The sequence below is a fragment of the Streptomyces sp. NBC_00829 genome (assembly GCF_045161795.1).
Lineage (GTDB): Bacteria > Actinomycetota > Actinomycetes > Streptomycetales > Streptomycetaceae > Streptomyces.
In genome coordinates, this window is sequence record NZ_CP108867.1 from 230,687 (window position 1) to 344,690 (window position 114,004).

99 protein-coding genes and 6 pseudogenes (2 of these 105 cut by a window edge) are annotated in these 114,004 nt (G+C 68.4%); 50 read left to right on the top strand and 55 right to left on the bottom strand.

The genetic code is table 11. The features are described 5' to 3' along the window. The 6 genes from OG293_RS00940 to OG293_RS00965 form a co-directional block, all read right to left on the bottom strand. Positions 1-251, bottom strand: the 5' end (the start) of a protein-coding gene (locus OG293_RS00940; protein ID WP_405996802.1) for an ABC transporter substrate-binding protein. It extends 1,384 nt beyond the left edge of the window; the window shows 251 of its 1,635 coding nt (coding positions 1-251); it begins with the start codon at positions 249-251; the stop codon falls past the left edge of the window. Positions 252-253: 2 nt separating this feature from the next. Continuing rightward, positions 254-1,309: an ABC transporter ATP-binding protein gene (locus OG293_RS00945; RefSeq protein ID WP_405996803.1), complete on the bottom strand. Its 1,056-nt coding sequence runs from the start codon at positions 1,307-1,309 to the stop codon at positions 254-256. After that, the gene (locus OG293_RS00950) at positions 1,309-2,367 is read right to left on the bottom strand and encodes an ABC transporter ATP-binding protein (protein WP_405996804.1); all 1,059 of its coding nucleotides are present in this window, start codon (positions 2,365-2,367) and stop codon (positions 1,309-1,311) included. Before OG293_RS00950 ends, OG293_RS00945 begins: the two co-directional genes overlap by 1 nt. Then, a complete protein-coding gene (locus tag OG293_RS00955; RefSeq protein WP_405996805.1) occupies positions 2,364-3,287 on the bottom strand; it encodes an ABC transporter permease in 924 nt (307 codons plus the stop codon). The genes OG293_RS00950 and OG293_RS00955 overlap by 4 nt, the downstream gene beginning before the upstream one ends. Continuing rightward, complete coding sequence (locus OG293_RS00960; protein WP_405996806.1) at positions 3,287-4,357, bottom strand: ABC transporter permease; 1,071 nt, start codon at positions 4,355-4,357, stop codon at positions 3,287-3,289. The genes OG293_RS00955 and OG293_RS00960 overlap by 1 nt, the downstream gene beginning before the upstream one ends. A 107-nt stretch (positions 4,358-4,464) precedes the next feature. Further along, positions 4,465-5,541: a LacI family DNA-binding transcriptional regulator gene (locus OG293_RS00965; RefSeq protein WP_405996807.1), complete on the bottom strand. Its 1,077-nt coding sequence runs from the start codon at positions 5,539-5,541 to the stop codon at positions 4,465-4,467. A 62-nt stretch (positions 5,542-5,603) separates the two neighbouring features. On the opposite strand from OG293_RS00965, the gene OG293_RS00970 reads away from it, so the two are divergent. Beyond that, positions 5,604-7,370: a glycoside hydrolase family 35 protein gene (locus tag OG293_RS00970; RefSeq protein WP_405996808.1), complete on the top strand. Its 1,767-nt coding sequence runs from the start codon at positions 5,604-5,606 to the stop codon at positions 7,368-7,370. A 662-nt stretch (positions 7,371-8,032) separates the two neighbouring features. On the opposite strand, the gene OG293_RS00975 is transcribed toward OG293_RS00970, so the two are convergent. Together OG293_RS00975 and OG293_RS00980 are read right to left on the bottom strand one after the other, a co-directional pair. Then, positions 8,033-9,241 carry an aromatic amino acid transaminase gene (locus OG293_RS00975; RefSeq protein WP_405996809.1) on the bottom strand — a complete coding sequence of 403 codons (1,209 nt, stop codon included), beginning with the start codon at positions 9,239-9,241 and terminating at the stop codon, positions 8,033-8,035. 1 nt (position 9,242) lies between these two features. Continuing rightward, on the bottom strand, positions 9,243-10,205 hold the full coding sequence (locus tag OG293_RS00980) for a DMT family transporter (RefSeq protein ID WP_405996810.1): 963 nt from the start codon (positions 10,203-10,205) through the stop codon (positions 9,243-9,245). Between the two features lie 132 nt (positions 10,206-10,337). On the opposite strand from OG293_RS00980, the gene OG293_RS00985 reads away from it, so the two are divergent. Beyond that, positions 10,338-10,823 carry an Lrp/AsnC family transcriptional regulator gene (locus tag OG293_RS00985; protein ID WP_405996811.1) on the top strand — a complete coding sequence of 162 codons (486 nt, stop codon included), beginning with the start codon at positions 10,338-10,340 and terminating at the stop codon, positions 10,821-10,823. A 312-nt stretch (positions 10,824-11,135) separates the two neighbouring features. Then, entirely contained in the window at positions 11,136-11,744 is a 609-nt protein-coding gene (locus OG293_RS00990) for a hypothetical protein (RefSeq protein WP_405996812.1), read from the top strand. On the opposite strand, the gene OG293_RS00995 is transcribed toward OG293_RS00990, so the two are convergent. From OG293_RS00995 to OG293_RS01015, 5 genes are all read right to left on the bottom strand, one after another. Further along, the gene (locus OG293_RS00995) at positions 11,728-11,886 is read right to left on the bottom strand and encodes a hypothetical protein (protein ID WP_405996813.1); all 159 of its coding nucleotides are present in this window, start codon (positions 11,884-11,886) and stop codon (positions 11,728-11,730) included. The two genes, OG293_RS00990 and OG293_RS00995, sit on opposite strands and share 17 nt — an antisense overlap. A 152-nt stretch (positions 11,887-12,038) precedes the next feature. Continuing rightward, entirely contained in the window at positions 12,039-12,857 is an 819-nt protein-coding gene (locus tag OG293_RS01000) for a carbohydrate ABC transporter permease (protein WP_406003471.1), read from the bottom strand. Positions 12,858-12,871: 14 nt separating this feature from the next. Then, a complete protein-coding gene (locus tag OG293_RS01005) occupies positions 12,872-13,858 on the bottom strand; it encodes a carbohydrate ABC transporter permease (RefSeq protein WP_405996814.1) in 987 nt (328 codons plus the stop codon). A gap of 1 nt (position 13,859) precedes the next feature. Beyond that, positions 13,860-15,170, bottom strand: coding sequence for an ABC transporter substrate-binding protein (locus tag OG293_RS01010; RefSeq protein WP_405996815.1), 1,311 nt, complete (start codon positions 15,168-15,170; stop codon positions 13,860-13,862). Further along, a complete protein-coding gene (locus OG293_RS01015; protein WP_405996816.1) occupies positions 15,170-16,399 on the bottom strand; it encodes an aminotransferase class V-fold PLP-dependent enzyme in 1,230 nt (409 codons plus the stop codon). The genes OG293_RS01010 and OG293_RS01015 overlap by 1 nt, the downstream gene beginning before the upstream one ends. Positions 16,400-16,578: 179 nt before the next feature. Here OG293_RS01015 and OG293_RS01020 point away from each other — a divergent pair, with 179 nt between their 5' ends. The 4 genes from OG293_RS01020 to OG293_RS01035 all read left to right on the top strand — a co-directional run bounded on the left by OG293_RS01020 (position 16,579) and on the right by OG293_RS01035 (position 20,888). Continuing rightward, positions 16,579-17,289 carry a FadR/GntR family transcriptional regulator gene (locus OG293_RS01020; protein WP_405996817.1) on the top strand — a complete coding sequence of 237 codons (711 nt, stop codon included), beginning with the start codon at positions 16,579-16,581 and terminating at the stop codon, positions 17,287-17,289. 266 nt (positions 17,290-17,555) lie between these two features. Next, a complete protein-coding gene (locus tag OG293_RS01025) occupies positions 17,556-18,878 on the top strand; it encodes a cytochrome P450 (protein ID WP_405996818.1) in 1,323 nt (440 codons plus the stop codon). A 449-nt stretch (positions 18,879-19,327) separates the two neighbouring features. Continuing rightward, on the top strand, positions 19,328-19,741 hold the full coding sequence (locus OG293_RS01030; RefSeq protein ID WP_405996819.1) for a YciI family protein: 414 nt from the start codon (positions 19,328-19,330) through the stop codon (positions 19,739-19,741). Position 19,742: 1 nt separating this feature from the next. Further along, positions 19,743-20,888 carry an RNA polymerase sigma factor gene (locus tag OG293_RS01035; RefSeq protein ID WP_405996820.1) on the top strand — a complete coding sequence of 382 codons (1,146 nt, stop codon included), beginning with the start codon at positions 19,743-19,745 and terminating at the stop codon, positions 20,886-20,888. A gap of 78 nt (positions 20,889-20,966) precedes the next feature. Here the strand turns inward: OG293_RS01035 and OG293_RS01040 are convergent. From OG293_RS01040 to OG293_RS01055, 4 genes and pseudogenes are all read right to left on the bottom strand, one after another. Next, positions 20,967-21,134 (bottom strand): annotated as a pseudogene (locus OG293_RS01040) (ISL3 family transposase); the annotation flags it as partial. 72 nt (positions 21,135-21,206) lie between these two features. Continuing rightward, positions 21,207-21,424: pseudogene (locus OG293_RS01045) on the bottom strand (DUF2267 domain-containing protein); the annotation flags it as partial. 88 nt (positions 21,425-21,512) lie between these two features. Then, positions 21,513-21,848, bottom strand: coding sequence for a hypothetical protein (locus OG293_RS01050; protein ID WP_405996821.1), 336 nt, complete (start codon positions 21,846-21,848; stop codon positions 21,513-21,515). A gap of 18 nt (positions 21,849-21,866) precedes the next feature. Continuing rightward, positions 21,867-22,172 carry a hypothetical protein gene (locus tag OG293_RS01055; protein WP_405996822.1) on the bottom strand — a complete coding sequence of 102 codons (306 nt, stop codon included), beginning with the start codon at positions 22,170-22,172 and terminating at the stop codon, positions 21,867-21,869. A 278-nt stretch (positions 22,173-22,450) separates the two neighbouring features. Here OG293_RS01055 and OG293_RS01060 point away from each other — a divergent pair, with 278 nt between their 5' ends. The 3 genes from OG293_RS01060 (at position 22,451) to OG293_RS01070 (ending at position 26,158) form a co-directional block, all read left to right on the top strand. Further along, a complete protein-coding gene (locus OG293_RS01060) occupies positions 22,451-22,609 on the top strand; it encodes a hypothetical protein (protein WP_405996823.1) in 159 nt (52 codons plus the stop codon). A gap of 1,126 nt (positions 22,610-23,735) precedes the next feature. Further along, a complete protein-coding gene (locus OG293_RS01065) occupies positions 23,736-25,604 on the top strand; it encodes a S8 family peptidase (RefSeq protein WP_405996824.1) in 1,869 nt (622 codons plus the stop codon). A gap of 128 nt (positions 25,605-25,732) precedes the next feature. Then, complete coding sequence (locus OG293_RS01070; protein ID WP_405996825.1) at positions 25,733-26,158, top strand: WxL protein peptidoglycan domain-containing protein; 426 nt, start codon at positions 25,733-25,735, stop codon at positions 26,156-26,158. Between the two features lie 1,365 nt (positions 26,159-27,523). Here OG293_RS01070 and OG293_RS01075 read toward each other — a convergent pair. Continuing rightward, on the bottom strand, positions 27,524-29,197 hold the full coding sequence (locus OG293_RS01075; RefSeq protein WP_405996826.1) for an IclR family transcriptional regulator C-terminal domain-containing protein: 1,674 nt from the start codon (positions 29,195-29,197) through the stop codon (positions 27,524-27,526). Positions 29,198-29,307: 110 nt separating this feature from the next. Between OG293_RS01075 and OG293_RS01080 the strand changes: the two genes are divergently transcribed. The 4 genes and pseudogenes from OG293_RS01080 to OG293_RS01095 all read left to right on the top strand — a co-directional run bounded on the left by OG293_RS01080 (position 29,308) and on the right by OG293_RS01095 (position 32,344). Further along, a complete protein-coding gene (locus tag OG293_RS01080; protein ID WP_405996827.1) occupies positions 29,308-30,075 on the top strand; it encodes a CoA transferase subunit A in 768 nt (255 codons plus the stop codon). Further along, positions 30,075-30,725, top strand: coding sequence for a CoA transferase subunit B (locus OG293_RS01085; RefSeq protein WP_405996828.1), 651 nt, complete (start codon positions 30,075-30,077; stop codon positions 30,723-30,725). Before OG293_RS01080 ends, OG293_RS01085 begins: the two co-directional genes overlap by 1 nt. Further along, positions 30,722-31,028: pseudogene (locus OG293_RS01090) on the top strand (3-oxoadipyl-CoA thiolase); the annotation flags it as partial. The gene OG293_RS01085 and the pseudogene OG293_RS01090, both read left to right, overlap by 4 nt. Positions 31,029-31,159: 131 nt before the next feature. Then, the gene (locus OG293_RS01095) at positions 31,160-32,344 is read left to right on the top strand and encodes a 4-hydroxybenzoate 3-monooxygenase (RefSeq protein ID WP_405996829.1); all 1,185 of its coding nucleotides are present in this window, start codon (positions 31,160-31,162) and stop codon (positions 32,342-32,344) included. A gap of 593 nt (positions 32,345-32,937) precedes the next feature. On the opposite strand, the gene OG293_RS01100 is transcribed toward OG293_RS01095, so the two are convergent. Both OG293_RS01100 and OG293_RS01105 read right to left on the bottom strand, forming a co-directional pair. After that, the gene (locus OG293_RS01100; protein WP_405996830.1) at positions 32,938-33,618 is read right to left on the bottom strand and encodes an alpha/beta hydrolase; all 681 of its coding nucleotides are present in this window, start codon (positions 33,616-33,618) and stop codon (positions 32,938-32,940) included. 307 nt (positions 33,619-33,925) lie between these two features. Continuing rightward, positions 33,926-34,966, bottom strand: a complete 1,041-nt coding sequence (locus OG293_RS01105) for a phenylacetaldoxime dehydratase family protein (protein ID WP_405996831.1) — start codon at positions 34,964-34,966, stop codon at positions 33,926-33,928. Between the two features lie 354 nt (positions 34,967-35,320). On the opposite strand from OG293_RS01105, the gene OG293_RS01110 reads away from it, so the two are divergent. Further along, positions 35,321-35,851 (top strand): hypothetical protein, encoded by a 531-nt coding sequence (locus OG293_RS01110; protein WP_405996832.1) that lies wholly within the window; start codon positions 35,321-35,323, stop codon positions 35,849-35,851. 348 nt (positions 35,852-36,199) lie between these two features. Here OG293_RS01110 and OG293_RS01115 read toward each other — a convergent pair whose 3' ends face one another. Then, positions 36,200-37,183, bottom strand: coding sequence for a helix-turn-helix domain-containing protein (locus OG293_RS01115; protein ID WP_405996833.1), 984 nt, complete (start codon positions 37,181-37,183; stop codon positions 36,200-36,202). Positions 37,184-37,419: 236 nt separating this feature from the next. Here OG293_RS01115 and OG293_RS01120 point away from each other — a divergent pair, with 236 nt between their 5' ends. Next, entirely contained in the window at positions 37,420-37,974 is a 555-nt protein-coding gene (locus tag OG293_RS01120) for an ATP-binding protein (protein WP_405996834.1), read from the top strand. Positions 37,975-38,036: 62 nt separating this feature from the next. Here OG293_RS01120 and OG293_RS01125 read toward each other — a convergent pair whose 3' ends face one another. From OG293_RS01125 to OG293_RS01140, 4 genes are read right to left on the bottom strand one after another with little or no spacing between them, the layout of a single operon-like run. Next, positions 38,037-39,269: an ABC transporter permease gene (locus OG293_RS01125; protein WP_406003472.1), complete on the bottom strand. Its 1,233-nt coding sequence runs from the start codon at positions 39,267-39,269 to the stop codon at positions 38,037-38,039. Between the two features lie 2 nt (positions 39,270-39,271). Continuing rightward, positions 39,272-40,009 carry an ABC transporter ATP-binding protein gene (locus tag OG293_RS01130; RefSeq protein WP_405996835.1) on the bottom strand — a complete coding sequence of 246 codons (738 nt, stop codon included), beginning with the start codon at positions 40,007-40,009 and terminating at the stop codon, positions 39,272-39,274. Beyond that, entirely contained in the window at positions 40,006-41,337 is a 1,332-nt protein-coding gene (locus OG293_RS01135) for a peptidoglycan-binding protein (RefSeq protein ID WP_405996836.1), read from the bottom strand. The genes OG293_RS01130 and OG293_RS01135 overlap by 4 nt, the downstream gene beginning before the upstream one ends. Then, the gene (locus OG293_RS01140; RefSeq protein ID WP_405996837.1) at positions 41,334-41,951 is read right to left on the bottom strand and encodes a hypothetical protein; all 618 of its coding nucleotides are present in this window, start codon (positions 41,949-41,951) and stop codon (positions 41,334-41,336) included. The genes OG293_RS01135 and OG293_RS01140 overlap by 4 nt, the downstream gene beginning before the upstream one ends. Before the next feature lie 110 nt (positions 41,952-42,061). Between OG293_RS01140 and OG293_RS01145 the strand changes: the two genes are divergently transcribed. The 3 genes from OG293_RS01145 to OG293_RS01155 all read left to right on the top strand — a co-directional run bounded on the left by OG293_RS01145 (position 42,062) and on the right by OG293_RS01155 (position 45,164). Then, positions 42,062-42,715, top strand: a complete 654-nt coding sequence (locus OG293_RS01145; RefSeq protein WP_405996838.1) for a response regulator transcription factor — start codon at positions 42,062-42,064, stop codon at positions 42,713-42,715. A gap of 16 nt (positions 42,716-42,731) precedes the next feature. Then, positions 42,732-43,970, top strand: coding sequence for a sensor histidine kinase (locus OG293_RS01150; RefSeq protein WP_405996839.1), 1,239 nt, complete (start codon positions 42,732-42,734; stop codon positions 43,968-43,970). Between the two features lie 237 nt (positions 43,971-44,207). Continuing rightward, positions 44,208-45,164, top strand: a complete 957-nt coding sequence (locus OG293_RS01155) for a TAXI family TRAP transporter solute-binding subunit (protein WP_405996840.1) — start codon at positions 44,208-44,210, stop codon at positions 45,162-45,164. Positions 45,165-45,194: 30 nt separating this feature from the next. Here the strand turns inward: OG293_RS01155 and OG293_RS01160 are convergent, their stop codons facing one another. Further along, positions 45,195-46,679 (bottom strand): ATP-binding protein, encoded by a 1,485-nt coding sequence (locus OG293_RS01160; RefSeq protein ID WP_405996841.1) that lies wholly within the window; start codon positions 46,677-46,679, stop codon positions 45,195-45,197. Positions 46,680-46,826: 147 nt separating this feature from the next. After that, a pseudogene (locus OG293_RS01165) lies at positions 46,827-47,495 on the bottom strand (response regulator transcription factor); the annotation flags it as partial. Between the two features lie 212 nt (positions 47,496-47,707). Between OG293_RS01165 and OG293_RS01170 the strand changes: the two are divergent. The 4 genes and pseudogenes from OG293_RS01170 to OG293_RS01185 all read left to right on the top strand — a co-directional run. Then, a complete protein-coding gene (locus OG293_RS01170) occupies positions 47,708-49,822 on the top strand; it encodes a TRAP transporter permease (protein WP_405996842.1) in 2,115 nt (704 codons plus the stop codon). Then, the gene (locus tag OG293_RS01175) at positions 49,819-50,814 is read left to right on the top strand and encodes a TAXI family TRAP transporter solute-binding subunit (protein ID WP_405996843.1); all 996 of its coding nucleotides are present in this window, start codon (positions 49,819-49,821) and stop codon (positions 50,812-50,814) included. The genes OG293_RS01170 and OG293_RS01175 overlap by 4 nt, the downstream gene beginning before the upstream one ends. 254 nt (positions 50,815-51,068) lie before the next feature. Next, positions 51,069-51,506, top strand: a complete 438-nt coding sequence (locus OG293_RS01180) for an ATP-binding protein (RefSeq protein ID WP_405996844.1) — start codon at positions 51,069-51,071, stop codon at positions 51,504-51,506. After that, a pseudogene (locus OG293_RS01185) lies at positions 51,505-51,696 on the top strand (DUF475 domain-containing protein); the annotation flags it as partial. The gene OG293_RS01180 and the pseudogene OG293_RS01185, both read left to right, overlap by 2 nt. Here the strand turns inward: OG293_RS01185 and OG293_RS01190 are convergent. Together OG293_RS01190 and OG293_RS01195 are read right to left on the bottom strand one after the other, a co-directional pair. Further along, entirely contained in the window at positions 51,675-52,514 is an 840-nt protein-coding gene (locus OG293_RS01190) for a glycoside hydrolase domain-containing protein (RefSeq protein WP_405996845.1), read from the bottom strand. The pseudogene OG293_RS01185 and the gene OG293_RS01190 sit on opposite strands and share 22 nt — an antisense overlap. A 923-nt stretch (positions 52,515-53,437) precedes the next feature. Beyond that, entirely contained in the window at positions 53,438-53,893 is a 456-nt protein-coding gene (locus tag OG293_RS01195; protein WP_405996846.1) for a hypothetical protein, read from the bottom strand. A gap of 319 nt (positions 53,894-54,212) precedes the next feature. Between OG293_RS01195 and OG293_RS01200 the strand changes: the two genes are divergently transcribed. Then, a complete protein-coding gene (locus OG293_RS01200; protein ID WP_405996847.1) occupies positions 54,213-54,656 on the top strand; it encodes a hypothetical protein in 444 nt (147 codons plus the stop codon). Positions 54,657-54,952: 296 nt separating this feature from the next. Here the strand turns inward: OG293_RS01200 and OG293_RS01205 are convergent, their stop codons facing one another. The 3 genes from OG293_RS01205 to OG293_RS01215 are packed head-to-tail and all read right to left on the bottom strand — an operon-like array spanning position 54,953 to position 57,428. Beyond that, positions 54,953-55,258: a hypothetical protein gene (locus OG293_RS01205; RefSeq protein WP_405996848.1), complete on the bottom strand. Its 306-nt coding sequence runs from the start codon at positions 55,256-55,258 to the stop codon at positions 54,953-54,955. After that, a complete protein-coding gene (locus OG293_RS01210; RefSeq protein WP_405996849.1) occupies positions 55,255-55,860 on the bottom strand; it encodes an RNA polymerase sigma factor in 606 nt (201 codons plus the stop codon). The genes OG293_RS01205 and OG293_RS01210 overlap by 4 nt, the downstream gene beginning before the upstream one ends. Then, on the bottom strand, positions 55,857-57,428 hold the full coding sequence (locus OG293_RS01215; RefSeq protein ID WP_405996850.1) for a sodium:solute symporter: 1,572 nt from the start codon (positions 57,426-57,428) through the stop codon (positions 55,857-55,859). The genes OG293_RS01210 and OG293_RS01215 overlap by 4 nt, the downstream gene beginning before the upstream one ends. A 171-nt stretch (positions 57,429-57,599) precedes the next feature. Here OG293_RS01215 and OG293_RS01220 point away from each other — a divergent pair, with 171 nt between their 5' ends. The 3 genes from OG293_RS01220 (at position 57,600) to OG293_RS01230 (ending at position 60,235) form a co-directional block, all read left to right on the top strand. Next, the gene (locus OG293_RS01220; protein WP_405996851.1) at positions 57,600-57,824 is read left to right on the top strand and encodes a DUF3311 domain-containing protein; all 225 of its coding nucleotides are present in this window, start codon (positions 57,600-57,602) and stop codon (positions 57,822-57,824) included. An 87-nt stretch (positions 57,825-57,911) separates the two neighbouring features. Continuing rightward, positions 57,912-60,050: a carbon starvation CstA family protein gene (locus OG293_RS01225; RefSeq protein ID WP_405996852.1), complete on the top strand. Its 2,139-nt coding sequence runs from the start codon at positions 57,912-57,914 to the stop codon at positions 60,048-60,050. Between the two features lie 11 nt (positions 60,051-60,061). Next, the gene (locus tag OG293_RS01230) at positions 60,062-60,235 is read left to right on the top strand and encodes a YbdD/YjiX family protein (protein ID WP_405996853.1); all 174 of its coding nucleotides are present in this window, start codon (positions 60,062-60,064) and stop codon (positions 60,233-60,235) included. 48 nt (positions 60,236-60,283) lie between these two features. On the opposite strand, the gene OG293_RS01235 is transcribed toward OG293_RS01230, so the two are convergent. Beyond that, positions 60,284-60,637: a hypothetical protein gene (locus tag OG293_RS01235; RefSeq protein ID WP_405996854.1), complete on the bottom strand. Its 354-nt coding sequence runs from the start codon at positions 60,635-60,637 to the stop codon at positions 60,284-60,286. A 239-nt stretch (positions 60,638-60,876) separates the two neighbouring features. Here OG293_RS01235 and OG293_RS01240 point away from each other — a divergent pair, with 239 nt between their 5' ends. Then, entirely contained in the window at positions 60,877-61,302 is a 426-nt protein-coding gene (locus OG293_RS01240) for an OsmC family protein (protein WP_405996855.1), read from the top strand. A gap of 531 nt (positions 61,303-61,833) precedes the next feature. Next, positions 61,834-63,405, top strand: a complete 1,572-nt coding sequence (locus OG293_RS01245) for a long-chain-fatty-acid--CoA ligase (RefSeq protein ID WP_405996856.1) — start codon at positions 61,834-61,836, stop codon at positions 63,403-63,405. A gap of 352 nt (positions 63,406-63,757) precedes the next feature. Here OG293_RS01245 and OG293_RS01250 read toward each other — a convergent pair whose 3' ends face one another. The 5 genes from OG293_RS01250 to OG293_RS01270 all read right to left on the bottom strand — a co-directional run bounded on the left by OG293_RS01250 (position 63,758) and on the right by OG293_RS01270 (position 70,921). After that, positions 63,758-66,148, bottom strand: a complete 2,391-nt coding sequence (locus OG293_RS01250) for an Ig domain-containing protein (protein WP_405996857.1) — start codon at positions 66,146-66,148, stop codon at positions 63,758-63,760. A gap of 353 nt (positions 66,149-66,501) precedes the next feature. Beyond that, positions 66,502-67,722: a Gfo/Idh/MocA family protein gene (locus OG293_RS01255; RefSeq protein ID WP_405996858.1), complete on the bottom strand. Its 1,221-nt coding sequence runs from the start codon at positions 67,720-67,722 to the stop codon at positions 66,502-66,504. Between the two features lie 68 nt (positions 67,723-67,790). Further along, positions 67,791-68,591 carry a carbohydrate ABC transporter permease gene (locus tag OG293_RS01260; RefSeq protein WP_405996859.1) on the bottom strand — a complete coding sequence of 267 codons (801 nt, stop codon included), beginning with the start codon at positions 68,589-68,591 and terminating at the stop codon, positions 67,791-67,793. 43 nt (positions 68,592-68,634) lie between these two features. After that, positions 68,635-69,615 carry a carbohydrate ABC transporter permease gene (locus tag OG293_RS01265; RefSeq protein WP_405996860.1) on the bottom strand — a complete coding sequence of 327 codons (981 nt, stop codon included), beginning with the start codon at positions 69,613-69,615 and terminating at the stop codon, positions 68,635-68,637. A gap of 7 nt (positions 69,616-69,622) precedes the next feature. Beyond that, entirely contained in the window at positions 69,623-70,921 is a 1,299-nt protein-coding gene (locus OG293_RS01270; RefSeq protein ID WP_405996861.1) for an ABC transporter substrate-binding protein, read from the bottom strand. 336 nt (positions 70,922-71,257) lie between these two features. On the opposite strand from OG293_RS01270, the gene OG293_RS01275 reads away from it, so the two are divergent. The 3 genes from OG293_RS01275 (at position 71,258) to OG293_RS01285 (ending at position 74,304) form a co-directional block, all read left to right on the top strand. Continuing rightward, positions 71,258-72,034 carry a FadR/GntR family transcriptional regulator gene (locus OG293_RS01275; RefSeq protein WP_405996862.1) on the top strand — a complete coding sequence of 259 codons (777 nt, stop codon included), beginning with the start codon at positions 71,258-71,260 and terminating at the stop codon, positions 72,032-72,034. A gap of 30 nt (positions 72,035-72,064) precedes the next feature. Continuing rightward, positions 72,065-73,108 (top strand): enolase C-terminal domain-like protein, encoded by a 1,044-nt coding sequence (locus OG293_RS01280; protein WP_406003473.1) that lies wholly within the window; start codon positions 72,065-72,067, stop codon positions 73,106-73,108. Positions 73,109-73,302: 194 nt separating this feature from the next. Continuing rightward, positions 73,303-74,304: an aldo/keto reductase gene (locus tag OG293_RS01285; protein ID WP_405996863.1), complete on the top strand. Its 1,002-nt coding sequence runs from the start codon at positions 73,303-73,305 to the stop codon at positions 74,302-74,304. 143 nt (positions 74,305-74,447) lie between these two features. Here OG293_RS01285 and OG293_RS01290 read toward each other — a convergent pair. Then, a pseudogene (locus OG293_RS01290) lies at positions 74,448-74,537 on the bottom strand (hypothetical protein); the annotation flags it as partial. A gap of 151 nt (positions 74,538-74,688) precedes the next feature. Between OG293_RS01290 and OG293_RS01295 the strand changes: the two are divergent. Next, positions 74,689-75,024, top strand: coding sequence for an Lsr2 family protein (locus OG293_RS01295; RefSeq protein WP_405996864.1), 336 nt, complete (start codon positions 74,689-74,691; stop codon positions 75,022-75,024). A 161-nt stretch (positions 75,025-75,185) separates the two neighbouring features. On the opposite strand, the gene OG293_RS01300 is transcribed toward OG293_RS01295, so the two are convergent. Both OG293_RS01300 and OG293_RS01305 read right to left on the bottom strand, forming a co-directional pair. After that, a complete protein-coding gene (locus OG293_RS01300) occupies positions 75,186-76,037 on the bottom strand; it encodes a GNAT family N-acetyltransferase (protein WP_405996865.1) in 852 nt (283 codons plus the stop codon). A 211-nt stretch (positions 76,038-76,248) separates the two neighbouring features. Then, positions 76,249-76,554: a hypothetical protein gene (locus OG293_RS01305; protein ID WP_405996866.1), complete on the bottom strand. Its 306-nt coding sequence runs from the start codon at positions 76,552-76,554 to the stop codon at positions 76,249-76,251. A gap of 561 nt (positions 76,555-77,115) precedes the next feature. On the opposite strand from OG293_RS01305, the gene OG293_RS01310 reads away from it, so the two are divergent. Beyond that, the gene (locus OG293_RS01310) at positions 77,116-77,628 is read left to right on the top strand and encodes a hypothetical protein (RefSeq protein WP_405996867.1); all 513 of its coding nucleotides are present in this window, start codon (positions 77,116-77,118) and stop codon (positions 77,626-77,628) included. 456 nt (positions 77,629-78,084) lie between these two features. Here the strand turns inward: OG293_RS01310 and OG293_RS01315 are convergent, their stop codons facing one another. The 3 genes from OG293_RS01315 to OG293_RS01325 all read right to left on the bottom strand — a co-directional run bounded on the left by OG293_RS01315 (position 78,085) and on the right by OG293_RS01325 (position 79,897). After that, the gene (locus tag OG293_RS01315) at positions 78,085-78,474 is read right to left on the bottom strand and encodes a roadblock/LC7 domain-containing protein (protein ID WP_405996868.1); all 390 of its coding nucleotides are present in this window, start codon (positions 78,472-78,474) and stop codon (positions 78,085-78,087) included. Positions 78,475-78,572: 98 nt separating this feature from the next. Beyond that, positions 78,573-79,535 (bottom strand): hypothetical protein, encoded by a 963-nt coding sequence (locus OG293_RS01320; RefSeq protein WP_405996869.1) that lies wholly within the window; start codon positions 79,533-79,535, stop codon positions 78,573-78,575. Continuing rightward, positions 79,532-79,897 (bottom strand): hypothetical protein, encoded by a 366-nt coding sequence (locus OG293_RS01325; protein ID WP_405996870.1) that lies wholly within the window; start codon positions 79,895-79,897, stop codon positions 79,532-79,534. Before OG293_RS01325 ends, OG293_RS01320 begins: the two co-directional genes overlap by 4 nt. 133 nt (positions 79,898-80,030) lie before the next feature. Here OG293_RS01325 and OG293_RS01330 point away from each other — a divergent pair, with 133 nt between their 5' ends. Further along, the gene (locus OG293_RS01330; RefSeq protein WP_406003474.1) at positions 80,031-80,396 is read left to right on the top strand and encodes a hypothetical protein; all 366 of its coding nucleotides are present in this window, start codon (positions 80,031-80,033) and stop codon (positions 80,394-80,396) included. A gap of 270 nt (positions 80,397-80,666) precedes the next feature. Here the strand turns inward: OG293_RS01330 and OG293_RS01335 are convergent, their stop codons facing one another. Continuing rightward, entirely contained in the window at positions 80,667-81,287 is a 621-nt protein-coding gene (locus OG293_RS01335; protein ID WP_405996871.1) for a hypothetical protein, read from the bottom strand. An 825-nt stretch (positions 81,288-82,112) separates the two neighbouring features. Between OG293_RS01335 and OG293_RS01340 the strand changes: the two genes are divergently transcribed. The 4 genes from OG293_RS01340 (at position 82,113) to OG293_RS01355 (ending at position 89,099) form a co-directional block, all read left to right on the top strand. Then, positions 82,113-84,932, top strand: coding sequence for an AAA family ATPase (locus OG293_RS01340; RefSeq protein ID WP_406003475.1), 2,820 nt, complete (start codon positions 82,113-82,115; stop codon positions 84,930-84,932). Positions 84,933-85,140: 208 nt separating this feature from the next. Then, the gene (locus OG293_RS01345; RefSeq protein WP_405996872.1) at positions 85,141-86,349 is read left to right on the top strand and encodes an RICIN domain-containing protein; all 1,209 of its coding nucleotides are present in this window, start codon (positions 85,141-85,143) and stop codon (positions 86,347-86,349) included. A gap of 681 nt (positions 86,350-87,030) precedes the next feature. Continuing rightward, positions 87,031-88,185, top strand: coding sequence for a pyridoxal phosphate-dependent aminotransferase (locus tag OG293_RS01350; RefSeq protein ID WP_405996873.1), 1,155 nt, complete (start codon positions 87,031-87,033; stop codon positions 88,183-88,185). Then, complete coding sequence (locus OG293_RS01355) at positions 88,182-89,099, top strand: AEC family transporter (protein WP_405996874.1); 918 nt, start codon at positions 88,182-88,184, stop codon at positions 89,097-89,099. The genes OG293_RS01350 and OG293_RS01355 overlap by 4 nt, the downstream gene beginning before the upstream one ends. 21 nt (positions 89,100-89,120) lie before the next feature. Here the strand turns inward: OG293_RS01355 and OG293_RS01360 are convergent, their stop codons facing one another. After that, positions 89,121-89,645 (bottom strand): CGNR zinc finger domain-containing protein, encoded by a 525-nt coding sequence (locus tag OG293_RS01360; RefSeq protein WP_405996875.1) that lies wholly within the window; start codon positions 89,643-89,645, stop codon positions 89,121-89,123. 413 nt (positions 89,646-90,058) lie between these two features. Between OG293_RS01360 and OG293_RS01365 the strand changes: the two genes are divergently transcribed. The 6 genes from OG293_RS01365 to OG293_RS01390 all read left to right on the top strand — a co-directional run bounded on the left by OG293_RS01365 (position 90,059) and on the right by OG293_RS01390 (position 94,641). After that, entirely contained in the window at positions 90,059-90,565 is a 507-nt protein-coding gene (locus tag OG293_RS01365) for an SRPBCC domain-containing protein (RefSeq protein ID WP_405996876.1), read from the top strand. A 638-nt stretch (positions 90,566-91,203) separates the two neighbouring features. Further along, on the top strand, positions 91,204-91,293 hold the full coding sequence (gene kdpF / locus OG293_RS01370; protein ID WP_175264873.1) for a K(+)-transporting ATPase subunit F: 90 nt from the start codon (positions 91,204-91,206) through the stop codon (positions 91,291-91,293). 6 nt (positions 91,294-91,299) lie between these two features. Beyond that, positions 91,300-91,533 (top strand): potassium-transporting ATPase subunit C, encoded by a 234-nt coding sequence (locus OG293_RS01375; protein WP_405996877.1) that lies wholly within the window; start codon positions 91,300-91,302, stop codon positions 91,531-91,533. A 385-nt stretch (positions 91,534-91,918) separates the two neighbouring features. Next, entirely contained in the window at positions 91,919-92,077 is a 159-nt protein-coding gene (locus OG293_RS01380) for a hypothetical protein (RefSeq protein ID WP_405996878.1), read from the top strand. A gap of 614 nt (positions 92,078-92,691) precedes the next feature. Next, a complete protein-coding gene (locus OG293_RS01385; RefSeq protein ID WP_405996879.1) occupies positions 92,692-93,642 on the top strand; it encodes a DUF3455 domain-containing protein in 951 nt (316 codons plus the stop codon). Between the two features lie 405 nt (positions 93,643-94,047). Further along, a complete protein-coding gene (locus OG293_RS01390) occupies positions 94,048-94,641 on the top strand; it encodes a DinB family protein (protein WP_405996880.1) in 594 nt (197 codons plus the stop codon). A gap of 85 nt (positions 94,642-94,726) precedes the next feature. Here the strand turns inward: OG293_RS01390 and OG293_RS01395 are convergent, their stop codons facing one another. Further along, positions 94,727-95,221: a hypothetical protein gene (locus tag OG293_RS01395; protein ID WP_405996881.1), complete on the bottom strand. Its 495-nt coding sequence runs from the start codon at positions 95,219-95,221 to the stop codon at positions 94,727-94,729. A gap of 515 nt (positions 95,222-95,736) precedes the next feature. Here OG293_RS01395 and OG293_RS01400 point away from each other — a divergent pair. Continuing rightward, entirely contained in the window at positions 95,737-97,626 is a 1,890-nt protein-coding gene (locus OG293_RS01400; RefSeq protein WP_405996882.1) for a PAS domain S-box protein, read from the top strand. A 118-nt stretch (positions 97,627-97,744) separates the two neighbouring features. On the opposite strand, the gene OG293_RS01405 is transcribed toward OG293_RS01400, so the two are convergent. Continuing rightward, on the bottom strand, positions 97,745-99,076 hold the full coding sequence (locus tag OG293_RS01405; RefSeq protein ID WP_405996883.1) for an aspartate aminotransferase family protein: 1,332 nt from the start codon (positions 99,074-99,076) through the stop codon (positions 97,745-97,747). Between the two features lie 89 nt (positions 99,077-99,165). Between OG293_RS01405 and OG293_RS01410 the strand changes: the two genes are divergently transcribed. Next, complete coding sequence (locus OG293_RS01410; RefSeq protein ID WP_405996884.1) at positions 99,166-99,915, top strand: SDR family oxidoreductase; 750 nt, start codon at positions 99,166-99,168, stop codon at positions 99,913-99,915. On the opposite strand, the gene OG293_RS01415 is transcribed toward OG293_RS01410, so the two are convergent. Together OG293_RS01415 and OG293_RS01420 are read right to left on the bottom strand one after the other, a co-directional pair. Next, positions 99,844-100,428 carry a DUF6309 family protein gene (locus tag OG293_RS01415; protein ID WP_405996885.1) on the bottom strand — a complete coding sequence of 195 codons (585 nt, stop codon included), beginning with the start codon at positions 100,426-100,428 and terminating at the stop codon, positions 99,844-99,846. The two genes, OG293_RS01410 and OG293_RS01415, sit on opposite strands and share 72 nt — an antisense overlap. Continuing rightward, the gene (locus OG293_RS01420) at positions 100,425-101,234 is read right to left on the bottom strand and encodes a phytanoyl-CoA dioxygenase family protein (protein ID WP_405996886.1); all 810 of its coding nucleotides are present in this window, start codon (positions 101,232-101,234) and stop codon (positions 100,425-100,427) included. The genes OG293_RS01415 and OG293_RS01420 overlap by 4 nt, the downstream gene beginning before the upstream one ends. Positions 101,235-101,732: 498 nt before the next feature. On the opposite strand from OG293_RS01420, the gene ppk2 reads away from it, so the two are divergent. Continuing rightward, the gene (gene ppk2 / locus OG293_RS01425) at positions 101,733-102,551 is read left to right on the top strand and encodes a polyphosphate kinase 2 (protein WP_405996887.1); all 819 of its coding nucleotides are present in this window, start codon (positions 101,733-101,735) and stop codon (positions 102,549-102,551) included. A 93-nt stretch (positions 102,552-102,644) separates the two neighbouring features. Continuing rightward, positions 102,645-104,381 (top strand): SulP family inorganic anion transporter, encoded by a 1,737-nt coding sequence (locus tag OG293_RS01430; RefSeq protein WP_405996888.1) that lies wholly within the window; start codon positions 102,645-102,647, stop codon positions 104,379-104,381. 17 nt (positions 104,382-104,398) lie between these two features. Here OG293_RS01430 and OG293_RS01435 read toward each other — a convergent pair whose 3' ends face one another. From OG293_RS01435 to OG293_RS01455, 5 genes are all read right to left on the bottom strand, one after another. Further along, a complete protein-coding gene (locus tag OG293_RS01435) occupies positions 104,399-105,253 on the bottom strand; it encodes a universal stress protein (protein WP_405996889.1) in 855 nt (284 codons plus the stop codon). A gap of 29 nt (positions 105,254-105,282) precedes the next feature. Beyond that, positions 105,283-107,982, bottom strand: a complete 2,700-nt coding sequence (gene ppdK, locus OG293_RS01440; protein WP_405996890.1) for a pyruvate, phosphate dikinase — start codon at positions 107,980-107,982, stop codon at positions 105,283-105,285. A gap of 361 nt (positions 107,983-108,343) precedes the next feature. Continuing rightward, positions 108,344-108,961: a hypothetical protein gene (locus OG293_RS01445; protein ID WP_405996891.1), complete on the bottom strand. Its 618-nt coding sequence runs from the start codon at positions 108,959-108,961 to the stop codon at positions 108,344-108,346. Between the two features lie 148 nt (positions 108,962-109,109). Then, positions 109,110-111,494 carry a phosphoketolase gene (locus tag OG293_RS01450; protein ID WP_405996892.1) on the bottom strand — a complete coding sequence of 795 codons (2,385 nt, stop codon included), beginning with the start codon at positions 111,492-111,494 and terminating at the stop codon, positions 109,110-109,112. A 75-nt stretch (positions 111,495-111,569) separates the two neighbouring features. After that, the gene (locus OG293_RS01455; RefSeq protein ID WP_405996893.1) at positions 111,570-112,442 is read right to left on the bottom strand and encodes a universal stress protein; all 873 of its coding nucleotides are present in this window, start codon (positions 112,440-112,442) and stop codon (positions 111,570-111,572) included. Positions 112,443-112,632: 190 nt separating this feature from the next. Here OG293_RS01455 and OG293_RS01460 point away from each other — a divergent pair, with 190 nt between their 5' ends. Beyond that, positions 112,633-114,004, top strand: the 5' portion of a protein-coding gene (locus tag OG293_RS01460; protein ID WP_405996894.1) for a GNAT family N-acetyltransferase. The gene runs 1,319 nt beyond the window's last position; only the first 1,372 of its 2,691 coding nucleotides appear in the window; its start codon is at positions 112,633-112,635; its stop codon lies off the right edge, out of view.

A 114,004-nucleotide genomic window follows, 5' to 3' on the forward strand; every position in this document is an offset into this window, starting at 1 on the left:
GGCTTGAGCACGCCGGACTTGGACCGGTCAACGGCGAGCAGCGGCTCGTAGACGAGCGCGGCGCCGGGGGTGCGCGAGACGGTGCCCGGGGCGAACAAGTTGAAGTTCTGGGTGAAGGTGGTGCCACCCCCGGCCGTCATCACCAGCGGCCGCACACCGGCGGTTGAGTCGGTCTTGGCAGTGCTGCAGCCGGTTGCGGCGAGGGCGACCAGCGCCGCGACCGCCAGCAGGCTCTTTCCTCTGTGCGACATGTTCATCCTTGGGTTCTTCGAGGGGATGGGGAGGTGGTGCGCTGCTCGGGGACGTGACCGTCGTACAGCCAGCAGCGGGCCCAGTGGTCCCGGGTCAGCTGGACGACTGGGGGAGCCTCGGTCCGGCACTGGTCCATGGCCTTGGGGCAGCGTGGGTTGAAACGGCATCCGGAGGGGAGGTGCCCCGGGTCCGGGGGCTCGGAAGTGTCCGCATCGCCGGACATGGTCCGCTGCCCGGCCTGCTTGAAACGGCTTGGATCAGCGGTCGATTTGATCAGGAGCTGGGTGTAGGGGTGCTTGGGGGTGCCGATCACCGACTCGGTTGGGCCGCCTTCGACCAGTTCACCCGCGTACATCACCTGGACGTCGTCGGCCACGTAGCGGGCGCTGGCGATGTCATGGGTGATGTAGAGGATCGCCACGTCGTGCTCGGTCCGCAGCTCGCTGAGCAGGTTGAGGACGTCGAGCCGGATCGAGGCGTCCAGCATTGAGGTAGGCTCGTCTGCCAGCAGCACCTTCGGCTCCACCGCCAACGCCCGTGCGATGGCGACGCGTTGGCGCTGTCCGCCGGACAGCTCGCCCGGGTAGCGGTCGACGAAGCGGCCGCCGGGAATCAGGTTGACCCGCTCCAGCAGGTCGACGGTCTTGGTTGCGGCCTCCTTCTTGGTGCCTTTGCGGTGAATGGTCAGGACTCGCCCCAGGATGTGGCGGATCGGTTTCAGCGAGTTGAGTGAGGAGAACGGGTCCTGGAAGATCAGCTGGACGTCGCTGTAGTAATCCCGTTTGTCCTTGCGACTTGGCTTCATCACACGGCCGTTGAGCAGGATGTCGCCCTCGGATGTCGGGTAGAACATCGCCAGCAGCCTGGCCAGGGTGGTTTTGCCAGAGCCGCTCTCGCCGACCAGCGCCATGATCCGGCGCGGGTACAGGCGCAGTGTCGCGTCCTGTACGGCGCGGATCTTGACACGGCGTCCTGCCTGGTCCCGGCCGTCGAAGTACCGGGAGACATTGCGTGCCTCCAGCACCGGGGTGCCCTGCTCCTCGGTCGAATCGGACATCAGCTTCCCTCTCCGGTTGATGACATGGCCGCGGGAGCGGGGTGGAGGTGACAGGCGGCCACGCCGTCCCCGGCGGGAAGGAGCTTCGGGCGCTCCAGGTCGCACACATCCATCCGGTGCGCGCAGCGCGGGGCGAAGGCGCAGCCCGCCGGCAGCGCCCGCAGGTCCGGCGGGGTGCCGGGGATGCCGGTCAGCCGGCGCAGTGGGGCGGTCAGTGGCGGGTATGCGTTCCGCAGGCCGCGGGTGTAGGGGTGCAGCGGGGACTCGAAGATCTGCTGTGCGCTGCCGAGTTCGACGATCCGGCCGCCGTACATGATGGCGATCCGGTCCGAGATCTCGATCAGCAGCGACAGGTCGTGCGTCACGAACACCACGGCGAACCCGAGCTGCTCCTGCAGACGGATGATCTGGTCGAGGATATGGCGCTGCGTCACCACGTCGACAGCGGTGGTGGGTTCGTCCATGACCACCAGCTCCGGCTCGCAGGCCAGCGCCAGGGCGATCAGGGTGCGCTGGCGCATGCCGCCGGACATCTGGTGCGGGTAGCTGCGGATGCGGTCGGCGGGTATGCCCACCAGGCGAAGCAGTTGGGCAGCGCGCTCCGTCGTCGCGGCCTTGGACATCCCCGGATTGTGTCGGCGCAGTACGTCGCGGAACTGGGCACCGATGGTGGTGACTGGATTGAGACAGGCCATGGCACTCTGCATGACGATGGAAATATCCTGCCAACGCAGCGGCGACAGCTGACGTTCCGTCAAGGCGGCCAGGTCCACCGGAGCACCCTCGGGTGGCTGGTAGATGATGCTGCCCGCTGCGGTGACCGCGGGCGGCCGCTGCAGCCGGGTCAGAGCGGTGAGCAGCGTCGACTTACCGGAGGCGGACTCGCCGGCGATCCCGATGATCTCGCCGCGGCGCACGGTCAGGTCTACGTCGGCGCAGGCACGCACCGGCCCCTCGGTCGTCAGGTAGTCCACCGCCAGACCATTCACCTGGAGCAGTGGCACCGCATCGGGGCTGCCCGCATAGGCTGCGGGGCTGAGGTCGAGGGTGTTACTCATACGGCTGAGGCCTCCTTGCGGGCGCGGGCTCGGGTCTGCTGCTGCCTGCGGTTGAACAGCCGGACCGCCTTCGGGTTGGCGGTGCGCAGGGCGGGGTTGCTGAGCTCGTCGAGGCCGAAGTTGACCAGGGCTGTGGCGGTGCCGAGCAGCGCGATACAAAGACCGGGGGGAAGCACCCACCACCACAGGCCGCGGAGCATGGCGTTCTGCGCCTGCGCTTGGCCGATGATCGTTCCCCAGGAGACGCTGTCGGCGCTGCCGATGCCGAGGAAGGCCAGGGAAGCCTCCGCGAAGACACCGGCGACCACGGCGCGCAGGAACATCGCCGAGATGATGCCGTAGAGGTGCGGCAGCACCTCCACCAGCACTATCCGCCAGCGGCTCTCGCCTGTGGTTTCCAGCGCGAGGGTGAAGTCGCGGTTGCGCATCGACATGGTCTGGGCGCGCAGGAACCGTGCACCGGAAGGCCATTCGAGGACACCGATGATGACGGAGATCAGCACGAGGCCGACATTGTCCACATAGCCGGAGACGACGATCAGCAGTGCGAAGCCAGGCAGGGTCATCACCAGGTTGGTGAACGCGTTTAGCACTCGGTCGGTCAGACCGCCGACGAAGCCGGACCAGACGCCGATCAGCGCTGAGAGGCCGGTGGCGATGGCGCCGGAGAACAGGCCGACGAAGACCGATCCCCTCGCGCCGACGATGATCTGGGCCAGACAGTCCTGGCCGGAGGTGGTGGTGCCGAGCGGATGCTGCCAGCTGGGCCCCGCGGCAATGGCCTGGACGTCGACACGGGTGGGCGTGGTCCCCAGGACCGTGCTGACGAACCAGGGGCCGATCAGGGCGACCAGTACAAAGAGCGCAAATACGGTGAGACCCAGACGGACCTTCCCGCTGCGCGGCAGGCGCAACGTCATCACGCCTCCTCCCGGGTACGCGGGTCGAGCAGGACATAGAGGGAGTCGGCGATGAAGTTGGAGACCAGCACCGCGAGGGTGATCATGAGGAAGATGGCCTGCATCACCGGGAAGTCATGGGTGCTGACCGACTGGAACAGTAGGAAGCCCATACCGGGATAGGTGAAGACGATCTCCGTCAGGACCACGCCGCCGATCACGCCGCCGATGGCGTGGGCGAGTCCGGTGACATTGGGCAGCAGCGCATTGCGGGCCGCGTAGCGCAGCATCACCGTCCGGCCGCTCAGGCCCTTGGCGCGAGCCAGTTGGACGTAGTCCTCGGACACCGTGGTCACCATGACATTGCGCATGGTGAACAGCCAGCCGCTGAAGCCGATCACGACGATGGTCGCCGCGGGCAGCGCCCCGTACTTCAGGGTGCTCAGCAGGAACCATATATTATTCAGGCTAAACGGCACATTCGCGTCGTAACCGCCGGAGGAAGGGACCCAGTGCAGCTTGAACGAGAACAGTCCCAGCGCCAGGATCGCCAGCCAGAAGGCGGGCAGAGCGTTGAGGAAGGTGCTGCCCGCGGTGAGCCAGGTGTCCGGGCGGCTGCCGGGCCTGCTGCCGGTCCAAGCGCCGAGGAGGGTGCCGATGATCCAGGCCACTATCGTGGTGATGCTGACCAGGATCAGTGTCCACGGCAGGGCCTGCATGACCAGCTGGCCGACTGGGGTCGGGTACTGGGTGGTCGATAGGCCGAAGTCGAAGTGGGCGACCTCGGTGATGTAGTCGATGAACTGTCCGACCAGGTTCTTGTGAGGATCCCCGTACAGGGCGTGCAGGGCCTTGACGGTCTCCAGCGACGGCGGGGCGCCGGTCTGCTGCTGGATCTGCCTGGCCATGAGTGCCCCGGGGTCGCCGGGCATGAACCGGGGAATGGCGAAGTTCAGGATGACGGCAAAGACGGCGGTCACCAGATAAAAGCCGAGCCGCTTCGCCAGGTACTGCGTGGCGGCCGGCAGACCGCGCGCTAGCCGCGCTTGCGGGTCTGCCGGGGCCGTATGATCGGTCGCGATGGTGCTCACCCGGAGGTGCTCCTCAACCAGAGGGGAATCGGTTGAGGGGACTATAGGTGGATCGATTCACCTGAGCAAGAGTCTGCTTTCCGAGACATTTTCGTTATGCCGGTTCGTTATGCCGGCGCTCCGGTGGAGCCACGCACCACCAGACTGGGCGCCAGCACGCAGTCCCGTTCGGCCACCGGCTTGCCGTCGAGTTGGTCGCACAACAGGGCAACCGCCCGCCTGCCCAGCTCATGGCGCGGATGGGAGACCGTTGTGAGCGAGGGCACACTGAACTCGGTCAGGTCGATCCCGTCGAAGCCGACCACCGAGAGGTCGGTCGGCACCCGGACGTCCATCATCGCCAGGCCGTGCAGCAGGCCCATGGCCACCAGGTCATTGAACGCGAACACGGCGGTACACGCCGGGCCAGGGCGGGCGGTCACCGCTGCGGCCGCGGCGGCGCCACCACGGGCAGAGACATCGGTGCCGTAGACCAGCGCCGGGTCATAGGCGATACCCGCCTCGGCGAGGGCGTCCTGGTAGCCGCGGAAGCGGCCGTCGACGATCTCCTCCGGCCGGGCGGCCTGGCGCACAAGCTCCCTGCGGTTGCTCACGTGCGCGATGCGGCGGTGCCCCAGCTGGACCAGATGGCGCACGGCAAGGCGCGCGCCCTGCTCAACGTCGACCCGTACCGCCGGTACCTCCGGGTCGGGGCTGAAGTCCTGGGCGACCGACACCGCTACCCCGCGTCTGCGCAGGGCCCGCACCTCAGCTGCCAATTCGGCTATGTCGCCCTCGTCGGTGATCACCACGCCGTCGGCGATACCGGAGCCGAGCAGCCCAAGAGTCCTGCGCATGGCCTCGGGGTTCTCGACGGCCACCAGGTCGAGGGAGTACCCGCGCTCGGCCGCTATGGCCTGACCGCCGGCGAAGATCTCCATGTAGTAGGGGTTGTCCGCCTGGGGAATGATCATGCTGAGCAGGCCAGTGCGGCCGGTGCGCAGACTGCGGGCGGCGTGGGCCGGGGCGTAGCCGAGTTCCGCGGCGGCGGCCATGACTCGGCGGGATGTCTCGGCCGAGATTCGGCCGTTGCCGCTGAACACCTGGGACACCGCGGTTTTCGACACCCCGGCGAGCCGGGCCACGTCCGCCCCGGTGATGCGTGGGGGTCCTGCCATGGGGCGGTCATTGCTTGACGTCGTCATGGTTGGAGTATAGAAACTGGTGGATCGATTCACCATTGTAATCCTCACATCATGGAGCTGTTGTGTCCTACGCCTACGCACCCGAGGGACAAATCCTCTCCGGTGCCCTGCACTACTTCCGGCTGTTGCCCCAGCAATGGCGACACCGGCTAACTCTCCTGCGCGCCATGGGACTCGACACCGTCGAGACCTATGTCCCGTGGAACCTTCACGAGCCCCGGCCCGGCCGCTACGACTTCTCCGGCATCGCCGACCTCGAAGCCTTCCTGCGCACGGCAGCCGACGTCGGCCTGCGTGCCATCGTCCGGCCCGGCCCGTACATCTGCGCCGAGTGGGAGAACGGCGGACTGCCGGCCTGGCTGCGCGCCAACGAGAAGATCCCCTTGCGCTGTGCCGACCCGCGCTTCCTGGAACCTGTCGACCGCTGGTTCGACGAGCTGATCCCCCGCATCGCCGCCCACCAGACCACCCGCGGCGGCAACGTCCTGATGGTGCAGGTGGAGAACGAGTACGGCTCCTACGGCAACGACGCCGATTATCTGCGCCACCTCGCGGACGGCCTGGTCCGGCGCGGCATCGACGTCCCCCTGTTCACCTCCGACGGCCCGTCCGAGCTCATGCTCGACGGCGGCGCCATCCCCGGCATCTGGGCCACGCTCAACTTCGGCAGCCGGCCGGACGAGGCGTTCGACCTTGTGCACCGACTCCGGCCGAAGGAGCCGGAGATGTGCATGGAGTACTGGAACGGCTGGTTTGACCACTGGGGCGAGCAGCACCACACCCGCGATGTCGAGGACGCGGCCGGGGTGCTCGCCGAGATGGTCGACCGCGGCGCCTCGGTCAACCTCTACATGGCTCACGGCGGAAGCAACTTCGGACCCTACGCCGGTGCCAACCATGACCCGCAGGAGGGCTACCTTCCGACCACCACCTCCTACGACTACGACGCCCCGATCACCGAGGACGGCCGGCCAGGCCCGAAGTTCGCCGCCTATCGCAAGATCCTCACCGCCGGCCGGACCGGCGAACTGCCGCCCGTACCCGCGCCCGACACCGACCGGCTGCCACCCGCCTCGGTTGAAATGACCGACCGGCTGCCGCTGTTGGCCTGTGTGGACGCCCTCACGCGGGGTACGGTCGCCTCAGCCGCCCCGTTGAGCTTCGAGGAAATGGGCCACGACTACGGCCTGGCCCTCTATCGCACCCGGCTGACCGGCGCCCCGGCCGACGAGGTGGCCCAGCTCACCGTGGACGGCCTGCGTGACCGCGCTCACGTTTTCGTTGACGGCCTCCCGGCAGGCTTGCTCGAACGCGACGGAGCCACGGCGGTGGAGGTGTGTGTTCCCGCGGCTGGTGCGGAGCTCGCTGTGCTGGTCGAGGCGATGGGACGGGTCAACTACGGCCCCGAAGTCGGCGAACGCAAGGGCGTCACCGGCTCCGTCCGGTACGCCTACCAGCACCTTTTCGGCTGGCGCACCGACCCGATCGCCCTCGACGACATCAGCGTCCTGCCCTGGGACCGTAGCGCCGACGCCAATCCTGCCCAGGCCGGCCCCGCCTTCTACCGCGGCACGCTGACCGTCGACCAGCCGGGCGACGCATTCCTCGAACTCCCGCTCGATGAGGGCGAGGGAAAGGGCTTCGTCTGGGTCAACGGCTTCTGGCTGGGCCGGTATTGGGACCGCGGGCCGCAGCGACGCCTCTATCTGCCCTGGCCGCTGCTGCGCACCGGGGACAACGAGATAGTGGTCCTGGAACTGGACCACGCCGAGTCGCAGCAATTCGACCTGCGCGTCTGCGACGAGCCGGGGCTGGGCCAGGAGCACTGACTCCTTGTCACGACCTCGCGCACGCTCACCTCACGGCCTCCCGCTCCGTCCTGCGCACAAGCGCACACCAACAGTCACAGCAGAAATGGCTCGTCCAGGTCGCCGTGGACGACAAGACCTGCGGCGCGGTCCGTCCCGACGGCGGTCAGGCCCTGTGCCGTCCGGAAACCCGTCGCCGCTGGTCAGGTTGCATATCCATACTCTTTGATGAGGCCGCCCAGCACCCGGGTGCACAGGAGTCGGTGCGCGGTCAGATCGGTCGAAGGAGCGCCCTGCGGGGAATATCACCTGTCTGCCGAGGCCGAGCGATCCAGCCGGGGACCTTCCCTGCAGCCGAAGGCTCCCATCTGCCTCAGACGTGAGAGCCCGCGCCAGACGGCGCGGGCTCTCACGTTCTCATGGCGGCTGTTCGCGACGCGGCGAGGGCGGTCCCCGGCGGCCGTCAGCGTCCAGTGGCCGACCCCTGGTGGCGGATTTCGGGGTCTTCCATCGGCAGTGCCCACGCTGAGCACGGGCATGCCCTTCCGACCGACGTTCGCAGCGTCGGCCTACTCGGTGGCCTTCACCGATCACTCGGGAGAGTACGCCTGCGCGTCCGACCGAGCCCGATCGACAGGTACTGAGCATTGCTCGCACGTGTGCCTGTTTCCCGCGCCGTTCGGTCAGCCGAGCGACGCCGTCCGCACGGCCTGGGCATATACAGCGGCAATCGCCGCGCCTGTCTCCGCGACACATGCTTCTGGGATTCCTGCCAGATTGATGCGTCCAGAGGGGATGCCGTACACACCCCACCGCTCATGCAGTTCCCGCATCTGCGCCGCGTCGAGCGGGAGGCGCAGGAACATGCCTCGCTGATCGCCGACGGAGCGGAGGGCGGGCGTGTCGATGTGTTCGAGGACGCTCGCCACGAGTCCCGAGCGTAGCCTTCCCAGACGCCGGCGCATGGATTCGAGCTCCTCACGCCAGACCGGGCGCAGGTCCGGCGATCCGAGTACCTCGGCCACGAGGTCGGCGCCATGGCTCGGCGGCTGCGAATAGCTCGCGCGGGCGATGCCCTCGAGCAGGGCGCGGGCCGCGCCTCCGTCGGCGGCGGTCTTCGCCAGGACGAACGCACAGCCCACCCGCTCGCTGTACAGGCCGAACGCCTTCGATCCCGAGACGGCGACGACCGCTTCCGGAACGCGCTGCAGGAGTCGGCGCATGCCGGCGAGGTCGGCGTCGAGCCCGTCGCCGAGCCCGTAGTACGCCTGGTCCACGAACGGCACCACGCCGGTGGCGCACAGAGCGTCGGCGAGCTCGTCCCAGGCCGGCTCGGGCAGGGAAAGTCCGGTGGGGTTGTGGCAGCAGCCCTGGACGAGCAGGACGTCTCCGGTGTCGGCCTGCCGGACTGCGTCCAGCATGGCGGTGACGTCGAGGGTGCCGTCCGCCGATACCAGCGGATACGTCCGGACGTCCAGACCCGCCGCCCGCAGGATCGGCTCGTGGTTGACGTATGCGGGGGTGCCGAGCAGAACCGTGCGCCCGCGCCCGGTGGTGGCCAGCAGTTCGGCAAGGATGCGAAGGGCACCCGTACCGGCAACGGTCTGAACCGCTGTTGCACGCTCCGCGAGCGCCTGGCCGAGAGTCAGGTCGCCGAGGAGACGCGCGAAGTCGGCGCTGCCGCTCAGATCGCGGTACTCCTTCGACGCGGAGCGCTCCGCGAGGCGGAGTTCGGCGGCGAGGACCGACCGCATCACCGGGCATATGCCCTGATCATCCCGGTACACGCCCAGGATGAGGTCCAGCTTGCCGGGCCGCGGATCGTCGGTGTACTTCGCGCGCAGGGACCAGAGGGGGTCTGCCTGGACGGCAGACCTGTCGATGAGGAGCATGTCAGGAGGCGCTCTCAAGAGTGGGCGTGGAATCGGAGAGGGCGACGGGGCGCGGGCGGCCCGGACGGGCGGCGGCTTGCCGGGGTGGGGCCAGCGTGAATGCGAGGACGCCGGTCACGATGATCGTCATGGCGGTCAGGCCTGCTACGTGGGGAACTTCGCCGAACACCGGCACGGCCAGCAGCATCGTCACGACCGGGCTGAGGGCGCCCAGAGCCGCAGCGGGCTGGGGGCCGAGCCGTCGGACCGCGTAGGCGTAGCACAGTCCCGCGATCACGCCGACGCCAAGCCCCTGGACGAGACCGAAGGAGAGGATATCGCCGGGCGCGGCCGTGCCTGCCGCCAGCCGGCTGGGCAGCCACCCGAGGAGGATGCCGACGGCAACAGCCAGAGCCGACGGGATGCACAGGACAAGTGCGGCGCCGTCGGGCCCCAGGCTCGTACGCCTCAGCCCCAGGGTGTAGACGCTCCAGAGGAGACCCGCGACCAGCAGGACACCGATGCCCGCCGAGACCTCCGATGTCGAACCGACCACGGCGACGGCGACACCGGCCACGATGGCCGTCACGGCGACGGCCTGCCTGCGCGTGATGCGCTCGCGCCACACGAGGGCGCAGATGATGGTCACGAACAGCGGCACGGTTCCGGGGATGACCAGTCCCACCAGGCTCGCGCTCGTCATGGCGCCCCCCAGCGAGGCCGTGAGCAGGAACGGCGCCCCGGCACCTCCCGCGACAGCCGCAAGTGTCCACGGGTTCTGGCCACGCAGTGCTCGGAGCGTGCGCGGGATCCGCGGCGCCAGTACGAGGGCGGGCACCGCGAAGCGCAGCAGGGAGACGTCGGCCGATGTCAGGGTCGATGCACCGATCCCGCGGACACTCACCGCAAAAGCTGCCCACACCGCCACGGTGACGAGCATGGCCGCCACCCCGCCCGCCTTCGTACTGCCTGACGTCCTGGCCATCACGGTCCGTTCTCTCGCCACATCGGACACGTGCTGGCCGACATGACGATGCTAAGAACAAGTGGCTGGCAAATGATTGCGAGTCTGGCTCAAATCGGCGCCTGCGTAGCAGATTCTGCTAATTTCTGCCCCATGGACAGCATTGACCGTGCCATCTTGGCCGAGCTTCAGCGGGACGGACGAATCACCAACCAAGACCTCGCGGACCGGGTGGGGCTCTCTCCGTCTCCCTGTTTGCGGCGCGTTCGGCAGCTGGAAGCTGACGGCGCCATCATCGGCTATCGCGCCGAAGTCAGTGGCAAGGCGCTCGGACTCCCGATCACGGTCTTCGTCGAGCTGACCCTTGAACACCACACGACCGAGAGCACCGAGGTCGTCGAAGAGCACATCAACGCGATCGAGCATGTGACCGAGTGCTATCTCATGGCCGGTGACGGCGACTACCTGCTCAAGATCGCGGTCGGAAGCCTGGAGGAGTACGAGGTACTGGTCCGCTCGAAAATCCGCTCCATCCCCGCTGTGTCCTCGATCCATACGAGCTTCGCCTACGCAACGATCAAGGAACGTTCACCGCTGCCTGTGCAGGCCGGGAAGTCGTGGCGCCGTACGGGATCCTGACACTCCGGCGAGTGTTCCCGACCCCCGTCCGAGGCACGGAAGCCGCCGAGATCGCCCGCCGGCGAGGACTGCGTCCGGCTCGCCGGAACCGGACCGGACACCCCGGAAGTTCTTCGCTGCATCCCACGCATGAACGGCCGCCGCATACGCGCACACAACCGCGCCCTGGGACGTCTGACCAACGACCCCGGCCCCCCGCCAACGGAGCACCCGCCGCCCTCGCTCACGGCTCGCCGAACCGGGCGCGTCACCTTAGCGTCGTGTACAGGAGCCAGTGACCGATGGGCGTCGCGATCGACACGAGGAGCACTCATGTTCACCCAGGTCATCCAGGGGCAGGTCAGCGACACCGCGGCGCTGCGGGCGCGGCTCGACCGCTGGCAGGCGGAAGTCGCTGCGGGCGCTACCGGCTGGCTTGGCTCCACAGGAGGTGTGACCAGTGACGGCACATTTGTGGGAGTAGTCCGCTTCGAGTCCGCGGAAGCGGCACAGCACAACAGCGACCGGCCGGAACAAAGCGCGTGGTGGGCAGAGACCTCGAAGCTCTTCACCGGCGAGGTCACCTTCCACAACTGCCGTGAAGTCCTGTCGTACCTGCAGGGCGGCTCGGACCACGCGGGCTTCGTCCAGATCATGCAGGGACGGGTCTCCGACCCCGCTCGCTTCCGTGAGATGTACGACGCGACCGACGAAGGACGTCTTGCCGCGTTCCGGCCGGACCTGATCGGCGGCACGGTCGGGCTGCACGGCGATGGCGGGTTCACCGAAGCGGTCTACTTCGCCTCGGAGAAGGCCGCCCGCGAGGGGGAGCAGAAGGAACCGCCGGCCGATATGAAGGAAGAATTCGAGCAGATGATGTCGCTCATGCAGGACGTCACCTACTTCGATCTTCCAGAACCCTGGCTCAGGTCTCCGCGTTAGCGTTCCGTGCGGCCAGCCGGCACAACTGCCGTACCAGGAGCGGAGCCTGCCAATCAACGTAGATCGGCTTCGGCTCACCGGTGACCTTGACGAAGGCGTGCCGGGGCAGGCCGAGCTCGGAGCTCAGCCGCCGGATCGTCATCGGAGGCGGGCTGTCACTCGCAGGAGACATCCTGCTCGAAGCCGACACCTACAACCGCTCACCCGGCAACGAGTACGACGCTCGACCGCGAACGGTCCTGCTGCCACAGGGGTGGGCGTGTGGGTATGGGGGCGCCATGCCGACCGGTGCACTCATCCCTTGACGGCGCCGGCCGTGAGTCCTTGGACGATATGCCGACTGGCAAAGGCGAAGAGGACCATGGTGGGAAGGATGGTCAGGACGGCCGCGGCGGACATGGAGCCCCAGTCGATGTTGAAGCTGGAGATGAAGCCGTTCAGCGCTGTGGGGATGGTCTTGTTGTCGTCGCTGTTCATGAGTGTGACGGAGAGGAAGAGTTCGTTCCAGCAGTTGACGAAGTTGAAGATGAAGGCTGCGATGATGCCCGGCTTCATCACCGGCAGCAGCACCCGGAACAGTGCCCCGAACCGTGAGCAGCCGTCGATCATGGCTGCCTCTTCGAGGGTGTCGGGGATGTTGTCGAAGAAGCCCCGGAGCATCACCGTGCAGAACGGGATGCAGACCGCGATGTAGACGAGGATCAGCCCGAAGCGGTTGTCGACGAGCTGCAGGTCGGTCATCAGCAGATACAGCGGTCCCAGCGCGATGAACGCGGGGATCATCTGGGTGACCAGGGCGGCCATGAGCAGCGCGGTCTTGCTGCGGAACTCGAACCGGGCGAGCACATAGGCCGAGAGCATCGAGATGACGGTGGCCACTGTGCCCGCGACAGTGGCCACGATCAGGCTGTTGGTGAGGTAGACACCGAAGTCCGCCTTCCCGAACAGCCCCGCGTAGTTCTCCAGCGAGAAGTCCTTGGGCCAGTAGGCGATGGGGAAGCTGAAGATGGTGCCGGCGGGCTTGAAAGACGTGATGGTGATCCAGTACAGCGGGAAGACGGTGAAGACCAGCCAGAGCGTGAGGAAACCGACCCTGAAGGCCTTTCCGGCCATGGACTCGCGGGTGTTCACAGCTTCGCTCCCTTCTGCCGGGTGGCCGTGAGGTAGAAGACCGAGAACAGAAGGAGGCCCGCGACCACCAGGAGGCCGAGGGCGGACGCCTTGCCGTAGTCGCCCTGCTGGGTGATGTTGATCATCCAGGTGGTCACGATGTGCGTCTCGTTGTTCGGCCCACCGCCCGTCGTTCCGAAGATGATGTCCGGGAAGTTGAAGATCCAGATGACGCGCAGCAGCACGGTCAGGGCCAGTGTGGCCCTGATGTACGGGATGGTGATCTGGAACAGAGTGCGTGTCTTGCCCGAGCCGTCCAGCGCTGCGGCTTCGTAGATCTCGTCGGGGATCGACTGGAGGGCGGCGAGGATCATGATGGCGAAGAAGGTCACGCCGTACCAGATGTTGGCGATGATGATGGCGGCCATGGCCGTCTTCGGGTCGGCCAGCCAGGCGACGGGTTCGTCGATCAGATGGGCCTTCATGAGCAGGTCGTTGACGACGCCGAACTCGCTGTTGAACATCCATCGGAACAGGATGCCGATCAGGAAACCCGAGATGGCCCAGGGGAAGAAGATCAGCGCTTGGTAGAGCCCACGGAAGCGGAAGCGGCGGCGTAGCCAGAGGGCGAGCGTGAACCCGATCACGAGTTGGGGCACGATCGAGGCGACCACCCACAGGGCACTGTTGATCAGTACGGTGTCCCACAGCGGGTCGCTGAAGACCTGCTTGAAGTTCTCGAATCCGATGAACGACGTGTCCGTGAGGTCCGTCAGATTCCAGTGGCGGAAAGCCATTTGGCTGCCCGCCACCATCGGGTAGTACGTGAACACGGCCACGAAGAGAACCGCAGGGGCCATGAAGGCCAGGATGACCAGGCCCCGGCTTGTCGTGAACTCGCGTTTACGGCGCCCGCTGCTTGCCGTCCCGGCGACGCGGCCTCCCCTCCCGCGGAAGGGCTGCCGCGTCCGCTCGTCGGCCCAAAGGGCCGCCTTCGCCTTCATGTCAGCTCTTCTCGTTCTTCCACTTGTCAGTCCAGTACGCGTCCCAGTCGTTGAGCAGCTGCTTCTGCGTCATCTTTCCGAGGAGCACCTTCTGCACGTCCGCGTCAGCCTTCTGTGCCCACTCGGTGAACCAGGGGACGTCACGGGGCTGGGTGACGGTGATGTACTTGTCCGGGGCTTGATTCATCGTCACGTAGCTGGTCCAGGGACCGGTCTTGTAGAAGGGGTCTTCAGCGGCCCGCTTTTGGATGGGGATGAGGCTGTTCTTCTTGGCGAAGGTGGTGGATGCCTGCCCCTCGGAGAGGAATTCGACCAGTTTGACGGCCTGCGCCTTGTGCTTGCTCCCCTTGGCCACTCCCCAGCCCGCGGTCGCCATTGGCTGGATCGCCTTGCCGCTGGGGCCGGCGAGCAGCGGAGTGGTGGTCCACTGATCCTTCTTGATTGCCTTGGACTCGCTCAGTGTCGCGATCACCTCGGGGTCCTGGAGCAGGAAGGCCGTGGATCCGTTGGAGAAGCCTTCGACCATCTCCGGGTAGCCCCAGGCGATGGAGGACGGCGGGGAGGCCTTCTTGAACAGCTCGAAGTAGGTCTTCAGCGCCTCTGCGGCTTCTGGTGCCGCGAAGATGGAGCTGCCGTCGGTCAGCTTGTAGCCATTGGCCCGGTCGATCCGGTCCGCGACGTACGCCTCGATGACGGCGGTGACATTGCTGCTGCCGTTGGTGCCGCCTCGGAAGGCGTAGCCGTAGCGGCGCTTTTCCTTGTTCTGGATCGCGCTGGCCTGCGCCAGCAGTTCGTCCCAGGTGGCCGGAGGCTTGTCGTAGCCCGCATCGGCGACGAGGTCCGTCCGGTAGAAGAGGCTCAGCCCGTAGAAGCCGTACGGCATGAAGTACGTCCGACCCTTGGCAGTGCCCTTCGCCGCCTTGGCAGCGTTGTCGGTCAGCCCGTGCCAGCCGGACCAGCCCTGGAGCTCCTTGCTCATGTCGTGGAGCCATCCGTTGTTCGACCACGGGCCGACGGTGATGTCCCGGACCTCGAGTGTGTCGACGCCGCTGCCGGACTGCAGCATCTGCTGGATCTTCTGGTCGGCCTGGGCGGTCGGCGGCGAGACGAGGTTGACCTTGATCTTCGGGTTCTGCTTCTCGAAGTCGCTGATGAGCTGCTTCAGAAGCTCCGTGCGGGCGGGGTTGGTCAGGCTCTCGACCATCTGGAGGGTGACGGTCCCGTCGCCGGAGCCGCCGCCCATGGCGGAGCAGCCGGCCAGGCTCATCGTGACGGCGAGGCCGAGAGCGGCGACCGCGTTGCTGTTTCTCATCAGTGTTCTCCGAGTTCTGTGTCACAGGACCATCCGGCGAGCACGGGGACGACTCGCTCGGCGAAGTACTCGAAATCTGCGGCGGTGTTGTACACGTGCGTTGAGAGGCGGACGTAGCCCACTCCGCCGAAGCTGGTGAACGCGCAGGCCACGTCCAGTTCCCGGGCGACCCTGTCGCGCAGCGCGTCGGCCTCGGGGCGCGTGGTGGCCAGGCCGGCGGGGAGGCGCACGAGGCGCATGGCGTCGACCGGCATACCGACGTCGACGGTGCAGTCCTCACCAGTCACCTCGGCGAACGCAGCGCCGACGACCTGTTCTGCGTAGTCGGCCAGTCGGCGCATATAGGCGCGGGCTGTCCCCCACCCCCAGGTGTCCTCGATGAAGCCGAGGGCGGTGGGCGTCGCGAGGTAGCTTGTGGCGTCCACGGTCCCCTGGGTGTCGAAGCGGTCGGGGAAGCGATCGGCGGCACCCCAGGAGTCGATCAGAGGGTAGAGGCGCTCGCTCAGTTCGGTGCGTGCCACCAGGGCTGCGGTGCCTCGCGGGGCGCAGCCGAACTTGTGGAGATTGCCGACCCAGAAATCGCAGTCGAGGCCGGCCAGCGGGGCAGGTGCCAGTCCGGGTACGTGTGCCCCGTCCACCAGGACGGGGATGCCACGCCGTCCGGCCTCCGCAGCGATCCGCTCCACGGGCATCCACCGTGCGGTGGGTGAGGTGATCTGGTCGATCACAACGAGCCCGGTCGCTTCTGACAGCTCCGTCACCACGGCGTCGAAGGCTGTGTCAGGGGCGGCGTCGAGCGGGACACGGGCGGTGCGGACCCTGCCGCCCCATCGTCGGGCGAGCCGTTCGGCGCCCATGGTCACGGCGCCGTAGCCGTGGTCGGTGACCAGGATCTCGCCACCTTGACGGTGAGGCAGGTTGGCGTAGACGACGCTGGCTCCCGCGCTGGCGTTGGGGACGAGGGCCAGGTCCTCGGTTGCCACCTGGAGAAATTCGGCTACGGCGGTCCGTGCGGTCGCGATCTTCCTCGGCAGCCGGGAGAACCAGTGCACAGGTGCGGCCTCCATCTGCCGTCGCAGGCGGTTCTGTTCGTCCTGCGCTACGAGCGGGACCGCGCCGAACGAGCCGTGGTTCACGTGTTTCACCAACGGATCGAGCGACCAGCCTGCCGACGCGGCCTGCCCGTTCCTCAGCCGGAGTGGAGCAGCGGCGAGATTGATAGTGCTCACAAGACTCCAAAGACATCAGACAGAGCTGGGAAGACATGTGATGACTGGGCTCGATTGTGAGCGCCGTCTGCCTGCAAGGCAACACTTTCAGTCATAGTTATCTGATGACTTTGTGGCGTTGCTGCTGTGCGTAGGATGACTCAGGGTGGGCAGGAGCACCCCTTTATAAGGAGGAAGCGATGACGTCCGCGGTCGACAAGGCGTTCCATGGCCTGCGCCACATGATCTCCAGCGGCCGTCTCAGCGCCGGCCAGCGTTTCCCGCCGGAGAACGAGCTGTGCGACGAACTCGGTATCTCGCGGAGCTCCCTGCGCGAGGCCGTACGCATGCTCGCGGCGTTGGGTGTGGTGGAGGCGCGGCACGGATCCGGCACATTCGTCTCGCTGCTCAGACCCGAGGATCTGATCGGGACACTCTCTCTGACCATCGGGCTGCTGCCCCTCGATGGCCTGTTGGAGCTGTACGAGATCCGGCGCGTTCTGGAGTCCCATGTGGTGGCACAGGCAGCCGCCCGGATCACCCCAGAAGAACTGGAGAGTCTCTACGGTCACATCGAAGGGATCGACACCACGGACGACCCGGCAAAGGTCACCGTCTTCGACCACAGTTTCCACTCCGAGATCGCGCGCATCGCCGGCAATCCGGCCCTTGAGTCCCTGCTCGCCGTCTTCCGCTCCCGCTCCCGCCACTACCAGGTGTTCACACTGCCCGGCGGTCCGGAAATGAAGCGGGTGACCAACGAGGACCACAGGGCCATCGTCACCGCACTGGCCAACCGCGACCCAGCCGCTGCCGCCAGCGCTGCGGCTGCCCATGTCGGCCGCACCGAGAGCTGGCTGAACGCCCTCCGGCCCCCCGTGACCGAGGACAGCGACGTCGGCCTGGCATGAGGGCGTGCGTACCCGGCACAACCGCGGCAGCCAGGATGACCGTGTCGTGAGGCCCTACGAGGCGACTGATGCGGTGCGTTGGAACGGCGGTCTCGGAATCCGGAGCCCCGCCTGGCCGCAGTCGAGTTCTGCGGCATCCGCCTTCGCGGCAGCTCGCCCGAATGTGGCTACACCGAGCGCTGTCACCGGGTGCGCCCGCTCCCGTACAGTCCGTGATGCCAGTGCTCCGTGACGGCCAAGCACAGCGGTTGACCAGGAGAAGAATCATGAACCCCGAAGCCAGTCCCGGCTCCCGTTCGCACATCCCCGCAACGGGGCGGCCGGTCCCCGAAGCCGAGCCCGGACTCGTGCAGAGGTGGCATTCGGGGGGAGGTGAACTGGTCGAGCTGCTGTCCCAGGTGCGCGAGCGGTTCGGCAGCATCGCCGCGTTCCGCCTCGGGCCGGCCCCCACCGTTCTTGTCACCGACCCGCAGGCGGTCCAGCACGTACTCGCCCGGCACCCGGAGCGCTACGTCAAGCGCTCCCACCGCGCCCGTCTGCTGATCGGCGGCGGAGTTCTCGCCGCCACCGGTGCGGCATGGAAGCGCCAACGCCGTTTGTTGCAGTCCCAGTTCACTGCTACCGGAATGCGCCGCTACGAACAGCGGATCACTGAGGCCGCCCGGACCACCGCCGGACGCTGGGACGGGTACGCCCGTACCGGGCAGACCCTCGATGTCGAGCGGGAGATGCGCCGCTTCGCCCTGGACGCCATCTGGCGCTCCCTTACCGGGCACCCCCTCGATGACGGGACCGAGCGCGAACTGGCCGCCGTGGCAGCCGTGGCGGCCGCCCTTCCGACGCTGCCCGCTGATGTCACCGACGCCCAGGACGCCGTTGCCGCCGATCTCGCCCGGATCGATGCGGTCGCCCGGCACGCCATCGAGGCCGCCCGCGGCGGCGCGGTCGGCCCCGACGGCCCAGGTCTGCTGCAGGTCCTGATCGACGCCACCGACGAGCGCCCCGAGTACACCGACAGGCTGATCCGCGACGAGTTGGTCACGTTGCTCGTGGCTGGGCACGAGACCACCGCCACCACTCTGACCTGGCTCTACCTCCTCCTCGACCAGTACCCCGCCGCCCGCGAACAAGCTCTCGCCGCCGGCGATGAAGGTTCGCCGCAACGCCGCCAGGCCATCCAGGCTCTGGTACACGAGACGCTCCGGCTCTACCCGTCAGCCTGGATCCTGCCCCGCCACGCCACCGAGGACGACACCCTCGCCGGCTACACCGTCGAGGCGGGCACCGACATCCTGATCTGCCCGTACCTCACGCACCGCGATCCTGAGCTGTGGCCGGACCCAGAACACTTCGACGCTCGGCGCTTCCTCACCCCGGACGGCCGGCCTGGCCACCCGGGCGCCTACTTCCCCTTCGGCATCGGTCCCCGCGCCTGCCTCGGTCTGCAATTCGCGCTCCGTGAATCGACGATCCTGCTCGAACACCTGCTGCCGGTCCACACCCTGGCCTTCGCGTCCACCCCCACGAAGGCGGCGTACGGCATCACCGTCCGCCCCGACGGCCCCACCCCCGCGACGCTCACGCCGTGAGATCCTCACCGGGCAAGCGGACCGAGCTGCATGCCGGATCGACGAAGCGCAGCAGCGCATGACCGCGCTCTGTACAGCACTCCCAAGGGCCGTCACCGACATCGGCGCCAGGTGCGCCCCCAGCCCGCGGATGCCCTTCGCCGTTCCAGCGCGACCGCATCGCGGAGCCCGACACCCGCCCCCCGCGACGTCGCCGTCCAGCGGACTGCTGGCGGCGGGCCCGGTCAGCCAGTCCGCTCACCGGGCGGTAACGGCTGCTCGGTGCGGGCAAGACTGGTACGTACAGCGGCCTGCCCGGTTACAAAATCGAGTGGCACGTCGACCTGTCCGTGTTCGATGGATCCCTCCCCAAAAAGAATTCGGACGGCGATGTCGAGAATCCGTGGCCGGCTCCGTCCCCGCAGTGAACGCGACCACAATGGGTCGCACCAGTACCCAGGAGAAGCACAATGGCCAAGTACTTGCTGCTCAAGCACTACCGTGGCGCCCCGGCCCCGGTCAACAACGTGCCCATGGACCAGTGGACCCCCGAGGAGATCTCGGCCCACGTGCAGTACATGAACGACTTCGCGACCCGGCTCGAGGGGACCGGCGAGTTCGTTGACGGTCAGGCGCTCGCCCCCGAGGGGACGTTCGTCCGGTACGACGGTGAGGGTCGCCCGCCGGTCACCGACGGCCCGTTCGCCGAGACCAAGGACCTCATCGCCGGTTGGATGGTGATCGACGTCGACAGCTACGAGCGCGCCATCGAGCTTGCCGGGGAACTGTCGGCCGCCCCCGGGGCGGGCGGGAAGCCGATCCACGAGTGGCTCGAGCTGCGCCCGTTCCTGACCGCGGCGCCCACCATCACGGAGTGCCACTGAGATGAACGAGGCTCTGCTCCGGAGCCTCACGCCGAGCGTGCTCGGGATCCTCGTCCGCCGCGGAGCCGACTTCGCGGCGGCCGAGGATGCCGTACAGGACGCCCTGGCCGAGGCGGTCCGCGTCTGGCCGGCCGACCCGCCGCGGGACCCGAAGGGCTGGCTGGTCACCGTGGCCTGGCGCCGGTTCCTCGACGCGACCCGGGCGGACGCCGCCCGCCGCCGCCGTGAGGACCTCGTCGACGAGGAGCCGGCGCCCGGGCCCGCGCCCGCGGTGGACGACACGCTCCAGCTCTACTTCCTGTGCGCCCACCCATCGCTGACGCCGTCGTCCGCGGTCGCGCTCACGCTGCGTGCCGTCGGCGGGCTGACCACCCGCCAGATCGCCCAGGCCTACCTGGTGCCCGAGGCGACCATGGCGCAGCGCATCAGCCGGGCCAAGCGCACCGTCTCCGGCGTGCGGTTCGACCGACCCGGCGACATCGCCACCGTGCTGCGCGTCCTCTACCTGGTCTTCAACGAGGGTTACTCCGGCAACGTCGACCTCGCCGCCGAGGCCATCCGCCTCACCCGGCAGCTCGCGGCCGCGATCGCACACCCCGAGGTGGCGGGGCTGCTCGCCCTCATGCTGCTCCACCACGCCCGGCGCGCCGCCCGGACCGCGCCCGACGGCAGCCTGGTGCCGCTCGCCGAGCAGGACCGCGGCCGGTGGGACACTGAGTCGATCGCCGAGGGCGTCGAAATCCTCCAGGCGGCCCTCGCCCGCGACCGGCTGGGCGAGTTCCAGGCCCAAGCCGCGATCGCGGCGCTCCACGCCGACGCGCCCACCGCCGAGGAGACTGACTGGGTGCAGATCGTCGAGTGGTACGACGAGCTGGCGCGCCTGACCGACAGCCCGGTCGTCCGGCTCAACCGCGCGGTGGCCGTCGGCGAGGCCGACGGGCCGCGCGCCGGCCTGGCGGCGCTCGCGGCGCTGGACGACTCACTGCCCCGCCACGCCGCGGTGGCCGCGTATCTCCACGAGCGCGACGGCGATCTGGCGACGGCGGCACAGCTGTACGCCGAGGCGGCCCAAAAGGCACCCAACCTCGCCGAGCGCGACCACCTGACGCGCCAGGCTGCCCGGCTCAACGCCCGCCGGAGTCGCTGACGGGTCAGGCTCGTATCTTCCCGTCTTCCCGTCTTCCCGTCTTCCCGTCTTCCCGCGGCACTGACACAATCCCGAGGCGTGCACGCGCCCCGACGACGCCTCGCACACCGGGCAGACCGCTGTGTCCTGCGGAGTTCGTGCCCGAACCACGATCCGCTCGCACTCGTCGACCACATCCTCGATCACCAGCGGGGAGAGCCCTGAAAACACCGTCTGGACAAGCTCGTTGACCTCCTTCACACGAATGTCAACGAGCCCTCACGACTCTGTGTCACCACCGAATCCGAGACAGGGCCCGGGGCACCGGCGTATGGATGGTCAGGCGGGCTCCGGGCGGCCAAAGAGGAGGTCGTAGCCGGAGGAGAGCTGGAGCAGGATCTGTTGGAGCAGGTCGTCGTCGGCCGCGTCGGCGGCCGTGCTCAGGACGGCGCTGACATCCCAGGTTGCGGTCTGCTCGGTCGCCCTTCGATCCATGCCGCCGTCGCCCGTACGAACCGCTCCGGTGGCAGTGGGTCGGCACTCTGCAGCGGGTTGAGCGCTCGGTAGCGGGCGGGGAACGACTGATGCGAGCGCTGGCCGCCGTCGCAGGGGCGGTCGAAAAGGCGCGCCTGCCGATGGTGTCGTCTACAGGTTGGCGATGCCTGTGGCGAGTCCTCCTGCTGCGCATATGATCCAGCCGGTGAGCGGCCGCCACAGGGTGGCTGCCGCGCGAGCTGCTGAAGCGGGGATGAACACTCCGAGGAGCAGCAGGGTGGTGAGAGTGCCCCAGTTTGTGTCTGCTCTGGTGACTGCCCATCCGATGGTGGCTGCGGTCAGGGCCGCGGCGAGGTGGCTGTAGCGGACGTCGGTCAGCTGAGGCCAGTCTCCAGGGTGTTCTCGACGGCTGCGGACCAGCCGGTAGCGGATGATGACGCCGAGCTCTGCCAGTAGGACCGCTGTGGCGATGGTGTTGTTAAGCATGGTGGTGGTCCCTCGGGCTCAGAATCGGCAGTGCTTCTTGATGCCGTCGATGCCCAAGAGTGCACCGACCATCTTGCGGAACGACAGCTTCATCTTGCGGCGCTTGGAGTAGTTGTAGACGAGCTGTGCCTCCTTCAGCATCCGTTCCTCGCCCATGGCATCAGTGAACGTCACCGACCCGTCGACGTTCTGCCTGGCCGTCACTCCGTCAGGCACCGTCATGGGCAGCACCATCGGCGCCCCGCCCTCGGACGCCCGGTTCAGCCGCAGGAACTGCTCGAACCCCGTCCGGGTGGCCTCGACGACCAGGTCACCACCAGGCACGGCATCCTTGTAGGTGGCGACATTACCCTCAAGGACCGGCGCAGGCAGACCTCCTTCCACTGCACCGCCAGCCGACTCTTGCCGTGCCGAGGCTGACGAGACCGCGCGCCTCGGACGCCGGGGCCTCGGCGGCACCCTCGATCGACCGTGGCAGTGCACCCCCTCCCGGCCAGCTGCAGCTGCCTGGGGTGCGCGGCCACCTCTGGAGTCACCACGTGAAGTGCCGCTGGCGTATCCGTACCGCAGGCATAGCAATGCTGACCGCAGGCGCTGTCCTGATGTCTGCGCCGCACGCCATAGCCAAGCCCTCGGCCGAGAACGACGAGTCCGGGCTCGAGGAGGCGTTGTCGGGCCTGGAGAAGGAACTGGCGACGTTCAGGGCCACACTGCCACGGGCAGGGTTCACCCTCCTTCGCCACCGCGTCCCGCTCGGATAACGGCACCCCGTCACCACCGAATCCGAGACAGGGCCGTTGACCGTACAGACCCGCTGCCCGTGGCACCGCCACGGGCAGCGTTGGGACGCGTACGTTCGCCGGCCTGCGTATCGGTACGGGTACAGGTAGCGAAACAGGTATTCCTACGCTGGTGTGCGGCACCGGCACAGATGAATGCTTCTCTCGCTTCACCGGTGGGGATATCGGCAGCCGTCGGGAGCCAGGCGCTGCGGCGGCTGCGCAGCAGCGGATGCCGTCGTGCCACCTCCACGCAGATCGACGCGCACCCGCACCCGCACTGCGGAAGGGGTGAGCATCAAAGAAAGGAGAAGACATAAGGTCGTTCGTTCCTATGCTTCCAGCCGGGGGGCCGAGCAGAACGCCCGTGGCGGGCTGGACTTCATGGTGTCCCAGACACACGGACCCTGGCCGGCTGGAACGAGCGCCGCCCTTAACTCCACCGCAGGATCCGACTACTTCCCCGCAGGGCTCAGCTTCCGCTCCTCCGGCGAACAGGAACCATCGCGTCCAGGAACTCCCCGAGTGCTGCATCAACACCTTCCGCTATGGCACCTATGGCTCCCTCATCGTCGAACGCTGTGATGGGGAAGCGGATATCGAAGATTTCACATTCCAGGGAAGCCAGATTATGGCGCCATGGGAAGAAATCATTGATGTTCGAGGCTCGCGACGGCGTGTCCGACGCGGCGGGCGAGCACGCGAGAGGCAACTACAGCCCAGTGATTGCGTCCTTGACGCATCGTCAAGAATGCCTTTCTGCACATGACTTGTCCGCAGCTGGTGGCAGCTGCTACGGGTTTCCCGTAGCAGGCCCCCGTATTGGCGATTTGTCAGACTGCGGCCGTCCGGTAGAGATTGCGTTTCTGCTCGACCCGAGGGGTCGGCGCCTTGAGTGGAAGTCGGTTACCAACGGCAACATGACGCCTCGTCAAGAGGTGATGAAATGGCGATCTAAAGGTCATACGCTGCCTCATCCGTCACAACCGAGGCGGATCCCCTTTCCCTGGCAGTGTCCTTGCCTGCGTGCAGGGTCTGTCCAGGACCCAGAATTCGGAGCGTTATTGTGAATCGACCTTCCCGACCACCCATACGAGGTGCCGCGGTTGTGTCCGGCCTGACGGCCCTGATCCTGACCGCAGCGGTTGCCGCGGCCGGCGCCCACCCCGCAGTGGACCCCGCGCCGACGAACGCCTCTCCTGGCCAGTGGAGTGCGGGCCTGCGCGCCGTCCTGGTCATCGCCAAGGATGGCGCCTCGCCGGCGGACCTGGCCCGCATCCGCGCCGCCGTCGTCGAGCACCACGGCACGGTGTACACCGCCTACGACGAGATAGGCGTTCTCGTGGCGCACTCGACCGACTCCGGCTTCGCCGCCGCGATGCGCCAGGTCCCCGGCGTCGTCAAGGCCGGCGCCACCCGGACCTCGGACATACCCAAGGACGCCTACGGCCCCGCCCTCCCCGCGACACCCGCGGAGAAGACCGACACCAGCCCCGAACAGCCCGTCCGGTGGGACATGACCCAGATCCACGCCGACAAGGCCTGGGACACCAACGCCGGATCATCCTCGGTCACCGTCGGTGTCCTCGACACCGGGGTCGACGACCAGCACCCCGACCTGAAAGCCAACTTCGCCCCCGACAAATCCGCCAGCTGTGCCTACGGCAAGCCGGACCAGCGCCCTGGCGCCTGGCGGCCGGGGAATGACCACGGCACCCACGTCGCCGGGACGATCGCCGCGGCCAAGAACGGCCACGGAGTGGTGGGCGTCGCCCCGGGCGTCAAGGTTGCGGCCGTACGGGTATCCGAGCCCGCCCGACCGGACTATTTCTTCCCGGAGGCCACCATCTGCTCGTTCCTCTGGTCGGCGCAGCAAGGCTTCCCGGTCGTCAACATGAGTGCCTACGTGGACCCCTGGCGCTTCGCGTGTGGAGACGACCTCGACCAGGCCGCGATCATCGAGGGCGTCTCCCGGGCCGTTGCCTACGCCCAGCGCAAGAACGTCCTGGTGGTGGCCGCTGCCGGCAACGACAGCCAGGACCTGGCACACAAGTCCACCGACGGCAAGAGCCCCAACGACTCCAAGACCATCAACCGGAACGTCAACGACGCCTGCCTGAAACTGCCGACCGAGCTGCCCGGCGTGGTCACGGTCTCGGCGTCCGGCAAGGACGGCAAACTGGCAGACTTCTCCAACTACGGCAGCGGCAAGATCACAGTGACCGCTCCCGGTGTGGAGATCAACTCCACACTCCCGGGTGGAGGCTACGGGAACAAGCAAGGCACCTCGATGGCCACGCCCCATGTGGCCGGCGTGGCGGCGCTGCTGGCCAGTGCCCATCCCGGGGCCACGGCCGCCACCCTGCGCACCCTCCTGACGTCCCAGGCGACCCGCAAGCCCTGTCCCGCGGACGACTCCCGGTGCACGGGTGCCCCCGAGAACAACAGCTTTTTCGGCGCCGGAGAAGTCAACGCCCTGGCGGCGGTCTCCGTCGCCCCCGGCACCGGGGCGCCTGGCGGAGTTCGGGTGGGTGCGTCGGTGACCGCGGGTGAACTGACCATGACCGTGCCGGACGGGGCCAAAGTCGAGCTGCCACCAGTGAAGTTCGGCCAGGCCGCCAGCACCGGCGCCCCACTGCCCGCCACCACCGTTCACGACTACCGCGGCGGAAAGGCCGGCTGGTCACTCACCGGCAAACTCGACAGCGACCTCACCTCCCCGGACAAACACACCATCCCCGCCACCAACCTCCACTGGACACCCGCCTGCACCACCACGACCGCGGGAAGCCCCAGCACCTGCACCCCCGGCACCCCAGGCGCACTCGGCACCACCGCCGCCACCCTGGCCGGCGCCCCCACCGCCACCACCGGCACCGGCGGCGACTTCACCGCCCAAGCCGACCTCAACCTCAACATCCCCGCCTTCACCCCCACCGGCACCTACACCACCACCCTCACCCTCACCCTCGCCTGACCCCTGCCCAACACGCCCGCGCGCTGCCGGCCTTCCCCCAGGCAGCACGCGGGCCCCACACCATCCCCCGCCACAACCCACGCCGGTCGCAACACTGCCCCAGGCCACGCCCCCGAAAGGCGCACACCATGTCCCCCACACCCGCCGCCGACACCCTGAGACGCATCGCACGTGTCGTCCTGCTCGCTCTCGCCCTGGCCCTGGCGCCAGTGCCGGGCAGCCCGACCAGCCCAGTCGCCCACGCCGCGGACAACGGAACCTGGTCGGTCTACCCCACCCCGAGCAAAGCCACAGACCCCGCCAGCCGCACCTACTTCACACTCACCAGCCCCCCGGGAGCCACCCTCAAGGACCACGTCACCATCTCCAACCAAAGCGACCACCCCATCACCTTCAAGGTCTACGGCGCCGACGCCTACAACACCCCCCGCGACGGCGGCTTCGCCCTCCGCGGCACCGACGAGCCCCAGACCGACATCGGCGCCTGGATCAAACTCGACACCACCACAGTCACCGTCCCCGCGCCGCGACAGGCCCAGACGCAGACCGGGTGACCGCACCGCGAAGCCCTCGGGGGTGAACAAGCCAGGCCGGCTGTGGTGGTCGGGCACTGCTGCCAGCGGCGAGGCCGTGGACCACTGCTGGCAGTCGGTTCCTCCGCCGCTTCGACCTGAAGCGAGGGCACCAACCCCGGCGCACGAGTTGGACGAGTGTGAAAACCCCTGGTCCCGGGCGCCGCCACCAGGCAACTTGGATTGCATGAAGAACCTACCCCCCGGCCTGCCGTCAGCGAACTCACCCGCGTGGCACAACCGCCGGTGGTGGGACCAATTGGGCTATCTGCGTGTGCGTTCCCTGGCAAACCCCAACTGGTCCCGAGACATGCCGTGGCTGATCAAGTGGCTGCGAAGTGAGCGCTCGGCATCCCTTCCGGAAGATCGCCCCCTCTATGACAGGGCCATCACCGCAGCTCAGGGTTGCGCGCGAACCCACGATGGCGCGTTGGAAGCTGAGCGCGCGTGGGACCGCGTGCTTGAGCCCATCGACGAGTTGCTCGAGAGACGCCAGACGAGACACCTGGACAGAGTTCGTCGGGCTCGAGGTTGAACGACCGGGTAAACCTGTTTCTGATCCCAGTGATCGACAAGTTCGTGACGTTGTTGCTCCCACCTGCCCATCGGATGCCGCGACGAACGGCTGCCGCATCCTCCTGCCGTGACGAAGCGGGCCTCACGGCCATCTCCGTGTGGCTCCGCCGGCGCTGGTTCGAGCCTCTGGGTGCGTGGGATCCTGAGTGAGGAGCGTCTTGGAACTGTCGCCATCGACGTTGAACCGCCTCGCGAACAGCAGCCTTGGAGCCGTCCCGGCAGCGGGAAGCATCGCTTACGGGGTTCAAGCCAGTGACGGGTTCCCGCGGCTCGTGGCGTGGTTCGCCGTGATGGGATTGGTGCTCCTCGCTATCCGCGGATATCGACTGGGTGTCACGTGCGACAACACCAAGGCGACGAGCCGTGGCTACTTGCGGACGCGAGTGATCGAGAAAGAGCGCATCACAGGGATCACGGCCTTCCCTGCTGTCAGATGGACTGCTCGCACGGGGCACAAGCGATGGACACCGATCATGGCATTCGTGATGAGCCCCGGCGAGACCACAGGGAACCAGCTCTCGAAGGAACACAACACCGCGAAGCTGCGGCGGTGGGCGAGGCTCTAGCGGTTAGGTTAGCGGTGCGGCATCTCGGATGCTGTTGGCGGACCGGATCGGGGCTGCCGGGAGGACCAGCCGACGGCAAGCACCACGAAGCTCCTGGCGGACAAGGGTGATCTTGGTCGGCTCTTATGTGCCGGCACCGGCTCTGCCACGCTGTTGCTGCCCCGGCTTGGGGCGCTGAGGACATCGGGCCGGCTGCTCGTGGCCATCAGACCTCGGAGATGCGGGTGAAGCGGCCCGCGACATGGAGGTCGGCTTCGATACGGGCCACGGCGGCACGGAGTTCGGGGAGGACGTCCGTGATGCAGTCCGCTGTGGTGCGGCGGCTGCTGTGCATGGCGACGTTGAGGGCGGCGACGGTGCGGCCCATGCGGTCGCGGACGGGCACGGCTATCGAACGCAGCCCCTCCTCCAGTTCCTCGTCCACGAGGGCGTAGCCGTCGTGGTGGACGCGGTCGATCAGTGCGCTGATGCGGGCGGGTTCGGTGACGGTGTGGGGGGTGAGGGGGCGGAGGTCGGCGCGGGCCAGACGGGCTGTGCGTTCGTCCGCGGGGAGTCCGGCCAGGAGGACGCGTCCCATGGAGGCGGCGTACGCCGGGATGCGGGTGCCGATGGTGATGTTGACGCTCATGATGCGTTCGGTGGCGACGCGAGCGGTGTAGCGGATGTCGTCGCCGTCGAGGACGGCGAGCGACGCAGAGTCGTGGACGCGGCCGACCAGGTGGGTCATGTGGGGTACGGCGATTTCAGGGAGCGGCGTACAGGAGAGCGGGGAATGCCCGAGGGCGAGCACGCGCGGGGTGAGCCGGAAGCGGCGGTCCCGGGACGTCACGTATCCGAGGTGTTCCAGAGTGATGAGGGCGCGCCGCGCAGTGGCCCTGGCGAGCCCGGTGGCCCCGGCTATCTCGCTCAACGAGAGTTCCGCCCTCCCCTGCCCGAATGCGGTGATCACGGTCAGCCCGCGAGCCAGGGACTCCACGAACTCCGCGCCGAGCTCTTGCTTGGAGATGGTGGTCCACCGGGCGAGATCCTTGGTGGGTTCCGCCGCTGCGGGTTCGGGCCGGAGCAGCTCGTGCTCCATCGCGGCCACGGTCTCCCGCACCCGGGGCAGGATCGTCTGCCGCAGCGAGTCGGCGCTGTGGCGACTGGTGTGGCTGACCACGCTGACCGCGCAGGCCACCTCGTCCTGCGGGTCGCGAACCGGGACGGCGAAGGCGACCAGGCCGGGCTCGATGCGCTGGTCGTCCAGGGCGTAGCCGTCCTGCGTCGCCCTGGCGGCCCGCTCCTCGAAGTCTTCGAAGTCCGTGGCGGCGGTGTCCCCGGGTCGCGGTGGCATGGCGGGAAATTGACGGTTCTCCGGGGCCCTCGCCCGGCGTCCGCGCCACACCGCCCAGTCCCCCTCCTCCCAGCATGCCGCGGCGAACAGCGGCCCTGGCGCCGTGCGTTCCGCCGGCAGCAGATCACCGATCCGGAAGGTCAACGACATCGCGCGGCGCCGGGTGGTCTGGTGTACGAAGCGGATGCCGTCCCTGTCGGGCACGGCGAGGGAGACCGACTCGTCGAGTTCCCCGGCGAGCCGTTCGGCGAGCGGGCCCAGCCGCTCCGGCAGCCCGAGCGCAGCGAGGTAGGCGTTGCCCAACTCCATCAGCCGCGGCGCGAGTCTCGCCTCGTGGCCGTCGAGCCGCAGATAGCCCGTGCGGCCGAGGGTCGCCGCGACCCGGTCGACCGTGGAGCGGGCGAGCCCCGTGGTGCGTACGACATCGCTGAGGCTCATCCGTCCGCCCGCGTCGCTGATCTCGCGCAGCACCGTGATCCCGCGCATCAGCGGCCCTACGGCCTCGGCCGGTGCGGTGGTCGGGTCGTCTGCCGGGGTGGCTGGCATCGCTGCTCCAGGGGCGTTGACATGCGCGCCGGGTCCACGCACACTCAGGACGGTCAAGAATGAATATTAGTTCACTTGACGAACAAGCGGAAGAGGTGGCGAAGCCCTCCATGGACAAAGTCAAACGGTCGGCTGCCGAGGCGGTCGCCGACATCCTTGATCACGCATCGCTCGCCGTTGGCGGATTCGGCCTGAGCGGGGTGCCGAACGTGCTGATCGAGGCGGTGTACGCCCGCGGCACCGCCGGACTCAGCGTGGTCTCCAACAACTGCGGTGCGGACGGCCGCGGACTCGGCATCCTGCTCGCAGCGCGCCGCGTCGCCCGTGTCACCAGCTCGTACATCGGCGAGAACAAGGAGTTCGCCCGCCAGTACCTCCACGGTGAGCTGGAGGTCGAGCTGGTGCCCCAAGGCACGCTCGCCGAACGGCTGCGTGCCGGAGGCTGCGGTATCCCCGCCTTCTTCACCCCCGCGGGCGTCGGCACTCAGGTCGCGGACGGCGGACTGCCCTGGCGGTACGCCCCCGACGGCTCGGTGGCACTGCCGTCCCCCGCCAAGGAGGTCCGCGCCTTCGGCGGCCGTGACCACATCCTCGAATACGGCATCACCACCGACTTCGCCCTCGTGCGGGCTGCGAAGGGCGACCGGCACGGGAACCTGGTCCTCAACAAGGCCGCCCGGAACTTCAACCCGCTCGTGGCGATGGCCGGCCGGGTCACCATCGCCGAGGTGGAAGAGCTGGTCGAGCCGGGGGAACTGGACCCGGACGCGATCCACGTACCGGGCGTGTTCGTCCAACGGGTGCTCCCGCTCACGCCGCAGCAGGCCGCCAGCAAGGACATGGAAAAAAGGACCGTGCGAGGGGCGGAACGACGCTGATGAGCTGGACACGCGACGAGATGGCCGCACGCGCGGCTGCCGAACTGACCGACGGCTCGTATGTGAACCTCGGCATCGGGCTGCCCACGCTCATACCGAGCTTCCTTCCGGTCGACGTGGATGTCGTCCTGCACTCCGAGAACGGGATCCTCGGCGTCGGACCGTACCCGTACGAGGACGAAGTCGACCCGGATCTGATCAATGCCGGGAAGGAGACGGTCACCACCCGCCCCGGCGCCGCGTTCTTCGACTCCGCGCTGTCCTTCGGCATGATCCGCGGCGGACATGTCGACACGGCTGTTTTGGGGGCCATGCAGGTCTCCGCGGGCGGCGATCTGGCCAACTGGTCCGTTCCCGGAAAGTTGATCAAGGGCATGGGAGGCGCGATGGACCTCGTCCACGGCGCCCGCAGGGTGATCGTCCTGACGGACCACACCACCAAGGACGGCGCCCCGAAGATCGTCCAGGAGTGCACACTGCCGCTGACGGGCAAGGCATGCGTACACCGCATCATCACCGACCTCGGCGTCCTGGACGTGACCGCGGAGGGACTCGTTCTCGTCGAGACCGCTCCGGGAGTCACTCCGGGTGACATACGACAGAGGACCGCTGCGCCCGTCGGGGTCGCGCGGGTGAAGGAGCTGACATGACCGGCCGTCTGCGTGAGGTGCATGTGGTCGATGCCGTTCGCACGCCGACCGGCAAGTACGGCGGTGCGCCGGCCGGTGTGCCTCCGGACGATCTGGCGGCGGGCGTGTCGGATGCGCTCGTCTCTCCCGGGTGCCGGACCTCGACCCGGCCGGATCGACGATGTCTTCTTCGGCAATGCCAACGGTGCCGGGTAGGACAACCACGAGGTGGCCCGGATGGCCGTGCTGCTCGCCGGACTGCCGCTGACCGTGCCCGGCACCACGGTGAACCGGCTGTGCGGGTCGGGGATGGAGGCCGTCGTCCACCGGATCACCCGGTACCGCCGTGAGGTCCTGCTGCAGTCAGCCGCCTACTGCGGGCCACCCGCCGCCAACTCCGCCTTCGCTACGGCGGACCTCGTCCTCAGGGAACTCGAAGAAGAAGGGAAGTGCTGATGCACACCACCGTCGGCATCATAGGTGGCGGCCCGGCCGGCCTCCTGCTGGCCAGACTGCTACACGTAGCGGGAATCGACAGCGTCGTGCTGGAGCGCCGGGACCGTTCCTACGTGGAGCACCGACAGCGCGCCGGAATCCTCGAGCAGGCCACCGTCGACGCGCTCCGCGCCGTCGGGGCAGGGGCACGGCTTGACCGCGAGGGTATGCCGCACGACGGTATCGAGCTCCGCTTCGGCGGCCGCGCGCACCGCATCGACTTCCCCTCGCTCACCGGCGGGCGAAACGTGACGGTGTACGCGCAGACCGAGGTCGTGAAGGATCTCATCGCCCTCCAACTCGCCGAGGGCGGGCCGCTGCTTTTCGAGGCAGAGGTGATCTCCATCGACGGTGCGGACACCGGAAGCCCGGTCGTCCGCTACCGGCACGAGGGCCGGGAGCAGATACTCACCTGCGACTACGTCATCGGCTGCGACGGCTTCCACGGTGTGACCCGCAACGCCGTGCCCGACTCCGTACGGACCACCTACGAGCGGACGTACCCCTACTCCTGGCTCGGCATCCTTGCCGAAGCACCGCCCGTGTACGAGGAGTTGATCTACGCACACTCGGAGCGCGGCTTCGCCCTCGCCAGCATGCGCTCGCCATCCGTGAGCCGCCTGTACCTCCAGGTGCCGAACGGCACCGATCCCGGCGACTGGCCGGACGAGCGGATCTGGGACGAGCTGGACGCCCGGTTCGCGACCCACATCGATCCCGGCTGGAAGCTGGAGCGCGGACCTGTCACCTCGAAGGCGGTGCTGCCGATGCGCAGTTACGTCACCGAGCCCATGCGCTACGGCCGGGTCTTCCTGGCGGGCGACGCGGCGCACATCGTTCCGCCGACCGGAGCGAAGGGGCTGAACCTGGCCGCAGCCGATGTGATCGTGCTGGCCCACGCGCTGACCCGGTGGCGGGAGACTGGTTCGACCGAGCTGCTGGACGCGTACTCGGACACGTGTCTGCGCCGGGTGTGGCGGGCGGAGCACTTCTCGTACTTCATGACGACCACCCTGCACACGGACCCTGAGCAGTCGGCCTTCGAGACGCGGCTGCAGCTGTCACAGCTGGAACGGGTGGCGACGTCGAAGCACGCGGCGGCGGAACTCGCCGAGAACTACACGGGGTTGCCACTTTCAGGCTGACCTCCACGAACAGGCCGTCCGCAGCGGACCCGATCCGCTGCGGACGGCTCTGGCAGTGGTTCGTACAGCCGGCCCGAGACGATGCCCGCTGGGGCTGCTGGCACCCCCGTTCAGTAACGTGGCTGGCTCGGACCCTGGCGTCGAACGACGCCCGAGCCGGGCCACGGTCACATCCCTGTGGGCCGATGAATGGCTGGCTCTCCTGAGCGGGTCGAGGGCGCACGCCGAGCAGTTCGATAGGCTGGTCACCCTTATCGCGGACGGCTTCGTGCGCTCCGTTCCGCTGTTCGAGTTGGCTCTCGCCCGGCACCGGCGCGCGAGGACCTCGGTGGCGCCTGGGCGACGCTCTTCCTTCTCGGGAAGGAGAACACGCCCGGGCGCCTGAATCCGGCAGCCCGAACGTCGAGTCGGCAGGCGGCCGCTCACCGCCCCTCTCCGCGCAGCACCCCGTTCGGGAGCAGGCACGACCAACTCATGCCTGCGGGGGCGAGGCGTGGCCTCACCCCCGCAGGCATGGGACACCCCGCCCGTAGGCATGGCTCCGGACCAGCCAGGAACCCGTCAGGACCCCTGGCCGGGCCAGAACCACGCGGTCACAGGTTCTTGGCGAGGGTGTGCAGGTAGGTGGCGAGGTCCTTGGGGTGGGCGTACATGGGGCCGTGCGCGGTGTCCCATTCGGTGGTCTGTGCGCCGATCCGGGCGGCGAGTTCGTGCTGTGTGGTGGTGGGCAGGGCCCGGTCCTGGGTGGCGATGAGGTAGTGCGAGGGAATGTGGCGCCAGGCGGGGGGACCGGAAGGGGCGCTGTCGATGCCGAGGCGGGGGAGTTTCTGTACTGCTGCGGCGAGGGCGGCGCGTTCGGCGGGCGCGTCGGCGGCGATGACCTTTCCGTACGCGGGCCGGTCTATGTAGGAGTGGCCGTCGTCGGTGACCCTGATGTGTTCGCGGATGAGGCTGCCGGGATTGCGGTGTGCGATGTCGCTGACCGATTCGCCCTGGTCGGGGGCGAAGGCGGCGATGTAGGAGAGGGCCTTGATGTGGTCCTGGCCGACAGCTGCGTTGGTGATGACGGCTCCGCCGTACGACCAGCCGACCAGGAGTACGGCTCCGTCGACGGTGGACAGGACCCGGCGGACGGCGGTGATGTCGTCTTCCATCGATTCCAGCGGGAGCTGGGCGGCGATCGGCTCGTGTCCCAGTGTGCGCAGTTCGGCGATGGTCTCGCTCCAGGCGGAGCCGTCGGCCCACAGACCGTGGACGAGAACGATGGTGGTCATGAGGTGTGCCTCCGGAAAGTCGAAAGAGGGCACGGGAGTTGACCGTCAGAAGCCGGCAACGGCCGAAACTGCAGCGATCCCGTATGTCTAACTACTGTTCGCGACTTTACTGGTTAGAAGAGGGAAAGGGCAAACCGGTCACGTGCTCTTGAGTGGTTAGCTCGAAGAGGACAGGGAGCTGAGTGCCCAGCGAGAGAGACGGACGCCAGGCTCACCCGTGCCCGGACGGCAACGAAGTACCGTGCGACCAACTCCCCCGCTCCAGATGGTGGGATGCGCCGCGCTACGGACGGGCGTCGCCCTCTCGTCAGGCGCTTCCCGCCACGTCGTGACGGCGGTCGGGGAGCGGCAGGAATCCCGTCCCCGGATGGCAGTTGACGTATTCGGCGGTGACCGATCCGCCGGGTAGCACCGAGACCTCGTGCCAGAACGCGACGTCCAACGGTGCTTCCCCGCCACTGGCCATCTGGTAGAAGCTGGCGTAGATCTCCAGATGGGTGCGGTGTGACCGGCACCAGGTCATGAGGTGCTCAAGCGAGGCGAACCAGGCGATGGTGCACGCGCGGTCGAGCGGCGCACCGTCGGCCGACTCCTCGATGAGGTTGCGGGCCGCGATGCAGCCGGAGTCCGCGTTCGCCGCGAGGAAGTCGACGCCTCGGTCCTTGACCGGTTTGACGTCGGCCAGGTACCTCTCGCGGTACTTCGTGCTGGCGGACCAGTCCTGTGCGGTACGGATCAGCGTGACGTTGTCCGGTACCTCCACGGCGACCCGTCGGCCGTAGGTACCGCCGTCCCGGCGGATGTCCGGTACGAAGACCGGCAGTGCCGGTTCCAGCGTCTCGGTGGCCGACGCGGCGATGCGGTCACGGGCGGCGCCCCAGTAGTCGTGCACCGGGGTCTCGGGCATCTCGACCGCCGCGTGCTGGGAGAGGCCGCTGGTCGCGATGTCCTCATGACGGTGGCTGTGCAGGGTTTCGTTGCGCTCGAGCGGTATGACGCAGGCCTCGCGCCAGTGGCCGACCGGCCCCTCGCTGGGCAGCCCGTCCCACACGGAGCGGACGGGACCGGACTCCTGCCACAGTTCGTACTGATGTGGGTCGTGCCAGTACGCCAGCCACACCACGTTGTGTGATCCGGCGGTGTCGACGAACGATCCGCGGTCCAGCACATCCGGCTTGTGCGATCCGGCGAAGAGGCCCGCGAGCGCATTGGCGCCCCGCGCGGCTTCTTCCGCCGAGTCCGCCTGGCAGGCGTACTGGGCGAACACGAATGCCTCGATGCCCTCCGGAAAGCGGATGGTGTAGGCGGGGACGCGGGGAGTGTGGCCAGGTGGGCCGGTTCTGGGCATGTTGACTCCTCTTCGGGTCGTGCTCGGCGTGGCTGGAGGCTAAGGGCGAACGCGGCTCACTTCTTGTCTGTCGGAGCACCGGGGCTTGACCGAGAGCGACCATGGGCGCCGGCCGGGGCGATCCACCGGAGCCGACCGGTCTCGGTGTGCAATGGATCGACACGCGCGATACGAGGCCATCGCCTGCCGGCCGAAAGGCGAGGTCGTGCTGGTCGCACGCCCCGCCACCGAGGGAGGACTGGGACGATCACCAGGCCCAGCCTTCGGCGATCGGAACCGGTCTCACGCGTGCGCTGTCGGAACGAGACGCAGAAAGGGCGTTTTCGTAAGGTCCATCCCCTATAGTCGCGTCACATGGCAGTGCTCCGCGCAGACAGCGCCGAAGAGTGGGCACACGTGATCAGCGAGAGTCTCGTACCGCTCTCGATGGCGAACACGTGCGCCACGTTCCGTGGCTCGGTCGAGCAGACCGTTCTGCTGCCCGGGCTGGCCGTGACGGACGTTCGTACCCAGGGGCGCTCGACGGTGCTGCGCACGCCCCGACTGACGCGGTCGGAGCCCTGCGACGATTACCTGTTCTCGCTGCACCTCGGGGGCGCCGGGGTGGGCCTCCAGGACGAACGGGAGGCGGTGCTGCGACCGGGCACGGGGGCTCTGCTCGACGCCTCCCGCCCGTATCAGCTGAGTTTCCCCGCCGATAGCTGGGAGATCGTGCTGCAGATACCCAGGCAGCCGTTGCGCGACCGGGTCGCGGACATCGACGAGTTGTCCGGCCGGGCACTGCCTGCCGACCATCCCGCAGAGCGGGTGCTAGCCGCGTTCCTGCGTGAACCGGCCGGTGTCTCGCAGGAACTCACCCCAGAGCAGCGGGCCGAGCTCGGCTGAACCACCGTCGACCTGCTGGCCACCACACTGCGCGCCACCGCCGGCAGAGAGCCGACCGCGCCGACCGGCCGACAGGCCCTGCTGCAGGCGATGCGCAGCTGTGCACTGGAGAATCTGACCGACTCGGCCTTCACGCCCACGGTCCTCGCCCGGCGCCAAGGCATATCCCTGCGCTATGCCGCCGACCTGTTCGCCGAGGCCGGGACCTCACCCGCCGCGTACCTCCGCGACCAGCGGCTGACTGCCGTCGGGGTTCAGCCCGTCCGGGCAGGCTTCATGCCGGGTCTGATGCAACAACAGCTCTCGGCCGCCCGGACTCCAAGGTTCCGCTGCAGGCGAGTGCTCGGATCACGTGGCGGTCCGGGTGTGACTGTCACTCGCCGCGCTGCTGCCGAATTCCCGCCACTCGCGCGGTGTCATACCGTACGCCGCGCGGAAAGAGCGGCTGAAGTGGGCGTGGTCGGCAAACCCCCAGCGGTGGGCCACGGACGCGATCGTGACGGCTGCGCGGCCCTGCTTGCTCAGTTCGCGCTTGGCCTCCTCCAGCCGGCGCCGCTGGATCCACCTGTGCACAGTGGTCCCCTCTTGCTGGAAGAGCTTGTGCAGATAGCGAACCGAGATGTGGTGGGCGCGGGCGATCGACTCCGGGGAGAGGCCGGGGTCGGGCAGGTGATCGTTGACGAAGGAGCGGATCCGCGGCGAGAGTGAGAGCTGGTTGGCCTGTGAGATGGGCTCCTCCCTCCCGCTCCGCTCAGCGACCAGAGTTTCCAGCAGGCAGACGGCGCCGGCGGCCAGCCGGGCATCGCTGTCCTCTCCATACGGCCCGGACTGGTCGGCGAGGCGGCCGAGGAACGGGTTGACGAGTCGTCCCACCCCTTCGTCTCCGTGAATGGCCTCGGCGCTCATCCTGCGCAGATCTGCGTCCGAGACGCTGAGCAGCCGGCGGGGCAGCATGAAGACCTTCCACTCCATCGGTTCGCGGAAGCCGAGCATGAAGGGGCGGGCCGTGTCGTAGAAGGCGAGGTCCCCCGGGTGAAGCAGGGCCTGCTGACCGTCTTGTTCGACGACGGCTTGACCTTTGCACAGCAACCCTACGTGTACGCACTCCTCACCTGAGGTGATGAGGCGGGGCTTCCGGGTCACGCGGTGGGGGTCCGCTCCGACTGTGGCCATCCGCAGGCTTCCCACCCGGTGGCTGGTGAGGGACCCGGAGAACGGGCCGGAACCGGGAGTGGCGATATCGAGGGGGACGAACGTGGCGCACACAACATCATGCCAGAAGGCGACTTGATCTCCCACCGGCAACGCGTTTGTCGACCACCCGTCGCTCATGACCCGCTCATTGTATTCCAATCCACCGAAGGGACGCGGCCGCCGAGGATGTGCACCTGCGTCACTGAGCGGGTTCACGTGTTGCTTTCGGTAGCCGCCCGACCGGAGAACGTGCATTCTCGGCCAAGGCGCGGTGCACGGCCGTCCAAGTTCGGCTGCAGGACGTCCCTAGCGTCGTGTGCAGGACGACCCAACCACCCCAAGCTCCATCCGATAACCGCGAGAGGGCGAGACCCATGACCGTGAAGATGGCACCGCCGCGTCGACGCGTCTCCGCCGCAGCGACCGCCGATTCCCCCACCGTTCCGGGCCTCCCCGCCGCCGTCGGCAACGCCGGTGGCCTTCACGCGACTGCGGTGTTCACGGTTCCGGCCGATCTTGGATCCACGCACCACGTCCGGAAGCTTGTCGTGCAGACCGCCCGTCACTGGAGGGTGCTGGACGAGGCGTCGCTGGGCGACCTGGAGTTGTGCGCCGGAGAGGTTGTGGCCAACGCGGCTGAACACACCGGGACCCCGAGCGTGGTCTTGGTGTCGGTGACCACGTCTGGAGTACGGGTCGAGCTCACCGACACCCGACCGCAGCTGCCCGAGCCCGCTGCGCCCGATTCTGATGGTGAGTCAGGGCGCGGCCTGCTTCTCGTCGATGCGCTCGCCTCCGCGTGGGGCGCTCATCCGACTGGCACCGGGAAGACCGTGTGGTTCGAGATCCCCGCCACTCCCCGACCAGCAGGGTGCGAGGGGCTGCGGCAGCCGGGTCACCGCACGGCGGGCTGGCCGACAGCGGCATGAGAACACCCGCCGGCCCTCCATCGGGTGGTTGACGGCCGCAGCGTCACCACGAGTCATCACAGTCAGTTGGATGCCAGTGCTTCGGCAGGTGATGTCCGGGCTGCGCGGGTAGCCGGGTACAGCCCCGCAAGTGCGCCGATGGTGGCGGCCGCGGTCATGCCTGCCACGACGGCCTCGGCCGGGAGGGTGACCGGCCAGCCTCTGTCCAGCGCCCAGCTGATGCTGACTGACATGCCGAGTGCCACTCCGACCAGCCCGCCGAGGCCGGAAAGGGCTACCGATTCGGTGAGGAACTGCAGCCGGATCTGGCCGCGGCTGGAGCCCAGGGCGCGGCGCAGCCCGATTTCCGGTCGTCGTTCCAGTACGGAGATCACCATGGTGTTGGCGACGCCGACGCCGCCGACCAGCAGGGCCACCCCTCCCAGGCCGAGGAGCAGGTTCTTCAGGGTGGAACCGATCTCCTGTTTGAGGCCAAGTGCGTCGGAGGGCCGGCTGACTTGCACTTCCTCCGGGTGCGCCGGGTTGGCTGCACGGGGGAGGAGGGTGCGGACGTCGGTGACTGCCTCGTCGGCCGAGCGTGTGTAGATCGTGGTCGGGTGGCGGTCGAAGTGGAGCCGGGTGGCGGCCGCCTCCCAGCCCACCAGGGCGGAGCGGTCGATTTCTGGTGCCAGGGGGACGGGGTTGAGGATGCCGGAGACGGTGAACCACTGTCCGCCGAGGTAAACCGGTGCACCCGGGGTGTCGATGCCGAGCCGGTGAGCTGCGACGCTTCCGAGGACGACCGCTGGATACTTCGCGGTGGCTTTGTTCAGCCAGGTGCCCTTGCCGACAGTGGCGCCGATCGTGGCGGGCAGGTCGAGCCGGGTGGCCTGGACCGCGATGCCGCCGGTGTCGCGCTGGTCGGTCTTGTCGGTGCGGTGCACGGTGGCCTCGGTGACCGCGCCAACGGCGGAGGCCGTCTGCACCTGTGCGATCCGGCGCACCATGCCCACGGATTCGGCGGGCAGCTTGGACGGCGTCCCGAACAGGCTCTCTCCGGGCTTGATGGTGAGCAGGTTGGTGCCGACCTTGGCGAGCTGCGCATCGACTTCGGCCTTGCTGCCGGCGGCGATGCCGAAGATGGCGACCATGGCGGCGATCCCGATGGCGATGCCCAGGGCGGACAGGCAGGCCCGAAGGGGTCGGCCGCGTACACCGACCAGGCCGACGCGTATCACGTCGCCGGGGTTCAGCCGCGTCGGCCGTGGCAGGCGGGCCGGTGTGCCGGTGGGGGCGTCGTTGCGTGTGCTGGTGATACTCACGGTGCCTCCTCGGTCCCGGCTCCGACCGGCACGTGCTGTGCGTCGGCCGGTTCCACGTGGGCCGGTCCGGTGTCGTGCTGGATTCGGCCGTCGAGGAGTTCGACCCGGCGCGGCAGCGAGCGGGCGATGGCGAGGTCGTGGGTGATGACGGCGATCGTGGTGCCCTCGGCGTTCAGTTCATGCAGGAGTTGCATCACTGCGGCACCGGAGTGGGAGTCCAGCGCGCCGGTGGGCTCGTCAGCCAGCACGATCGCGGGCCTTGCCACCAGGGCGCGGGCGATGGCCACCCGCTGGCGTTCGCCGCCGGAGAGTTCGCGCGGCCGGTGGGTGAGCCGGTGGCCCAGGCCGACACGGTTCAGTGCCTCGTAGGCGAGGTGCCGGCGTCGCTGCCGCGGCACGCCGTGATACAGCAGCCCTGTGGCGACGTTCTCCAGGGCCGACAGGTGGCTGGTGAGGAAGAAATGCTGGAAGACGAAGCCGATCCACCGGCTGCGCACTGCCGACAGCTCGCGGTCGGCCAGCCGGCCGACGTCGTGGCCGCAGAGACGGACGGCTCCGGTGGAGGGCCGGTCCAGGGTGCCCATCAACTGCAGCATCGTGGACTTACCGGATCCGGAGGGTCCGACGACGGCCAGCAGTTCCCCGGGCGACACCCGTAGCGAGACCTCCCGCAGCGCATGAACGTCTCCCGGGTAGAACTTGCCAACACCGTCCATCTCGATGACGGGGATCATGACGAGGGCACCCGCACTTTCATGCCGTCGCGCAGGTGGGGGCTGGAGACGGCCACTTTGCCTCCTCCGAAGGCGCCGAGCTCGACGGTGACCGTACGGGTGGTGCTGTCGTCGCGCACAACCTGGACGGCGTATCCGCCCTGGGGCGTGGCGACCAGCGCCGTGATCGGGACGGCCAGTACCCCCTTGTGCTCGGCGCTGGTGAACAGGACGGTGACCGGTGCCCCGTCGAGCTCGCCCGCCTCCTCGAGTTTGTCCAGGGTCACCTTCACGGTGATGGTGGCCTTGTCGATCGTGGCGCCGGGCTGCTGGTCGGCTGGGCCGCCGGATTCCCTGTTCGCCCTGGCGACCGTGCCGATGTGGCTCACGTGGCCGGAGGCGGTCTTCCCGCCGGGCAGCTCGACCACGACCGACGCGCCCCTCTTGGCCAGCGCCGCCCGGTTCGCCGCCAGTTCGACGGTGACCAGCCGGCTGGTGCCGGTGGCTTGCAGGATGGTGCCCTCCGTGGTCGCGCCGAGGGCCGCCTCGACCTTGGTGATCCGGACGGCGGAGGGTTCGACCACCACGTCACCGGGGGCGACCGCTCCGGTCCGGGCCAGGCCCTGCGCCTTCTGCCAGCGTTTGACGGCCTGGGCGGTGCCGTCGCTGAAGTGCTTGTCAACCGTCAGGCCAGTGCCGTACCCGAGGGCTTCGAGGTTCTTCTCCAGTTGCCACACGTCGGTTCCGTCGGTCATGCCGCTCTTCAGCTCGCGCCAGAACGGGGTGGAGCCGTAGAAGAGCGGGACGGGCCGGCCGTCGCGGCCGTAGACCTGCTTGCCGCGCGAGATGGTCTGCCCCTCCGACGGCAGCCAGGTGAGGATGTTCGCGCCCCCTTGGGAAGCGTTGTCCTTTGTGGTGTTCGCCGTGCCGCTCGGTGTGGTGTCCGATCCCTGCCGACTGGCGGAGGCACCGGACGAGGAGGATCGGGCGGTGATGGGGTAGGAGCCGGCGAAGCCGAGCTTCCCGTCGGCCTTCTCCTGCTCCACCAGGTCGGTCCTGGTGACCGGAGCGGTCGCCCCGCTGGTGGTGCCGGCAGCCGGCTTGGGTTCCTGCCTGGGGAGGGTGAGCAGTGCCACCGCGCAGCCCCCGGTGGCGACCAGCGCGGTACCGCCGATCAGCCAGCCCCGTACCCGTCGCCGCGGTCGCGCCGGCGCCTCGGGTCCGGCACCGGGGCCGGAGGTCTCGTCGCCTGGTTCCTCGTTGCCGACGGGGAGCCCGGAGGGCCCCTGGGCGCCGTCGGACCCGTCGTGGACCGCCTGCGCGCTGGCGGGTGCAGATTCCCGGTTCATCCGGCGCCCCCGTCGCTCTGGCCGCTCCCGCCGGCCTTCGCCGGCTTGTTGCATGCCTTGAGCGCCTTGTCGAACTTCTCCTTGTCGGCGCCGTTGCCGGTGTCCTTCATTTTGATCCCGCCATCCGGACCCGGGTCGGGCATGTCCACACCATGCTCACGCATGCAGCGCACGAGCCGGAGCAGTTCGTCCTTCACCTTCGGATCGTTCTGGTTGACGCCGGACGGAACCTGCTTCTGGCACGCCTTGAACGCCTCATCGATCTTGGCCCCGTCTCCTTTCAGCGTGGTCCCCTTGCCGGGATTGGCCGGGTTCTCATCAGGTACGTCCACGCCATGCTCACGCATGCAGCGGGTGAACCGGAGGCGCTGCTCATCAGGATCCGCGGACTTCGTACCCTTCGCGCTCGCGGATTCCGCCCCGCCGCAGGCTGCCAGCAAGGTGACCATCACGGCCGCCCCCGCACCGGCCAGCACCAGCCGGCAGATGCTCAGTGACGGGCCACCGAGACGACTCAACGCGCCGATCTTCACAACCTCGTACCCTCCTGTCAGGCGGTCGGTGTCGGCCGCCGGAACCAAGAAGTACGCGCTCCCGTATTTCACTGGCGTCACGGAGTGCTGTTACGCCCGTGAAAGGCACCACCAATCAGACTCCTCTCGCACACGTCCCCCCACGGCTGTCCCGGCGGTCCGGGGGACGCCGGCCACCGAAAGGAGCCAGGATGCGTGTACTGGTGGCCGAGGACGAACAAGTCCTCGCCGAACTGGTCGCTTCCGGCCTGCGCGACCACGCGATGGCGGTCGACGTCGCCTACGACGGCCCCGCCGCACAACAGCGCCTGGCGGTCAACGACTACGACGTCCTGGTACTGGACCGGGATCTCCCCGGCATCCACGGCGACCAGATCTGCCGGGAACTGGCCGAGGCCGGAGCACGCACCCGCATCCTCATGCTCACCGCCGCCGCCTCACTGACCGACCGGGTCGAAGGCCTGCACCTCGGCGCCGACGACTACCTGCCCAAGCCGTTCGAGTACGACGAACTCGTGGCACGCATCCAGGCCCTTGCCCTCCGTGCCCACCATGCCCTGCCACCAGTCCTGGAACGCAACGGCATCGTGCTCGATCTCGCCAAGCGGCAGGCATTCCGGGACGGACGCTACCTGCCGCTGTCCCGCAAGGAATTCGCCGTCCTGCATGTCCTCATGAGCGCCCGCGGCACCGTGGTCAGCGCCGAGGAACTGCTGGAGCGCGCCTGGGACGAGAACGCGGATCCGTTCTCGAACGTGGTCCGCATCACCATCTCGCGGCTGCGTACCAAACTCGGCCAACCGCCGGTGATCGAAACCCTTCCCGGCGTCGGCTACCGGATCTGACCAGGAGCGTCACTCAATGCACCCCGCCAGACCACGGCTTCGCGGCCGGACCGGACATCGGCCCCCCACCGTACGGGTCCGGCTGACCGTCTTGTACAGCGGGCTGTTCCTCCTGTCGAGCACGATCCTGCTCGCCGTCATCTACCTGTGCACTCAGCGGCGCATCACCGGGACTCTCACGGTCGAACTCGGGGAGACACCGCCTCTGCCGCCCGGCGCCTGGCTCCCAGATGGAACTGGACCGCATCCCCCTCCGCCCAGCGCAGGATTGACCGACAAGGTGCCGCCCGAGGTGGAGCAGGCCATCTCCCACGCCGAGGACGCCATGCTGGCACAGCTGCTCACCGTCTCGCTCATCGCATGGGTCGTGCTGTCCCTGACCTCGATCGTGGTGGGCTGGTGGCTGGCCGGCCACGTCCTGCGTCCCGTGCACCGCATCACCACCACAGCCCAGAGACTGTCCTGGGAGAACCTGCACGAACGAATCGCCTTGCCCGGTCCCCGCGGGGAGTTCAAGGACCTCGCCGACACCTTCGACGACCTGCTCGCCCGGCTGCAACGCGCCTTCGACAGCCAGCGCCGCTTCATCGCCAACGCCTCCCACGAGCTGCGGACACCCCTGACCATCCAACGCGCCACCCTTCAGATCGGACTGGGCGGTGCCTCCGTCTCCCCCGAGAAGCTCGCCACGGTCCGCCAGCAACTCCTCAACGCCAACCGCCGCGCCGAACGGCTCATCGACGGGCTCCTGCTGCTCGCCCAGAGCGACCGGGGCCTTCACCACCGCGAATCGGTGGCGCTTCACGAGAAGGCCGCCGCGGTAGCCGACCAACAGGCAGCCGACGCCAAAGCCGTCGGCATCACTCTCCATCTGCACCTGCGGCCAGTCACCGTCCTCGGCGACCCCGTACTGCTCTCCCAACTCCTGACCAACCTTGTCCAGAACGCCATCCGCCACAACCACCCCGGCGGTGACATCCACATCCACACCTCCGCACAACAGGGGTTGATCGTCCGCAACACCGGACCACTGGTACCGGCAGAGGCGGTGCCAGACCTGTTCGAGCCGTTCCGGCGCTTCGGCACAGAACGCATCGGGTCCGCCCAGGGCGCCGGACTCGGCCTGTCCATCGTCCGCTCCATCATCCAGGCACACACCGGAACTGTGGCCGCACACCCCAACCCCAGCGGCGGCCTGGAGATCCACATCACCCTGCCCCAGCACCTGGCCGGCCGACCGCTCTTCGTCTCGTAGACCCGCGGCGCGTTGGCCGCCGACGACGAGCCTGCCGAGCGCCGAGGCGGCGGCGACCGGGCCGCCAGTGGCCACCGAGGCGCAGGAAAGAGCCCGCTCGGCGAGAGCTGCCGACCGCCTGCTCGCGAGCGACGCCCCACAGGCGGTTAGGCTGATCGAGGCGGACCACAGGTGCGCGTCCCACATCGCCCGGACCGGACCGCCCGCGCACGACTCCGCAGGTCGAGGGAGGATCCCATGCGGCTGGCACGCGTGCTCGCCAGCGCTGTCGCCGCGGCGCTGCTGCTCGCAGGGTGCGGCGGGAGTGACGCGCCGCCCCGCCCGTCGGGAGAGGTGAATGTGGCCACCGGCAACCCGGGTGGTGTCTACGCGGACTACGGGGCCGGCTACGCAAAGCTGATCGAGAGTCGGCTGCCGGACACCTCGGCGCGGGTCCTGTACACCGGGGGCAGTGTCGACAATCTGCGCCGGGTGGACTCCGGCCTGGCGCAGACCGGCTTCACCCTCGCCGATTCCGCCGCCGACGCCGTCGCCGGACGCCCGCCCTTCCCCCGGAAGCTGCCCGTGGTGGCGCTCGCCGCGCTCTACGACAACTACGTGCAGCTGGTGGTCCGCGCGAACAGCCCGGTCCGCAGCACGAAGGCGCTGCGTGGGCTGCGGGTCTCCATGGGTTCCGAGGGCTCCGGCACAGCACTGATCGCCGAACGCATACTGAAGGTCGCAGGGCTCTCCCCCGACGGCGACGTGACCTCCCTGCGGCTGGATGTGCGCGAATCGGCAAACGCTCTGGCCGCTGGGCGTATCGACGCCTTCTTCTGGAGCGGCGGTCTGCCGACCGGAGCGATCACCGAACTGCGCCGCAGCACCCCTATTCGCCTCGTCGACCTCGGTGACGTGGTCGGGTCACTCACCCGGTCGTACGGCGAGCTCTACACCGAGACCACTGTGCCGGCCGTCGTGTACGGGGCGCAGAGCGCGGTGACCACGGTGAGTGTGCCGAACTTCCTGGTGGTGCGGCGGGACATGCCGGACTCGGAGGCGTACTGGTTGACCCGGCTGCTGTTCGAGGGCCAGTCCCGGCTCATCCGGGCCCACCCGGAGGCCCGCCGCCTCGACCGGCGTACGGCGATCGCCACGCACCCGGTGGAGCTGCACCCCGGCGCCGCCCGGTGGTACCGCGAGTCACACCCCTGACCTGCTCACATGCCCCGTCACCGGCTCCCGTCACACCGGGTCGCCGGTGGCGGGAGCGGCGGGCAGCCGTACGGTGGCGGAGAGTCCGTGTGGCTGCGCTGCTGCCAGGAGCAGTTCGCCGCCGCCCGCCTCCACCAGCATGCGGGTGAGCGCGAGGCCGAGCCCCGTGCCGTGGACGTTCTGGTGGCGTGCGCTGCGCCAGAACCTCCCTCCCGCCTGGGACAGTTCCTCCTCGGTCAGGCCGGGACCGGCATCCCGTACCGTTACCTCGACCATCTCGACCGCTCCCCCAGGCGGGTCGGCCGCGCGCCCCGCGATGCCCGCTTCCCCGCCGTCGTCAACCGCACCCTGGCCCGCGTCGGCGCCGTCGCCTACGGGGACGCGGTGGATCGAGACGTCGACCGGTGCACCGCCGCCGAACTTGAGCGCGTTGTCGAGCAGGGTGTCGAGTGCGTGGTCGAGGCAGTCCGGCAGAGACAGCGCGCTCACCCCGTCGGGGATCCGCGTGGTGAGTGGGGCACCCGCGCTGGTGAAGGCCGTCCGCCAGGCATCGACCCGGTGCGTCACCACGGCGGTGACGTCGACCGGTCCTCGTTCCGCCTCGGATGCCTCCGCCCTGGCCAGCCGCAGCAGCCCGTCGAGCATTTCGCCGAACCGGTCGGACTCCTCCACAGCGAAGCGCAGTTCGTTCAGACCGCGCGGGTCGTTCACGAACTCCTCGAGGTTCTCCACCCGCAGCCGGAGCGCGGTCAGCGGATTGCGCAGTTGGTGGGATGCCTGTGCCACGAACGCCCGCTGCTGCTCCTGGGAGGCGTGCATGCTGTCGGCCATCACGTTGAAGCTGTTGGCGAGACGGCGCAGTTCGGGGGCGCCCACTCGCTCCGACACACGGGTCTTCAGACGCCCGAGAGCGACCTCATGGGTGGCGCGGTCCAGGTCGTGGACAGGGCGGAGCACCCAGCGGACCACCGGCGCCGCGACCGCGATCACCACCAGGACCAGCGCCGCGAGGCTGCCCAGCACCACCAGCGTCAGATGGTCGACCACCTCGGAACGCGCCCGGTCGGTGGGGGAAACGATCAGCACGGCGCCCAGCACACGGCCGTCGCGCCGGACCGGCTCGGCCAGCACGAAGGGCCGATCGTCCCAGGGCCACCGCACGCCGGGCTGCTCGGGAGGCCGGTCGGCCAGGGCAAGCAGCAGCGCCGACCGCACCTGCGGCTCCTCCAGGTCGAAGGGGCCCGAGGCGACCACGGTCTCGCTGTCGGCGTCGACCACCGCGACGCGTGAGTCGTAGAGGCTCGCATACCGGTCGGCGGCGGCCTCCAGCCGGCCGGTCCGCCCCGATTCCAGGGCGGTGGCTGCCATGTCCGCGAACCAGGCGCCGTCCTCGCCCCGCGCGATGAACGAGCTCTGGACCGTACGCTCCGCGGTGGCCCGCACCAAGGGCAGGCTGAGCGCGACGATCAGACCTGCGACCAGGGTGAAGACGATGACGAGAAGTCTGCGGCGCATCCGGTGTCCTCACCCGTCGGCCGCCGCCGGACCGCCGGCCGCCGCCCCACCACCGGCCATCCCCGGACCACCGGCCGCCGCCCCACCACCGGCCATCCCCGGACCACCGGCCGCCGCCCCACCACCGGCCATCCCCGGACCACCGGCCGCCGCCGGACCGGCGGAGAGCCGGTACCCGAAGCCTCGCACGGTCTGTACCAGGCTCCCCGCCCGCCCCAGCTTGCCGCGCAGGGTGGCCACATGGACGTCGAGGGTGCGCGACATACCGTCGCACGTCGTCTGCCACACCTCCACCACGATCCGGTCGCGGGGCACCGCTGCGCCGCCCGCGCGGGCCAGCAGGGCGAGGATGTCGAACTCCTTTCGGGTCGGGGAGACGCCCCGCCCGTCCACGGTGACCGTGCGCCGCCCGAGGTCGATCTCCAGGCCGTCGACGGCGACGAGCCGGTCCTCATGGACGCGCTGGCTCACGCTGCGCCGGAGCACCGCCTCGATACGGGCGAGCAACTCCGCGATACCGAACGGTTTCACCACGTAGTCGTCGGCGCCGCTGCGCAGCCCGCGCACACGGTCGGGCTCGTCTCCCCTCGCGGTCACCGCGATCACCGGGACCCCGCCGCGGGCGCGCAGTTCGCGGCACACCTCGATGCCGTCCCGGTCGGGCAGGCCCAGATCGAGCAGCACGAGATCGGCGGCGGGTGCGGCCAGGGCGTCGGCGGCGTTGCCGGCACGTCGCACCTCGTACCCGTGGCGCCGGAGGGCACCGGCGAGAGCGTCGGCGACCCGGTTGTCGTCCTCGACGAGAAGTATCCGCACGCGGCCTCCCGGTTGGTGGATCCGGCGGACCCCATGGCCCGACGGCGGGGTGCCGGGGAGCGCGCAGGCCACAGCCGTAGCAACGAGCGAAGGGACCGCCGTAAACCGAACCCTAAACCTACGTTAAGTCCTCAGGCGTTCTCTGTTGCCTGCTTGTAACAGCTGCCACGGTCTGGGGCACCACGAACCGACGAGTCCCAGGAGATGCTGCGATGAGCATGGCAACGGTGCCGTCCGAGCCAGGGCAGTTGTCAGCCCAGGAGGTGGCGGCCGATTTCGAGCAGGAACGGCCGGCCCGCAAACTCTCCCCGGGGGTCTCGGCGGCCGTGTCCGTGGTGTGCGCCGCCCTGTCCGTGTTCGCGCTGTACGCGATCTTCTTCCCGGTGGCCAAGGGCACGCAGTACTACCTGACGCTCTTCCTCGCGGGGACACTGCCGCTGATCTTCCTGACCCACCGTGGGACGGTTCGGGTACCGGCGCTGCTGCTGCCCTGGCGGCGCGGTGACCGCACCGCGGCCGCCGACGGGGTGCCGGACAATGCGGCCGTCCGCCACGACAACCCGATGTGGTTCGACTGGCTGCTCGCCGCGGCAGCGCTCGCCGTGTGCCTGTATCCGCTGCTGGAGTTCGACGCCTTCATCGAACGGCGACAGCTGCCGACCTCGCTGGACACGGCGGTGGGCCTCGCCATGATCGTGCTGGTCCTGGAGGCGTGCCGGCGCACCACCGGCTGGGTCCTGCCGGCCTTCTGCGCGAGCTTCCTGGTGTACGCGTACTACGGCGGGCTGCTGCCGTACGAATGGTCGCTGGCGCACGGCGGCTTCGACATCGACGCGATCGCGGCCCACTACTTCATGGGTACCGACGGCGTCTACGGCGTGCCGTTGAACGTGGCCGGCACCTACATCGTCCTGTTCACCATCTTCGGCGCCGTCCTGGACATCTCCGGCGCGGGCAAGTTCTTCATCGACCTGTCGTTCGCGGCCTTCCGCGGCTCCCGCAGCGCGCCCGGACGCACCGTGACCGCTGCGGGCTTCCTGCTCGGCACGGTCTCCGGTTCCGGCACCGCAACAGCCGTCAGCCTGGGCTCGGTCGCCTGGCCCGTCCTGCGCCGGGCCGGTTACAGCAAGGAACAGGGTGGCGGAGTGCTCGCGGCCGCCGGGATCGGCGCGATCCTCTCCCCGCCGACGCTGGGCGCCGCAGCGTTCATCATCGCCGAATACCTGAAGGAGAGTTACCTCACCGTCCTGCTGTACGCGCTGGTTCCCACGCTGCTGTACTACCTGGGCATCCTCCTCGCGGTGGAGATCGACGCCCGTAAGCACCACTCGCAGCCCGTGGTGGACGACGAGCCCACATCGGCGCTGCGGCTTCTCGGCCGGTTCGGCTACCACTTCCTCTCCCTCTTCATGATCGTCGGCTTCATGGCGATGGGACTGCCCCCGTTCAAGGCAGTGGTCTACGCGACGGCCCTGCAGTTCCTGCTGTCGTTCCTCGACCCACGGCACAGAATGACGCCGCGACGGCTCTACACGGCCCTCGCCGAGGGCAGCAAGTCGGTCCTCCCCGTCGTCGCCACCTGCGCCGCGGCGGGCATGATCGTCGCAGTCGTCACCCAGACCGGCCTCGGCCTGAACCTGGCCTCGGTCATCGTCGACGCGGCCGGGGTCTTCGGTGACAACCCCACCGTGACACTGATCCTGACCGTGCTCTTCGCCGCAGTGGCGGTGTCCGTCCTCGGGCTCGCGGTCCCGGTCACCGCCTCGTTCATCATCGCCGCGGTGATCATCGCGCCCGCCCTGATCTCGCTGGGAGTCGCCACCCACGAGGCGTACATGTTCATCTTCTACTACGCCGTGCTCTCCGAGGTGAGCCCGCCGACAGCCATGGCGGCGGCCGCCTCGGCCGCCATCACCGGGGGCAACCCGATGCGCACGATGGTGGCGACCTGGAAGTACTCGCTGCCCGCGTTCCTGGTGCCGTTCGCCTTCGTGCTCACCGACAACGGCGCTCACTTGCTCGGCACGGGCGGCCTGTGGGGCGTCCTGTGGACCACCGCGGTCTCCGCTCTCGCCGTGGCCGCGCTGGCCGCGGCCACCGGAGGCCGGCTGCTCGGCCCGGCAGGCCTGGTGGAGCGGGCGCTGTGCGCAGCCGCCGCCCTGTGCCTCCTGTACCTCGAACCCGTAGCGATCATCGCGGGTTTCGCGGCCCTCGCACTCGCCCTCGGCGTGCACCTGGTGCGCCGCAGTCAGCCCACCCTCTCGGTTCCCACTACAGGTGAGAACCGCGAGGCGGAAACCGTCACGGAAGGACAGCTCCCCTCATGAAGCACATTCGTGCCTTGCGCCTCACCACCGCCGCTCTCGCCATAGGTCTCCTCGCCACCGCCTGCGGCGGCGGTAAGCAGACCGAGAACACGGCCGCAGGCAGTAAGAAGGGAGGCCGGCTCACCATCGCGACCGGGCCCACCACCGGCGTCTACTACCAGATCGGCGGTGGCATCGCGAAGCTGATCTCCGACAACCTGGACGGCTACCGGGCCACCGCCACCACCACCGGCGCGTCCGTGCAGAACATCCAGGGCCTCGGGGCCGGCACGTACGACCTCGCTTTCTCCCTCCTGGACACCGCCGGCGACGCCGTCAAGGGCAAGGAGTCGTTCTCCTCCCCCCAGAACCTCGAAGCACTGACCCGGCTCTACCCGAACTACACCCAGGTGCTGGTCCGGTCCGACGCGGGAATCGACTCCCTCAAGGACCTGAAGGGCAAGCGGGTCTCCACCGGGGCCCCCGGTTCCGGCACGGAAGTGATCGCCAACCGGTTGCTCAAAGCCGCGGGGCTGGATCCCGCCAAGGACATCTCGGCCGACCGTCTGGGCCTCCCGGAGACCGTGGACGCCATGAAGGACGGCACGATCGACGCGCTGTTCTGGTCCGGTGGGCTGCCCAGCGGCGGCATCACGGACCTCACCACCAGCCTCAAGAAGGACGTCCGCTTCCTGGACGTGACACCGCAGCTGCCCGCTCTGAACAAGGAGTACGGCGACGTCTACCAGAAGGGCTCAATCCCGGGGTCCGTATACAACCAGTCCAAGGACGTGCCCACGATCGCGGTACCCAATGTGCTGCTGGTGAAGAAGGGCTTCGACCCGGATCTCGCCGCCGAGATCGTCAACCTCGTCTACGAGAAGAAGAGCGACCTGGAGAAGGTGAACGCGGCCGCGGCGGGGATCGAACTCGACCAGGCCGAGGGCGTCACCCCCGTCCCGCTGAACCCGGGTGCGGAGAAGGCGCTGAAGGCCCTGGCCCAGAAGTCCTGAGCCGGGCGCAGCAGAAGGTGGTCGGTCCGGCGCTTCCGAGCAGGACCGGCCACGCATCTGGGGGCAGGAACCGCCACGCATCGTGGGCGGAACCGGCCCCACCCAGCGCGGGCGCGCCACCTCGCGCGAACGACAAGCCGTCCCCGTCCACATCTGGAACCACCGTGAGCCTCTCGTCTGCTGCCAATCGCCCGCTGCCGCGCCCGGCATCGCATCCCGGTCCGCACCGAGGGCGCACCCGCCAAGGAATGATCATGGTGCACACCCACCGAGAACCGCTGTGCCTCGGCTTCACGCTCACCGTGGGGGAACAGACCGTTCCCACGGCGCGTCGGCTGGTGCTGTCGGTGGTCCGTGACTGGGGACTGGCACTGCCAGACGAGACGCTGGACGACCTCGCACTGCTCTCCGACGAGGTGGTCGCCAACGCACTGCGGCACGCCACAGGCCCGTACACCGTCGTCGTGAGCTGGACGAGGTCTCGGCTGCGGGTGGAGGTGGCCGACACAACTCGCCTGCTCCCGAACCCGCATGGCGGCGGGCTGTACACCGAGAGCGGTCGCGGTCTGTTGCTGGTCTCGGCCCTGGCGGCCGACTGGGGCAGTACGCCCACCGCCGCGGGAAAGACCGTCTGGTTCGAGTTGGCACCCCAGGTGGTCCGGGTCGCGATGGACGATCCCGGCCGGTACTAGGCACCTGGCCACCGACGCCCACTCCCCCATCGCGGCGTTCGGCGGCATGTTCCTGCCGATGGTCTTCCTCGACTTCGTCTTCGAGGACCGGGATATCACGTGGCTTGCCTGGCTGGAGCGGCCGCCGGCCAAGCTCGGCAAGGCCGGCATGGTGTCCGCCTGCGGGGGCTACCTTGCGATGACGGCGACGGGGGCATCCCAGTCGTTCCGGTCGACGGTGAGGGTGACTCCGCCCCTGGTTTCTTTGCTGTTGGCCCAGTACTGGTGTGCGCGGCGGTGCTTGGCCCACAGGGACGGACTCCAGGGCCAGTCACGCGTGGTGGTCTTCTGCCGGTCCCACAGTGCGTACCACATGATGTCCGGCAGGTCCGTGCGGTCTTTGGCAGTGGCGACGGCGGCTGCGCTGGTGGACTTGAAGCCGTAGTAGCCGGCCCAGTAGCCCTTGGCATGCACGGCCCGGTTCCAGGCGCGAACATACGTCAGAACGGCGTTGTTGCAGGCTGAGTTGTTGATGTCGTACGGCTCCATGTCGAGATACAGGGCGCTGCCTGCCTTCATTCCGAGCGCGGTCGCCTTGGCCGTGGCGTCCGCGCCGTCCTTCGCCCCGTGTGAGGCTGCGGTCTTTGCGGCGATCCGGTCGGGGCTGCGGCTGGTCTGGCATGGCGGCTGGGCACCGACGTAGAGGGGGATGAGTTTCCAGCCTGAGGCGCTGACCGACGTGACCCATGATCGTGTCAGCTGGGGCTGCGCGCAGCCTCGGTTCTTTCCGCCCATGTAGACGGCGGCTGCTCCGTAGAAGTTCGAGCTTCGCCACGCCTTCATCGCGCGGAGGGACGGGGCAGTGCAGGTGTCGAATGCTTGGCCTGCGAACAGTGCGGGGGCTGGCAGCTTCGGCGTGGCGGCGGTGGTCACGGCGTTGGCGGTGAGCGTGCCGCCGACGGCGAGAGACAGGCCGGCGGCCGCCCAGGCAAGGGCTCGCTTACGCCTGGGCATACGGTGTTTGGGCATGCGTGATCTTTCCTGAGAACAATGGGACTTCAGTCCGAGCAGGTGCGGGGCGGCGAGAGCCGGCCGACTTCGGCCGGTGAGGTGACGGCCTGCCGGGAGAATTCGATCACGTGCCGGTGCCTGGATGACCGGCGGGGCGTCGCAAGCAGCTCCGCACGTCTGGCTACACGATGACCGGTGCCGCGCGGCGAGTCGCCCGCGCCTGCTGATCTCGCTGGCGCGCGGCTGCTCCACCCGGAAGCGCGAGAAGTGGTGCGGGCGGTTGGCCGTTCGGCATCCTTGGCCGGTGCCGAACGTGACGCGGACGTCGATGAGGCGCAAAGGCGTCGCCTCCCAGCCGTGAGCCGCGACAGTATCACGAAGTTGATCTTTAGATCAGAAAACGCTTTGGGTGCACGCTAATTGACGGTGCATCAGTGATCTGACGGGAGATGCGCGCGGACCTATGCCGCCCCTCGGCACGAGCGAGGAGGCCGAACAACTCCTCGCCGCCCGGTGGTCTCCTCCTCGGTCTGCACCGCCCACCCCGATGCTCCGCGCCCTTGACCTTCCCGCCGTCGCCCCGGGCGCGGGCCACCTGCTGTCGGGGGCGTACGCACAGAGCCCCGCCCTGGAGCCGGAGCCCGCCGTGGACGGCTGACGCCGCCGGCCGCCGCCTCATCAGGGCGAGGCGGCGGTCGGTCACGCCCGGCGGACCTCCGGCCGGCCGTCCGGGGATCCCGGATTCCTCTCGGCCGCCCACCGCCGCTGCCCACCCGGCGGTTTCACATCGGTTTCGGCCACCCACGCGGCGACGTCAGCCGGGCGCCAGTCCAACTCAGCCGCCCGACTCACGTTCACGGGTACCCTCCCGCGTCCTTCACGAGTGCGACGCCCCCGACCCGGTGGGTTCGAGCGCAACGCGCCTGCGTCTCAGTCCCGACTCAGTGCCAGCCGGTCTGCACCGAGTCGCTGAACGGGTCCCCATGCTTCTTGACCCCGGCCCGGATCTTGGCACCATCCGGCCAATAGAACATGTTGCCGAAGTTCGATCCTTCGATGTCGCTCACCTCGAAGTAGCCGAGCAGGTCCCATGTGCGGCCGTTGTCGAAGGAACGGTCGATCCAGGCGTCGTATCTGCCGCAGACGCTTCCGACCGTGAGCCGGCCCCATGCGTACCAGTTGCCGTTGTTCTTGCCGGACCGGAGCTCGACCGTCGAGCAGCCCAGACTCTTGCGATCATCCGTGTCCTTCTTGTCCCAACTGGCTCTCCCAGGGTCGAAGTTGTCACACTGGTAGCCCGATCCGCACGGGAGCGGGGTGGCGGCGGAGGCGACCCCCTCCAGTGGTACGAGGACCATCCCGACGGCGGCCGCGACAACGGCGCTCTTCTTGAACACGGATGCACTCCTCTTCCTCGCGAGTCCGACCCGTGACGGTAGAGATGCAGCATGTCGCGTACAAGGCGAAAGGGGGTTCCGGATCGTCACATGGCTGGCTAAGGCGCTGATGAGTCCACAAAGCGTGTCTTGACACATCTGGGCCTTCCGCCGCCCAGAGCGCGGTACGGCGGGCCGGCCGGGACGAATCCGCTGTACTCCCGAAGGGTGACGCAGCGCCTTTCCGACCTTTGCCGCGCCTTGGCGGGGAAGGGATTCGTCGGCCCAAAGAATCGGCGGCGCCCGGCGCGGGCGCCGCACGTCAGAAGTGGAGTCGGCCTTGGCGCCTGTACCGAACGGCCTCTACATGATCGCCCGTCCTCGTGAGCAGTTCCTCACGATGGAAGGGGGCTCGTCGGAGCCCAAGACACCCGTTGTCCTGCTGCCGCCCACCGGCAACCCCGGCGAGCAGGAATGGCAGCTGGAGGAACTCAGCAACGGCAACTGCACGATCCGCAATCTCAGGAGCCAAACGTATCTGTCCTTCGACGGTGACCCGGAGATGAACAAGCCCGTCGTCGGGTACCCCGAACCGCGCGAATGGGCGCTCTACCAGAGCGCGGAGCCGCACACCTTCCACGTCGTCGTCCCGGGAGGCCCCGTCGACGGCCAGGAGCTGGCCCTGGACCTCAGCCTGCTGCGGATCTTCCCGCCCCGCATCGCCTTGAGGCCCCTCGAGGTCAGCAACGTACGCCAGGCGTGGGGCTTCCAGTTCATGGAGTAGAAGTCCGAAACCCTGCTCTGCCCCGGCCGTCTGCCCCTCACCGGGCAACTGCCGGCCGCGGCCTCAGGACGTGGAGAACACCCCACGTCCTGAGGCCGCTCTGCATGCCCTCGGTACCGCCGTCCGCGCCGCGACTGGGCCCGCCTGTCGTGGTGCGTGCGGCGACGGCATGGGGCGGGTCCCGCGCACTGTGGTATCCGAGGCGTGACCGCCGACGGCTCCGGTGACCTCGCGGCAACCGGGTCTTGACCCGACGGTCCCCGTCGCACCGCCGCCTGTGCTGCGGCACGGGACGTTCATGGGCTGATGACCGGCCGGACCTGCGCGTGGGGCGCCGAGGCGACCGGGCTGTGGGCTCCGCTGAAGATCGCGCCGGAGCCGGAAGGCGTCTGGTTGAGGACCCAGAGGCCGATCAGTACGGCGAGAGCGAAGACGACCGTGACGAGGACCGCCAGGACCAGGCGGCGTTTGCGTTCCCTGCGGAGCCAGTCGCCGCGGGCGGCGCGATAGGCGTCGGGGGCGGGCTGCACCTGATGTGCGAGGGCTTCCAGTGCCTCGCGGAGCTGCTGCTCGGTACCGGGGGCACCCTGGGTGGTGCTCATCGCCGTGCCTCCATCGCCTGGGTGAGAGCGGCGAGGCCGCGTGAGGTATGGGTCTTGACCGATCCTGCCGAAATGCCCATCGCCGCGGCGATCTCGCTTTCCCTGAGGCCGAGCCAGTGGCGCAGCACGAGGGCTTCCCGTTGCCGGGCGGGCAGTTGCTGGAGGGCGTCGACCAGCACTCGCTGGTCGTCACGGAGCAGAGCCGAGTTCTCGGCGGAGGTGATGGGGTCGGCAGAGGGGGTTTCGGCGTGCCGGCGGGCGACCTGGAGATGACGTATCCGCATCCGGGTCAGATTGCAGACGATGGAGCGCAGATACGCTTCCGCGGAGTCGGCATCGCGCAGTTTCCGCCACTTCCGGTAGATCTGGTAGTACGCCTCTGCCACGATGTTCTCGGGGTCGTCGGCGCCCAGCAGCGCGGCGAGGCGGAGCATCGAGGCGTAGTGCTGGTCGAAGAGACGGGCGACGGCAGCCTCCCGCTCCTGTTCGACCGGGTCGGCCGATACCTGGCGCGGCAGGGTCTTGTCCGCGGCTGCGCCGCCGTTACCCGCCGGCTGTCCCACCGGCAGCGGGACAGCCGTGCTTCTGATGGTGCGTCTCATGGGTTGTTCGCTTCCGTCCCGGGCCGGTACCTGGCTGTCAGACAAGGGGGCAGTGCCGTGGAGTCCGTACCCCGGGGTGTGCCGATCCGGTCCAGTACCGCGGTGCCGGCCAGCGCGAGGGCCAGGTTGAGTATCAGGGCGGCCAGCCCCGCGTAGATCTCCGGCGGATGACCGGACATGCCGGGCAGGCCGAGCGGTACCACGGGCGAGAAGCCCTCCCGTACGACCATGACCGTGCCGAACACCATCCCCGCGGCCCAGCCCGCGAGCAGCGCCCGGTGGTGCAGTCGGCGTGTGAACAGCCCGATGGCCACCGCGGGGAAGACCTGAAGGATCCATACGCCGCCGAGGAGCTGGAGGTTGATGGCGTCCTGATCCCGCAGCCCGAAGACGAACGCGACCGCTCCCGCCTTCGCGGTGAGGGAGACCGCCTTGGCGATCCGCACCTGGCGCTTGGGGGTGGCGGTGGGGTGGAAGTACTCGACGTACACATTGCGTACGAACGACGTCGCGGCCGCGATCGACATGACGGCGGCCGGGACCAGCGCTCCCACCGTGATCGCGCCGAAGACCAGACCGGCCAGCGGCGCCGGCATCAGCCGGTCCACGAGGATGGGGACCGCGGCCTCGGCGCCGCCCTCGGGAGCCTCGACGCCCGAGGCGAGCGCCGCGATGCCGAGCAGTCCGAAGAGGGCGAGCACCGCGGTCCAGGCCGGCAGGGCGACGGCGACCCGGCGCAGGACCCTGGGGCTGGAGGCGGCGAAGGCGGCGGTGAGGACGTGCGGGTACATCAGCAGGGCCAGCGCCGAGCCCAGGGCCAGCGTGGCGAAGGCCGGCTGCTGCTCCGGGGAGAGGACGAGGGAGGCGTTGCCGGCGTCCGGACCACTGAGCCGGCGGGCGGCCTCGTCGAAAACCGCACCGGGACCGCCGAGCCGGGCCAGGACGAGCCAGCAGACGGCGAGTACCGAGCCGAAGACCGCCACACCCTTGAGCGCCGAGATGACGGTGGGCGCGCGCAGACCATGCCGGTAGGTCGCCACCGCGAGACCGGCGAAGACTGCCGCCATCACCAGGTCACCCGTGGCGGCACTCGGGTAGAGCCCGCCCGCGGTGAGCACCGCGCGGATGCCCAGCAGCTGCAGCGCGAGGTACGGCATGGTGGCGAGGATGCCGGTGAGCGCGACCACCAGGGCCAGCGGCGCCGAACCGTAGCGTCCGCGCACGAAGTCGGCGGCGGTGACATAGCCACGGTCCCGCGCCACGCTCCACATCCGGGGCAGCAGCACGAAGGCCAGTGGGCAGACGATCACGGTGTAGGGGAGGGCGAAGAAGGCGGGCGCCCCATTGCCGTACACCAGGCCGGGTACGGCGGCGAAGGTGTACGCGGTGAAGATCGTGCCGCCCAGCAGCAGCCACGTCCAGATGGTGCCGAGGCTCCGGTCGGCCAGCGTCCAGCCTTCCAGGGAGGGCAGGTCGTCCCTGGCGTGCAGCCGCCGGGCTGCGACGGCGAGCAGGGACGCACCACCGATGACGGCGAGGAACGCCGCGGCCATGGGGCCTTCGGTCATCGGTCACCGCCCTTGGTGTCCTGAAAGTGCGCGAGCCATGTCGCCTACGAGTTGCGCGGGGGGCCGGTTGCGATGACAGGAAATCCTCGGAGATCTCCTGGAAATTTGCTGTCAACCGAATCGCGGACGCCGACAACTCTTGCACAGACCGACAGGAATGAGGAGGTCACAGTGGTTCGGATCGTGCTCCCCCACCACGTCTGGCGCCGGGTCGCGGCCGGCGCCTGCCTCGTCGCTCCCGTCGTCGCCCTGCTCTGGGTGCCCTGGTACGCGCAGGACCGGCCAGAGCTGGCTGGGGTGCCGTTCTTCTACTGGTACCAGCTCGCCTGGGTGCCGGGGTGCAGCCTCGCCATGCTCGCGGCGTATCTGCTGACCCGCCGCCCGCACGAGCCCTGATCGGCCCCTGCCCCGCTCTCCAGCCGTTCCTCGTACGCCTCTCCCCCGTTGATCACGTCTATTCGCCTGCCAAGGTGAGGAGCCGCCATGCCCGGATCCGTCCGTACGAACCGGATGAACAGCGCAAACCCGAGATCGATCTTGCTGTGGACCTGCGTCGCCCTGCTCGGCGCCTTGGCCTGGGGCATGGTGGCCCTGGCCCGAGGCGAGGAGATCTCCGCCGTCTGGCTGGTGGTCGCGGCGCTGGGCTCGTACGCCATCGCGTACCGCTTCTACTCACGCTTCATCGCCCGGCGTGTGCTGAAGCTCGACGACGACCGGGCCACCCCCGCCGAGCGACTTGAGGACGGGGTCGACTTCCAGCCGACCGACCGCAGGGTGCTGCTGGGCCATCACTTCGCCGCGATCGCCGGGGCCGGGCCACTGGTCGGGCCGGTGCTGGCGGCTCAGATGGGGTATCTGCCGGGGACCATCTGGATCGTCGTCGGCGTGATCTTCGCCGGGGCGGTGCAGGACATGGTGGTGCTGTTCCTGTCCATGCGCCGGGACGGCAAGAGTCTGGGCCAGATGGCCCGCGAGGAGATCGGCAAGGTGGGCGGGGCCGCAGCGCTGATCGCGGTCTTCGTCATCATGATCATCCTGTTGGGCGTGCTGGCGCTGGTCGTCGTCAATGCACTCGCCCACTCCCCGTGGGGCACCTTCTCGGTTGCCATGACCATCCCCATCGCCCTCTTCATGGGCTTCTACCTGCACATCCTGCGCCCGGGACGGGTTGCCGAGACCAGTCTGATCGGGGTCGCGCTGCTGCTCCTCGCCATCGTCGGCGGTGGCTGGGTCGAGAACTCCTCGCTCGCGGGCGCCTTCACCTGGAGCCCCACAACCCTCGTCTTCTGCCTGGCCGGCTACGGATTCGTCGCCTCCGTCCTGCCCGTATGGATGCTGCTCGCGCCGCGCGACTACCTCTCCACCTTCATGAAGATCGGCACAATCGCGTTGCTCGCGGTCGGTGTCCTGGTGGCAGCTCCCAAGCTGCAGGCCGAGGCGGTGAGCGACTTCGCCACCTCCGGCACCGGGCCGGTCTTCGCCGGCTCCCTCTTCCCATTCCTGTTCATCACCATCGCCTGCGGCGCACTGTCGGGCTTCCACTCCCTGGTCGCCTCCGGGACCACCCCGAAGCTGATCCAGAAGGAGTCCCAGGTCCGGATGATCGGCTACGGCGCGATGCTGATGGAGTCCTTCGTCGCCGTCATGGCCCTGATCGCCGCCGCCGTCCTCGACCCCGGCCTGTACTACGCGATGAACGCCCCCGCCGGGCTGCTCGGCACCACCGCAGAATCCGCCGCCCAGGCCGTGGCCGGCCTCGGCTTCAGCATCACCCCCGACCAACTGACCGCCGCGGCCAAGGCGGTCGAGGAGCAGACGCTGATCGCCCGCACCGGCGGCGCACCCACGCTGGCGGTCGGTATGTCGGAGATCTTCTCCGGGGTCTTCGGCGGAGCCGCGATGAAGGCATTCTGGTACCACTTCGCGATCATGTTCGAGGCGCTGTTCATCCTCACCACGGTCGACGCGGGCACCCGGGTGGGCCGCTTCATGCTCCAGGACATGCTCGGCAACGTCTGGAAGCCGATCGGCCGCGTCAACTGGAAGCCGGGCATCTGGATCACCAGCGCGCTGGTCGTCACTGCCTGGGGCTACTTCCTCTACACCGGCGCCACGGACCCGCTCGGCGGGATCAACCAGCTCTTCCCGCTCTTCGGCATCGCCAACCAACTGCTCGCCGCCGTCGCCCTCACCGTCTGCACCACCGTCCTCGTCAAGTCCGGCCGCCAGCGCTGGGCCTGGGTCACCGCCATCCCGCTGACCTGGGTGGTCGCCATCACCTTCACCGCCGGCTGGCAGAAGATCTTCTCCGACGACCCGCGCGTCGGCTTCTTCGCCCAACGGGCGCGCTACGCCGACGGAATCGACGCCGGCACCGTCCTTCCTCCCGCCAAGACCATGGACGACATGCACACGGTGGTCACCAACTCCACCGTCGACGGCGTCCTCATCGCCCTCTTCCTCGTGCTGGTCGTGACGGTGATGGTCAACGCGGCGGTGGTCTGCGTCCGAGCCCTGCGCTCCCCCGCCCCGCTGCCGACCACCGAAGTACCGTACGTCGCCTCGCAGATCGACGTGACGGTGCCGGAACCCCGTAAGGCGCTCGCCGGAGCCCGCGAGTGACGCTCCGCCGCATGCTGACCGAACTGCGTTGGTACGTAAGGGAGTTCACCGGAGAGGCCGCGTACGAGCGCTACTGCGAACGGCACCGCCGCCACCACCCGTCCGCCCCCGAACCGACTCGCCGGGAGTATGAGCACATGCGCACCCGGCATCAAGACTCCCACCCGAGCAGCCGCTGCTGCTGACCGAACCGGGGTGCCGTGCCGGCCGTAGCCACCGGCACGGCACCCCACTCACCTCCAGGGCACGACGCCGACGCCGACCCCGACGCCGACCTCGACGCCGAGACCTGGGCGAGGGGCGCAACACCAGCCCGGAGGAGGGGAGACCGGGTCCGCGGATGCCCGAGTGCGGCGTCGTGGCAAGCTGCCGGTCTCGGAACAGCCGGTCGGCTGGACTCCGGCGGGCAGGGCGGCTGCGATGTTGCCGGCGGCCCGTTCGGTTTCCGGGCGTTCGCTGGAGCCGATGTCGGGCTCAGGGGCGATCGCGTCCTGGAGCCGCGGGGATGCCCCGCCCGGACCGGCCGCGCCCTCGCCGACATCCAGCACCAAGGCCGCCGGATAGACCGAGTGTCCTGCCGTGTCCATCCCCTTGGCCTGAATGTGTACGTGTGAATCATGCGGTGCCGGCAGTGCGTGGTGATATCGACACCGGCTGCGGGGTGCACCACAACTTGAGTTGCAGCACAACGTGAGTTGCGGCCGCCGGGTAAACACCGAATCCCCTCCCGCCCCACCGAGAGGTTATGGGTGTTCGGGTGCTCTCTCGGCTGGCGGGGGCCTTGATCGTCATACGCTCAGGATGTACCCCATCAGAAAGGACCGTCATGGTCACGACCCGTCGCGCCCACACCCTTTGGGAAGGCAACCTGCTCGAGGGATCGGGCAGGGTCTCGTTGGACTCCTCCGGCACCGGAACCTACAACGTCTCCTGGCCGGCCAGGGCTGAGCAGCCGAACGGGACGACCAGCCCGGAGGAACTGATCGCCGCGGCCCACTCCAGCTGCTTCTCCATGGCCCTGTCCCACGGGCTCTCCGAGGCCGGCACGCCGCCGGCCCGCCTGACCACCCTGGCCGAGGTCAACTTCCAGGCCGGTGAGGGCATCACAGGAATCCACCTGTCCGTGCAGGGCGAGGTCCCCGGATTGGACGAGGAATCATTCGTCAAGGCGGCCGAGGACGCGAAGGTGAACTGCCCTGTCAGCACGGCCCTGACGGGCACAGTGATCACCTTGGACGCCTCCCTCGTCTGACCGCGAGCCAGCTCAGGCCGGCATGAAACCAGCGCAGCAGATGAGGGCCGTCGCCGTCAGGAGCCGGACGACGTGAGCCGCTCCCCTCCCTGCTCCGCCTGCCTCATGCCGGCCTGAGCCTCCCCCCCGTACGCGCACGCCGGTGCGATGGCCACGCTTCGCCTCATCAGCGTTCCGGTCCCGCCAGGCGCGACCCCCGGCATCGCGGTCACCCCCGTCGCCGCACCGGCGCCGCCGCACACCGCGGCAGCGCCCTCGGCAACCTCAACGCTGTGGTACCGCGACGGATCGGACCACCCCGATATTCCTCGCGGCGCACCGAACCATATGACGATGCGCCCCTCGCCGCCGATCCCACGGCCCACGCGCAGACGGAGGCCCACGGTGACGGCTGCACGCGTCGCGCGCCCCCACATCACCCGACGTCACCGATCACGAATGCCGTGCTCATCATCCGGCTTCGCGCACGCCTTACCCCGGCACCGGGACGCCGTCGCGCCCGCCCCGGAGCCGACCCACCTACGGAGATCCATGCTCAACCTCGCTAGCCTGCTGGAGAACAGCGCCCGTACCGTCCCCGACCGCACCGCGGTCGTCCTGGGCGAGCAGCAACTGACCTACGCGGAGCTGGACGCCGCCGCGTGCCGCGTGGCTAACCTGCTTCGCTCGCGCGGTGTCGAGCCGGGCGACAAGGTCGCGCTGTCCTGCCCGAACCTGCCCTGGTTCCCGGTCGTGTACTACGGCATCCTCAAGGCGGGCGCGGTGGTCGTCCCCCTCAACGTGCTGCTCAAGAGCCGGGAGATCGCCTACCACCTGGCCGACTCGGAGGCCACGGCCTACTTCTGCTTCGAGGGCAGCGCGGAGCTCCCGCTCGGGGAAGAGGGCTGGTCTGCCTTCGAAGAGACGCCGGGCTGCGAGCACTTCTTCCTGATGACCGCCGCGCCCGCCGAGGACTCCCCGATCGCCGGGGCGAAGACCCTGACGGCGGCGCTGGCCGGCCAGAGCGCGGACTTCGACACGGTGGCCACCGAATCCAGCGACACGGCCGTCATCCTGTACACCTCCGGCACCACCGGCCGGCCCAAGGGCGCCGAGCTCACCCACTCCAACGTGATGCTCAATGTACTGACCATCCACAAGCTCACCGGCGAGGTCGAGCACGATGTGCATCTGATCACCCTGCCGCTGTTCCACTCCTTCGGCCAGGTCGTTCAGATGAACGCCGGAATCGCGTCGCACGCCACTCTGGTCCTGCTGCCGCGCTTCGAGGCCCGATCGGCCCTGGCACTGATGCAACGCCATGCCGTCACCTTCTTCGCGGGCGTCCCCACGATGTACTGGGCCCTGCTGGAAGAACTGGAAGAAAACGCCTCCGAGGTGGATCTGGCGCGGATCGCCTCGAACCTGCGGATGGCCGGCTCGGGCGGCTCCGCGCTCCCGGTCGAGATCCACCGCCGCTTCAGCGAGCGGTTCGGCGTCACCATTCTGGAGGGGTACGGCCTCTCGGAGACCAGCCCGGCGGCCACCTTCTCGCCCCGGGGCGAAAAAGCCCGCCCCGGATCCATCGGACGTCCGGTCTGGGGTGTGGAGGTGGACCTGATCGCCGAGGACTGGACACCCGTCCAGGGCGCCGACGCCATCGGCGAGATCGTCATCCGCGGGCACAACGTCATGAAGGGCTACCACAACCGGCCCGAGGCGACCGCCGAAGTGATGCGCAACGGCTGGTTCCGCACCGGCGACCTGGCCCGCCGGGACGCCGACGGATGGTTCTACATCGTCGACCGCGCCAAAGACATGATCATCCGCGGCGGCTTCAACGTGTACCCCCGGGAGATCGAGGAGATACTCCACACCCACCCCGCCGTGAGCACGGCCGCCGTCATCGGCATACCGCACGACCGCCACGGCGAGGAGATCAAGGCCTGCGTGGTCCTCACCCCGGGCGCGACGCTCTCGGCCGAGCAGTTCATCGACTGGTGCAAGGAGCAAATGGCGGGCTACAAATACCCCCGCCTGGTGGAGTTCTTCGACCTGCTGCCCACCAACGCCACCGGCAAGATCCTCAAGAGCGAACTCCGCGACACGCACGGCACCACTTGACGGGGACGCCGTAGACCGGCTCCCTGGAGCGGCTCGGCCTTGTGGCAGGCGACAGCCGTGCGCGTGCCGATCGGGTTGGGCAGGACATCTTCGTGGCCCAGGGCACGCGGGGTGATGAGGTGCACCCCGGCGTGACGCCGGTCGTGTTGGAGAGGGCGAGACCCCGGACGAACACCGGACGTGAGCCGAAGAAGGAGGCGGGAATCACCACCTCCTCCTGTCGTTTCTCTCGGCTCCGCGCGCGCCTCCGCGGTCGCCCGGCCAGCACTACCGCCCCATCGGCCGATACACGTAACCGGTCAGTATCGCAGGACACCCATGACGCCCCAGGATGTCCCAATGTACGTGTGGGTCAGTCGACACAGGCCGGGCTGACCCTCACCTTGTAAGTGATCGCTGCGTCGGGGAGGGCGTCGCCGTTGCGGGCCGTGATGGTGAACTTGCGGGTGCCGGGGGTGGTGGGGATTCCGGTGATGCCGCCGGTGTCCTTGTTGAGGGTGAGCCCGGCGGGGAGGTGGCCGGATGTGAGGTCGTAGCGGATGGTCTGGGGCAGGGCGAAGGTGACCTTGAACGCGTAGAGGTCGCCGACGCGGGCGCTCGGGGGTTCTGGATTGGTGAAGGCTGGCTTCGGGGCCTTGACCACCTGTGGTGTTCCGACGGGCTTGCCGCCGGAGTCGAGTTGCTGCAGGTTCCATTCGGCGTCGGGTGTGACGACGCTGAGGTGCCAGCCGGCGGCCGGATCGGCGAGCAGTTGCCTCTGGGCCGGGGTAAAGGCGCCGCTGTTGCGCGCGGACTCCCACGTCTGGATTGCGGCCATGATCGCGACGGTGTTCGATCCGGAGGCGAGGCTCTGCACGCTGGTCTCGAAGTTGATGCCGGCGTTGAGGGAGGCCGCGCGCGCCATGGTGGTTTCGATCGTCCGAAGGTTGGAGTTCCCGGACAGTGCTTGTTGGCCCATCATGCCGGGGAGATAGTTGGCGCGGTAGAAGGTGTTGCTCCGGATGAGCTGGGCGTAGTCCGTGACGCCGATCTCGCCCCAACTGGCGCGGGACTGGGCGTCCCAGGTGTTGGACGAGAGGTTGCTGCATTCGGTGAGGAGGTCGTCCTTGGAATCGAGCTGCCGGTAGACGCCGTTGACCAGACGCGCGAAGCCGTAGCCACCCCAGCCGGTGTAGCCCGCTGATTCCAGCCCGTCGTAGGACGTGGCCCGGATGCCGGTGTTGTTGTACGCGGTGGCCAGCCGGGTCGCGATCTCGTCGATGATCGGCAGACCGCCGATCGCGCCGCCGTAGCCGTTCTGGTTGATCCGGGCCGCGCTGGTACCCGCCGGATGCGACTGCGCCACGGAGTTCCATTGAGCGCGCTTCAGCCCACTGACCTCCCACTCGGCGTCGCCGAGCTTCGTGACGGAGTTGTAGGTGATGAACTCGTCATCGATACGGAGCCGATTCCCGTCGAGACCGGGTCCGAGTGGGCGGTCGGCGTCCACATGGAGAGTGGTGTCCGATGCGCCGAGCGGACGGGTCAGCTTGACCGTTCCGCCCGTAGCGAGCCGGGGATCGGCCGGCGCCGGCGAGACATACGGGTCCCCCGGATCGATGAAGTCGGCCAGCGTGTGAACGCCGACGTCGATGCCGTGCGTCGCGGCCGTGGCCACCAACTGGGCCGCGGCCGCATCCGAGCCGCCGAACGCGCTGTTGAACTGGTAGTGCCCATGCGACTTCCACGGCCCGTTTCCGGCGATCGCGTAGATGTTCTTGATCCCGGCCTGTTTGGCGTACTGGCTGGCGGCGGTGACGTTGTTCGTGTTGAGATCGAAAAGCCAGAAGTGGGATTGCGAGGTGCGCTGTGCCGCCTTCTGCCACTGGCCGTTGAGGGTCGGGTAGGGCAAGCCCCCCTCCTTGGCGATCTGACTCAGTACGGTGAGCGTGAGGTCGGGAGAACTGCCGAACAGCGCGACCTTCGACCCGACGATCCGGCCCTCGGGAGCCGGCAGCGGCCCGAGCGGTATCTGGTACCCGGTGGTCCGTTCCCGGATCCGGATGCGGCTGTAGTCATAGGTGGAGGCGCGCAGAATGCTGCCCCACGTCGTCTTCGCCGCGACGTTACTGGCCAGCCACTCGTCCTTTGCGCCGGTCTGCAGACCGTAGGGGTTCCAGATGAGGTCGGGGCCGAACCCGTAGGAGAGGTGTTCGTTCGGCCAGCCACCCACGGTCTTGTCGTTGAGTGGCCGCATCCCGATCGCGAACGTGTCGTTGCGGACGACCCCGGCGGTCTCCCCCACGGTCTGGTTGACGCCTGTCGCCAGCGGACCCCACAGCAGCGTCTGCACGTCCACCCCGGGAGCGGCGCTCAGACCGACGACCTCGAGTGTCGTGTAGGTGGGCAACTCGATGACCTTGACATCGATGGACACCTTCTTGCCGCTGAACACGAGCACCCGTCGATCCCGCCGCGACCTGCGCACCGCGGTAGGGGTTTCCTGCTTCCCGTCGGCCACCACGCTGACCAGCGGCATCGATCTGCCTGCGGGGAGGTGGTCAGTGCCGTCGCGCCGATCCGCCAGTTTGCTGACGAGACCGGACTTACTCAAACTCAGTGACAGGAACCCGGCGTTGATGCGCAAGGGGGTGGACGCCTGGGCTGCATGGGCCGCGTCGGCGGCATGGGCCGGGACTGCTGTGATGGCGGTCGCCGCGAGCGACGACGCGGCGCCGGCTATCAGAAAGCTGCGTCTGTCCACAGTTCCTCCAAGGTGAAGCGGACGGGCGATGAGTGGCGACTCACAGAGTGAGTCTCTTCAGACATTGATGAGCCGCGAGCTGGTCGGCAGGGATGCTCTCGCGGCGCCTCGGTGCCTCGGTGCCTCGGCGAATGAGTCTGCTGGGTCAACAACGCCGAGGGCGCACGGCCCGTACCAGCCGGCGGAGTCGGAGTGCCGGGCGGATCGGGTCGGCGCCGTGACAGGGCGCCGACCTGTGCTGGTTCACCCGAAAGGTGCGGGCGCGCACGGTGACACACGGCCGACCGCCCCTGTTTCAGTCAACGGTGCGGCCTGCCGCTACCGATCCGTGCGGGAGGAGCAGCCTTGCGTGGTCACTTCCCTCCCGCCGATTCCCCCGTGTGCGGCCCGGTGGTGGGGAGCGGGGTCTGGCCGCCATCGAAGTACGCGGCATCCGCGGGGTCGGGGGGCGGTACCTCGACCAGTTGTCCGCCGCTGCGTAGGGAGACTGTGGCTGCGTGTCCCGCGGCGACCGCCTCGCGTGCCGCCACGGGTGAGGTGACAGTGGTGCCGCCCGTGTCGATGAACCGCAGGAACTCCTGGACCAGTACGGGATCCGCTCCGCCGTGCGTACCCGGCGTCGTCGGAACGGTCAGGGTGATGTCGGCGTCCGCCCGGTAGTCCGAGCGGCGCTTCCACACCTTGATGACCGCCCCGTCGGAGTCGCCGAAGTTCTCCAGCCGCCCCTCGGTTCCGATGACGGTGTAGTTGCGCCAGTAGTCCGGAGTGAAGTGACACTGCTCATAACTGGCGAACACACCGTTGTCCAGCTGCATCTGCATCATGCTCAGGTCCTCGACATCGACGACCGGATTGAGTTCGCGCAGGCTGAGGGGCGGCCAGTTCTCCTCCGGGGCAAGCCAGTCGGTCATGCGCTCCCCGGTCCGCTCCCGGCGGGAGGCGATGTCCCCGTACACCACGAGACCACCCATGGCGTTCACACGGCGTGAGTATCCTCCCGCCAGCCAATGGATGACATCGATGTCATGTGCTCCCTTCTGCAGGAGGAGACCCGTGGTGTTCCGGCGGTCGGCGTGCCAGTCCTTGAAGTAGAAGTCTCCTCCGTGGCCGACGAAGTGACGGCACCAGATGGCCTTCACCTCACCGATCTGTCCGTCTGCGATGGCCTGGCGCATGGCGGTGACGACCGGCATGTGCCGCATGTTGTGTCCGACGTACAGTCGTGTCCCGTGCTCTCGGGCGGCGGTCAGAAGCCGGTCGCAGCCTGCCGTGGTGATGGCGAGCGGCTTGTCCACGAACACCGGGACCCCGGCACGGAGGAAGTCCAGGCCGATCGCCTCGTGGGTGTGGTCCGGGGTGAGGACGAAAACGCCGTCGAGCCCCGACTGCAGCAGATCGCGATGATCCGTCACGGCGAGCACGCCGGAACCGAAGCGGTCGCGGGCCTTGTCCAGCAGCACTGGGTCGCGATCACAGCAGGCGACGATGCGGGATCCCGATCCCGGCCGGTGGACGAGATCGACGAGGTCACTGCGTACACCCAAGCCGATCACACCAAGCCTGAGGTCGTTCATGCCGGGGTCCTTTCGCTCTGTCCGGGCTTTCCACGGCCCGCGCGGTTGGTGCTGCTTGCGGTGAGGCCCTAGCCCTTGCTTCCGGTGAAGGCGATCCCTCGGATGAAGTGCCGCTGGAGCAGGACGAAGGTGATGATCATCGGAGCGGTCGCCATGATGGAGCCCGCCATGAGGAGCGAATAGTCGGTCTTGTGCTCGCCCTGGAGAGTCGCAAGGCCGGCCGACACGGTCATCTGCGCGGGGTCCGTGCTGATGACGAGCGGGTACATGAGGTCGTTCCAGGACCACAGGGCAGTGAGAATGGTCAGGGCCAGCAGGCCCGGTCTGGCCAGCGGCAGGGCAATGTGCCAGAACACCCGCAGCGGGTTGGCACCGTCGAGGCGGGCCGCCTCCTCGACGTCCTTGGGCAGGGCCAGGAAGAACTGGCGCAACAGGAACGTGCCGAACGCGCTGAACATCCCCGGCACGGTCAACCCCTGCAGCGAGTTCAGCCAGCCGAGGTTCTGGATGATGACGTACTGCGGAATCAGAAACAGCAGGCCCGGCACCATCAGCACCGAAAGGAAAAGACTGAACAGCAGGTTGCTACCACGGAACCGCAGCCGGGCGAACGCATACGCCGCGAGTGACGAGAACACCAACTGCCCGACGGTGCGACCGATGGTCATACCGACCGAGTTGAGAAGCATCTGCCCGAAGGGAAGTACGTCGAAGACCTGGCTGTAGTTGGACCACTGCCAGCTCCCGGGCAGAAACGTCAGGGGAACGTGCGTGGTCTCGCTGAATGTCTTGAGCGAGGTGAGCACTTCCCACACAAATGGCCCGAGCATGACGAACGCACCGATGATCAGAACGGTGTGGGTCGTCATCGACCGTGCATGCCGCCTCAGGAAGCCGCCGGCGGCAAAGCTGTTATGCATAGTGCACCCACCTCTTCTGGAGCCGGAATTGGACGAACGTCATCAGAAGGATGAAGCCGACCAGGACGAACGCGACCGCGGCGCCGAAACCGATGTCGTGCTCGACGAACGCCTTTTGATAGAAGAGGTAGGAAATGGTCCGGACGCGCGGCAGGGCCGGATTGGCCGTACCCGCCGCGCCGCCGGGCGTGCTCATCATCATGTACGCGAGATCGAACATCTGAAGCGAATTGATCACCGTCAGGACGGTCGCGAAGAAGATGCTGGGGCTCAGGAGCGGCACGGTGATGCGGAAGAACATCCGCATCGGGCCGGCACCGTCCATCGTGGCGGCTTCGTAGTACTCGGTCGGAATGCCCTGGAGGCCGGCCAGGAAGATCACCATGTTGTAGCCGAGCGACATCCAGATGCCGATGGCGGCCAGCCCGTACAGGGCGATGGACGGATCGGATGCCCAGTGCTGGCCTTCGATGCCCACCTTGGAGAGCAGGTGGTTCAGCAGGCCGAACTCGCCGTCGTAGATCCACCGCCACAGCATCGCGACGGCCACCGGCATGGTGACGACCGGCAGGAAGTACACGGCCCGGTAGACCGAGCGCCCGCGCAGCCGGCGCTGGTTGAGCAATGCGGCGACCATGACGGCGAGCGGGATTCCCGCCAACTGGATGCCCGTGTACAGCAGGGTGTTCATCACGGACTGGCCCACCGAGGGCTCATTGACCAAGGAGCGGTAGTTGGCCGCCCCGATCCATTCGTGTCCGCCGAACGGCCCTGACTTGGTGAAGCTGTAGTAGAAGGTCTGGACGATGGGCCACAGATAGAAGACCGACAGCCCGATCGTCACGGGGGCGACCATGAGGTACGCCCAGAGCTGCTCCCCTCGGCGACTGGGACGGCGCCGTGCGGCCCACCCGCGTCGGCCCAGGGATACGGCGTCCTCGGTGGAGCGCGGTACGGTTATGGTTCGGGCCACGGTCACATCACTGTTCCTTGCTCAGTGCCTCGTCCATCACCTTGGCCATTTCCCGCGCCGCGTCGCCGACGTCCTTGGAGCCCGACCAGGCCGGCCCGAAGATCTGCGCCTCCTGGGACTGCCAGGCATCGCTGTTCCGGGACGTGGGCAGCGGTACCGCGTAGGGCACTTCATCGAGGAACGACTGCAGGTGGAACTGAGGAACGGCCTTGACCCAGTCGCTCTCGGTGCCCTTGTAGGCGGGGATGACGCCGCCGTATTTCGCCTCGGTCTGCGCCGCCTGACGGGAACCGAGGAACTCGATGAACTGCGCCGCTTCCTTGGGGTGCTTCGTCTTGGCGTAGGCGACGTTGGCAAGGCCATGGATGATCACGGCACGCTTGACCCCCTTGGGCAGCACGGCTACGTCGACGTCGTTCTTGATGTTGTCGTTCTTGGCGAACGCCAGCGTGTTCCACGAGCCGCCGTAGTACATGGCGGCCTTGCCGGACTCGAAGAGCTGGCCCGGGAAGGTGTCCGTCATCGACTTGAGCGAAGGAGAGGAGCCCTGCTTGACCAGGTCCGTCCAGAAGCGCAGTCCGGAGATCGTGGCCGGCTGGTCATAGCCGGAGGACTTCCCGTCCGGTGAGATGACCTGTCCGCCCGCCTGGTAGATGGTGTCGTAGTAGTTCTCCTGGCCGAAGGGCGGAGCCAGGATGCCGTAAACACCCTTCGAGCGGTCGGTGAGCTTGTGGGCCGCCTCGGAGAGGGTCTTCCAGGTCCAGGTGTCGTCCGGATACTTCACCCCGGCGGCGTCAAAGAGTTTCTTGTTGTACCAGAGCCCGACGGTGTCGAAGTCCTTCGGTATGCCGTACTGCTTGCCCTGGTAGTTGTAGAGGGAGACCAGGTTCGCGGGGTAGTTGACCATGCTCACGCCGTCCCGCTTGAGCTGGTCGTCCAACGGAAGCAGCACGCCGTTCGAGGCGTAGAGCTGGGCGTGGGGGCCGTTCATCCAGAACACGTCCGGCGCGCTCCCGCCGGTGGCGTCGGCCTGCAGCTTGGTCCAGTACTCCTGGTTCGCGGTGAGCTGGATGGAGACACGGATCTTCGGGTGGGCTGCCTCGAACGCGTCGACGATGCGCTGCATGGCCGGCTGCTGGCTGCTGTCCCAGATCCGGTAACTCAGCTCGACCTTGCCGTCGCCGCCTCCCTCGCTCCCGCCACAGGCGGCCGTGCCGAGGAGCAGGCCGGGGATAGCGAGAAGGGCAATCCAACGTGTCGCGGGCGCCGGCCCGGACCGCGAACGTCTGACCGATCGAGTACGCATGGCAGGAGCCTTTCGTGGGTGCAGTGGGAGAGATAGATCAGATTTATTTCTGGATTGCGCCCGCAGCAAGCCGCGATCGCCGTCTGGGTGCTCGATACATCTGCGCCCGGTTGAGGTCTCGGCCCCCGTCGATACACCCCTGGATGACGGGTTTTGGTGCAGATCACCTTGAGCGAGACGAGTGTGTGTGTGCCAGGCCTCTCGCGTCAAGACCCTAAATATGATTCACTGGCCCCACGGTAGAAAATAGATGTGAAACATTGAGCGCACACTTCGGGAACCGGCGAGCGTGCCCCGAGCCCACGCGCAGAGCGGAACACGTGAAAGGAGCACTACGTGACCCGGCTCGACCCTTCCCCCAGCAGCCCCCAGACGGCCAACGCTGCGGGGGGATATCGCCCCGGCTACGAGATCGCGGCCGAGCGCATCCTCGAGTACATCGTCAGAGAGCGGCTCAGCCCGGGTAGCCGGCTGCCCACCGAGAAGGATCTGGCGGAGGCCATCCAGATGAGCAGGACGGTGGTCAGGGAAGCAGTGAAGATCCTTTCCGCTCTGGGGCGCGTGTCCGTGCAGAAGGGCCGCGGCATCTATGTCGCCGAGTCGGAGGGCGCGCCCTGGCATCAGTCGTTCTCGCGGTTTCTGCCGGCCGACCTGCGGCAGGTGGAAGAGTTCTTCGAGTTCCGCCATCACATGGAGACCGCGACGGCGCGACGGGCAGCGCAGCGAGCCGCCCCCTCGCAGGTCAAAGGGATACGCGAGGCGGCTGGGCAGTCGATGCAGGCGGCGCAGTGCGGCGACATCGAGGCGTTCTCCCGGGCCGACGAGGCGTTCCACGGCGCCATCGGTGCGGCCGCCTCAAACATGTTCTTCGGCGCGGCAGTCGACTTCATGCAACACCTGCAACGCCAGGTCAGCGCCATAGGGCTGGCCGGCGTCGCGGGCGGATCACTCGTGGTGGCCGCCGAGCAGCACCAGGCGATCGCCGCAGCCATCGCCTCGGGAGACGAGGAACAGGCCGAGGCACTCATGGCCGCACACATCGACATGACGACGAGTCAGTTCCAGCGAGAGCTCCGGCGGCGGATGTTCCCCGACCACGAAGCCTCTTCCTGATCCATACGTTTCCAGGACATGAAGGACAGTATGCGTATCACTGATGTCACGTTGGAGCTTGTCGACCTGCCTGCGCAGCCGCCGTTTCGCTGGCGCAACGGCCTACCGGGGTCGGAGAAATCGGTGACCGGCGGCGTTCTGCGCATCCACACGGATGACGGCCTGGAGGGGGAGGCCCACACTCGGCGTGGCCTCATCGTGGCCGACCTCGTCGAACGGCGGATCCGTGAGGACCTGCTGGGCCACGACCCACTTGCGCGTGAGCTGCTCTGGCACCGGTTGTGGGAGCTCGACCGCATTGAAGAGTTTCCTATATATGCGCTCGGACTGGTCGACGTCGCCCTGTGGGACATCGCGGGGAAGGCCGCCGGTATGCCGGTGCACCGCCTGCTCGGCTCGTACCGCGACGCGCTTCCCGCCTACGCCAGTACGGTCACGTTCTCCAGTGTGGAGGAGTATCTCGACGTCGCCGACCAGTGCCTGGACGCCGGTTACTCCGCCATCAAGCTCCACGCGTGGGGCGATCCCCGCGCGGACGCCGAGTTGTGCCAGAAGCTGCGCGCTCATGTCGGCGACGCCGTGCCGCTGATGTACGACGGCTCGGCCGGCTTCGACCTGGCCGACGCGGTCTACGTGGGCCGGGCCCTCGCCGAAGCCGGCTACACCTGGTACGAGGAACCGATGCGCGAGTTCAGCGTCACCGCATACCGCTGGCTCAGTGAACGGGTCAGCGTGCCTCTGCTCGTCGCGGAGACGTCGGACGGTGCGCACCTGAACGCAGCGGACTTCATCGCGGCCGGCACGGCGGGTTACGTACGGACCAGTGCGCAGTACAAGGGCGGCGTCACCGGTGCGCTCCGGATCGCTCACCTCGCGGACAGCTTCCAGCTTCGGGCCGAGGTGCACGGATCGGGAATCGTCAACGCCCACTTGTGCATGGCGATCCCGAACACGTCGTACTACGAGTCTCTCGTCTACTCCAACCCCGTCGTACGCGAGGCCGCCGTGGGTCCAGACGGCATGCTGCACGCTCCCACGGCGCCGGGCATCGGGTACGGCGAACCGGGCTGGTGACGGGGCACCGGGGCCGACGGAACAAGCCTGGCCGTGGGCGACGCTACGGACACCACCGGGTGCGGACAGCCGGGCACCCGCCCGAAGCGCATCGGCGCCCAACCACCACGTGCGGGACCTTGAAGTCCGGGACCTGCCAAGGACCGTGGGCCGCACTCTTCGCGTCGATCGCTCACCTTCGATGAAGGCCTCGCATGAGAAAGGCACTTGCTGTGCGACGACGCCAATTGGGCTCCAGCCGGGCGTGGGTCACCGAGCTGTCCTTCGGTGGCGCTGCCCTGGGCAACCTCTTCACGGAGGTGAGCGATGAGGCTGCCGCCGCCACCGTGAACGCGGCGTGGGAGGTGGGCATCCGCTACTTCGACACCGCGCCGCACTACGGACTCGGCCTGTCCGAACGCCGCCTCGGAGCGGCATTGCGCGCCTGGCCCCGCGATGAGTACACGGTGTCCACCAAGGTCGGCCGGCTCCTGGAACCGCTGCCGACACCGCATGGCCTCGACCCGGAGGGGTTCGTCGTCGCCGCGACCCACCGCCGGATCTGGGACTTCAGTGCCGATGGGGTGCTGCGCAGCGTCGAAGACAGCCTGAATCGGCTGGGCCTGGACCGCATTGACGTGGTCTACCTGCACGACCCGGACCAAGACGCCGAGAAGGCAATGAAGCAGGCGTATCCGGCACTGGAGCGGCTGCGCGCGGAGGGGGTGGTCAGGGCGATCGGCGCGGGCATGAACCAGGCCGAGCTACTGACCCGCTTCGTCCGCGATACGGACATGGACGTGGTGCTGCTGGCCGGCCGCTACAGCCTGCTGGACCAGCGCGGGCTGGCGGAGCTGTTGCCCGAGGCCGGGCGGCGCGGCCGGTCGGTCGTGGTCGGCGGCGTGTTCAACTCCGGCCTGCTGGCCGACCCCAGGCCCGGGGCGACTTTCGACTACGCCTCGGCTCCGGACGCCCTGCTGGAACGGGCGCTGCGGATCAAGGCGGTCTGCGAGAAGGTCGGCGTCCCACTGCGGGCCGCGGCGTTGCGGTTCCCGTTCGGCCACCCGTCGGTGTCAAGCGTGCTGGTCGGTCCGCGTAGCGCCGGGGAGGTCGAGGACGCCGCCGCGATGCTGTCCCGGCCGGTCCCGGCTGAGCTGTGGCAGGCTCTGCAGGACAACGGCCTCCTCGGCGAGGACGTGCCGGTGCTCCGGCGGTAGCAGATGGCACCACCATCGTCGTGTCGTGCGCCGGTCCGCCGGTGGGGGTGAACTCGTCGGCCCGGACCGGCGGGGGACAGGTAGCCGTTCACCAGCACCCTGACGTCCTTGGCCTTGCTGCGGACCGAACCCGACGACGGCGCAAGCGCGGTGATCAGAGTCGGCGAGTCGAACCTGGCGGAAATCGCGGTGCTGTCCCCCAAGTACACCGTGGGGTTGGAGGCGAAGCCCACGCCAGTGATGACGACCTTGGTCCTGATCGTCTCCGTGTCCGGGCTGATGCCGCTTCGTTCCCCCAGCAAAACGTGGAGACGCAGCAGTCACGCAGCGCGCTCATTCGATTGTGGGTGCCTCGCCTTTCTGTGGCCGACTATCATTCCTCTCATGGCGCAGAAAATTGTCACTATCTACACCGATGACCTGACCGGCGAAGAGACGCGGGAGGCTGCGACGCACACTCTCGTCCTCGACGGCATCACTTACGAAATCGACCTCGGGCCCGACAGCTACGACAAACTCCTCGAAGCGGTAGCTCCTTTCACCACTGCAGGCCGGAAAGTCGGCGGCCGGCGTCGCAAGAACGCTGCGCGCAGCGCGGCAGGCGGCGCCACGGATACCGCGGCTGTCCGCGCGTGGGCCAAGGAGAACGGATATGAGGTCAACGAACGCGGCCGGGTGCCGACCAGCATCCGGGAGGCATACGAGAACGCCGCCAAATAGTCCGCCGGTCGACGAACCACCCGCACCAGGGCCGTTTTGCCTGGCAGCGGGCCGCATCGAGGCGGCCCGCTGCCCTGTCAGCCCGCGCCGGCCGTGCCTCCGTAGTCCCATCTCATGTCTCGCGGGCACCGTGACCAACGCTCCCTTTCCCGGACTTGACCCTACTGACCACGGGCCGGCTGATTGGCGATCAGCAAGGTGGTGCCGGCTCGACGGAAGCCCAGGCGGGCGTAGATACGCGCGACCGCGTCATCCGCGTAGACGAGGAAGACGGTGTTCACTCCATGGTCGCGGGCATGGGCGGCCAGGGCCACCGCGATGGCAGCCCCGAAACCCTGGCGGCGGGCGTTGGGGAGGGTACCGATGCCGCCGATCTCGGTGGTGCCGCTCGCCGGGTGGTAGTGACCTGCGGCAAGCGGAGTGCCGTCCGGGGCGAAGGCAGCGACGAGCGTTTTGCGACCTGCGCGGAGAGTGGGGCGAATCGCTGCCACCGTGCCGTCCGCGGTGAGCCTCTCTGCCTCCACCGCCAGCTCCGCGCGGCCTGTCGAACCCACTGCCGTGCCCTCTGCGCCGAAGACCAGCTCAGGGAGGGCAAGTACGGCGGCCAAGGCCGGGTCGTCCGCGGCCAGGGCCCGGATCGTGACGCCCTCGGGCAGGGACTGCGGGGGCAGCGGATGGCGTGGATCGAGTGCCATCAGCGGGCGTTCCGTCACAGGGAGGCCCGCTGCCTCGATGCAGGCCCGCAGCGACGGCGTCACCTCGGCGAGCCACTCGAAGGCCTCCGGCACGCCGAGTTCGCGCTGCCGGGCGCGAACCCGGGCGATGTCGGCGGCCGTTACAGTTGCGGGGCCAGCCGAGACGGGACGGGCATAGTAAGGGCCTCCGTAGTACGGGGCGCCGGGGCCTTTTCGTACGAACAGGCGAAAGAGACCGAATTCCTCGGCTTCGGCGAACAACAGCGGCACGGTGGCGTAGTAATGCTCGATACGGTCTCGCAGGGACGGCTCGCTCATACGACACATCCCATCACGCGACGACAGCGGCACCGCGTCCGGATTCCTCCGATCCCGGTGGCGTCCGAACAGCGAAATAGACGGTGATCTCCTCGCTGAGCGCTCTCGGCGCCGGCCCCAGCCGAACGCGAACCGGGTGCCGTTGCACGCCCCCCCGCCGGAGTGTTCCGTCAGGACCGCCACGACGTCGATCGCGCTCAGCCGGATGTGATCAGGGTGTCATCCGAGCGATCACGTTCTTGAGGATCTCGTCCAGAGAGGTCCGCGAGACGACGATCTCCCGCTGCTCTGTCTCGACTCGGCCGGTCGAGACTTCCGCGACGTGGATCTCGGCCTTGCCACTGCTCCACCCAATGATCTCGCCGAGCCTTTCCCCGGTCTCCAGGATCAACCGCACCGAGCTCGGGTCGAATTCCGTCGGAGACTCGACGAGTTCGCATGCGATTCCGCTTCCGCGAAGACGCGCTTCGCTCGCGGCCGGCCACTTCCTCAGGACTTCCAGCACGTCAGCTCCCATCAGCATTCACCCAGCCGTACGTTGCCCGCCACGGGAAGCTCCACAATCGGCAGCCGCTTCTCCGTCGCGAACCGGGCGTCGAACGAGGCAGGTCCGGATATCTCATAGCGTCGGCTGTCTCCTCCGGCGCCGGTTCGGATTCCGGCGTGTCCCCCGACCCCGACCCCCGGCCGTTCTGCCTGCGCCATCGCCACGTCACGGCCCCACCCCCGGCTCCCCCTTGAGAACGTCCGGACCGCGCGACAGTGGAATCCGGCCGACGAACACCCTCATCGTAGAGGGGGGTTCTCAGACACCCAGCGGATTTGTCGCGGTCACGGTCGAAGTCCACCGCGGAATGCGGACGTCCAGCCGCCACGGCTGCGCCCTGCGCCCGCCCGGGACAGTGCGGACCGGCTGACGGCAGGACGGACAGGCAACAGACCCACGGCCCTTGTACGGGCGGCGGCCGCCATGCATACAGCGCGGACGACCGCATCCTGATGTCTGTCAGGACGTGGTGCCCGAGTCGCTCCCTACTGTTCCGGACAGGTCTCGTCGACAAGCAAAGAAGGAGCATCCATGCGCGTACTGCGTTCAACTCTCGCCTCGGCGGCGGCCATCGCCGCCCTGACCACGGGGATCACGCTCGCAGGGCCCCCCGAGTCCGCACAGGCCGCTGCCTCCGACTGCACCGGAGGCGCACGCGGATTCCGTGACCACCCGGACAACGCCTCCGGCGACACCGCCAAGCCCCGGAGCCTCGACCTCGGTGGCGGTGTCGTCATCACCTTGGAGAAGGGGGTGTACGTGGGCCAGCAGATCGCCTTCGGCAAGATCAGCGGTCCCACGCGGCCCGGTGACAACGTCTGGATGGACTGGCGGGCCGATGGCTGGGACGACGGTGGCAAACCGGAATGGCCGGTCAGGCCCTGGCTGCAGTGTGGTCCCTTCACCGTGCAGAACTTCGGACAGAGTCTGACCACGCCGTTCAAGCGCACGAGCCCCGACCCCCACTACCAGTTCCGGGTCTGCGGCTCCCTTGCTTCCAACGGCATCGTCAAATGTGCCGGTGGTGACGGCGCCTGGTGGTAGTCCCCGGCGGACTTCGACAGCCCCCACGTACCGCGGGTATGTGGGGGCCGCGCCCGTGGAACGGTGGAGCAGCGGATGCGAGAGGTCGCCTTGGTCTGCCCGGCGTCCCCGCCTGTGACCGTCGCTGTGACGGTGTACTCGTCGCCGCTTGAGCCTGGCTCCACAGACGGCCGGAAGCGTCAGGTCCCCTCAGGCCGATCCGCCTGCGCACCCGACGCCGGCCCGCCCAAGCCCGCCGGGCGCGCCAACCCCACGTAAAGGGTCGGCAAACGAACGGGAACAACGGCGGAGGGACACAGTCCACCCAAACGTAGGGCCGAGAGGGGATCTCGCCTGGTGGGCTCGAAGGTCAACTGGTTCGCGCACAAGAACATGCCTACCGAGATCGAGGCCGAGGTCGACGGCCGAGTCGATCCCGCCGGCAGCGGGAACCGGTCCGACGGGGGTCGTCCTACGTCACGGCGCTACATCGGCGTCGAGAATCGCGGTCAGCTGCTCCACCACCGCCGGAGTTTCGCGCTGAAACGCCACGGTGTCGAGCCCCTCGTCGGCGACGACGGCGAGCAGAGCCCGCGCGCCGATGGCGAAGACGACGACGTGGCCGGCGGCGCACTGGGTGACCATGCGGCGCAGGGGCCCGACCCCCGTCTGCTCCGCCATGCGCCTCCCGACCCCGAGTGTCGCCGCGGCGAGGGCCGCGACGGACTCCGCGTGGACACTCTCCACGTCCGCGGCAACCAGCAGGCCGTCAGCGGTCGAGAGAACACTCTCCGAAACGCCCATCACCCTTTCACGAAGCAAGGCGAGGACGTCGACGAGAGGGGTGGCCGACGAACGAGCGTGCATGATATCTGTGCCTGCTTTCACGGAAGGGTGAGCCGATCGCCCTGCGCGGTCGGTTCGCTTGCAGATGGAAAGTCGGCAATGCCGTTCCGAGGCACTGCCTATGGCGGTGGCTTCTCACCGCGCGCGACGAGCGGGACCGACTTCCGTCCGGGCTCCGGCACCGTCTCCCGCGGGCTGCCGTCCAACGGCGGCATCGGCTGCCGATCGGACTGCGGCCCGCCGTGCGACTGATCGGGAACGTGGTTGCGTACGGAGCGCCGAGGCAATCCTCCGCCAGGCGGCGCGACCGGCGCTGACGGGCGGGTGGCTGCACTCCGCGGTGCGGTACTGGGTCTTCCGCCGAGGCGCATGCTCTCCCAGACGACGAAGCCGTGACCGCTCATACGGATCAGATCCAGCATCACCGCGGACAGTCCTCGACCCAGCGCGAAGGCCATGTCCCGTGTCGTTCGGCGACCGTTGGCCATGGCGAGGAGGGCCTGGTAGCGGGGGCTCAGACGGCCTATGGCAACAGCGTGGTCGGCACGCGACGAGGGGCGCGCCTTCGCTCGGGCCAGGTCCCCGGGCGCCCCCCACAGCCGGGACACGAGTGCCAGTCGGCGAGCCGTTTCGCCGACGAGCCGCTGCGGTTCCAGCCCCGGCGCGTAGGAAAGGGCCTGCTCCGCCGGAGTGACCTGCCAGCTTTCGGGACGGCTCAATGCCATGGCGAAGGCTCCCTCGAACAGGGTGCCGCGGGCGACGATCTCCATTTCGCCCGACCCAACCAGTCCCTGGGTCACCAGCAATGAGCACCCGGCCACGCCCTCACCGCCCTCATGACGCCACGCGGACAAGGCTTCTTCGGCGACGCGGCCGGTCTTCGCCAGAACGGATTCCAGCGAAGGCGTACCGGGCGTCTCGATCGCACCCACCAGTCCTTCGCGCAGGTGAATCCTTCCTCCGTGCGCACCTGTGATCACCACCGTCCCGGTGAAGGCGTCCTGGTGCAGAGCCGACAGCAGGGCCGCGACGTTGCGCGCCCCGTCGCCCGGGGTCCGGGGTCCCGCCTCCCCCGCCTTCATGCCAGCACTCGGACGGCGTGCTCGGTCAACTGCCGTACGCCCAGGGCGAGATTGGTCAGCGTACGGTCCATGGCGGCGACGAGAAGCAGCGGATCGCCTCCCTGTCTCACGGACTGGACAACGTGGTGGCGCCGGGCGCTCGTCATGACCACGCACTCCAACTCGCCCGCTTGTCCGCACTGACCGATTCCGTCGGTGACCACGGAAGCCAGTTCGGCGGCGTCGGCGCCGTCCCCGACCTCTCGCGCGTCTCCAACAGCGCAGTACGTGAGCCCGGTCACACCGTCGACCAGGGCAGCGCCGGTGACTCCGGGAATGTCAAGGAGCCGAGACAGAGAGGCTTCGAGCGCGGACACCTGCATCCCTTCGTTTTCGGACAGTTTACAGGGTAGTCTAGCCTTCAAATGGCTTGAAAGTGACCATATTTAGCAGTATTCAATGCCCTACTCCGGTCACTACGCCCACTCCGCATCCGCCAAGAAGACGGGACCCAGTATGAACGTCGAAACCGCACTCAAGGAAGCGATGACCATCGAGGGAGCCATCGGTGTGGCACTCGTCGACCACGAAAGCGGCATGTCGCTCGGCACACTCGGCGGAGGACAGGGCCTGGACCTGGAGGTCGCCGCCGCCGGCAACACCGAGGTGGTGCGCGCCAAGACACGCACCCTCGCGAATCTGGACATCAAGGACACCGTCGAGGACATCCTCATCACCCTTGGCAAGCAGTACCACTTGATCCGCCCGCTGGCCTCCAGCAGCGGTTCACTCTTCCTCTATCTCGCGCTGGACCGCACGCGCGGCAACCTGGCTCTCGCCCGGCACAGCCTCAAGCGCATAGAGAACAACCTGGAGGTCTGAGGCGAGTCCGCCCCCGACGACATGAAGTCCGCCGGCCATCGCGCTACGACAGCCCGCCGCCATGTGTCGCCAGACCCCAGGGGAATGGCCGTCATTCGATTCGAGGGCAGCAGCGCGAGGACCCGTTCGGTGCGCACCAGGTGAAGCTGCAGTTCGACGGGCGGCGCGATTTGCCCAGTTCGGCGGATCGGACTCTGGTCCCGGTGCCGGCAGCGTACGCCGCACGCTGCCGGCACCGGCGCTTTGCTGTGCCTACCAGCCTCGGGCGGCTCACACGGTGAGTGTGATCGCCTCCATCCGCAGAGCCTGCCCGCTCGTCCCCACGGACACGATGAGCGGGCTCGGGACGCATCGGCGGCCCTGCCAGCCGATGCGCTCCACATGCGCCTCGGCGCAGAGCGTGCCGGTGCCGACGGTCAGGTCAAGGCCTTCCATGCGCAGCGCCTGCCCGGTGGTGCCGACGAACAGCTGGACGCCGTCCTCCCTGCAATTCCATCCCTGCCAGCCGAGGTTCTGCAGGTGGGCGTTGGCGCAGAGTCCACCCACTCCCGAGACCACGATGGACAGGGCCTCCACCCGCAGGCCCTGCCCGGTCGTTCCCGCCACCGCGCCGTCACACACAGGGGCCTGCCAGCCGTTGTTCTGCACATGCGCGGCGTAACAGATGTGCCGCCCGCCGGCGGAGCGGTGGGTGAGTCTCTGGTTCTGCAGCGCCGCCTTGAGCTGCGTTGTCACCGTCGCGGAGGCCTTCAACGAGCCCTCGTTCTGCGTACGGTGGGCGGTCGGCACGCTTGACGCGGCCGTCGCGTTCGGTGCCACCACGCCGATCAAAGAGGCGACCAGCAGGGCGGCGCCGGAGAACACGGCGACCGCATGGCGTCTGGGCTTCATTTCCACTCCCTTTGGCATAAGGGCCTTGACCACGGCCCGGTTGGGGCAGCGGATTCTCCTTGTGCCGTCGTGCGTTGTCGACGGGACGGTGTGTTTTCGGGTCACCCGCGCTCTTCCCACCATCACCACAGGCACCAATGGCCCCGCGCGCACGACCGGTTTCGGCAATCACCGGCAACGCCGGGCGGGGTGACACGGCCCTCACGGCGATCGCCGCGCCGGCCCGTGGACGGCCTCGTCGCATGCTGCTCTGCCCGCCTTTCGCCGTCGGTCCGCGCCTGGCCCGAACCGTCGCCCCCACCGGAGGAGGGGTAATCCCGCCGGACCCTCCCTGCGGTCCGGAAAGGCCAGATCTGCGCGAGATCAACGCCTCTCTCCACGACTGTTGCCGGGACTGGAACACAACCCGTGGTGCGACGCCCAAGGCTTGTCCCGCCTTGAGCCGCCCGCCCAGGGCCGGCGAACAGGCCTGGCAGCCGATGGTCAGCGGCGCGGAGTGCTGTTGGCCACGCGACGCACCACAGGCTTCCTTCGCCCCGTCTTCCCCCGCACTCGACCGCCTCCCGCCAGATGCCCGCGCCAGAGTGGTGGGCCGAATCTCAGGTCCGGCTCAAGTATTCGCCGTCAGCCCGTCGTTGGCACCCGGACGTGCCTATTCTCTGCTCTCGTGGAGCCAATTCCGCGTGCTGTGACCCTGCACGTGGAAGCTCCCGCAGCGAGCGTTGAGCAGAAGCGCCGACCGGTCGTCTCTGCCGGGGTCGATGCTGTGCGACAGGGCATGAGCCCGGGGGAGAATCGAGCTTGGAATTCTTGGGACACCGCCTGGTGGGACGCGATGCCGAGAAGACGCACCTCGCCACTTTGGCGGCTGCCGCCGCGCGCGGCTCGGGACGGGCCGCGTTCGTCGTGGGCGAGGCCGGGCTGGGCAAGACGGCGCTGCTTCGCTGTGCGGCGGCCGATGTCGCGGCCGCGGGCATCCAGGTGAGGCGTGGGTCTGCTCACGAGTTGGAGGCATGTCGCCCGTTCGCCCTGATCTCACGCTGTCTCGGGGTGGTCGACGAACCGGCGGACGCGTTGCGGGCGCGGGCCTCCGATGTGCTGCGTGGTGAGGCGCGGTTCGGGTTGCCGGGTGTGCCCGACGGCGCGGACTTCGCCACCGTTGAGGCCATGCTGGCGCTGATCGAGGAGATCTGTGCGCAGGGGCCTCTGGCTCTCTTTCTGGATGATCTTCAGTGGGCCGACTCCGCAAGCCTGATGGTGCTGGAGCGACTGATGCCATTGGTGGGCCAGCTCCCCTTGCTCGTTGTGTGTGCCTACCGGCCACTGCCCAGAGTCGTCGGGGTCGACGTGCTCAGCCAAGGGGTGGGGGTGTGTGATCGCCCAGTGCTGAACCTCGGTCCGCTGGACCCGACGGCGGTGTCCTTGTTGGTAACCGATCTGTGCGGAAGCCGGCCCGGTCCGCGACTGCTTCGCCTGTGCGAGGGGGCCACGGGAAATCCGCTGTACCTGGGCGAGCTCATCGCTGCCTTTCGGCGAAATGGGGCGATCACCACGGAAGGGGCAGTCGCGGAGGTCATGGCCGATTGCCCCCTGCCCTCGCTTCCCCTGCTGATTGAACACCGCCTGGCATACCTGCGGGACGAGGTGCTGCACGTGCTGCGTGTGGCGTCCGTGCTGGGGGCGGGATGTACGGTCAGCGATCTCGCGGCGCTGCTGGGCGGACCCACGCATGTACTGCTCAGCTGCGTCGCTGATGCCGAGATGGCCGGTGTGCTGGCGAACGCCCCCGGGAACATCACGTTTCGGCATGACCTGGTACGGCAGGCTCTGTATGACGGGGTGCCGGGGGCCGTACGCTCACTGCTGCACTTCAGGGCGGCGCAAGCGCTGGCGAATGCCGGGGCCGCGCCCGAGCGAGTCGCGGGGCATCTGCTGGAGGGCGATCTCACGGACGGCGAGTTCTTGGTGCCCTGGCTGCTACGGTCCGCGGCTCAGCTGACGGCGCGTGCACCCAGGTTGGCATTGCGGCTGCTCAACACGGCGCTGGAAGTCACCGATCCCGGTGATGCGCGCTATGACCAACTGCGCATGCACCATGTCGTGACGCAGTTGTCGTCGGGCCTGCTGGCCGAGGCGGAGGAGAGCGCGCGTACCGCGCTGGCGCGGCTCAACGACCCGGGTCTGGAGTACCTGTTGCGCTGGATCATCGTTCAGGCCGCATTCGCGCGCGGTCGGCCTGATGTGGCTCTGGCAGAGATCAGGGCGGCGTGCAGGAGGGCGGGGGTGCCCCCGCTCGATGCAGTTCGTTTCCGGGCGTTCGGCGCGGTGTGCCTCTTCGCTCTGGGCGACCTGTCAGAGGCGGGGGCTGTTGCGGCGGCTGCGCGTCGCGCTGCCGCCGAGCAGGGCGATGGTACCGCTCTGGCCTCTGCCCTCCAGGTCCTGGCCGCCAAGCGCTTTCTGGAGGCTCCTGACACCGAAGCGCTGGAGCTGGCTCGGCAGGCGTCACGTCTGACGCCGGAAACCATTCACCCGGCGCAGTGGCTCGGGTTGCAGCTCGCTCTGGCCAACTGCTACCTGGATCTTGATCTGACAGGTGAGGCGGAGCGTGTTCTGGCAAGCGTCCGCCCTGGCGCGGAGCTTCTGGGGGGTGTGTTCCTGCCGTGGTACCACCTGTCCTGCGCGCTGCTGGCTTTCCATGCCGGACGGTGGGAAGACGCCCTCGCGGAGGTGGAGGCCGGTCTCGAACCCGGCGTCCACTTTGCGATGAGCCGGGCGTTGCGAGCCCTGGCGGGCCTGATAGCAGTCCACCAGGGCCGACGGGCCGACGCGGAGGCTCATCTGGCGGATGCGTCGGCGGCCGTGGACAACGGGACTGTGGCCTGGTTCTACGAGTACGTGCTGCTGTGTACGGAGGCGCTGATGGACGAGGCGCAGGGGCATCCCGAACGCGCCTACCGTCGGCTTGCGCACTCCTTCGACAGCGGAATCGGACATCTGCCGGGTCAGCTGATCCTCTGTTTCCTCACGCCTGATCTGGTCCGATTGGCTCTTGCCCAAGACGACCAGGCGGGCGCCAGGCGCTACGAGCAGGCGGCGCGTTCGCGGGCCAAGCACAGCGGAGCGCCGTACCACCTGGGTGACGCCTGCCGGTGCCGGGGGCTGATCGACCAGGATCCGGAGCTCCTCCTGCAAGCCGCCCGTCACTATCGCGAGGCCCCGCGGCCGCTGAGCGAGGCCCACGCGTACACCGAGGCGGCCGAGCTGCTGGCGAGGCATGGGCGTCTGTCCGACGCCCGGGCCTTGCTCGACCGTGCCCTGGCCATCTACCAGCGACTGAACGCCACCTGGGACGCGGCGCGCGCCGCATCCCGCCTACGGGCCGTCTCCGTGAACCGCGGCGTGCGCGGACCTCGGAGCGGCGGCGGTCCGGGGTGGGACGCGCTGACCGCCACCGAACAGATTGTCGCCGGTCACGTGGCCGACGGGCTCTCCAATCCCGAGACAGCCACGCTCATGTGCATCTCCCGCCGCACCGTCAGTACGCATGTGTCCAACATTCTGCGCAAGCTCGGGATGACCTCGCGGGTCGAACTGGCCACCGAGGTGATCCGCCGCAACGGCTCCGGATCATTGCCGGCCAGGTGAACTGGCCTGCCCGTACACCGTCCTGGCAGCAGCCGTGAACCGTACGTCAGTTGGCGGAGGTCTCGCACCTGTCGCCGGGCCTACGTTGGCCGGCGTGCACCAGCCTCGTTGCCATTCGAAGCCCGGATCCAAGGCGTGCGGAGTCCGATCCCCACGGCGGGTGCTGGCGCGACAAGTGTCACCAACTGAAACGCGAAACGGAACGCCCATGACCCTCGCCCCTGCACACTGGCCTGCCGCACGTGCACACACCACTGTGCTGACCACGTCCCTGGCCATCGCTGCCGCCGTCCTGTCCCCGATGTCCGCCGGGACAGCACACGCGGCCAGCCCCGACGCCCTGTCGCCCCTCCCCGGTCTCGCTCTGAGCTCCCACCGTCAGGCACCGGCAGGCGACTTCATATCCAACCCGCGTCTGGATCTGGCGAACGACTCGCCGGACTACGGCACCGAAGTCGTCATACGCATGAACCCGACGGCCGGATCCTGGAGCTTCCTTCCCAACAAGGACGGCAGCTTCCTCATCCGCAACGACAAGACCCTCAAATGCATCGACTTCAACACCGACAACGGGCATCTCGTCGAACCGGTCTACTGCGACGCGACCAACCGCAAGCAGAACTGGTACCTCCAGCCGTCGGACGTCGACTCGGGCTGGCCCCGCTACATCCTGCGCAACGTCAGCAACAACAAGTGCATGGACGTCTACGGAAACCACAACAGCGACGGCAGTGTCGTTGGTCTGTGGGACTGCGGGAACAAGTACGAGAACCAGGCGTGGATCATCACCGACCAGGACACGCACGGCACGGACCCGAAGCTCAAGGCCCTGGCCATGCGGTACGCCCTGACGCAGCGTGATGCCGGCTCCGGCGTCATCAGCTCGGCCACCTACCAGGTGGACGAGAGCAGGAGCAGCGCCGCGACACGTACCGAGTTCAGGGACGTGACAGTCGGTCCTCCCGTATACAACGGAACGACCGATCCCGTGGACAAGCAGATCAACTGGAATCAGACCACCGCGAGCAGCTATGCCACCGGCGGCTCGGTGACCGCCACTGTAGGCATGCAGGTCAAGTCGGAAGGGCCGCTGGAGGTCACTGTCTCCGGGTCCGTGGCCGTCGCATTCAACTGGACGACGACCCACACCACGTCCAAGACCGAGGGCGGCTTCATCACCATGCGCATCAAGCCCGGAGAGGTCGGGTGGATCATGGGCGCCGGGGTGACGAAGCGCGTGGTCGGCACGTGGACAGTCGCCAATGACCTCGGGACCAAGTGGAGCGGAGATGGAACGGCCAACGTAGTCGTCCCGGACGGAACAGACGGCGAGAAGGGACTCCAGATTCCCTGCACCTCGGACAGCAAGGTCAAGATCTGCCGGGACAACCTGCCGTTCCCTGTTCAGCGCGACTGACCAGAGGGGCCCGCCTCATCGGCGGGCCCCCTGCCCCGTCCGGCGCACCCCACCTCTCCCTTCCCCTGGCACGTCACGAGAGCTGCACGCCAGCGCAAGACCTGTGCACGCAGGGACCAGCTCGGCCCTTTGGCGCGGGCCTGGTGTTTCAGCGTTCCCGGGTCCGATCTGTGGCGCACTCCTTCGTTGAACCCATGTGGAGAGGCTGGACCATGAGTGAGTACCGTCCCACGACCCCGGTCCTGGAACCGGCTGCGGCCGCGTTCGCCGAGGCCACCGCCATGTCGCCGTTCCTGACGGGATGATCTTGAAGCGCTGATGTGCTCGGGTGAGGCGAGCGGGCTGGCCAGCAGCCGGGTGTTCTCCTCGGAGGTCTCCTCAGCCGGCGATACGACAGCCGGGCCCGGCCGGTCTCGGGGCACACATCCAGGGTCGGCGTTCCGCCAGAGCCTTGGTGCGGTCCGGCGGCGCCTTGCTTTCGGGGCGGCGGGAGTCCGGCCTACTGAGTCCCCTCACGGGAATCATGTAATGGTTGTCATGCCTCGCAGTATTACATCAACCTTTCGGCATGCACTCTTTGACACCCAGTGCCCAGGGCACTGACTCTTCCCACCCCCACCGGCGAGAGAGAGCGGCCACCGGTTCTACGGATGTTCCGTTCGCCTCGGGGAGGGCTGGCTGGTGACTGGCTGCCCGGTGACACCTTCCGGCTCACCCATCCTGGAGATGGCCCGCCGCGCGGCCGAGTATCGCGCGGAAGGCCATCGCATCATCGACCTCACGCTCGGCGAGCCCGACTTCGCCCCGCCTGCGCACGCGGTTCTTGCCGCCCAGGAGGCCGCCGCCCGCCCGTTGGGCTACACCCCCGCCAACGGGATACCGGAACTGCGCCATGCCGCACGGCACACGCTGGAACGAGACCGCGCCTTGAGTTACACGGATGCCGAGGTGGCCGTGGGATGCGGTGCCAAACAGGTCATCTTCAACGCGCTCTTCGCCACCCTGGGCCCGGGCGACGAGGTGATCATCCCGGCGCCCTACTGGGCGAGTTACCCGGACATGGTTCGCCTGTGCGGCGCCATGCCCGTGATCGTTCCCTGCTCGGCCGAATCAGGGTTCAGACTCGCTGCCGACTCCCTGGAAGCGGCCATGACCGAACGCACACGCTGGGTCGTGCTCAACGCTCCCGGAAACCCCTCGGGCGCCACCTACAGCCATGACACCCTGACCGGTCTCGCCGAGGTCCTGCGACGGCACCCCTCGGCGATGATTCTTTCGGACGAGATCTACGCCCACATCCGCTACGGCGAGGGCGAGTACATCAGCATCGCCCAGGTCGCGCCCGATCTGCGCGAGCGGATCCTGCTCGTCGACGGCGTCTCCAAGGCGTACGCGATGACAGGCTGGAGGGTCGGCTGGGGGTTCGGCCCGGCCGAACTTGTCCGTCGTATCACCGCCGTACAGACACAGAACTGCACGCAGACGGCGACCGTAAGCCAGATCGCCGCAGTCGCCGCCCTAGGGGGGCCGCAGGAACTGCTGGTCGAACGATGTGAAAAGTACCGCCAACGGCGCGATGCGGCTCTGGCGATTCTGCGGCAGAGCCGGCACCTGGACACGCTGGAACCCGACGGCGCGTTCTACCTCTTTCCGCGCCTTGCGAATGGTGACGACCTCACGGCAGCGAACTCCCTCCTCGAAGCGGGATGCGCGACCGTCCCGGGCAGCGCCTTCGGTGCGCCGGGCCACCTGCGGCTCTCCTTCGCCACCGACATCGCCACCCTGGAAGAGCGCTGCCGCATCATCGTCGCCACGCTGGACGGGATCCCGGCGTGATCGCACTGACCGTCAAGGCGCTGATCCCGGTCGTCCTGCTGATCGCGCTGGGCTACGCGCTCAAGCGATCGATGATCACGGCCGAGGGTTTCTGGTCCGCGGCCGAGCGCCTCAGCTATCACGTGCTGCTGCCGGCCCTGTTCCTGCACAGTCTGGCGACGGCCGACACCGACGATCTGCCGGTAGCGGCCCTGGCAGGCACTCTGGTCGCCTCCACGGTGACAGTCGCCGTGCTGGTCATCGCCTTCAGGCCCATGATGCGACTCAAAGACGACGGCTTCACCTCCGTCTTCCAGGGCAGCGTCAGGTTCAACAACTACATCGGTGTGACCATCGCCGCTGGCCTGTACGGCACCCAGGGCATCGCCACCGCCGCGGTCTGCAACGCGGCGATCGTGCCCACGGTCAACGTCTTGTGCGTGCTGGTATTCGCGCGTTTCGGGAGCGCACGCCTGCGCCTTGCGGGCATCGTCAAACAGCTCGTGACCAACCCGCTCATCCTCGCCTGCGCGGGAGGCATCCTCCTTCAGGCTCTCGATCTGCGCCTGCCGCCGGGCATCGAGCCCGCGCTCCAGGCACTCGGAGCCGCCTCGATGCCGCTGGGGCTGCTGTGCATCGGCGCCGCGCTGTGCTTCGGTGCGGCACGGTCGTGGGCGGCGCCGATCCTCACGTCGTCGTCCGTCAAGTTCGCCCTCATGCCCGCCGTGACCCTCCTGGCGGCTCAGATGGTCGGCCTGGGCTCCCAGGCGCTGATCATCGCCGTGCTCTTCCAGGCCCTGCCCACGGCATCGTCCTCGTACATCATGGCGCGGCAACTCGGCGGCGACGCACCGCTGATGGCCGGGATCACCGCGACGCAGACACTTCTGGGGATCGCCGCCGTCCCGCTCGTCCTCGCAGTGGTCTCGGCGTAGCGCTTGCAGCCAGGCGGAAGGCTAGCGTCGCTTCACGCGGTGGCGGCGGACCGCATCGGTGTTGGCGCAGCGTGCGCAGCAGTAGGCGCGGCGACCGCTGCGGCTGGTGTCGACGAAGGCGGTCCGACAGGAGTCCAGCGAGCAGACGCCCAGCCGTTCCCCCTCGGCCTCCATGGTGAAGATGGCCAGAGCTCCCGCGGTCACGGCTTTCACGCGGCTTTGGACGTCCTGGCCGTCCGGTGCGAAGTGCAGATGTGGCCGCAAGTCGTCGTGCGTGGTCAGGTACACGCTTCCAGCGCCGTCCGCGAGCAGAGCGTTGATCATCTCGCACCGTTCGTCCTGCGAGGCAGCCTCGAAAACGGGCCTCAAACGCCGCGACCACGCCCTGATCTTCTCACCGGCCGAGCCTGTCACACGCGAACGCCGGATCGCATGCTCCTGCAGTGCCCGTTCCAGAGCCTCAGACCCCCAGGAACCGCTCGACTCGAGATTCACCAGCGACACGGCCAGGTGGACCCCGACCATGTTGTCATGTTCAAACTTCACTCAACCATTGCACCACATGCCGGACCCGGGGCGATGGTCCAGCTGCGCAGGGACCGCCGTGTACGACGCCGCGAACACGGGGGACCAAGTCAAGCGGCCCAGCCGAAACCGGCCGCGTCTGGTCTGGCTCGCAACGAGATGACGCCTCGAGAGTACGGCTGGCGCGGCGACGGCCAGGCGCAGGCCGCTCTGATCGACCTGGACCGAATCGGCCGGAGCTGCTCGAAGGGGCCCGGGAGCCCTTGCCTCGCCGGGCCACGGTCACCCGACGATCGCTGGTCCGGCCGATGTGGCCTGCGGCCGGCGCCCGACTTTCGTCCGTCCGCACAGCACGCGATGATCACTTGTTCTCGTACCTGTCCTCACATCGTCCCTGGTCAGCGAGATCGCGGTCTACAGCTGGGATACATAGGATGAGCGTGGTGGTCAATCTCGGCGCCTTCGGTTGGAGGAGGTTCGTGATGACGCACGACGGCCGGCTGAGACTGCATCTGCAGCGTGTCCTCCGCGCACCGCGCTCGGTCGTGTTCCGGGCACTGACCGAACCGCAGGAACTGGCCAAGTGGTGGGGCCCTGACGGTTTCGCCATCCCGAGTGTGGAAAGCGACCTTCGGCCAGGCGGTAGTTATCGGGTCGCGATGCAGCCTCCGGAAGGCGATCGGTTCTATCTGGTGGGGGAATTTCTTGAGGTCGACCCTCCGGAACACCTGTCCTACACCTTCCGGTGGGAGGATCCCGATCCCGAGGATCAGGAGACGATGGTGGCGCTGTCGCTTCGCGATATCGACGGTACGCGCGCGGAGTTGGTCTTGAGTCAGGGCGACTTCGCCACCGAGCGGCGTCAAGCTCTTCACGTGGAAGGCTGGACCCAGAGTCTCAACAAGCTTGAGGAGCTCATGTCGTCGGCGGCGTCGGCCTGAGATCTTTGCCGCAGAGAGGGCCTTTGGGGGCGGCCGTACCTGTCGCTCGTACGCCGTGAGTCACTGGATGACATGAGCCGACGGGACATCGGCCTGTAGCACCGAACCCTTGTCGTGGCACTGATGAAATGCGGCGCGGGGCCTTGCCGGTGCCGGTGCCGGTGCCGGGGCTCCGGTATCGGCACCGGCAAGGCTGCGCGCGGACGCGGCGCGGGGAGACACCGCCGTGTGCCCACCGCCGAAGGGCGCAGACCCGGAATGAACCCGGAATACGTCATGCCACTGACGCGCCCGCACTCCTGAGCGGCCACGGGAAACTGTCCAGCCGCACCGGACGGACGCTCCGCATGACTGGAACACCCCCTCTTCGGCGCGTGCCACCCCCTGGAACGGAGTGCGGCCGGTCGGTGTTTTCACAGGTCGGAGTACTGGGCGTTAGAGCGCCGTCAAAGGCCCACCCATGGCCGTAAGAGACACGTCAACGGCAGCGGTGTCCGTCCGAAAAGGCGCTTTCCTCTAGAGGCCCGATCATTTCCGAATCTCTTTCAGGAGCTCGCGATGGCCGACCTGGCCTTCGTCGTCACCACGATCGCGGTTTTCGCGTTGGTGGCACTCATCGCCAAGGGGGTGGCAAAGCTGTGACTGCCGAGAACATCGTCGGCCTGGTCGTGGCCGTCGCTCTGCTGGGTTACCTCGTCCTCGCCCTTGTGTACCCGGAGAGGTTCTGAGCACAGATGAGCCCGTTCCTCGCCGCCGTGCTCCAGTTGCTCGCGCTGATCGCAGCGCTGGCACTGGCATACCGTCCGCTCGGCGACTACATGACCCGCGTCTACTCCTCCGACAAGCATCTGCGGGTCGAGAAGCTCGTCGCGGACAACACCGACGGCCGGATCCTCGGCTTCATGGGAGAACCGACGGTGAACGTCCTCAAGCTCAACATCGCACTCAAGCAACTCGCCGAGAAGTGATCGTCTTATGCCGCCGGGCGGGAGTCCGAGGACCGGGGAGATACCTCGGTCCTCGGACTCCCGCCTCGGTTCGTGACAACACGCTCCTCGGGCACGACAGAAACACGGCACGCCGATGACCCGGGTGCCGATCGTCGTGGCGGAACTCCTCGGTTTCGGACGGCGAGGCGATCAACATCATCGCTCCGGCGCCGGCGGAGGGCCTGAGCTCGCGTACTCATCTCCCCGGCGGTGGTACCGAGGTCAGATGCTCAGCCCGAGGTCGACTCGTCCATTATGTGAGTGTTGTCGCGATCTGACGGACATCCGTCGCGCCGGCGAGCGTCTGCTCCAGCAGGTCTCCCGTTGCACCGGTGGCGACCGCGGGTGGCCCGTGGTGGACGCCATGAACCTCGACGGTGGCGGTTCCACCACCCTGGTGCCCCAAGGAATCCGCCGGACCGGCCCGACCGACACCATCGAGTCGGACGGAAAGCTCAACTGGAGCGAGCGCAAGCTGGGAGACTCCATCTACGTGGGCAAGGGCGGCACCCCGCTGCCGTAGTGGCGACCGCATGACAAAAAAATGCGCGCTGCGCGGTCGATATTCCCCGGGCATCCGGTCCCGGGGCGTAGCCCTTTCCCGCAGACGGCATGGCCTTGAATTGTGCCTTGCGACCGAGACTTCGCCCTATCAGAACGTAGCGACCGAGGCAAGACCAGTAACCCACTCAGTCATAACGTTTCGGTTCTTTCGGTGCGGAGTTTCGGTCTGTCGGCGAAATATTGTGGGGCACCCCGTGAAGGGCGTCGATCAGGTGCCTTCAGCCGCTCTGACCTGGGATTTTGCTCACGGCAACGGCTGCATCGAAATGGCCGTCACCCCCACCCAGCGCATTCCGGGGCGGTTTCCGCGACGACCACTGAGCGGTCGGACGAGCAGGTGCGTACATCAGATCGCGGAACAGGTTTCCGCACCAGCCATCGACCGGGAGGCATGTCAGTAATCACCGACTGAAGAGTCCTGGTGACGAGTTCGTCGGGTCTTACCTTCACTCCGAAATGGATGGGGTAGCGCCGGAAAGGTGCGCGTCACATTGCATCAGCCGCGCCGTCATCGACCTTCTTCGCTGTAATTGCTGACACCGCCATGCGTCGCGACGAGAAATGAGGAACGGAATGTCAAGGAAGCAAACCGCCAGCCGTAGGAAGAAGATCGCCTGGCTGGTCGCGGGCACCGGGATTGTCGCTGGCGGCTTCGCAGTGACGACTGGACTGGGCTTCGCGTCGCAGAGCGATGGGCAGCCCGACGCGTCGCAGAGCGATGGGCAGCCCGACGCGTCGCAGGACGCAGGCGGGAACACCTTCCGCGCGGCGGTAACGTCCGGCGTGCAGATCTACGCCTGCAAGCAGCAGGCCGACGGCACCTTCGCCTTCGCCCAACGCGGCGTGCGAGCCACACTCGAGGGGGGCATCGAGCACTCCTTCGTCAACCCCGATGCCGGTCCACCGCAGTGGGTCGCGCGGGACGGCAGCGCGGTGACCGGCAAGGTGGTCACCAAGACCCCGCGGGGGGCCAACGACATTCCGGAGCTGGAGCTGGCGGCCACGCAGTCGGGTCAGTCCAGTGGAGACCTGGCCAATGTGGTGACAGTCCGCCGTCTGAACACGAGCGGCGGAGTTGCGCCGACCGGATCGTGCGAGCCTGCAGACACGGTAGAAGTGCCGTACCAGGCGGACTACGAGTTCATCAGCCGAGCCGGCGATGGGGAAGAAGCCTCACCCAGCGACCCCGGCCAGCCTGATCAGCCCCCCGCCGACGGCAACCAGACCCCGGGCGACGACAACCAGGGCCAGGGCGACTCGAACGCCGACGACAACCAGGGCGACGCCGACAACAACCAGGGCCAGGGCGACGACAACCAGGGCCAGGGCGACTCGAACGCCGACGACAACCAGGGCCAGGGCGACTCGAACGCCGACAACAACCAGGGCGACGCCGACAACAACCAGGGCCAGGGCGACGACAACCAGGGCCAGGGCGACTCGAACGCCGACGACAACCAGGGCGACGCCGACAACAACCAGCCCCCGGCCGACTCGGATCAGTCCCGGGGCGGCTACAGGTAAGGGGCACTAACTGGCGTGACGGTTGACCGGTTTCGCGTTCCCCTCGCAGCCGGACACCGACAGCAAGTCAACAGGGCCTTGGTGTATTGATCACGAGCGTTGTTAACACTCATGGGTCTTGATCATGACGAAGACCTCCGGTGTGGTGGAGCTGTCCCGGCACACACCGCCCGGAGGTCTTCGTGTCACGCCGAAATGCCCGGCTCCGTGATCCATCGTGCAAGATCGTTTGGCGATGGACCCCAGTCGCAGCGGTTCACGTCGTCGCTTCGCGCTTCCAGCTCGCCGCCCCCGTCCGCGCCGGCTCCGGGGCAGACGTGCGTGCCGTCGATCAGCCGGTCTCGTTCGCCGCGAGGAGCGGACATACCCGGTGGACAAAGATCGCGCGAGCGGCAGACTGGCTCCATGACCGCATCGGATGCCAAGGCTGACCTTCACTTCTACCTGCAGTCCGCCCGCGATGCCCTGTTGTGGAAGCTCGAAGGGCTCTCGGAGTACGACATCCGCCGGCCGCTGACGCCGACCGGCACCAACCTGCTGGGCCTGGTGAAGCACGTGGCCGGCGTGGAGCTCGGCTACCTCGGCGACACCTTCCGACGGCCGTCCGGCGAGCAGTTGCCCTGGCTCGAAGACGGTGCCGAGGCCAACGCGGATATGTGGGCCACCGTCGACGAGTCACGCGAGCACATCGTGGAGCTGTACCGCCGGGCATGGGCGCACGCGGACGCGACGATCGACGCGCTGGCGCTGGACACGATCGGCAGGGTGCCATGGTGGCCGCACGGCAGGGACGAGGTGACGCTGCATCATGCCGTGGTGCGCGTGATTGCTGATACGCACCGGCACGCCGGGCACGCCGACATCATCCGGGAACTCGTAGACGGCGTGGTGGGGATGAACAAAGGCAACGACAGCATGCCGCCGGGTGACTCGGCGTGGTGGGAGAACCATCGGAGCAGGCTGGAACGTGCGGCTCAGGAGGCCGACCGAAACGGGTGACTTCGGACTTCCGAATCCACTGATGTACCTCCGCACGCGTTGTCACTCGCTGCCCCCGGGCGGAGGTGTCCACCGGCGCCGCATTTCACCACTTATGGGCGACATCCACGGTCAGTTTGTCGCCGGCCTGCAGCACCCGGAACGGAAGCCTGGCCCGAACTCCGAGCCCGACCTGCGTACGCCCCTCGAAGCTCGCGCCGAACCGGGCGTCCCTGAACGTCTTGTACCCGGCCATGTCCACCCCCGGGAGCGGTTTTCCGGCCTGTCCGCCATAGGTCTGACGGGATGTCACCGGGTCATAGCTGGGGGCAGATACGTAGATCTCGAGAATGGCACCCCCGCCGACCGGTATCGGGTCGCCGGAGCCATCCTGGTGGAACGCGTCGACGTAGCCGACGTAGTAGCCGAGCTTGCCCGTGGCCCCCTTGACATCGAAGACCATGCGGTCGTAGCACCCGCTCTGGGCCGTCGTGATGTTCCTCAGCGGCTTCGCGTCGGTGTCCAGGGCCGACTTGACGGTACTGCCCCAGTCGGTCGAACACGTCGAGGCCGACGCGGCGACCTCTGCGGGCTGCGACACGGCGCCAGCCGGGCCCGCACTCATCAGCCCCGCACCCGCCAACACACACGCAACGCCCACTGCCCACACACGTCTCATGAACCGCTCCCCGACGTCGTTGCCCTACCGTACGCAGGGTGAGACTTGCAGCTGCCACGTAAGTTGCACAACTCTCTGCTTTCAGCCACAAAGTGACCCAAATATCCTGGGTACGCCGTCGCACCGCCCTGGCCCCCGCGGCGTGTCGACAGGGCACCATCGCGGGATCCCCATGTACTCGCCACCGCGCCACCTCGGATCCCTCACGGAAAGCCGGGTCTACGGGCCGCTCTGCCACAACCCGAAGCGCCGCTCGGCCCGCACCATCGAATAGAGACTCGACTGCCGCAACTCGTCCGTCGATGTCGTGCAGAGTCGGTATCGACGGTGTGCAGAACCGGTCAATTGCCTTCCCATGCCGGTCAATCCGGGGTGGGCGTTTCGGCCATGTGGTCGGATGTCCGCCTCTGCGGTATTCGGCGAGTGCGAGGCACAGCGTGGCAACGACGACTGAAGAACCGTTCAGGGCTCTGCTGGAAGCGGCACCGGACGCGATGGTGATCGTGGACGACGCCGGGGTGATCCGACTGGTGAACGCCCAGACGGAGGCCCTGTTCGGCTATCCGCGGCAGGAACTGCTGGGGCGCCTCATCGACATCCTGGTGCCCGAACGGTTCCGTGGCCATCACCGGGGCCACCGGCTCGACTACGCGGCCAGCCGCCAGGTGCGCCCCATGGGCATGGGACTGGACCTGTACGGACTGCGCCGCGACGGGCGCGAGTTCCCGGTCGAGATCAGCCTCAGCCCCCTGGAGACCCCGGAGGGCCTGCTGATTTCGGCGGCCGTGCGGGACGTGAGCGAGCGTCGGGCTGCCGAGGAGCGCTTCCGGGCGCTGCTCGAGGCGGCGCCCGACGCGATGGTGATCGTCGATGAGAGCGGCGCCATCCAGCTCGTCAACGCCCAGACGGAGGCGCTCTTCGGGTACGCCCGCGAGGAGCTGCTGGGGCGGCCGGTCGAAGTACTCGTCCCGCAGCGGTTCCGCGGGCACCACTCCGGCTTCCGGCATGGCTACTTCGTCAACCGGAGGGTGCGTCCCATGGGCGCGGGACTGGAGCTCTACGGACTGCGCCGCGACGGGCGCGAGTTCCCGGTCGAGATCAGCCTCAGCCCCCTGGAGACCCCCGACGGCACGCTGGTGTCCGCGGCCATCCGTGACGTCACGGACCGCAAGGCCGCCGCTGAGATGCTCGCGCAGCTCTACGAGCAGCAGCGCCACGTCGCCCTCACCCTCCAGCGCAGCCTCATGGGATCACCGCCGGACGTACCCGGGATGCCGACGGCGAGCCGCTACTTCCCGGCCCGGCAGGGCGCCGGCGTGGGCGGCGACTGGTTCGACCTGATCCCCCTGGGCGGTGGCCGGGTCGGCATCGTCATCGGCGACGTCATGGGTCGGGGACTGGACGCCGCCGCCGTCATGGGCCAACTGAGATCCGCCTCCCACGCCCTGGCCAAGACCGGGATGCCACCCTGGCAGCTCATGCGCGCCCTCGACGCGGTGGTGAGCGAACTCCCGGACCAATTCGTCACCTGCTGCTACCTCGTCGTCGACGCGGACGCGGCCGAACTCACCGTCTGCTCGGCCGGACATCTGCCGCTCCTGCTGGTCGCTCCGGGTGGCGAGGTGAGCCGGCTGCCCGTGGAAGTGAGCGTTCCGCTCGGGGTGGGTGAGGTACCCCACCACCAGAGCCGGCACAGGGTCGAGCCGGGCTCGGTGCTCGCGCTCTACACCGACGGCTTGGTGGAAACACCGGGCAGCGACATCGAAGGACAGGTGGACGGCCTCGCCGCCGTGCTGGAGAAGGCACTCGCGACGACCGATGGCCTGGAAGAGGCCGCCGACCGGCTGTTGGCCGAGCTGCTGCCGGACGCCGACGACAACCCGGACGATGTCACCCTTCTGCTCGCCCGCATTCCGGACGCGCCGGTGACCTCGCAAACCGTGGTCCTGGCCGCGGACCCGAGGAGCGTTGGCGAGGGACGACGATTCCTGCAGTCCACCCTGGCCTTGTGGGGCAAGGACGACGAGCATCTGCGTGAGACCGCCTGCCTGCTCGCCTCCGAGCTGCTCTCCAACGCCGTGAGCCACAGCTGCGGTCCCGTCCGGCTCCGGCTGCGTCACGCCGGACGGGAACTGAGCGTCGAAGTCTGCGACGGCAGCCCGATTCTGCCCCAGGCCCGCTTCGCCGCCCCCGACGCGGAATCCGGCCGCGGCCTGCTTCTCGTCGACTCCCTCGCCAGTTCGTGGGGCACCCTCCCGACGGCCGAGGGCAAGGCCGTCTGGTTCTCCCTGCCGCTCGTCGGCCACGCCGCTGACAGTCCCCCCTGACGCCATTCGGGCATGGACGTCTTCGCCTGCCGGCTCTCCAGCGCCCGCGGCGAAAAGGTCGCGGATTCCATCGGCGCGAGACTGTCGTCGAGGTCGGCGCCGAGCCCGCGCAGTGCGCCTACAGTTCCGCGAATGCTTCCTCCACGGCCCGGCACGTGGCCGTGAGGTCGTCGTCCGTCACAGTGGCGGGCACGAACCAACAGGCCATGGCGTAGGCGTTGGTGTGGACACCGCGTTTGAGGAGTTCGTGGCGGAAGGCGTCGTACCGGGGCTGGTCGGCCAGCAGCAGGTCCCGGTACCGCCGTGTGGGTGTGCCGTCCGGGGAGAACACGACTTGGAACATGGCTCCCAACCCTTGGACCGCGCAGGGTACACCCCTGTCACGAGCAGCGCGTCGCACGGTTTCCATCACACGGCGGCCGATCTCGTCGATCCGTTTGGTGACGGCGGGGTCGTTGAGGGCGCGAAGTGTCACCAGAGCGGCCGTGGCGCACAGTGGTGACGCGTTGTACGTGCCGCCGTGTTTCACCTCTCCCCGCGCCAGCGGCTCCATCACTTCGCGCCGACCGGCGAAGGCGGCGATCGGGAGACCCCCGCCCAGTGCCTTGGAGAACACCGCGAGGTCCGGCAGCACCTCGAAGAGTGCCTGAGCTCCGCCGGGGCCTGTTCGGAATCCGGTGCACACTTCGTCGAAGATCAGCACGATCCCGCGTGCCGTGCACTCGTCGCGGAGCAGGTCCAGGAAGCCCGCGTCGGGCATGGTGCAAGCGTTGTTGGCCACAATGGGTTCGCAGATGACGGCCGCCAGGTCCTTGTGGGCGTCGAGGGCGGCTCGCAGGGCAGCGGGGTCGTTCCACGGGCAGACCACCACATCGTCCACGACACCGGGCGGAATGCCGGGTGAGTGGGGTACGGGGTGTGGTGTGCCGTACGGCCCGGCTTGAGCGGCGGTCGGGCGGTTGGAGATGGCCAGCGTGTCGGACCACCCGTGGTAGTGCCCCTCGAACTTCAGGATGCCGGACCGTCCGGTGTGTCCGCGCGCCGCGCGGACCGCGCCCTGTACCGCTTCGCTCCCCGAGTTGGCGAAACGGACCAGATCCGCGCAGGGCACCATCTGGCAGATGAGCTCGGCCAGCTCGACCTCCGGCACGTTGCAGGTGCCGAACATCGTGCCGGTGTGCAGTACCTGGGTGAGGGCTTCGGTCAGAAGAGGGGAGGCATGGCCCAGGACGGCACTGCCGTAGGAGATCAGGTAGTCGATGTACTCGTTGCCGTCGACGTCACGGATGCGGGCGCCCGATCCGCTGTGCATGTAGAGCGGGTAAGGGTGTGGTCCGGTTGAGGTCAGCCGGGCGGAGGAGCTGATCCCGCCGGCGAGGGATGCCTGGGCGCGCTCGAACCAGGACCGGCTGCCGCCGGTGCCACCCAGTGCCGGGAAAACGCCATTCACTGCTGCTCCTGTTTGGATGAGAAGGCTGTGGGACACGCTCCGAGAGCCATACGTCGAGAAGCGGCTCTCCGAGAGAAGGCGGGTGCAACGTGTCGGTGAAGACTGCTGTGGTCACGGGGGCGGGGAGCGGTGTCGGGCGGGCGTGCGCACTGGGCTTGTTGGCCGACGGCTGGAGGGTCGTACTGACCGGACGGCGTACGGCCCCGCTGGAGGAGACCGCCACGCTCGCGCCCGAGCGAGACCGGGACCGCGCCGTGGCAGTCTCCTCCGACATCACCGAACAGGAGGCTGTCGACGACTTGTTCGCCGCTGTGGAAGACCGGTTCGGCCGGCTCGATCTGCTGTTCAACAACGCCGCCGACACCATGCCCTACACCGCCACCGAGGATGTGAGCGTCGAGGACTGGCACCGCGTCATGGACTCCATCGCCACCGGCACCTTCCTGTGCTCGCGGGCCGCATTTCGGATGATGAAACGGCAGTCGCCGCAAGGTGGCCGGATCATCAACAACGGTGCCCCTTCCGCCCAGGCGCCTCGGCCCGACTCGATCGCCTTCACCGCTGCCAAGCACGCCGTGGCCGGGCTGACCCGTTCGCTCTCGCTCGACGGCCGCCGCTACAACATCTCCTGCGGGCAGATCGACATCGGCAATGTGACCCCGCACGACCGGCCGCAGCCAGCGGTGCGCCAGCCTGATGGCTCACTTCGGACCGAGCCGACGATGGATATCGGACACGTCGTCGACATGGTCCGCACCATGGCCGCCCTACCGGCCGGGGTGAACATCCAGTCCGTCCTGCTCATGCCGAGCTCCATGCCCTACATCGGCCGGGGATAGACCCGCGACGTATGCCTTCACCCACCAGCCGGGCACCAGCAGTCCGGCCCGCTGCCAGGCCAGCATCCGGTGCAGCCCGTCCAGGTGGATCAGCCCTTCGCGGACCGTCAGTGCTTCGTAGTCCTGCCCGGACACCGGTCTGGTGCTGAGGAACAACGGCCGGGGCGAGGCATGAGTCTGGCGTGCCAGCTTGAGCGCGCACAGCGGATTGGTGTCGGCGTACGACGTGCCCAGCACGGCGAGCCGCGATGCAGCCGCGGCCACGGTCAAGCCCGTCCTCGGGATCAGCTCGACATCGCCGGCCTCCCCCGAATGCCAGGGCAGCACGATGTCGAGCACTTCGGTACCCTCCAGCATCACCTGATGCCAGCGGCCGCCCAGCGTCAGCTGCGCGTTACGGATGTGGGTTTCGGCTTCGTCGTTCGAGTTGGCCTCGTCGTTCGGGTCGTACGGATGCGCACGGCCGAAGAGGCTCGTGAGCGCGTCAAAGGTGATGGCTTTCAGCACCCTCATGCCGGCATTCCCCTGTCTCCGCATACGTATTCGCTGAAATGCCGTTCGGCGAAGAGCTCCGGCCAGCACCCTTGCCCCAGTCCCCGCTCCCGGCCGACAGACAGCACGCTGCGCCAGTACGGCTTGACCGGGGGCCACAGCGTGCCCGTACGGCAGTACGACGCGTCGATCATGTAACGAGGGTTTCCGTCCCCCGACGGACCGGGCGCGGCACGCCGGGTGTGAAACAGCGCGGAGTGCAGGAGCACTGTGGTGCCCGGCGGGACCTCGTCGATGAGCACTTCGCCTGGCTGTTCGGCCGTTCCGAGGTGGCTCCACGCGTCCTTCTCGGCAACCTGCTGGTGCGATCCGGGCATCACGGCCAGCGAGCCCATCGCGGGCTGAAGCCCGCCGATGTAGTGCAGGGCATGGATCATGGGGTACTCGCGGTCCCGCTGAGGGCGCTGCTCGTAGTCGTGGTGCCAGCTCTTGCCACTGTCCCCCGGCGGGCGGCGGTCGCTGTGAAGATGATGAAAGACGAAGGCTGGCCCCAGCAGGCAGTCCTGACCGAGCAGTTCCAGCAGCGGTGCGTAGGAAGCGAGTTCTCCGTGTGCCTCCATCTGTAACTCCACCACCGCCGGCGGAGTGTATTCCTGCGGGCACAAGGATGCCTCGATGGATAACTTCCTCAAGCCGGAATCGACCCAGTGGTCGACTTCGGGAGCCAGGCGCCCGACAAGGGAGGCGGGAAGGAATCCGGGCAGTACCAGATACCCGGTCTCATTGAACTTCTCCACCTGCACTTCAAGGTCCGCACATCCGATCACGCGATGAAACCCCCAATATTCACTGAGATGCCAAGAGAAGTACCGACGAGCGTCCGAGACTTTCTATCCCATGCGCCTATGGTGCACGCCCGGACTGCCGACAATGGCCAAAGGTGAACAATCTGGCCGGAATCTCCGCGATGGCATAGGGCGGTGAGACGGGTGCCTTCCCAGGAGTGCTCCCGGGCTCGGCGGCGATGAGCTGCCGGGCGCGCAGGAGCGACATGTGGTGATCCTCGCGGCTACACCGCGACCGGACCGTGTGTCACCGCCTGCCGTGTGTCGTTCGGGTCGCGATACAGCGCCACCCGGATGCCCGCGCGGGTCCACCCGGTCGCACCGGCATGCACCAGTGCCCGTTGCCGTGATCGCGTACGAGGACTGAGAATGCTTCTGCATCCGCTCTCGGCCTGTTCCGCGGCCGCTCAACCGCCCGGTTCCGCTCAGCGGGAGGTGCGCGCCGGGCGTGGGGTGGTGTCATCGAGCCGAGGAGGCCGCATGTCCGGGAAGAAGACGCAATCGGCGCCGAGGGTGCCCCGTGCGGTCTATGAGAAAGAGCTGCTGAGGCTCCAGACGGAGATGGTGAAGCTACAGGAATGGGTGCGCGTCGAGGGCGCCCGGGTGCTTGTGGTGTTCGAAGGGCGGGACGCCGCGGGGAAGGGAAGCACCATCAAGCGAGTGGCCGAGCACCTGAACCCGCGCGTCGCTCGTATCGCGGCGCTGCCGAAGCCAACCGAACGGGAACGCGGTCAGTGGTACTTCCAGCGCTACGTCGCACACCTGCCGGCGGCCGGGGAGATCGTCCTGTTCGATCGGAGTTGGTACAACCGGGCCGGGGTCGAGCATGTGATGGGCTTCTGCACCAAGGAGGAGCACCAGCGCTTCCTGCGCCAGTGCCCCATCTTCGAGCGGATGCTGGTCGAGGACGGGATCCTGCTGCGCAAGTACTGGTTCTCCGTGAGTGACGCGGTGCAGGAGGAACGGTTCCGCCGCCGCCTCGACGACCCGACGCGGCGCTGGAAGCTGTCGCCGATGGACTTGGAATCGATCACCCGCTGGGAAGCCTACTCGCGGGCCAAGGACGACATGCTGGTGCACACGGACGTCACGGAAGCGCCCTGGTACATCGTGGAGAGCGATGACAAGCGCCGCGCCCGCCTGAACATGATCGCCCACCTCCTCTCGACCGTGCCCTATCGCGACGTGTCGCCGCCAGTGCTCGAACTTCCGCCGCGGCCTGAATCCACCGGCTACATCCGGCCGCCTCAGGATCTGCAGACCTACGTCCCGGACCACGCCGCCACTCTCACGGAGTAACGGTTGGCGCTCGCTCTGCCGAGCCGGGCCGGGTGGCCCTCGTGGTCACGGCTCCCCGGCGGCATGCTGTGGCGCAACGGTGAGAGGAGGCCCATGTCCGAGGACACCGACGCGGGCGGACGCGGGTGGCGGCGCTTCGTGCCCGGGGCGCCCGGCATCGCCTTGCTGGCCCGGTATCGGCGCTCCTGGCTGCGGGGCGACCTGCTGGCCGGCGTGACCGTGGCGGCCTATCTGATCCCCCAGGTCATGGCGTATGCGAGCGTAGCGGGTCTGCCGCCAGTCACCGGACTGTGGGCCATCCTGCCCGCCCTGGTGCTGTACACGCTGCTCGGCTCCTCCCGGCTGCTCTCGGTCGGCCCCGAATCGACCACGGCACTGATGACGGCGGCCGTGATCGGACCGCTGGCCGCCGGAGACCCGGGCCGCTACGCCGTGCTGGCCGCCGCGCTCGCCGTCACCGTCGGACTGCTGTGCCTGGCGGCGTGGGCGCTACGGCTCGGTTTCGTCGCCGACCTTCTGTCGCGGCCGGTTCTTGTCGGATATCTGGCCGGCGTCGCGCTGATCATGATCGTGGACCAGTTGCCCAAACTGACCGGCATCCCGGCCACCGGATCGAGCGTATTCGCAAAGCTGTGGTCCATCGCGCGACATCTGTCCGAGGCGCATCCGGCCACGGTGCTCTTCAGCGCCTTCGCACTGGTCTTCCTCTTCGCTGTGCCCCATCTGTCGCGGGCCGTGCCGGGCCCCCTTCTGGTCGTCGTCCTCGGCACTGCGGCGGTGGCGCTGTTCGGCCTGGAGGACCACGGCATCGCCGTGATCGGCGATGTGCCGTCCGGCCTGCCCCGGCCCGAGCTGCCCGACCTGGGCCGGCTCCCCGACCTGGTACTGCCCGCTCTCGGCATTCTGATCGTGGGCTACTCCGACGTCGTCCTGACGGCGCGCGCCTTCGCCGCTCGCGACGGCGGACGGGAGCTGGACGCCAACCAGGAGCTGTTCGCCCTCGGGGCGGCGAACCTGGGCGCCGGCACATTCCATGGATTTCCGGTGAGCAGCAGTGCCAGCCGAACCGCGCTCGCCGAGTCCGCGGGCGGACGGAGCCAGGTGTACTCCCTCACTGCCTGCGCGGCCGTTCTCACGGTGCTGCTGTGGTTCAGTCCGCTCCTCAGCCGCATTCCGGTGACCGTGCTGGGCGCGCTGGTCGTCTACGCGGCGGTCCGGATGATCGATCTGGCGGGCTTTCGCAGGCTGGCCTCCTTCCGGTGGCGGGAACTGCTGCTGGCGCTCGGCTGCCTGGCCGGGGTACTGGCTCTGGACATCCTCTACGGAGTGCTGGTGGCCGTCGGCCTGTCGGTGGCCGAACTGCTGAGCCGGGTTGCGCGCCCGCACGACGCGGTCGAGGGTATGGTGCCCGGCTTGGCCGGCATGCACGACGTGGACGACTATCCGCAGGCACGCACCGTCCCCGGCCTGTTGGTCTACCGCTACGACTCGCCCCTGTTCTTCGCCAACGCCGAGAACTTCCGCCGCAGGGCCCTGGCCGCCGTGACCAACCAGACGGGCCCGGTGTCCTGGTTCGTCCTCAACACCGAGGCCAACGTGGAGGTTGACATCACCGCGCTGGACTCGGTGGACGCGCTGCGCAGTGAACTGACCCGGCGCGGCATCGTGTTCGCCATGGCACGGGTGAAGCAGGATCTGCGGGACCAACTGGACGCCTACGGGCTGAGCGCGACCGTCGGGAACGACCTGATCTTCCCCACCCTGCCGACCGCGGTTGCCGCCTACCGTAGTTGGTCGCTCAGGCACGGTGACGACGAGCAAGGCCCATGAGCCGCCGACGCTCCGCGTCAGACGTGCGGGACGACGACCACCGGGCACACGACATGATGGACGACCGAGTGAAGGGTCGCCCCAAGGCGTTGGGAGCGGCCGGCACGACGTCCGACCACGAGCAGTCTCGCGTCGGCGGTTGTCCTGTGGAGGACGTGCCCGGCTGTTCCGTGGACGAGCCGTTGCGTGACCGGCGTGTCCGGGTACTTGTCTCGCCACGGGCCGACCACGGCCTCCAAGTGCCGCCGCTTGGCCGTCTCCGGCTCCGGAAGACCGCTGGACGAATCGGCCAGCAACGGCACGCTCCATGCGTGGACGACGATCAGAGGGGCCTCCCGCAGGGCCGCCGCGGCAAAGGCCTGGGCGAGGATCTCGTCGCAGGAATGGTCCACGTCGACGCCTGCGACGACCGGCTCAGCGGTGACACCGCGCGAACTGCGGGCCACCGGCGGGCGCTCGCGTTGCGGCCTCACCAGGATGACGGGGCACGGGGCCGTGGCCGTGACGGCCAGGGCAACGGAACCGACGAGAAGGCCCTCCAGGGCGGTGCGTCCTCGGGAGCCGACAGCCAGTGCGGCCGACTCCCGGGCGGCGTTGACCAGAGCCGGTGCGGGTGGGCCCGTCAGGGTGGCGCAGGTGATGTCCAGCCCGGGATTGCCGTAGGTGAGGGCGCGGACGGCTCTGTTGAGGCTGTCGCTCTCACGCTCCGCGGGGGCGTCGAGCTCCGGCAGCCCTGTCGGCGCGTGCGGGGTGTTGTCGACGTGGACGAGTTGGAGCCGCAGCCCGCGTCGCCGGGCCTCTCGGGCTGCCCAGGTGGCAGCGTTCAGACTCTCGGCGGAGCCGTCGATGCCGACCGTGATGGTGTCGTGCATGATGCTCCTCCTGTGCGCGGGGCCGGGGGTCACGTGCTGTCCGAGCCGGTGTGCTCCTGGAGGGCGGCACGTCCGGCTTCCAGGCGGGCGACGGGAATGCGGAAGGGCGAGCAGGAGACGTAGTCCAGTCCGGCGTCGTGGAAGAAGTGCACCGAGACCGGGTCGCCGCCGTGTTCTCCGCAGACGCCGATCTTCAGGCCGGGGCGGGCGGCGCGGCCCTCCTCGACCGCGATGTTCACCAGCCGCCCAACGCCTTCGCGGTCGATCGTCTCGAACGGCGAGACCTGGAAGATGCCCTTGTCGAGGTAGGCGGAGAAGAACGCCGCCTCGACGTCGTCGCGGGAGAACCCCCACGTGGTCTGGGTGAGGTCGTTGGTTCCGAAAGAGAAGAACTGCGCGTCCTTGGCGATCTTGCCTGCGGTCAAGGCCGCCCGGGGCAGCTCGATCATCGTGCCGACGGGGCAGTCGATGCGTACGCCCGTCTCCTGGGCCACCTCGGCCAGGACACGGTCTACTTCCTGGCGCACCAGGTGCAACTCTTCCACGGCATCGACGAGGGGCACCATGATCTCTGCCTGCGGGTCGCCTCCTGCCTCCCTGCGCTGCGCGACGGCCTCCGCGATGGCGCGCACCTGCATGGCCACCAGACCGGGCACCACCAGGCCCAGCCGCACTCCGCGCAGGCCGAGCATCGGGTTCTCCTCGTGCGTACGGTTCACGGCTGCCAGGAGCTCGGCATCCCTCGGATCGGGTGTCCTGCCCAGGGCACTGTCCTGGGCAAGCCGGACAGCGAGCTCGGTACGGTCGGGGAGGAATTCATGGAGCGGGGGGTCGAGCAGGCGGATGGTCACCGGCAGCCCGTCCATGGCTTGGAGGATGCCGGCGAAGTCCTGGCGCTGAAGGGGCAGGAGGGCCTGGAGTGCCGTGGCGCGTTCGGCGTCCGTGTGCGCGAGGATCATGGCCTCGACGAGCGCGCGCCGGTCGCCGAGGAACATGTGCTCGGTGCGGCACAGGCCGATGCCCTGTGCGCCGAACCGGCGGGCACGCGCCGCGTCTTCGGGGGTGTCGGCATTGGCGCGAACTTCCAGCCGTCGCACGGCGTCCGCCTGCTGCATCATCTGGTGCACGTCGGCCACAATCTGCCCGCCCTGGGCGACCGGGGGCTGACCCCCGGTGTCGAAGTACCGCATGATGTCCGAGTCGATCAGTGTGGCCGCACCTCGGTAGACGACGCCTGACGAGCCGTCCACGGAGATGACGGTGCCCTCGGGCACGGTCATGCCCTGGGTGGTGAAGCGCCGTTCGTGCGGGTCGACGGTGATGTCGTCCGCCCCGCACACGCACACCTTGCCCATGCCGCGGGCGACGACGGCGGCATGGCTGGTCTTCCCGCCGCGGCTGGTCAGGACTGCCCGCGCGGCGACCATGCCGGGCAGGTCGTCCGGGGTCGTCTCCTGGCGGACCAGGACGACACTTTCCCCCGCGGCCGCTCGGCGTACCGCTTCGGCCGAGTCGAACACCACGGCCCCCACCGCGGCCCCGGGCGAGGCGGCTATTCCGTGTGCGATCACTTCGTTGTCGGCCGAGGTGTCGAAACGGGGGAACATCAGCTGGGCCAGCGCGTTGCCGTCCACCCGGGCGAGTGCCTGGTCCTGGGAGATGAGGCCCTCGGCTGCCAGTTGGCCGGCGATGCTGAAGGCGGCCTGGGCGGTGCGCTTGCCGACCCTGGTCTGCAGCATCCACAGCCGGCCGCGTTCGACGGTGAACTCGATGTCGCACAAGTCGCGGTAGTGTGCCTCGAGCCGGTGCATGTGGTCGCGCAGCTCGGCGAAGGACCGCGGGTCCAGGCGCTCCAGTTCCTGCAGGGGCACGGCGTTACGGATGCCCGCGACGACATCCTCACCCTGGGCGTTGGGCAGGTAGTCACCGTAGACGCCACGGCTTCCGGTGGCCGGGTCGCGGGTGAACGCGACACCGCTGCCCGAGTCGGAGCCGGAGTTCCCGAAGACCATGGTCTGGATGGTGACCGCGGTGCCCAAGTCATCGGGGATGTGCTCGCGGCGGCGGTACAGGCGGGCTCGTTCGGTGTTCCACGACTCGAAGACGGCAAGGACGGCGCGCTCGAGCTGCTCGGCCGGTTCTTGCGGGAACTCTTCGCCGGTGGCCTCGGCGATGATGTCCTTGCACGTCTCGACCAGCCGGATGAGGTCGCAGGTGTCCAGTTCGGTGTCGTCGGCGGCGCGGTGTTGCTTCTTGATCGCGGCGAGGGCTTGTTCGAAGAGCCCGGCGTCGACGCCCATGACGGTGCTGCCGAACATCTGCACCAGGCGGCGGTAGGAGTCCCAGGCGAACCGTTCCCGCCCGGGCCCTTTGGCCAGCCCGAGGACGGAGTAGTCGTTCAGGCCGATGTCGAGGATCGTGTCCATCATGCCCGGCATGGAGAAGCGGGCTCCTGAGCGCACGGAGAGCAGCAGCGGGTCGTCGACCTGCCCCAGCTCTCGGCCGACCGCGCGTTCCAGGGCCCTGAGGTGTTGGGCCACCTGCTGTCCCAGTTCCTGGGGCGGCTCCCCCGATTCCAGGTAGGCACGGCAGGCCTCGGTGGTAACGGTGAACCCGGGCGGGACCGGCAGGCCCATGCGCACCATCTCGGCCAGGTTGGCGCCCTTGCCGCCGAGCAGGTCGGCCATCTCTCGGCCGCCCTCCGTGAAGGCGTACACATAGCGGGCCATGACTGTTCTTCCTTTCGGAGGGCGGCGGTCCGCTGGGCGGCTGCTGGCTCATATCTCGAAGATGATCTCTCCCGGTTCTGTGACCACTCCCAGCCTCCCGCCGGGCGGCGCGAGCGGGGAGGTCCACCCGGGCCCCTCGGCAGGGCCTTTCGGCCCCCTCGGCCACTGGGCTCAGCCGTGCGGGACCACGGCAACCGGACAGGGGGCGTGGTGCGTGATGCGCACCTCCAGTGCTGTCAGGCCGAACCTGACCGGGCCCTCGGTGGACACCTGATACGGACGGTCACGACGGTCCCCTCCGGTGCGCGGGCCGGTACCGGGACACGGGCCGGCGTGTCCCGGCCGGCCGGATGGATGGTCGTCACAGGAGCCAGCGGTTGCGGCGGACGAAGGGGAGCCGCTCCCAGATGTCGCCGAGGCCCCAGGTACGGCCGGCGTACGCGACGGCGAGCGCGATCAGTACGACGGCGTACACGACGTGGTGGTCGAGAAGCGGATTGGTGGACATGCTGGGGGAGCCGTCGGACAGGTGCTTGGCCGGTGGCCATGCGGCGGCCCACATCAACGCCATCAACACGGTGCCCGCCGCGGCGGCGAGCCGCAGGGCCACGCCCGCCACGAGCGCCGCGCCGATCCCGAGCAGTCCGAGCATGAACAGCCAGTCGGCCCACGTGTCCCCCGCCCACGAGTGGAAGGCAGACTCCATGGGTCCGGCGTCGACGCCGCTCAGGAAGCCCTTGGTCGGCGAGCCGCCGGCGGTCCAGTCCCTGCCGTCGGTTGTGGCGTATCCCCAGCCGAAGGCCTTGTCGAGGAACGCCCACAGAAAGACGCAGCCCACGATCAGGCGTACCGCCGCGAAGGCCTTCGACGTCGCCGAGGACCGGGCGACCCCCTCGGCGGCGACAACGGTCGCGCCCTGCGGCTTTCGCCCCGGGCGGGAGATCCGAAACGTCGGGTGTGGATGCTCGTGAACTGCCATGAGGCCGATCCCTTCAGCGGGTGGAGGCACAGTACGGTCTCTCCTTGCCTGTTCAATGTCCCGCCGATCGGGGTGGTCCCGCTGGTGGCATGAGGCCCCGGCCGACGGGCCGAACGTCCCTGCCGACGGCCAGTTGGGGTATCGGCTCTCAGCCGGTCCAGGTCCAGTCCGCGACCTCGGGCAGATCGGTGCCGTGCTCGCGGATCCAGGCGTGGTGGCGGGTGCGCACGTCGGCCATCGCCTGGCGCAGGGCGACAGCGCGCGCACCGAGGCCGGGGACGCGGTCGATGACGTCCATGACCAGCCGGTAACGGTCGAGGTCGTTGCGGACGACCATGTCGAAGGGCGTGGTCGTGGTGCCACTCTCCTTATAGCCGCGCACATGGAGGTGGGAATGGCCGGAGCGCCGGTAGGCCAGCCGGTGGATCAGCCAGGGGTAGCCGTGATAAGCGAAGATCACCGGCTTGTCGCGGGTGAACAGGGCATCGTATTCGGCGTCCGGCATGCCGTGCGGGTGCTCCTCCTGCGGCAGCAGTCGGGTCATGTCGACGACGTTGACGACCCGGACCGAGAGTTGCGGCAGATACCGGCGGAGCAGCTGCGCGGCGGCAAGGATCTCCTGCGTCGGAATGTCCCCGGCGCAGGCGAGGACCACGTCGGGTTCGCGGTTGCCGTCTTCGGTGCCCGCCCATGCCCATGCCCCGGCGCCGCGTGCGCAGTGGGTTCGTGCGTCGTCGATGCTGAGCCAGTCGAAGGTGGGCTGCTTCCCGGCGACGATCACATTGACGTAGTCACGGCTGCGCAGCACGTGGTCCGCGACGGACAGCAGGGTGTTCGCGTCCGGCGGAAGGTAGACGCGGACGACTTCGGGGCTCTTGTTGAGCACATGGTCGACGAAGCCCGGGTCCTGGTGCGAGAAGCCGTTGTGGTCCTGCCGCCACACGTGGGAGGTCAGCAGGTAGTTGAGCGAGGCCACGGGCGCACGCCAGGACAGCTCCCGTGATGTCTTGAGCCACTTGATGTGCTGGTTGACCATGGAGTCGACGATGTGGACGAATGCCTCGTAGCAGGAGAACAGGCCGTGCCTGCCGGTGAGGAGGTAGCCCTCCAGCCAGCCCTGGCACAGGTGCTCGGAGAGCACCTCCATCACCCGGCCGTGCCGGGTCAGGTGTTCGTCGTCCGGCTCGATGCGCGCCTGCCAGGCCTTGCCCGTGGCGCCGAAGACGGCCTGCAGCCGGTTGGACGCCGTCTCGTCGGGTCCGACGAGACGGAAGTCGCGACGGCCGGAGGTGTTCTCCATCAGTTCCTCGAGGAGGCCGCCGAGGACACGGGTCGCCTCATGCAGACTGGCCCCGGGCTTTTCGACGGGAACCGCGTACTTCTCCAGCGCGGGCAGGGGCAGATCGCGCACCAGCCGACCGCCGTTGGCGTGCAGGGTGGCGCCCAGGCGGCGGGATCCCTGGGGAATGCAGGCGAGTACATCGGGCGAGGGACAGCCTTCGGCGTCGAAGAGTTCCTGCGGCCGGTACGAGCGCAGCCAGGCCTCCAGCTGCCGTAGGTGCTGCGGGTTGTCACGTACGCCGGACAGCGGTACCTGATGCGCGCGCCAGGTGCCCTCGACCCGAACACCGTCGACTTCGGCGGGACCGGTCCAGCCCTTGGGGGTCCGCAGGACGATCATGGGCCAGCGAGGGCGTTCGGTGACGCCGTCCTGCCGGGCGGTGCGTTGCATCAGGCGGATCGTGTCGAGCGCGTGGTCGAGGGCCGCCGCCATGTCGCGGTGGACCTGAAGCGGGTCGCGGCCGCTGACGTGGATGGGTTCGTGGCCGTAGCCGCGCAGCAGGTCGTCGAGTTCGTCCTCCGGCACCCGGGCGAGCACCGTCGGGTTGGCGATCTTGTAGCCGTTGAGGTGGAGGATCGGGAGAACGGCCCCGTCGTGAACGGGGTCGAGGAACTTGTTGGAGTGCCACGAGGCCGCCAGCGGGCCGGTCTCCGCCTCGCCGTCGCCGATCACGCATGCGACGAGGAGGTCGGGGTTGTCGAAGGCGGCACCGTAGGCGTGGGCGAGTGAGTAGCCGAGTTCGCCGCCCTCATGGATCGATCCAGGGGTCTCCGGCGCGACATGGCTGGGAACACCGCCGGGGAAGGAGAACTGACGGAACAGCCTCTCCATCCCGGCCGCGTCCCGGCTCACGTCCGGGTAGGTCTCGCAGTACGTGCCCTCGAGCCAGGAGTTGGCCAGCACGGCGGGGCCGCCGTGCCCCGGCCCCCAGATACACAGCGCGTCCAGGCCACGCGCCCTGATGACCCGGTTGAGGTGAGTGTGTACGAGGTTCAGCCCGGGTGAGGTGCCCCAGTGGCCGAGCAGCCGGGGCTTGATGTGCTCCGGCCTCAGCGGCTCGCGCAGGAGCGGGTTGGCCATCAGGTAGATCTGGCCGACGGCGAGGTAGTTCGCGGCCCGCCAGTGTGCGTCGAGTTCGTGCAGCTCGGCGGCCGCGAGTACCGGCCGGTCCGAAGGCTGAGGGTTGCCCATGGCTGTCTCCGTTACGTGGTGGGAGGGGAATCTGCATGCTGCGGGGCGACCGCCCGGTCCGCCCCGGCCGTGCGGTCACGCCTGTTCTGGTACGACGGCGACGGGGCAGTCCGCGTGGTGGAGAAGGGCATGGGCCACCCGGCCGAGCTGCAGTCCCAGGTGGCCGTGTCTGCGACGGGCACCGACGACCACCAGATCGGCTGCCGCCGCGCGCTGGAGCAGGACCTTGCGGGCAGGCCCTTCGACGACCGCCCGGCGCACCGGAACGGTCGGGTACTCACTGAGGACGTCACTGAGGGCCTTGTCCAGCTGGATGGAGGCCTGCGCCTCATGGACGTGGGCCGATTCACTGATGAGCCGCGGATGATCGGCGCTCTCGTAAGCCGGAGAACGCCAGGAGCGGACGGCGTCGACCGTGCCCCGGCGGGACTGGGCCTCGCGGAAGGCGAAGCGCACCGCCTCGGAGGGGGCGTCGTCACCGACACCGAGCAGGATGCGGTCGTGGCGGCCCTCGACCGACACGTCGTCGCCGCGAACGACGATCACCGGGCAGCGAGCGCGTGCCGCGACGGCCAGGCTCACCGAGCCGAGCAGCAGTCCGGTGATGGCGCCCCGTCCGCGCACTCCGGTGACCAGGGCGAACGCTCCTTCGGCCGCGCTCAGCAGAGCGTTCACGGCGTCCTCAGGAACCACCTGCGTCAAGACCTTGACCTGCGGGTTCCGGCGCTCGGCCCGCTCGGCGGCGGAGGCCACGATGTGCTCGGCGAGGATCTGCCCGGAAGGCCGCTCAAGGCCGTGTGCGAGGGCGATGCCCTCGTAGTTCTCCCAGCGGGACGCATACAGCAGCCGCAGGGCCAGGCCGTGCCGAGCGGCCTCGTCCACGGCCCAGTCGGTCGCCCGGAGGCTGGAGTCCGATCCGTCGACGCCCACGACCAGGGGCAGCTCCATAGTCCCCACCGCCTTTCCGATGCCGTGTGAGGTCCATACCTGCACCGTGGCACCGGGGAGGGGGCTCGGTGCAGGGGCGAATCGGCCCCTGTCGGGGACCTTCGGCCCCCTCCTGTACCCGGGCAGCCCCTGGGGTGGCGCCCATCGCGACTGGATGCTGGTGGTGACGGCCCAGAGGGAAGGCATCGAGATGACCGAGAGTCCGCTTCAGGTGCACGCCCTGCTCATGGACGGCACCACGGTGCGCATCCGCCCTGCGGGTCCTGCCGACCGTTCCGAAGTCCTTCGCCTGTACGAGGAGATGTCGCCGCAGAATCTGCGGCTGCGCTTCTTCGGGCTGAGCCGCCGCTCGGCAGCGGCAGCCGCGGACCGGGTGGCCGCCGCGACACGTCCGGGATACTGGGCGCTGGCCGCCGAGTGTGCCGGACGGCTGGTGGGTATCGCCGAGTACGAAGCGACAGGCGCAGGCTCGGCCACGGCCGAAATCGCCCTGGCAGTCGCCGACAGCCGGCACCACCAAGGGGTCGGTACCCTGCTGCTGGAACATCTGGTGGCGGCTGCCCGCGCGGCCGGTATCACCACCTTCACCGCAGACGCACTCGCCGACAACTACGAGGTCCTCAGGGTCTTCGGGGACCTGGGGCTGCGCACCGCCCGCCGGTTCGAGGGCCCGGAGGTGCGGTGCACCGTCGAACTCGCCGCCGACGAGCACTACTTGACGGCCGTCGAGGAACGCGGACGTGCTGCCGACGTGGCCAGCATGCAGCCGCTGCTGCGTCCGCGATCCGTCGTGGTGATCGGAGCAGGGCGCAAACCCGGTTCAGTGGGCCGGGCCGTCCTGCGAAACCTGCGTCAGGGACGGTTCGCCGGATTGCTCACCGCGGTCAACCCGGCTGCCCAGGCCATCGAGTGGGTGAACTGCCAGGCATCGGTTGCCGACGTGCCGCGGACCCCGGACTTGGCGGTGATCGCGGTGCCGGCCGCAGCAGTGCCCGCGGCCGCGGAGGATTGCGGGAAGTCCGGCGTACGCGCCCTGGTCGTTGTCTCCTCCGGTCTGGACGCGGAGCAGGCGCCCGCGCTGCTGGACACCTGCCGTGCGTACGGTATGCGCCTGGTGGGCCCGAACTGCCTGGGCCTGGCCAACACCGATCCCGCCCTCCGTCTCGATGCCACGTTCGCCGCCGACAGTCCGCTGACCGGCACCGCGGGCGTGGCCGTGCAGTCGGGAGGGGTCGGCATCGCCGTGCTCGCGGGAATGGCGCGTCTCGGTATCGGCGTGTCCACGTTCGTGTCCCTGGGCGACAAGTACGACGTGAGCGGCAACGACATGCTCCAGTGGTGGGAGAGCGACGGCACCACCGATCTGGCCGTCCTGCACGTGGAGTCGTTCGGCAATCCGCGGGCGTTCTCCCGCACCGCCCGCCGGGTGGCCCGCCGGATGCCGGTGCTGACCGTGGACGCGGGGCGCTCCGACGCCGGACGGCGTGCGGCCGCCTCCCACACGGCCGCGGCAGCCACCCCGACGATGACCCGGCATGCACTGTTCACCCAGGCCGGAGTGA

Excerpts from the sequence above, each read along its gene's own strand:
- OG293_RS01005 (WP_405996814.1), bottom strand. The coding sequence starts at position 13,858 with ATGAAGGCGAAGGCGGCCCTTTGGGCCGACGAGCGGACGCGGCAGCCC.
- OG293_RS01245 (WP_405996856.1), top strand. The coding sequence starts at position 61,834 with ATGCTCAACCTCGCTAGCCTGCTGGAGAACAGCGCCCGTACCGTCCCC.
- OG293_RS00955 (WP_405996805.1), bottom strand. The coding sequence starts at position 3,287 with ATGACGTTGCGCCTGCCGCGCAGCGGGAAGGTCCGTCTGGGTCTCACC.
- OG293_RS01205 (WP_405996848.1), bottom strand. The coding sequence starts at position 55,258 with ATGAGCACCACCCAGGGTGCCCCCGGTACCGAGCAGCAGCTCCGCGAG.
- OG293_RS01085 (WP_405996828.1), top strand. The coding sequence starts at position 30,075 with ATGAGCTGGACACGCGACGAGATGGCCGCACGCGCGGCTGCCGAACTG.
- OG293_RS01305 (WP_405996866.1), bottom strand. The coding sequence starts at position 76,554 with ATGGGAGCTGACGTGCTGGAAGTCCTGAGGAAGTGGCCGGCCGCGAGC.
- OG293_RS01280 (WP_406003473.1), top strand. The coding sequence starts at position 72,065 with ATGCGTATCACTGATGTCACGTTGGAGCTTGTCGACCTGCCTGCGCAG.
- OG293_RS00980 (WP_405996810.1), bottom strand. The coding sequence starts at position 10,205 with ATGGCCAGGACGTCAGGCAGTACGAAGGCGGGCGGGGTGGCGGCCATG.
- OG293_RS01295 (WP_405996864.1), top strand. The coding sequence starts at position 74,689 with ATGGCGCAGAAAATTGTCACTATCTACACCGATGACCTGACCGGCGAA.
- OG293_RS01445 (WP_405996891.1), bottom strand. The coding sequence starts at position 108,961 with ATGGCAGTTCACGAGCATCCACACCCGACGTTTCGGATCTCCCGCCCG.
- OG293_RS01150 (WP_405996839.1), top strand. The coding sequence starts at position 42,732 with ATGCACCCCGCCAGACCACGGCTTCGCGGCCGGACCGGACATCGGCCC.
- OG293_RS00975 (WP_405996809.1), bottom strand. The coding sequence starts at position 9,241 with ATGCTCCTCATCGACAGGTCTGCCGTCCAGGCAGACCCCCTCTGGTCC.
- OG293_RS01435 (WP_405996889.1), bottom strand. The coding sequence starts at position 105,253 with ATGCACGACACCATCACGGTCGGCATCGACGGCTCCGCCGAGAGTCTG.
- OG293_RS01365 (WP_405996876.1), top strand. The coding sequence starts at position 90,059 with ATGAGCGTGGTGGTCAATCTCGGCGCCTTCGGTTGGAGGAGGTTCGTG.
- OG293_RS00950 (WP_405996804.1), bottom strand. The coding sequence starts at position 2,367 with ATGAGTAACACCCTCGACCTCAGCCCCGCAGCCTATGCGGGCAGCCCC.
- OG293_RS01225 (WP_405996852.1), top strand. The coding sequence starts at position 57,912 with ATGCCCGGATCCGTCCGTACGAACCGGATGAACAGCGCAAACCCGAGA.
- OG293_RS01170 (WP_405996842.1), top strand. The coding sequence starts at position 47,708 with ATGAGCATGGCAACGGTGCCGTCCGAGCCAGGGCAGTTGTCAGCCCAG.
- OG293_RS01255 (WP_405996858.1), bottom strand. The coding sequence starts at position 67,722 with ATGAACGACCTCAGGCTTGGTGTGATCGGCTTGGGTGTACGCAGTGAC.
- OG293_RS00995 (WP_405996813.1), bottom strand. The coding sequence starts at position 11,886 with ATGACGATCCGGCGGCTGAGCTCCGAGCTCGGCCTGCCCCGGCACGCC.
- OG293_RS01320 (WP_405996869.1), bottom strand. The coding sequence starts at position 79,535 with ATGAAGGCGGGGGAGGCGGGACCCCGGACCCCGGGCGACGGGGCGCGC.
- OG293_RS01000 (WP_406003471.1), bottom strand. The coding sequence starts at position 12,857 with ATGGCCGGAAAGGCCTTCAGGGTCGGTTTCCTCACGCTCTGGCTGGTC.
- OG293_RS00965 (WP_405996807.1), bottom strand. The coding sequence starts at position 5,541 with ATGACGACGTCAAGCAATGACCGCCCCATGGCAGGACCCCCACGCATC.
- OG293_RS01345 (WP_405996872.1), top strand. The coding sequence starts at position 85,141 with ATGACCCTCGCCCCTGCACACTGGCCTGCCGCACGTGCACACACCACT.
- OG293_RS01315 (WP_405996868.1), bottom strand. The coding sequence starts at position 78,474 with ATGCACGCTCGTTCGTCGGCCACCCCTCTCGTCGACGTCCTCGCCTTG.
- OG293_RS01390 (WP_405996880.1), top strand. The coding sequence starts at position 94,048 with ATGACCGCATCGGATGCCAAGGCTGACCTTCACTTCTACCTGCAGTCC.
- OG293_RS01385 (WP_405996879.1), top strand. The coding sequence starts at position 92,692 with ATGTCAAGGAAGCAAACCGCCAGCCGTAGGAAGAAGATCGCCTGGCTG.
- OG293_RS01070 (WP_405996825.1), top strand. The coding sequence starts at position 25,733 with ATGTCCCCCACACCCGCCGCCGACACCCTGAGACGCATCGCACGTGTC.
- OG293_RS01115 (WP_405996833.1), bottom strand. The coding sequence starts at position 37,183 with ATGAGCGACGGGTGGTCGACAAACGCGTTGCCGGTGGGAGATCAAGTC.
- OG293_RS01075 (WP_405996826.1), bottom strand. The coding sequence starts at position 29,197 with ATGCCAGCCACCCCGGCAGACGACCCGACCACCGCACCGGCCGAGGCC.
- ppk2 (WP_405996887.1), top strand. The coding sequence starts at position 101,733 with ATGTCCGGGAAGAAGACGCAATCGGCGCCGAGGGTGCCCCGTGCGGTC.
- OG293_RS01455 (WP_405996893.1), bottom strand. The coding sequence starts at position 112,442 with ATGGAGCTGCCCCTGGTCGTGGGCGTCGACGGATCGGACTCCAGCCTC.
- OG293_RS01210 (WP_405996849.1), bottom strand. The coding sequence starts at position 55,860 with ATGAGACGCACCATCAGAAGCACGGCTGTCCCGCTGCCGGTGGGACAG.
- OG293_RS01105 (WP_405996831.1), bottom strand. The coding sequence starts at position 34,966 with ATGCCCAGAACCGGCCCACCTGGCCACACTCCCCGCGTCCCCGCCTAC.
- OG293_RS01060 (WP_405996823.1), top strand. The coding sequence starts at position 22,451 with ATGTCTGCGCCGCACGCCATAGCCAAGCCCTCGGCCGAGAACGACGAG.
- OG293_RS01215 (WP_405996850.1), bottom strand. The coding sequence starts at position 57,428 with ATGACCGAAGGCCCCATGGCCGCGGCGTTCCTCGCCGTCATCGGTGGT.
- OG293_RS01380 (WP_405996878.1), top strand. The coding sequence starts at position 91,919 with ATGAACCTCGACGGTGGCGGTTCCACCACCCTGGTGCCCCAAGGAATC.
- OG293_RS01010 (WP_405996815.1), bottom strand. The coding sequence starts at position 15,170 with ATGAGAAACAGCAACGCGGTCGCCGCTCTCGGCCTCGCCGTCACGATG.
- OG293_RS01240 (WP_405996855.1), top strand. The coding sequence starts at position 60,877 with ATGGTCACGACCCGTCGCGCCCACACCCTTTGGGAAGGCAACCTGCTC.
- OG293_RS01335 (WP_405996871.1), bottom strand. The coding sequence starts at position 81,287 with ATGAAGCCCAGACGCCATGCGGTCGCCGTGTTCTCCGGCGCCGCCCTG.
- OG293_RS01190 (WP_405996845.1), bottom strand. The coding sequence starts at position 52,514 with ATGCCCAAACACCGTATGCCCAGGCGTAAGCGAGCCCTTGCCTGGGCG.
- OG293_RS01030 (WP_405996819.1), top strand. The coding sequence starts at position 19,328 with ATGGCCAAGTACTTGCTGCTCAAGCACTACCGTGGCGCCCCGGCCCCG.
- OG293_RS01415 (WP_405996885.1), bottom strand. The coding sequence starts at position 100,428 with ATGAGGGTGCTGAAAGCCATCACCTTTGACGCGCTCACGAGCCTCTTC.
- OG293_RS01135 (WP_405996836.1), bottom strand. The coding sequence starts at position 41,337 with ATGAACCGGGAATCTGCACCCGCCAGCGCGCAGGCGGTCCACGACGGG.
- OG293_RS01230 (WP_405996853.1), top strand. The coding sequence starts at position 60,062 with ATGCTGACCGAACTGCGTTGGTACGTAAGGGAGTTCACCGGAGAGGCC.
- OG293_RS01180 (WP_405996844.1), top strand. The coding sequence starts at position 51,069 with ATGGTGCACACCCACCGAGAACCGCTGTGCCTCGGCTTCACGCTCACC.
- OG293_RS01155 (WP_405996840.1), top strand. The coding sequence starts at position 44,208 with ATGCGGCTGGCACGCGTGCTCGCCAGCGCTGTCGCCGCGGCGCTGCTG.
- OG293_RS01120 (WP_405996834.1), top strand. The coding sequence starts at position 37,420 with ATGACCGTGAAGATGGCACCGCCGCGTCGACGCGTCTCCGCCGCAGCG.
- OG293_RS01260 (WP_405996859.1), bottom strand. The coding sequence starts at position 68,591 with ATGACGACCCACACCGTTCTGATCATCGGTGCGTTCGTCATGCTCGGG.
- OG293_RS00945 (WP_405996803.1), bottom strand. The coding sequence starts at position 1,309 with ATGTCCGATTCGACCGAGGAGCAGGGCACCCCGGTGCTGGAGGCACGC.
- OG293_RS01330 (WP_406003474.1), top strand. The coding sequence starts at position 80,031 with ATGAACGTCGAAACCGCACTCAAGGAAGCGATGACCATCGAGGGAGCC.
- OG293_RS01050 (WP_405996821.1), bottom strand. The coding sequence starts at position 21,848 with ATGCTTAACAACACCATCGCCACAGCGGTCCTACTGGCAGAGCTCGGC.
- OG293_RS01450 (WP_405996892.1), bottom strand. The coding sequence starts at position 111,494 with ATGGGCAACCCTCAGCCTTCGGACCGGCCGGTACTCGCGGCCGCCGAG.
- OG293_RS01025 (WP_405996818.1), top strand. The coding sequence starts at position 17,556 with ATGAACCCCGAAGCCAGTCCCGGCTCCCGTTCGCACATCCCCGCAACG.
- OG293_RS01235 (WP_405996854.1), bottom strand. The coding sequence starts at position 60,637 with ATGGACACGGCAGGACACTCGGTCTATCCGGCGGCCTTGGTGCTGGAT.
- OG293_RS01430 (WP_405996888.1), top strand. The coding sequence starts at position 102,645 with ATGTCCGAGGACACCGACGCGGGCGGACGCGGGTGGCGGCGCTTCGTG.
- OG293_RS00990 (WP_405996812.1), top strand. The coding sequence starts at position 11,136 with ATGTTCACCCAGGTCATCCAGGGGCAGGTCAGCGACACCGCGGCGCTG.
- OG293_RS01300 (WP_405996865.1), bottom strand. The coding sequence starts at position 76,037 with ATGAGCGAGCCGTCCCTGCGAGACCGTATCGAGCATTACTACGCCACC.
- OG293_RS01310 (WP_405996867.1), top strand. The coding sequence starts at position 77,116 with ATGCGCGTACTGCGTTCAACTCTCGCCTCGGCGGCGGCCATCGCCGCC.
- OG293_RS01175 (WP_405996843.1), top strand. The coding sequence starts at position 49,819 with ATGAAGCACATTCGTGCCTTGCGCCTCACCACCGCCGCTCTCGCCATA.
- OG293_RS01285 (WP_405996863.1), top strand. The coding sequence starts at position 73,303 with ATGAGAAAGGCACTTGCTGTGCGACGACGCCAATTGGGCTCCAGCCGG.
- OG293_RS01160 (WP_405996841.1), bottom strand. The coding sequence starts at position 46,679 with ATGCGCCGCAGACTTCTCGTCATCGTCTTCACCCTGGTCGCAGGTCTG.
- OG293_RS01325 (WP_405996870.1), bottom strand. The coding sequence starts at position 79,897 with ATGCAGGTGTCCGCGCTCGAAGCCTCTCTGTCTCGGCTCCTTGACATT.
- OG293_RS00985 (WP_405996811.1), top strand. The coding sequence starts at position 10,338 with ATGGACAGCATTGACCGTGCCATCTTGGCCGAGCTTCAGCGGGACGGA.
- OG293_RS01375 (WP_405996877.1), top strand. The coding sequence starts at position 91,300 with ATGAGCCCGTTCCTCGCCGCCGTGCTCCAGTTGCTCGCGCTGATCGCA.
- OG293_RS01080 (WP_405996827.1), top strand. The coding sequence starts at position 29,308 with ATGGACAAAGTCAAACGGTCGGCTGCCGAGGCGGTCGCCGACATCCTT.
- OG293_RS01035 (WP_405996820.1), top strand. The coding sequence starts at position 19,743 with ATGAACGAGGCTCTGCTCCGGAGCCTCACGCCGAGCGTGCTCGGGATC.
- OG293_RS01020 (WP_405996817.1), top strand. The coding sequence starts at position 16,579 with ATGACGTCCGCGGTCGACAAGGCGTTCCATGGCCTGCGCCACATGATC.
- OG293_RS01100 (WP_405996830.1), bottom strand. The coding sequence starts at position 33,618 with ATGACCACCATCGTTCTCGTCCACGGTCTGTGGGCCGACGGCTCCGCC.
- ppdK (WP_405996890.1), bottom strand. The coding sequence starts at position 107,982 with ATGGCCCGCTATGTGTACGCCTTCACGGAGGGCGGCCGAGAGATGGCC.
- OG293_RS01270 (WP_405996861.1), bottom strand. The coding sequence starts at position 70,921 with ATGCGTACTCGATCGGTCAGACGTTCGCGGTCCGGGCCGGCGCCCGCG.
- OG293_RS01145 (WP_405996838.1), top strand. The coding sequence starts at position 42,062 with ATGCGTGTACTGGTGGCCGAGGACGAACAAGTCCTCGCCGAACTGGTC.
- OG293_RS01095 (WP_405996829.1), top strand. The coding sequence starts at position 31,160 with ATGCACACCACCGTCGGCATCATAGGTGGCGGCCCGGCCGGCCTCCTG.
- OG293_RS01130 (WP_405996835.1), bottom strand. The coding sequence starts at position 40,009 with ATGATCCCCGTCATCGAGATGGACGGTGTTGGCAAGTTCTACCCGGGA.
- OG293_RS01110 (WP_405996832.1), top strand. The coding sequence starts at position 35,321 with ATGGCAGTGCTCCGCGCAGACAGCGCCGAAGAGTGGGCACACGTGATC.